The 112,624-nt window shown below is 47.8% G+C and carries 135 protein-coding genes and 1 riboswitch (2 of these 136 only partly in view); of the genes, 12 read left to right on the forward strand and 123 right to left on the reverse strand.

Annotation, left to right across the window (positions count from 1 at the left end; genetic code table 11):
• The 45 genes from trpA to AB4Z29_RS05565 form a co-directional block, all read right to left on the reverse strand.
• On the reverse strand, positions 1–60 hold the start of the coding sequence (gene trpA / locus AB4Z29_RS05345) for a tryptophan synthase subunit alpha (RefSeq protein ID WP_441942064.1). It extends 750 nt beyond the left edge of the window; only the first 60 of its 810 coding nucleotides appear in the window; the start codon lies at positions 58–60; its stop codon lies beyond the left edge, outside the window.
• Positions 47–1,252 carry a tryptophan synthase subunit beta gene (trpB, locus tag AB4Z29_RS05350; protein ID WP_441942065.1) on the reverse strand — a complete coding sequence of 402 codons (1,206 nt, stop codon included), beginning with the start codon at positions 1,250–1,252 and terminating at the stop codon, positions 47–49. Before trpB ends, trpA begins: the two co-directional genes overlap by 14 nt.
• Positions 1,249–1,926 carry a phosphoribosylanthranilate isomerase gene (locus AB4Z29_RS05355; protein ID WP_441942066.1) on the reverse strand — a complete coding sequence of 226 codons (678 nt, stop codon included), beginning with the start codon at positions 1,924–1,926 and terminating at the stop codon, positions 1,249–1,251. Before AB4Z29_RS05355 ends, trpB begins: the two co-directional genes overlap by 4 nt.
• Positions 1,923–2,723: an indole-3-glycerol phosphate synthase TrpC gene (gene trpC / locus AB4Z29_RS05360; RefSeq protein ID WP_441942067.1), complete on the reverse strand. Its 801-nt coding sequence runs from the start codon at positions 2,721–2,723 to the stop codon at positions 1,923–1,925. The genes AB4Z29_RS05355 and trpC overlap by 4 nt, the downstream gene beginning before the upstream one ends.
• Positions 2,710–3,762: an anthranilate phosphoribosyltransferase gene (trpD, locus tag AB4Z29_RS05365; RefSeq protein WP_441942068.1), complete on the reverse strand. Its 1,053-nt coding sequence runs from the start codon at positions 3,760–3,762 to the stop codon at positions 2,710–2,712. Before trpD ends, trpC begins: the two co-directional genes overlap by 14 nt.
• Complete coding sequence (gene trpE, locus AB4Z29_RS05370; RefSeq protein ID WP_441942069.1) at positions 3,762–5,333, reverse strand: anthranilate synthase component I; 1,572 nt, start codon at positions 5,331–5,333, stop codon at positions 3,762–3,764. The genes trpD and trpE overlap by 1 nt, the downstream gene beginning before the upstream one ends.
• Before the next feature lie 360 nt (positions 5,334–5,693).
• Entirely contained in the window at positions 5,694–6,062 is a 369-nt protein-coding gene (aroH, locus tag AB4Z29_RS05375) for a chorismate mutase (protein ID WP_183567740.1), read from the reverse strand.
• The gene (gene aroB, locus AB4Z29_RS05380; RefSeq protein WP_441942070.1) at positions 6,062–7,162 is read right to left on the reverse strand and encodes a 3-dehydroquinate synthase; all 1,101 of its coding nucleotides are present in this window, start codon (positions 7,160–7,162) and stop codon (positions 6,062–6,064) included. The genes aroH and aroB overlap by 1 nt, the downstream gene beginning before the upstream one ends.
• Position 7,163: 1 nt before the next feature.
• Complete coding sequence (gene aroC, locus AB4Z29_RS05385) at positions 7,164–8,333, reverse strand: chorismate synthase (protein WP_441942071.1); 1,170 nt, start codon at positions 8,331–8,333, stop codon at positions 7,164–7,166.
• 200 nt (positions 8,334–8,533) lie between these two features.
• Entirely contained in the window at positions 8,534–8,701 is a 168-nt protein-coding gene (locus AB4Z29_RS05390; RefSeq protein WP_183567750.1) for a hypothetical protein, read from the reverse strand.
• 73 nt (positions 8,702–8,774) lie between these two features.
• Positions 8,775–9,554 carry a CheR family methyltransferase gene (locus AB4Z29_RS05395; RefSeq protein ID WP_441942072.1) on the reverse strand — a complete coding sequence of 260 codons (780 nt, stop codon included), beginning with the start codon at positions 9,552–9,554 and terminating at the stop codon, positions 8,775–8,777.
• A 29-nt stretch (positions 9,555–9,583) separates the two neighbouring features.
• Positions 9,584–10,027, reverse strand: coding sequence for a nucleoside-diphosphate kinase (ndk, locus tag AB4Z29_RS05400; protein WP_441942073.1), 444 nt, complete (start codon positions 10,025–10,027; stop codon positions 9,584–9,586).
• Positions 10,028–10,056: 29 nt separating this feature from the next.
• The gene (locus AB4Z29_RS05405; RefSeq protein ID WP_183567759.1) at positions 10,057–11,031 is read right to left on the reverse strand and encodes a polyprenyl synthetase family protein; all 975 of its coding nucleotides are present in this window, start codon (positions 11,029–11,031) and stop codon (positions 10,057–10,059) included.
• Positions 11,028–11,888, reverse strand: coding sequence for a menaquinone biosynthesis protein (locus tag AB4Z29_RS05410; RefSeq protein WP_441942074.1), 861 nt, complete (start codon positions 11,886–11,888; stop codon positions 11,028–11,030). Before AB4Z29_RS05410 ends, AB4Z29_RS05405 begins: the two co-directional genes overlap by 4 nt.
• Entirely contained in the window at positions 11,851–12,525 is a 675-nt protein-coding gene (locus tag AB4Z29_RS05415) for a UbiX family flavin prenyltransferase (protein ID WP_441942075.1), read from the reverse strand. The genes AB4Z29_RS05410 and AB4Z29_RS05415 overlap by 38 nt, the downstream gene beginning before the upstream one ends.
• The gene (locus AB4Z29_RS05420) at positions 12,519–13,394 is read right to left on the reverse strand and encodes a UbiA-like polyprenyltransferase (RefSeq protein ID WP_441942076.1); all 876 of its coding nucleotides are present in this window, start codon (positions 13,392–13,394) and stop codon (positions 12,519–12,521) included. The genes AB4Z29_RS05415 and AB4Z29_RS05420 overlap by 7 nt, the downstream gene beginning before the upstream one ends.
• 2 nt (positions 13,395–13,396) lie before the next feature.
• Positions 13,397–14,107: a demethylmenaquinone methyltransferase gene (locus AB4Z29_RS05425; protein WP_441942077.1), complete on the reverse strand. Its 711-nt coding sequence runs from the start codon at positions 14,105–14,107 to the stop codon at positions 13,397–13,399.
• 9 nt (positions 14,108–14,116) lie between these two features.
• The gene (locus AB4Z29_RS05430) at positions 14,117–14,986 is read right to left on the reverse strand and encodes a heptaprenyl diphosphate synthase component 1 (protein ID WP_441942078.1); all 870 of its coding nucleotides are present in this window, start codon (positions 14,984–14,986) and stop codon (positions 14,117–14,119) included.
• Positions 14,987–15,107: 121 nt separating this feature from the next.
• Positions 15,108–15,686, reverse strand: a complete 579-nt coding sequence (locus tag AB4Z29_RS05435) for a hypothetical protein (protein WP_441942079.1) — start codon at positions 15,684–15,686, stop codon at positions 15,108–15,110.
• 155 nt (positions 15,687–15,841) lie between these two features.
• Positions 15,842–16,063 carry a trp RNA-binding attenuation protein MtrB gene (mtrB, locus tag AB4Z29_RS05440; protein ID WP_441942080.1) on the reverse strand — a complete coding sequence of 74 codons (222 nt, stop codon included), beginning with the start codon at positions 16,061–16,063 and terminating at the stop codon, positions 15,842–15,844.
• Between the two features lie 209 nt (positions 16,064–16,272).
• The gene (locus AB4Z29_RS05445; protein ID WP_076336385.1) at positions 16,273–16,548 is read right to left on the reverse strand and encodes an HU family DNA-binding protein; all 276 of its coding nucleotides are present in this window, start codon (positions 16,546–16,548) and stop codon (positions 16,273–16,275) included.
• Between the two features lie 227 nt (positions 16,549–16,775).
• Positions 16,776–18,254, reverse strand: coding sequence for a stage IV sporulation protein A (gene spoIVA, locus AB4Z29_RS05450; RefSeq protein WP_441942081.1), 1,479 nt, complete (start codon positions 18,252–18,254; stop codon positions 16,776–16,778).
• Between the two features lie 297 nt (positions 18,255–18,551).
• Positions 18,552–19,274: a hypothetical protein gene (locus AB4Z29_RS05455; protein ID WP_441942082.1), complete on the reverse strand. Its 723-nt coding sequence runs from the start codon at positions 19,272–19,274 to the stop codon at positions 18,552–18,554.
• A 74-nt stretch (positions 19,275–19,348) separates the two neighbouring features.
• Positions 19,349–19,696, reverse strand: coding sequence for a 2Fe-2S iron-sulfur cluster-binding protein (locus AB4Z29_RS05460; RefSeq protein ID WP_441942083.1), 348 nt, complete (start codon positions 19,694–19,696; stop codon positions 19,349–19,351).
• A 3-nt stretch (positions 19,697–19,699) separates the two neighbouring features.
• Positions 19,700–20,299 (reverse strand): hypothetical protein, encoded by a 600-nt coding sequence (locus tag AB4Z29_RS05465; RefSeq protein WP_441942084.1) that lies wholly within the window; start codon positions 20,297–20,299, stop codon positions 19,700–19,702.
• Between the two features lie 29 nt (positions 20,300–20,328).
• Entirely contained in the window at positions 20,329–20,625 is a 297-nt protein-coding gene (locus AB4Z29_RS05470; RefSeq protein ID WP_441942085.1) for a 2Fe-2S iron-sulfur cluster-binding protein, read from the reverse strand.
• 55 nt (positions 20,626–20,680) lie between these two features.
• Positions 20,681–20,860 carry a DUF2768 family protein gene (locus tag AB4Z29_RS05475; protein ID WP_441942086.1) on the reverse strand — a complete coding sequence of 60 codons (180 nt, stop codon included), beginning with the start codon at positions 20,858–20,860 and terminating at the stop codon, positions 20,681–20,683.
• Positions 20,861–21,194: 334 nt separating this feature from the next.
• The gene (locus tag AB4Z29_RS05480; protein WP_441942087.1) at positions 21,195–21,470 is read right to left on the reverse strand and encodes a stage VI sporulation protein F; all 276 of its coding nucleotides are present in this window, start codon (positions 21,468–21,470) and stop codon (positions 21,195–21,197) included.
• A gap of 81 nt (positions 21,471–21,551) precedes the next feature.
• Positions 21,552–22,583: an NAD(P)H-dependent glycerol-3-phosphate dehydrogenase gene (locus AB4Z29_RS05485; protein ID WP_441942089.1), complete on the reverse strand. Its 1,032-nt coding sequence runs from the start codon at positions 22,581–22,583 to the stop codon at positions 21,552–21,554.
• Between the two features lie 10 nt (positions 22,584–22,593).
• Entirely contained in the window at positions 22,594–23,190 is a 597-nt protein-coding gene (plsY, locus tag AB4Z29_RS05490) for a glycerol-3-phosphate 1-O-acyltransferase PlsY (RefSeq protein WP_441942090.1), read from the reverse strand.
• A gap of 12 nt (positions 23,191–23,202) precedes the next feature.
• Positions 23,203–24,525 carry a ribosome biogenesis GTPase Der gene (gene der, locus AB4Z29_RS05495; protein ID WP_441942091.1) on the reverse strand — a complete coding sequence of 441 codons (1,323 nt, stop codon included), beginning with the start codon at positions 24,523–24,525 and terminating at the stop codon, positions 23,203–23,205.
• 78 nt (positions 24,526–24,603) lie between these two features.
• Entirely contained in the window at positions 24,604–24,783 is a 180-nt protein-coding gene (locus AB4Z29_RS05500) for a capping complex subunit for YIEGIA (RefSeq protein ID WP_441942092.1), read from the reverse strand.
• A complete protein-coding gene (locus AB4Z29_RS05505) occupies positions 24,776–25,693 on the reverse strand; it encodes a YIEGIA family protein (RefSeq protein WP_441942093.1) in 918 nt (305 codons plus the stop codon). The genes AB4Z29_RS05500 and AB4Z29_RS05505 overlap by 8 nt, the downstream gene beginning before the upstream one ends.
• Complete coding sequence (locus tag AB4Z29_RS05510; RefSeq protein ID WP_441942094.1) at positions 25,693–26,322, reverse strand: YphA family membrane protein; 630 nt, start codon at positions 26,320–26,322, stop codon at positions 25,693–25,695. Before AB4Z29_RS05510 ends, AB4Z29_RS05505 begins: the two co-directional genes overlap by 1 nt.
• A 111-nt stretch (positions 26,323–26,433) precedes the next feature.
• Complete coding sequence (rpsA, locus tag AB4Z29_RS05515) at positions 26,434–27,669, reverse strand: 30S ribosomal protein S1 (protein ID WP_183567814.1); 1,236 nt, start codon at positions 27,667–27,669, stop codon at positions 26,434–26,436.
• Between the two features lie 81 nt (positions 27,670–27,750).
• Positions 27,751–28,329, reverse strand: a complete 579-nt coding sequence (locus AB4Z29_RS05520; protein WP_441942095.1) for a lysophospholipid acyltransferase family protein — start codon at positions 28,327–28,329, stop codon at positions 27,751–27,753.
• Between the two features lie 3 nt (positions 28,330–28,332).
• A complete protein-coding gene (gene cmk, locus AB4Z29_RS05525) occupies positions 28,333–29,001 on the reverse strand; it encodes a (d)CMP kinase (RefSeq protein WP_441942400.1) in 669 nt (222 codons plus the stop codon).
• A gap of 171 nt (positions 29,002–29,172) precedes the next feature.
• Complete coding sequence (locus tag AB4Z29_RS05530; protein WP_441942096.1) at positions 29,173–29,370, reverse strand: hypothetical protein; 198 nt, start codon at positions 29,368–29,370, stop codon at positions 29,173–29,175.
• A 53-nt stretch (positions 29,371–29,423) separates the two neighbouring features.
• Positions 29,424–30,077: a flagellar brake protein gene (locus tag AB4Z29_RS05535; protein ID WP_441942097.1), complete on the reverse strand. Its 654-nt coding sequence runs from the start codon at positions 30,075–30,077 to the stop codon at positions 29,424–29,426.
• A gap of 60 nt (positions 30,078–30,137) precedes the next feature.
• A complete protein-coding gene (gene ypeB / locus AB4Z29_RS05540) occupies positions 30,138–31,493 on the reverse strand; it encodes a germination protein YpeB (RefSeq protein ID WP_441942098.1) in 1,356 nt (451 codons plus the stop codon).
• A gap of 206 nt (positions 31,494–31,699) precedes the next feature.
• Entirely contained in the window at positions 31,700–31,861 is a 162-nt protein-coding gene (locus tag AB4Z29_RS05545; protein WP_441942099.1) for a hypothetical protein, read from the reverse strand.
• A gap of 74 nt (positions 31,862–31,935) precedes the next feature.
• The gene (gene prsW / locus AB4Z29_RS05550) at positions 31,936–32,631 is read right to left on the reverse strand and encodes a glutamic-type intramembrane protease PrsW (protein ID WP_441942100.1); all 696 of its coding nucleotides are present in this window, start codon (positions 32,629–32,631) and stop codon (positions 31,936–31,938) included.
• Between the two features lie 15 nt (positions 32,632–32,646).
• Positions 32,647–33,897 (reverse strand): Glu/Leu/Phe/Val family dehydrogenase, encoded by a 1,251-nt coding sequence (locus AB4Z29_RS05555; protein ID WP_441942101.1) that lies wholly within the window; start codon positions 33,895–33,897, stop codon positions 32,647–32,649.
• A 136-nt stretch (positions 33,898–34,033) separates the two neighbouring features.
• A complete protein-coding gene (locus AB4Z29_RS05560) occupies positions 34,034–34,648 on the reverse strand; it encodes a genetic competence negative regulator (protein WP_183567835.1) in 615 nt (204 codons plus the stop codon).
• A gap of 203 nt (positions 34,649–34,851) precedes the next feature.
• Complete coding sequence (locus tag AB4Z29_RS05565; RefSeq protein ID WP_441942102.1) at positions 34,852–35,175, reverse strand: hypothetical protein; 324 nt, start codon at positions 35,173–35,175, stop codon at positions 34,852–34,854.
• A 174-nt stretch (positions 35,176–35,349) separates the two neighbouring features.
• Here AB4Z29_RS05565 and AB4Z29_RS05570 point away from each other — a divergent pair, with 174 nt between their 5' ends.
• Complete coding sequence (locus AB4Z29_RS05570; protein WP_441942103.1) at positions 35,350–36,204, forward strand: polysaccharide deacetylase family protein; 855 nt, start codon at positions 35,350–35,352, stop codon at positions 36,202–36,204.
• On the opposite strand, the gene AB4Z29_RS05575 is transcribed toward AB4Z29_RS05570, so the two are convergent.
• Together AB4Z29_RS05575 and AB4Z29_RS05580 are read right to left on the reverse strand one after the other, a co-directional pair.
• On the reverse strand, positions 36,194–36,427 hold the full coding sequence (locus tag AB4Z29_RS05575) for a hypothetical protein (protein ID WP_441942104.1): 234 nt from the start codon (positions 36,425–36,427) through the stop codon (positions 36,194–36,196). The two genes, AB4Z29_RS05570 and AB4Z29_RS05575, sit on opposite strands and share 11 nt — an antisense overlap.
• Positions 36,424–37,017 (reverse strand): CPBP family intramembrane glutamic endopeptidase, encoded by a 594-nt coding sequence (locus AB4Z29_RS05580; protein WP_441942105.1) that lies wholly within the window; start codon positions 37,015–37,017, stop codon positions 36,424–36,426. The genes AB4Z29_RS05575 and AB4Z29_RS05580 overlap by 4 nt, the downstream gene beginning before the upstream one ends.
• 109 nt (positions 37,018–37,126) lie before the next feature.
• Between AB4Z29_RS05580 and AB4Z29_RS05585 the strand changes: the two genes are divergently transcribed.
• On the forward strand, positions 37,127–38,047 hold the full coding sequence (locus AB4Z29_RS05585) for a hypothetical protein (protein WP_441942106.1): 921 nt from the start codon (positions 37,127–37,129) through the stop codon (positions 38,045–38,047).
• A 21-nt stretch (positions 38,048–38,068) separates the two neighbouring features.
• Here AB4Z29_RS05585 and AB4Z29_RS05590 read toward each other — a convergent pair whose 3' ends face one another.
• A complete protein-coding gene (locus AB4Z29_RS05590; protein WP_441942107.1) occupies positions 38,069–38,395 on the reverse strand; it encodes a rhodanese-like domain-containing protein in 327 nt (108 codons plus the stop codon).
• Positions 38,396–38,635: 240 nt separating this feature from the next.
• Here AB4Z29_RS05590 and serA point away from each other — a divergent pair, with 240 nt between their 5' ends.
• Positions 38,636–40,228, forward strand: a complete 1,593-nt coding sequence (gene serA, locus AB4Z29_RS05595; RefSeq protein ID WP_183567856.1) for a phosphoglycerate dehydrogenase — start codon at positions 38,636–38,638, stop codon at positions 40,226–40,228.
• 108 nt (positions 40,229–40,336) lie between these two features.
• On the opposite strand, the gene AB4Z29_RS05600 is transcribed toward serA, so the two are convergent.
• The 33 genes from AB4Z29_RS05600 to ald all read right to left on the reverse strand — a co-directional run bounded on the left by AB4Z29_RS05600 (position 40,337) and on the right by ald (position 70,616).
• A complete protein-coding gene (locus tag AB4Z29_RS05600) occupies positions 40,337–41,818 on the reverse strand; it encodes an ATP-binding protein (protein WP_441942108.1) in 1,482 nt (493 codons plus the stop codon).
• A complete protein-coding gene (locus AB4Z29_RS05605) occupies positions 41,819–42,535 on the reverse strand; it encodes a response regulator transcription factor (RefSeq protein WP_138753462.1) in 717 nt (238 codons plus the stop codon).
• A gap of 27 nt (positions 42,536–42,562) precedes the next feature.
• On the reverse strand, positions 42,563–43,822 hold the full coding sequence (gene ccsA / locus AB4Z29_RS05610) for a cytochrome c biogenesis protein CcsA (protein WP_441942109.1): 1,260 nt from the start codon (positions 43,820–43,822) through the stop codon (positions 42,563–42,565).
• The gene (gene resB, locus AB4Z29_RS05615) at positions 43,819–45,477 is read right to left on the reverse strand and encodes a cytochrome c biogenesis protein ResB (protein WP_441942401.1); all 1,659 of its coding nucleotides are present in this window, start codon (positions 45,475–45,477) and stop codon (positions 43,819–43,821) included. Before resB ends, ccsA begins: the two co-directional genes overlap by 4 nt.
• A gap of 17 nt (positions 45,478–45,494) precedes the next feature.
• Complete coding sequence (locus tag AB4Z29_RS05620) at positions 45,495–46,025, reverse strand: redoxin domain-containing protein (RefSeq protein WP_441942110.1); 531 nt, start codon at positions 46,023–46,025, stop codon at positions 45,495–45,497.
• An 87-nt stretch (positions 46,026–46,112) separates the two neighbouring features.
• Positions 46,113–46,859, reverse strand: a complete 747-nt coding sequence (locus AB4Z29_RS05625; protein ID WP_441942111.1) for a pseudouridine synthase — start codon at positions 46,857–46,859, stop codon at positions 46,113–46,115.
• A 54-nt stretch (positions 46,860–46,913) separates the two neighbouring features.
• Complete coding sequence (locus AB4Z29_RS05630) at positions 46,914–47,417, reverse strand: spore maturation protein (protein WP_183568153.1); 504 nt, start codon at positions 47,415–47,417, stop codon at positions 46,914–46,916.
• 25 nt (positions 47,418–47,442) lie between these two features.
• Positions 47,443–48,099, reverse strand: a complete 657-nt coding sequence (locus AB4Z29_RS05635) for a nucleoside recognition domain-containing protein (RefSeq protein WP_441942112.1) — start codon at positions 48,097–48,099, stop codon at positions 47,443–47,445.
• A 69-nt stretch (positions 48,100–48,168) separates the two neighbouring features.
• Positions 48,169–49,359, reverse strand: a complete 1,191-nt coding sequence (locus AB4Z29_RS05640) for a D-alanyl-D-alanine carboxypeptidase family protein (RefSeq protein ID WP_441942113.1) — start codon at positions 49,357–49,359, stop codon at positions 48,169–48,171.
• A 128-nt stretch (positions 49,360–49,487) separates the two neighbouring features.
• The gene (gene ytfJ / locus AB4Z29_RS05645; RefSeq protein ID WP_441942114.1) at positions 49,488–49,967 is read right to left on the reverse strand and encodes a GerW family sporulation protein; all 480 of its coding nucleotides are present in this window, start codon (positions 49,965–49,967) and stop codon (positions 49,488–49,490) included.
• A complete protein-coding gene (locus tag AB4Z29_RS05650; protein ID WP_441942115.1) occupies positions 49,940–50,632 on the reverse strand; it encodes a DUF2953 domain-containing protein in 693 nt (230 codons plus the stop codon). The genes ytfJ and AB4Z29_RS05650 overlap by 28 nt, the downstream gene beginning before the upstream one ends.
• Before the next feature lie 58 nt (positions 50,633–50,690).
• Positions 50,691–51,293 (reverse strand): SMC-Scp complex subunit ScpB, encoded by a 603-nt coding sequence (scpB, locus tag AB4Z29_RS05655; RefSeq protein WP_183567877.1) that lies wholly within the window; start codon positions 51,291–51,293, stop codon positions 50,691–50,693.
• Positions 51,262–52,041 carry a segregation and condensation protein A gene (locus AB4Z29_RS05660; protein WP_441942116.1) on the reverse strand — a complete coding sequence of 260 codons (780 nt, stop codon included), beginning with the start codon at positions 52,039–52,041 and terminating at the stop codon, positions 51,262–51,264. Before AB4Z29_RS05660 ends, scpB begins: the two co-directional genes overlap by 32 nt.
• Before the next feature lie 35 nt (positions 52,042–52,076).
• A complete protein-coding gene (gene ribH / locus AB4Z29_RS05665; RefSeq protein ID WP_138753451.1) occupies positions 52,077–52,547 on the reverse strand; it encodes a 6,7-dimethyl-8-ribityllumazine synthase in 471 nt (156 codons plus the stop codon).
• A 43-nt stretch (positions 52,548–52,590) separates the two neighbouring features.
• Complete coding sequence (locus AB4Z29_RS05670; protein WP_441942117.1) at positions 52,591–53,826, reverse strand: bifunctional 3,4-dihydroxy-2-butanone-4-phosphate synthase/GTP cyclohydrolase II; 1,236 nt, start codon at positions 53,824–53,826, stop codon at positions 52,591–52,593.
• Between the two features lie 73 nt (positions 53,827–53,899).
• Positions 53,900–54,559, reverse strand: a complete 660-nt coding sequence (gene ribE / locus AB4Z29_RS05675) for a riboflavin synthase (protein ID WP_441942118.1) — start codon at positions 54,557–54,559, stop codon at positions 53,900–53,902.
• 109 nt (positions 54,560–54,668) lie between these two features.
• A complete protein-coding gene (gene ribD / locus AB4Z29_RS05680) occupies positions 54,669–55,766 on the reverse strand; it encodes a bifunctional diaminohydroxyphosphoribosylaminopyrimidine deaminase/5-amino-6-(5-phosphoribosylamino)uracil reductase RibD (protein WP_441942402.1) in 1,098 nt (365 codons plus the stop codon).
• A gap of 221 nt (positions 55,767–55,987) precedes the next feature.
• Positions 55,988–56,197: riboswitch (FMN riboswitch) on the reverse strand.
• Positions 56,198–56,230: 33 nt separating this feature from the next.
• A complete protein-coding gene (locus tag AB4Z29_RS05685) occupies positions 56,231–56,662 on the reverse strand; it encodes a peptidylprolyl isomerase (protein WP_183567888.1) in 432 nt (143 codons plus the stop codon).
• 53 nt (positions 56,663–56,715) lie between these two features.
• A complete protein-coding gene (gene lysA / locus AB4Z29_RS05690; RefSeq protein WP_441942119.1) occupies positions 56,716–58,047 on the reverse strand; it encodes a diaminopimelate decarboxylase in 1,332 nt (443 codons plus the stop codon).
• Between the two features lie 131 nt (positions 58,048–58,178).
• On the reverse strand, positions 58,179–59,843 hold the full coding sequence (locus AB4Z29_RS05695) for a spore germination protein (RefSeq protein WP_441942120.1): 1,665 nt from the start codon (positions 59,841–59,843) through the stop codon (positions 58,179–58,181).
• A 25-nt stretch (positions 59,844–59,868) separates the two neighbouring features.
• Entirely contained in the window at positions 59,869–60,297 is a 429-nt protein-coding gene (locus AB4Z29_RS05700) for a stage V sporulation protein AB (protein ID WP_441942121.1), read from the reverse strand.
• Positions 60,290–60,940: a stage V sporulation protein AA gene (locus AB4Z29_RS05705; RefSeq protein ID WP_441942122.1), complete on the reverse strand. Its 651-nt coding sequence runs from the start codon at positions 60,938–60,940 to the stop codon at positions 60,290–60,292. The genes AB4Z29_RS05700 and AB4Z29_RS05705 overlap by 8 nt, the downstream gene beginning before the upstream one ends.
• A 112-nt stretch (positions 60,941–61,052) precedes the next feature.
• The gene (gene sigF / locus AB4Z29_RS05710) at positions 61,053–61,808 is read right to left on the reverse strand and encodes an RNA polymerase sporulation sigma factor SigF (RefSeq protein ID WP_183567903.1); all 756 of its coding nucleotides are present in this window, start codon (positions 61,806–61,808) and stop codon (positions 61,053–61,055) included.
• 19 nt (positions 61,809–61,827) lie between these two features.
• Positions 61,828–62,274 (reverse strand): anti-sigma F factor, encoded by a 447-nt coding sequence (spoIIAB, locus tag AB4Z29_RS05715; RefSeq protein WP_441942123.1) that lies wholly within the window; start codon positions 62,272–62,274, stop codon positions 61,828–61,830.
• Positions 62,271–62,624, reverse strand: coding sequence for an anti-sigma F factor antagonist (spoIIAA, locus tag AB4Z29_RS05720; RefSeq protein WP_139994590.1), 354 nt, complete (start codon positions 62,622–62,624; stop codon positions 62,271–62,273). Before spoIIAA ends, spoIIAB begins: the two co-directional genes overlap by 4 nt.
• 229 nt (positions 62,625–62,853) lie before the next feature.
• The gene (locus tag AB4Z29_RS05725) at positions 62,854–64,041 is read right to left on the reverse strand and encodes a D-alanyl-D-alanine carboxypeptidase family protein (protein ID WP_441942403.1); all 1,188 of its coding nucleotides are present in this window, start codon (positions 64,039–64,041) and stop codon (positions 62,854–62,856) included.
• Between the two features lie 343 nt (positions 64,042–64,384).
• Positions 64,385–65,713 (reverse strand): pyrimidine-nucleoside phosphorylase, encoded by a 1,329-nt coding sequence (locus AB4Z29_RS05730; protein ID WP_441942124.1) that lies wholly within the window; start codon positions 65,711–65,713, stop codon positions 64,385–64,387.
• A gap of 36 nt (positions 65,714–65,749) precedes the next feature.
• Entirely contained in the window at positions 65,750–65,908 is a 159-nt protein-coding gene (locus tag AB4Z29_RS05735) for an aspartyl-phosphate phosphatase Spo0E family protein (protein ID WP_183567912.1), read from the reverse strand.
• Positions 65,909–66,019: 111 nt separating this feature from the next.
• Positions 66,020–66,859, reverse strand: a complete 840-nt coding sequence (locus tag AB4Z29_RS05740; RefSeq protein ID WP_441942404.1) for a purine-nucleoside phosphorylase — start codon at positions 66,857–66,859, stop codon at positions 66,020–66,022.
• 65 nt (positions 66,860–66,924) lie between these two features.
• Positions 66,925–68,109, reverse strand: coding sequence for a phosphopentomutase (gene deoB, locus AB4Z29_RS05745; protein WP_441942125.1), 1,185 nt, complete (start codon positions 68,107–68,109; stop codon positions 66,925–66,927).
• A 44-nt stretch (positions 68,110–68,153) separates the two neighbouring features.
• On the reverse strand, positions 68,154–69,044 hold the full coding sequence (gene xerD, locus AB4Z29_RS05750; RefSeq protein ID WP_441942126.1) for a site-specific tyrosine recombinase XerD: 891 nt from the start codon (positions 69,042–69,044) through the stop codon (positions 68,154–68,156).
• A 119-nt stretch (positions 69,045–69,163) separates the two neighbouring features.
• Entirely contained in the window at positions 69,164–69,397 is a 234-nt protein-coding gene (locus AB4Z29_RS05755; RefSeq protein ID WP_441942127.1) for a YqzK family protein, read from the reverse strand.
• A 76-nt stretch (positions 69,398–69,473) separates the two neighbouring features.
• Positions 69,474–70,616, reverse strand: coding sequence for an alanine dehydrogenase (gene ald / locus AB4Z29_RS05760; RefSeq protein WP_441942128.1), 1,143 nt, complete (start codon positions 70,614–70,616; stop codon positions 69,474–69,476).
• 255 nt (positions 70,617–70,871) lie between these two features.
• Here ald and AB4Z29_RS05765 point away from each other — a divergent pair, with 255 nt between their 5' ends.
• Positions 70,872–72,029 carry a S8 family peptidase gene (locus tag AB4Z29_RS05765; protein WP_441942129.1) on the forward strand — a complete coding sequence of 386 codons (1,158 nt, stop codon included), beginning with the start codon at positions 70,872–70,874 and terminating at the stop codon, positions 72,027–72,029.
• 47 nt (positions 72,030–72,076) lie between these two features.
• On the opposite strand, the gene fur is transcribed toward AB4Z29_RS05765, so the two are convergent.
• The 3 genes from fur to AB4Z29_RS05780 form a co-directional block, all read right to left on the reverse strand.
• Positions 72,077–72,553, reverse strand: a complete 477-nt coding sequence (fur, locus tag AB4Z29_RS05770) for a ferric iron uptake transcriptional regulator (protein WP_441942130.1) — start codon at positions 72,551–72,553, stop codon at positions 72,077–72,079.
• Positions 72,554–72,645: 92 nt separating this feature from the next.
• On the reverse strand, positions 72,646–73,272 hold the full coding sequence (gene spoIIM, locus AB4Z29_RS05775) for a stage II sporulation protein M (protein WP_441942131.1): 627 nt from the start codon (positions 73,270–73,272) through the stop codon (positions 72,646–72,648).
• Between the two features lie 269 nt (positions 73,273–73,541).
• Positions 73,542–74,084 carry an NUDIX hydrolase gene (locus tag AB4Z29_RS05780; RefSeq protein WP_441942405.1) on the reverse strand — a complete coding sequence of 181 codons (543 nt, stop codon included), beginning with the start codon at positions 74,082–74,084 and terminating at the stop codon, positions 73,542–73,544.
• 115 nt (positions 74,085–74,199) lie between these two features.
• Here AB4Z29_RS05780 and mciZ point away from each other — a divergent pair, with 115 nt between their 5' ends.
• On the forward strand, positions 74,200–74,364 hold the full coding sequence (gene mciZ / locus AB4Z29_RS05785) for a Z-ring formation inhibitor MciZ (RefSeq protein ID WP_183567934.1): 165 nt from the start codon (positions 74,200–74,202) through the stop codon (positions 74,362–74,364).
• A 147-nt stretch (positions 74,365–74,511) separates the two neighbouring features.
• Here the strand turns inward: mciZ and AB4Z29_RS05790 are convergent, their stop codons facing one another.
• A complete protein-coding gene (locus AB4Z29_RS05790; RefSeq protein ID WP_441942132.1) occupies positions 74,512–75,645 on the reverse strand; it encodes a M20/M25/M40 family metallo-hydrolase in 1,134 nt (377 codons plus the stop codon).
• Positions 75,646–75,739: 94 nt separating this feature from the next.
• On the opposite strand from AB4Z29_RS05790, the gene prli42 reads away from it, so the two are divergent.
• The gene (gene prli42, locus AB4Z29_RS05795; protein ID WP_441942133.1) at positions 75,740–75,841 is read left to right on the forward strand and encodes a stressosome-associated protein Prli42; all 102 of its coding nucleotides are present in this window, start codon (positions 75,740–75,742) and stop codon (positions 75,839–75,841) included.
• Here the strand turns inward: prli42 and lipB are convergent.
• The 5 genes from lipB to lpdA all read right to left on the reverse strand — a co-directional run bounded on the left by lipB (position 75,827) and on the right by lpdA (position 81,546).
• Positions 75,827–76,537, reverse strand: a complete 711-nt coding sequence (gene lipB, locus AB4Z29_RS05800) for a lipoyl(octanoyl) transferase LipB (protein ID WP_441942134.1) — start codon at positions 76,535–76,537, stop codon at positions 75,827–75,829. The genes prli42 and lipB overlap by 15 nt on opposite strands.
• A 14-nt stretch (positions 76,538–76,551) precedes the next feature.
• Complete coding sequence (locus AB4Z29_RS05805; protein ID WP_441942406.1) at positions 76,552–77,883, reverse strand: dihydrolipoamide acetyltransferase family protein; 1,332 nt, start codon at positions 77,881–77,883, stop codon at positions 76,552–76,554.
• A gap of 119 nt (positions 77,884–78,002) precedes the next feature.
• A complete protein-coding gene (locus AB4Z29_RS05810) occupies positions 78,003–78,986 on the reverse strand; it encodes an alpha-ketoacid dehydrogenase subunit beta (protein WP_183567946.1) in 984 nt (327 codons plus the stop codon).
• Positions 78,986–80,020, reverse strand: coding sequence for a thiamine pyrophosphate-dependent dehydrogenase E1 component subunit alpha (locus AB4Z29_RS05815; RefSeq protein WP_441942135.1), 1,035 nt, complete (start codon positions 80,018–80,020; stop codon positions 78,986–78,988). Before AB4Z29_RS05815 ends, AB4Z29_RS05810 begins: the two co-directional genes overlap by 1 nt.
• A 98-nt stretch (positions 80,021–80,118) precedes the next feature.
• Complete coding sequence (gene lpdA / locus AB4Z29_RS05820; protein WP_441942136.1) at positions 80,119–81,546, reverse strand: dihydrolipoyl dehydrogenase; 1,428 nt, start codon at positions 81,544–81,546, stop codon at positions 80,119–80,121.
• Positions 81,547–81,755: 209 nt separating this feature from the next.
• Here lpdA and AB4Z29_RS05825 point away from each other — a divergent pair, with 209 nt between their 5' ends.
• Positions 81,756–82,049, forward strand: coding sequence for a DUF2627 domain-containing protein (locus tag AB4Z29_RS05825; protein WP_441942137.1), 294 nt, complete (start codon positions 81,756–81,758; stop codon positions 82,047–82,049).
• Positions 82,050–82,149: 100 nt separating this feature from the next.
• Here the strand turns inward: AB4Z29_RS05825 and coaD are convergent, their stop codons facing one another.
• Complete coding sequence (gene coaD / locus AB4Z29_RS05830; RefSeq protein WP_441942138.1) at positions 82,150–82,626, reverse strand: pantetheine-phosphate adenylyltransferase; 477 nt, start codon at positions 82,624–82,626, stop codon at positions 82,150–82,152.
• Between the two features lie 135 nt (positions 82,627–82,761).
• Here coaD and AB4Z29_RS05835 point away from each other — a divergent pair, with 135 nt between their 5' ends.
• Positions 82,762–82,929, forward strand: coding sequence for a mechanosensitive ion channel protein MscL (locus AB4Z29_RS05835; protein WP_441942139.1), 168 nt, complete (start codon positions 82,762–82,764; stop codon positions 82,927–82,929).
• A 156-nt stretch (positions 82,930–83,085) separates the two neighbouring features.
• Here the strand turns inward: AB4Z29_RS05835 and spo0A are convergent, their stop codons facing one another.
• The 26 genes from spo0A to AB4Z29_RS05965 form a co-directional block, all read right to left on the reverse strand.
• A complete protein-coding gene (spo0A, locus tag AB4Z29_RS05840) occupies positions 83,086–83,898 on the reverse strand; it encodes a sporulation transcription factor Spo0A (protein WP_183568032.1) in 813 nt (270 codons plus the stop codon).
• Between the two features lie 292 nt (positions 83,899–84,190).
• Positions 84,191–85,519 carry a SpoIVB peptidase gene (gene spoIVB / locus AB4Z29_RS05845; RefSeq protein ID WP_441942140.1) on the reverse strand — a complete coding sequence of 443 codons (1,329 nt, stop codon included), beginning with the start codon at positions 85,517–85,519 and terminating at the stop codon, positions 84,191–84,193.
• 123 nt (positions 85,520–85,642) lie between these two features.
• Positions 85,643–87,355, reverse strand: coding sequence for a DNA repair protein RecN (recN, locus tag AB4Z29_RS05850; RefSeq protein ID WP_441942141.1), 1,713 nt, complete (start codon positions 87,353–87,355; stop codon positions 85,643–85,645).
• Between the two features lie 12 nt (positions 87,356–87,367).
• The gene (gene ahrC / locus AB4Z29_RS05855) at positions 87,368–87,820 is read right to left on the reverse strand and encodes a transcriptional regulator AhrC/ArgR (protein ID WP_441942142.1); all 453 of its coding nucleotides are present in this window, start codon (positions 87,818–87,820) and stop codon (positions 87,368–87,370) included.
• A 17-nt stretch (positions 87,821–87,837) separates the two neighbouring features.
• The gene (locus AB4Z29_RS05860; protein ID WP_441942143.1) at positions 87,838–88,305 is read right to left on the reverse strand and encodes a hypothetical protein; all 468 of its coding nucleotides are present in this window, start codon (positions 88,303–88,305) and stop codon (positions 87,838–87,840) included.
• Positions 88,306–88,500: 195 nt separating this feature from the next.
• Positions 88,501–89,331, reverse strand: a complete 831-nt coding sequence (locus AB4Z29_RS05865) for a TlyA family RNA methyltransferase (protein WP_441942144.1) — start codon at positions 89,329–89,331, stop codon at positions 88,501–88,503.
• Between the two features lie 15 nt (positions 89,332–89,346).
• Positions 89,347–91,245 (reverse strand): 1-deoxy-D-xylulose-5-phosphate synthase, encoded by a 1,899-nt coding sequence (gene dxs, locus AB4Z29_RS05870; protein ID WP_441942145.1) that lies wholly within the window; start codon positions 91,243–91,245, stop codon positions 89,347–89,349.
• Positions 91,246–91,362: 117 nt separating this feature from the next.
• Positions 91,363–92,277 carry a polyprenyl synthetase family protein gene (locus tag AB4Z29_RS05875; RefSeq protein WP_441942146.1) on the reverse strand — a complete coding sequence of 305 codons (915 nt, stop codon included), beginning with the start codon at positions 92,275–92,277 and terminating at the stop codon, positions 91,363–91,365.
• 2 nt (positions 92,278–92,279) lie between these two features.
• Positions 92,280–92,534, reverse strand: coding sequence for an exodeoxyribonuclease VII small subunit (xseB, locus tag AB4Z29_RS05880; RefSeq protein ID WP_441942147.1), 255 nt, complete (start codon positions 92,532–92,534; stop codon positions 92,280–92,282).
• Positions 92,512–93,888, reverse strand: coding sequence for an exodeoxyribonuclease VII large subunit (xseA, locus tag AB4Z29_RS05885; protein ID WP_441942148.1), 1,377 nt, complete (start codon positions 93,886–93,888; stop codon positions 92,512–92,514). The genes xseB and xseA overlap by 23 nt, the downstream gene beginning before the upstream one ends.
• An 8-nt stretch (positions 93,889–93,896) precedes the next feature.
• On the reverse strand, positions 93,897–94,757 hold the full coding sequence (gene folD, locus AB4Z29_RS05890; protein WP_441942149.1) for a bifunctional methylenetetrahydrofolate dehydrogenase/methenyltetrahydrofolate cyclohydrolase FolD: 861 nt from the start codon (positions 94,755–94,757) through the stop codon (positions 93,897–93,899).
• A 47-nt stretch (positions 94,758–94,804) separates the two neighbouring features.
• Positions 94,805–95,248, reverse strand: a complete 444-nt coding sequence (nusB, locus tag AB4Z29_RS05895; protein WP_441942150.1) for a transcription antitermination factor NusB — start codon at positions 95,246–95,248, stop codon at positions 94,805–94,807.
• A 160-nt stretch (positions 95,249–95,408) separates the two neighbouring features.
• Entirely contained in the window at positions 95,409–95,639 is a 231-nt protein-coding gene (locus tag AB4Z29_RS05900) for a DUF2273 domain-containing protein (RefSeq protein ID WP_441942151.1), read from the reverse strand.
• Between the two features lie 14 nt (positions 95,640–95,653).
• Positions 95,654–96,211, reverse strand: coding sequence for an alkaline shock response membrane anchor protein AmaP (amaP, locus tag AB4Z29_RS05905; RefSeq protein ID WP_441942152.1), 558 nt, complete (start codon positions 96,209–96,211; stop codon positions 95,654–95,656).
• Positions 96,212–96,313: 102 nt separating this feature from the next.
• Positions 96,314–96,721: an Asp23/Gls24 family envelope stress response protein gene (locus AB4Z29_RS05910; protein ID WP_441942153.1), complete on the reverse strand. Its 408-nt coding sequence runs from the start codon at positions 96,719–96,721 to the stop codon at positions 96,314–96,316.
• A gap of 135 nt (positions 96,722–96,856) precedes the next feature.
• Positions 96,857–98,212, reverse strand: coding sequence for an acetyl-CoA carboxylase biotin carboxylase subunit (gene accC, locus AB4Z29_RS05915; protein WP_441942154.1), 1,356 nt, complete (start codon positions 98,210–98,212; stop codon positions 96,857–96,859).
• 52 nt (positions 98,213–98,264) lie between these two features.
• Entirely contained in the window at positions 98,265–98,756 is a 492-nt protein-coding gene (gene accB / locus AB4Z29_RS05920; RefSeq protein ID WP_441942155.1) for an acetyl-CoA carboxylase biotin carboxyl carrier protein, read from the reverse strand.
• 241 nt (positions 98,757–98,997) lie between these two features.
• Positions 98,998–99,615 carry a SpoIIIAH-like family protein gene (locus tag AB4Z29_RS05925; RefSeq protein ID WP_441942156.1) on the reverse strand — a complete coding sequence of 206 codons (618 nt, stop codon included), beginning with the start codon at positions 99,613–99,615 and terminating at the stop codon, positions 98,998–99,000.
• 29 nt (positions 99,616–99,644) lie between these two features.
• Positions 99,645–100,277, reverse strand: coding sequence for a stage III sporulation protein AG (gene spoIIIAG, locus AB4Z29_RS05930; protein WP_441942157.1), 633 nt, complete (start codon positions 100,275–100,277; stop codon positions 99,645–99,647).
• A gap of 29 nt (positions 100,278–100,306) precedes the next feature.
• Positions 100,307–101,053 (reverse strand): stage III sporulation protein AF, encoded by a 747-nt coding sequence (gene spoIIIAF, locus AB4Z29_RS05935; RefSeq protein WP_441942158.1) that lies wholly within the window; start codon positions 101,051–101,053, stop codon positions 100,307–100,309.
• Positions 101,054–101,070: 17 nt separating this feature from the next.
• Positions 101,071–102,318: a stage III sporulation protein AE gene (gene spoIIIAE, locus AB4Z29_RS05940; RefSeq protein WP_441942159.1), complete on the reverse strand. Its 1,248-nt coding sequence runs from the start codon at positions 102,316–102,318 to the stop codon at positions 101,071–101,073.
• Between the two features lie 5 nt (positions 102,319–102,323).
• Complete coding sequence (gene spoIIIAD, locus AB4Z29_RS05945; protein WP_183568094.1) at positions 102,324–102,719, reverse strand: stage III sporulation protein AD; 396 nt, start codon at positions 102,717–102,719, stop codon at positions 102,324–102,326.
• Positions 102,720–102,759: 40 nt separating this feature from the next.
• Complete coding sequence (gene spoIIIAC / locus AB4Z29_RS05950) at positions 102,760–102,963, reverse strand: stage III sporulation protein AC (protein WP_183568097.1); 204 nt, start codon at positions 102,961–102,963, stop codon at positions 102,760–102,762.
• A 15-nt stretch (positions 102,964–102,978) separates the two neighbouring features.
• Complete coding sequence (spoIIIAB, locus tag AB4Z29_RS05955) at positions 102,979–103,497, reverse strand: stage III sporulation protein SpoIIIAB (protein ID WP_441942160.1); 519 nt, start codon at positions 103,495–103,497, stop codon at positions 102,979–102,981.
• Positions 103,494–104,543 carry a stage III sporulation protein AA gene (gene spoIIIAA / locus AB4Z29_RS05960; protein WP_441942161.1) on the reverse strand — a complete coding sequence of 350 codons (1,050 nt, stop codon included), beginning with the start codon at positions 104,541–104,543 and terminating at the stop codon, positions 103,494–103,496. The genes spoIIIAB and spoIIIAA overlap by 4 nt, the downstream gene beginning before the upstream one ends.
• A gap of 101 nt (positions 104,544–104,644) precedes the next feature.
• Complete coding sequence (locus tag AB4Z29_RS05965; protein WP_169081913.1) at positions 104,645–104,911, reverse strand: YqhV family protein; 267 nt, start codon at positions 104,909–104,911, stop codon at positions 104,645–104,647.
• A 135-nt stretch (positions 104,912–105,046) separates the two neighbouring features.
• Between AB4Z29_RS05965 and AB4Z29_RS05970 the strand changes: the two genes are divergently transcribed.
• Entirely contained in the window at positions 105,047–105,760 is a 714-nt protein-coding gene (locus AB4Z29_RS05970) for a 2-phosphosulfolactate phosphatase (protein ID WP_441942162.1), read from the forward strand.
• A gap of 62 nt (positions 105,761–105,822) precedes the next feature.
• Here the strand turns inward: AB4Z29_RS05970 and AB4Z29_RS05975 are convergent, their stop codons facing one another.
• The 5 genes from AB4Z29_RS05975 to AB4Z29_RS05995 form a co-directional block, all read right to left on the reverse strand.
• Positions 105,823–107,076 (reverse strand): aspartate kinase, encoded by a 1,254-nt coding sequence (locus AB4Z29_RS05975; RefSeq protein WP_441942163.1) that lies wholly within the window; start codon positions 107,074–107,076, stop codon positions 105,823–105,825.
• A 128-nt stretch (positions 107,077–107,204) separates the two neighbouring features.
• Positions 107,205–107,762 carry an elongation factor P gene (gene efp, locus AB4Z29_RS05980; protein ID WP_441942164.1) on the reverse strand — a complete coding sequence of 186 codons (558 nt, stop codon included), beginning with the start codon at positions 107,760–107,762 and terminating at the stop codon, positions 107,205–107,207.
• 28 nt (positions 107,763–107,790) lie between these two features.
• Positions 107,791–108,864: a M24 family metallopeptidase gene (locus AB4Z29_RS05985; RefSeq protein ID WP_441942165.1), complete on the reverse strand. Its 1,074-nt coding sequence runs from the start codon at positions 108,862–108,864 to the stop codon at positions 107,791–107,793.
• Between the two features lie 7 nt (positions 108,865–108,871).
• Positions 108,872–109,330 carry a type II 3-dehydroquinate dehydratase gene (gene aroQ / locus AB4Z29_RS05990; RefSeq protein WP_441942166.1) on the reverse strand — a complete coding sequence of 153 codons (459 nt, stop codon included), beginning with the start codon at positions 109,328–109,330 and terminating at the stop codon, positions 108,872–108,874.
• Positions 109,331–109,422: 92 nt separating this feature from the next.
• A complete protein-coding gene (locus tag AB4Z29_RS05995; protein ID WP_441942167.1) occupies positions 109,423–109,932 on the reverse strand; it encodes a YqhR family membrane protein in 510 nt (169 codons plus the stop codon).
• Positions 109,933–110,144: 212 nt separating this feature from the next.
• On the opposite strand from AB4Z29_RS05995, the gene AB4Z29_RS06000 reads away from it, so the two are divergent.
• Together AB4Z29_RS06000 and AB4Z29_RS06005 are read left to right on the forward strand one after the other, a co-directional pair.
• A complete protein-coding gene (locus AB4Z29_RS06000; protein ID WP_441942168.1) occupies positions 110,145–111,107 on the forward strand; it encodes a DUF1385 domain-containing protein in 963 nt (320 codons plus the stop codon).
• A gap of 32 nt (positions 111,108–111,139) precedes the next feature.
• A complete protein-coding gene (locus AB4Z29_RS06005) occupies positions 111,140–111,457 on the forward strand; it encodes a hypothetical protein (protein WP_441942169.1) in 318 nt (105 codons plus the stop codon).
• A 63-nt stretch (positions 111,458–111,520) separates the two neighbouring features.
• Here AB4Z29_RS06005 and mntR read toward each other — a convergent pair whose 3' ends face one another.
• Entirely contained in the window at positions 111,521–111,943 is a 423-nt protein-coding gene (mntR, locus tag AB4Z29_RS06010; protein WP_441942170.1) for a transcriptional regulator MntR, read from the reverse strand.
• Positions 111,944–112,151: 208 nt separating this feature from the next.
• Here mntR and splB point away from each other — a divergent pair, with 208 nt between their 5' ends.
• On the forward strand, positions 112,152–112,624 hold the 5' portion of the coding sequence (splB, locus tag AB4Z29_RS06015) for a spore photoproduct lyase (RefSeq protein ID WP_441942171.1). The gene runs 595 nt beyond the window's last position; 473 of the gene's 1,068 nt are visible here — the first part of the coding sequence; it begins with the start codon at positions 112,152–112,154; the stop codon falls past the right edge of the window.

The raw sequence follows: 112,624 nt of genomic DNA on the forward strand, positions 1-112,624 counted from the left end.
GATTAACGCCGTTTTGCCTTCTGACTTCAATCGTGCGAACGCCGTGTCAATGAGATTCATGTTTATCTACCCCCAAATAGCCCATAATCGCTTCCACGTCCTTGTCTCCGCGCCCTGACAGGCTAACGACGATGACCTTATCCTTATCTAGTGTAGGGGCAAGCTTAATCGTCTGGGCAATCGCATGTGCAGATTCCAAAGCCGGAATGATTCCTTCTGTCCGGGAAAGCAGCTGCAGCGCTTCAAGCGCCTCTGCATCCGTAACCGGTACATATTCCGCACGTCCCGAGTCCTTCAAGTAAGCATGCTCAGGACCGATGCCAGGATAATCAAGACCTGCGGAAATCGAATGAGCAGGTTGCACTTGGCCATGCTCATCCTGAAGCACATAACTCATAGAGCCCTGGAAGACACCATGACGTCCTTTTGTCATCGTAGCCGCATGCTCGATTGTGTCAACGCCTCTGCCGGCAGCTTCTACGCCAAGCAGCTTGACGCTGTCATCATTGACAAACGGGTAGAAAATGCCCATGGCATTGCTGCCTCCGCCTACCGCTGCCACGACATAATCGGGCAATCTGCCTTCTTCTGTTAGGATTTGCTTACGCGCTTCATCGCCGATAATGCGTTGGAAATCCCTTACCATCATCGGATAAGGATGCGGTCCTGTAACCGATCCTAAAATGTAATACGTATCGTCAACATGGCTGACCCAATAGCGCAGTGTTTCATTGCAGGCATCCTTCAGCGTTCTCGTACCGGATAAGACAGGAACGACTTCAGAACCAAGCAGCTGCATACGGAATACATTCAACTGCTGGCGCTTCATATCCTCTTCGCCCATGAACACTTTGCACTCTAGGCCAAGCAGCGCAGCAATCGTTGCAGATGCGACGCCATGCTGACCAGCGCCTGTTTCGGCAATAATCTTCGTTTTGCCCATACGTTTAGCGAGCACGCCTTGACCAATCGTATTGTTGATCTTATGTGCGCCTGTATGGTTTAGGTCCTCGCGCTTCAAGTAAATTCTCGCACCGCCAAGATGCTCGGACAGGCGCTCGGCATAGTATAGCGAGGTCGGACGTCCTGAGTATTTGTGCAATAAATAATGAACCTCGTCTTTAAATGCCTGATCTTTTGAATAGTGAAGATACGCCTCCTCAAGCTCAAGCAATGCGTTCATTAACGTTTCGGGTACGTATCTCCCGCCAAACTTTCCGAACCGTCCATTCTCATCTGGTACCTGTGTCATGCTTCCATCACCCTTCTTACAAATAATCGGATTTTTTCGATATCCTTGTGCCCGCTCGTCTCTACCCCGCTTGATACATCAATCCCGCCGGGAGCATATACGCTAAGCAGTTCCTGTACGTTGCCTTCATGAAGACCGCCTGCTACATATAGTCTTATACCAAGCTCACCAGCTGCCTGCTTATAATCATTTATCGAGTCCCAATCAAAGGTTTGTCCAGTACCGCCGCCAGGCGCGTCGATCAACACAGCGTCAACTGACCCATGATATGGCGCAAGTCTCTCACTGGCGGATTGAGGCAATCGCCCTTCCGAATCCTTCTTCATGGAAAATACTTTCCATGCCTGTGCATTCAGCTTCTCACGCACATCTCTGCAGTATTCTGCCGATTCACTGCCGTGCAGCTGAACGACATCAAGCTTTACTTCCGCTTGAATAGCGGCGAGGTCTGCAAAAGCTTCATTTACAAACACGCCAACCGTCAATGGACGTTCACCATCAGCAGCTTTCAGCCGTTTGGCAGCAGCGATCAGCTCAGCTGCCGCAGCTCCCGAAACCTGTCTTTTGCTAGGTGCAAATATGAAGCCAATCTCATGGATAGGCAAGCCGTCCATTTCCATTATCGTCTTTGTGTCCATTAATCCGCATATTTTAATACGAGGTACCGGCTTCATCCCGCTTCCACCGCGCCCATTAAGTCTTGTACGGATTGTTTGACATCCTCATGCCGCATGAAATATTCGCCGATCAGGACGCCATGAGCGCCGATCCCATGCAAATAATCCATATCTGATTTACCCGCAATTCCGCTTTCGCTAATAACTGTCACGTTCTTCGGCATGAATCCGATCAGCGACTCCGTCGTTTTGAGATCGGTCACGAACGATTTCAAATCACGGTTGTTGATTCCAATTAACGTAGCTTTATCCAGCTCCAGCACGCCCTCGAGCTCCTCTTGATTATGAACCTCGACCAGTACGTCAAGCCCAATCGATTTCGCCAGATCATGGAATTCGCCAAGCTGAGCCGGTGTCATGATTGCTGCAATAAGAAGAATCGCATCTGCCCCGATTTGACGCGCTTCGTATATTTGACGGTAATCGATGGTGAAATCTTTCCGTAAAAGCGGCAGCTTTACCGTTTGTTTAACCGCTTGTAGAAAAGCATTCGACCCTTGGAAGTAATCACGGTCCGTCAATACAGAAATACAGTCCGCGCCTGCTGATTCGTAGGCTGCGGCAAGCGTAGCCGGCTCGAAATCTGCCCGGATTAGTCCTTTGGAAGGCGAAGCCTTCTTTACCTCCGCAATCAGACCCATGCTACGCTTGCGTCCCGCAGCTGATACCGCGTGTTCAAAGCCACGGCATGGCTCAAGAGCGGCAATCTGCCGTTCGATCTCAGACAGATTAAACCGTGAAGCCAGTTCTTCTACTTCAGCCCGTTTCGTTGCTACAATTTTATCCAGAAACATGCGCCAACTCTCCTGTCGTTTGAATAAGGCTTTCAAGCTTGCGCTTTGCCTCTCCTGAATCAATCACTTGTGCTGCTATCGTAACGCCGCTTTGTAGCGAGTCTGCCAACCCACCTACATAGATGCATGCACCAGCGTTCGCTAGGACGATATCCCTGTACGCGCCCTGCTGCTCACCTGCGAATATCGCACGAATAAGGGCTGCGTTCACTTCCGGCTCACCGCCCAGCACCTCAGCAATCGGCCACCGTGTCAGTCCCAGCTCTTCCGGCGTAATATCGAACGTTCTCACCTTGCCATCCAGGAGCTCTGATATTTGCGTTGGTGCGGAGATGCTAATCTCGTCCAAGCCATCGTGGCTGCTCACAACCATTGCCCGTTTCAAGCCTAGCTCACCAAGCACCTCGGCAACCGTAGACGTACGAGCTCGGTCGTACAGGCCCAGTAGCTGCCTGTCTGCGCCTGCCGGGTTCGTAAGTGGACCCAGCATATTGAAAATCGTCCGAATGCCCAGCTCTTTGCGCGGAACTGATGCATGGCGCAGCGATGGATGATACAGCTGAGCGAACATAAAACAAATACCGATATCATTCAAGCATTGTGCTGCTTGCTCTGGCGTAATCGTAATCTGGACGCCAAGCGCTTCCAATACGTCCGCGCTACCCGTCTTGCCGGACATCGCCCGGTTGCCATGCTTGGCAACGCGGATTCCAGCCGCAGCAGCTATGATAGACGATGCCGTCGAAATGTTAAACTTATGGATGCCTGAGCCGCCTGTGCCGCAAGTATCGAGCAAGCCCTCTTGCTCGGTTAGGAGGTGGCTCGAATGCGCGCGCATCGCTTCTGCGAACCCGGTTATTTCGTCCTTCGTTTCACCCTTCATCCGCATCGCCGTTACAACGCCAGCGATTTGCGCATCGGTAGCCTCGCCGTTCATGATAATATTCATAACCGCATTTGCCTGCTCACGCGTTAGGCTGTTTCCACTAATCAATTGACTAAGAGCTGACTGCATCGTAATGGCCACGGTTGCCTGCATTATTGACCAAGCCCCTCTCCAGCCTTAACGTAGTAGTCCGAATTAATGGAGTTGTAGCTCTCCTGCTGGCTCTTCGGCTGGGCAAAAATCGCTTCTGCCGTTCGTATTGCCTTCAGCATACCTTTTGCTTTATTCACGGTTTCCATATACTCGCTCTCGGGAACCGAATCCCATACGATGCCGGCGCCGGCCTGCACGTACGCTTTGCCGTGTTTGAATATAATGGTGCGGATTGTGATACAAGTGTCCATCGAGCCGCCAAAGCCTAGATAGCCAATAGCGCCTGCATACGCGCCGCGTGCTTCGTTCTCCAGCTCTGCAATAATTTCCATCGCTCTCAGCTTAGGTGCGCCCGAAACGGTACCGGCAGGCAAACAGGATACGAAAGCATCGAAGAAGTCCTTGTCCTTATGCAGCTTGCCGGAAACATTGGAAACGATGTGCATCACGTGAGAATACCGTTCGATTTCCATGAAAGAGTCGCATTTCACTGTCCCGAATTCCGATACACGCCCGATATCGTTGCGGCCTAGGTCCACAAGCATCAGATGCTCTGCACGTTCCTTCTCGTCTGCCAGTAGCTCTAGCTCGAGTGCCTTATCCTCCTCCGGTGTTTTTCCGCGAGGTCTCGTGCCCGCGATCGGTCTCGTTTCCACACGGTCTCCATTAACCTTTACAAGTGCCTCTGGCGACGTCCCGACAATGACCTCTTCGCCCATCTTCAAATAATACATATAAGGAGAAGGATTCATCGTGCGAAGAACTCGGTACACATGCAAAGGGTCGATGTCCGTATCAATATTAAAACGCTGCGATAGCACGACTTGGAAAATATCGCCTGCGCGAATATATTGCTTCGCCTGTTCAATATTCGAAATAAATTGCTCTTTCGTTACATTTGACTGAATGTCTCCCAGCTCATAATCAGCCGCGATGGAGCTGCCGGTTGTCACTGGAGTCGTGATCGGCTGCTGCAGCCGTTCGATCGTTGCATCAATCTTCGCAATCGCCGCCTCGTAGCTTTTCGCGATCTCAGCATCCGTTGCGCCGTCTGCAATATGTACGTTGCCGACGATTTGCAGCTGCTGCTTGAAATGATCAAATACGATAACCTGGTCACAGAACATAAACTGCATGTCATTCATGTTGAGATCATCGATTCGGTGTGCCGGAAGCTTCTCGTAATATTGCAGCAGATCATATCCGAAAAAGCCAATTGCCCCGCCTGTGAACGGCGGAAGCTCCGGTAGCGAGGGACTGCGGAAGGAACGCAAATGAGCTTTTAGCAGCTCGATTGGCTTATCGCTCAGCACATGCTTCTCGCCGCTGCGCTCGAGTACCATCTCACCGTTCTTGCCATACAGCATCATGAACGGATCCGTTCCGATGAACGAATGTCTCGCCCATTTCGCACCGCCTTCTACGCTCTCTAGGAGAAAGGCATGATCCTCCTTCGCAAAATGCTGAAACAACCGAATTGGCGTTTCCGTATCCGCCATCATATAGCGAACGATTGGAATTAAGTTGTATTGACTGGCAAGACGGATAACGTGCTGCAGCTCATTTGTCATTTTCGAAACATCTCCCTTTGCGATCAAAAAATCTATCAATGCGTACAAAAAAAGCTCCTGCCAGAGCAGGAGCGTTGGTTTAGATGATGACGGAAGTGTGTAAGCGGAAAAGACACTGCTGTGGATAGGATGAAACAGCACTTTTACAACCGGATATGCGCATGCGCAATTGGTCGTTCAGCTCTTTCGTTCGTTCCCATTTCACTGCGTGCTTCACTCTGCTACTCTCAACTAGTCTTGACTCATCTCAACTCAGCTCATAAAACGGCTCTGCTACTCTCACTTACGTTACTAAATATACAACAACGAACAGCTGTGCGTCAACAAAGGGATTTCTTGCATTTATGAGCTATAGTAATATTAGGCCTTGGAAAGATCAGGACGCAATGCCTGCGCTCCATTCAAATAAACATGGCGAATCTCAGCCTGCGTTTTATCTGTATTGATCAAAACCATTAGACGAATGCAGCGCTCTAAGCTTCCTTTAACTGGAACCTCCAGCGCACACATAAGCGGGACAAGCTCCCAGCCTTTCATCTGACGGATCGCTCTTGCTGGAAAAGTCTCATCCAAATCATTCGTAACCGTCACGAACACGCTGCAGATATCATCAGGAACGATTTCATTATCAGCAACAATCCCGTTCAACATCTCGATTGTCGCATTTAGAATGGGCTGCTCCTCGTTCGCATCAACGGTAATTGCACCACGAATTCCTCTTACGCTCATTACGGCTGCACCTCCAGCTTTAATTGCTCTACTATTTCGCGTACCCACTGCACAGGCACATCTGATTTGATTTCCACCCTGCCTATTTCAGTAGGTACGACAAACACCATCGTTCCCTCGGAAAACTTCTTGTCATGCATCATAGCATCCATGATCTTATCGACGTCGAAATGATCGGGCAGACGTACGGGTAGACCTGATTTAGCAAGCACTCGCTTAGTTACGGTATACACGTCCTCAGAAGCCCCGTAACGCAGCCCTAGCCGTGCGGAGCCAACCATGCCGATGGAAATCGCTTCGCCGTGAAGCAGCTCGCCATAACCGGCAACCGCTTCTAACGCATGTCCAATCGTATGGCCTAAATTCAATATTGCGCGCAAATCATTCTCGCGTTCATCCTTGGAAACCACTGCCGCCTTTACGCTGCAGCCTTTGTACAAGGCATATCCAAGCGCTTCTGCATCAAGAGCAAGCAGCTTCTCTGCATTCTCCTCGCACCAAGCCGCGAATTCTGCATCCCAGATCAGGCCATGCTTGACAACCTCGGACAATCCCGCGCTCACCTCTCTCGGAGGAAGCGTTTGAAGCGTATTGAGGTCGTACAAAACCAGCTCCGGCTGGTGAAATGCACCAATAATATTTTTGGCAAGCGGATGATTAACCGCCACTTTGCCGCCTACGCTGCTGTCATGCGCAAGAATGGTCGTAGGAACCTGAACGAATTTAATGCCGCGCATATAGGATGCGGCTACAAAACCCGCTAAATCACCGACAACACCGCCGCCTAATGCAATGATTGCAGATTTGCGATCAAGTCCGCATTCCAGCGCCTTCGTAACGAGAGACTCCAGCATAGACAGCGATTTGGAGCTTTCACCTGATGGCACGATAACGCTTGCTGTCTGAAACCCCGCTTCCGCTAGCTCTGATTCAAATGATTCAAGATGATATTCGGCTACGCGGCTATCCGTAATAATGAGCAGCGGGGATTTCTTGCTAATACCATGCTTTATGAAGTAGGAGGAAGCCTCCTTCAGGAGGCCTTCACCAATATAGATCGGATAAGAACGTTCACCTAGGTCGACCGTAAGCTCGCGCATATTAGTACCGACCCAGCTGATCCAAATAATTGTTCAGGTTCGTGCGGATTTCCTCGATGGAATCGCCTCCGAACTTTTCAAGGAACGCTTTTGCCACTTCCCAAGCGACAACATGCTCCATCACTACGCTTGCCGCTGGCACCGCGCAGCTGTCTGAGCGCTCAACCTGTGCTGTAAATGGCTCTTTTGTATCGATATCCACGCTGCGAAGAGGCTTGTACAGCGTGGGAATAGGCTTCATCACGCCACGCACAACGATTTGCTCGCCGTTAGTCATGCCGCCTTCGAACCCGCCTAGGCGGTTCGTTGCACGGTGGTAGCCCCGCTCGGCTTCATACATGATTTCGTCATGAACCTGTGAACCGCGAAGCTTCGCTGCTTCAAAGCCAATGCCGATTTCGCAGCCTTTGAACGCATTAATGGATACGACTGCCTGCGCAATTMGCCCATCCAGCTTGCGGTCCCACTGCACATGGCTTCCTAGACCGATAGGTACGCCTTCGATAATGCATTCCACGATACCGCCGATGGAATCGCCTTCTGCCTTGATCTGGTCAATGTAGTCGGTCATCCTCTGTTCCGTTTCCTTGTCTACCACACGGACAGATGATTCCTCTGTCAATCGTATGAGCTCGTCAACAGTAAGCTGATTCGCAGGAGCTTCAATTTCACCGATACGGATAACTTGTCCGGCTACTTTAATGCCGAATTCCGCTAGAAATTGGCGCGCGACCGCGCCGACTGCCACTCTTGCAGCCGTTTCTCTTGCACTGGAGCGCTCCAATACGTTGCGAAGATCCTTCAAGTCGTATTTCAATCCGCCATTCAAATCCGCATGTCCAGGTCGCGGGCGGTTAACGCGGCGCTTCTCTTCGTCGCTACCTTCAATAGGCTCAATATTCATAACGGAAGTCCAATGCTTCCAGTCGTTGTTCGCAACAATTAGGGCTACAGGCGCTCCTGTCGTTCTGCCGTGACGCACGCCGCCGACAATGTTGGCTGTATCCTTCTCGATCTGCATCCTGCGTCCGCGGCCATGGCCCTTCTGACGACGGTGCAATTGAAAATTAAGCTCCTCGAAATCAATCGTTAAATTGCTGGGCAATCCTTCGATAATCGCTGTTAGTTGGGGACCATGTGTCTCCCCCGCTGTCAAATACCTTAAACTCAACCAAAGCTCCTCCTTCAAAGCAAGCCTGTAAGCGCCTGCTATGCTTTACTGCACTAAACATCTTTGCTCATTATAGTACAGCGCTTCCGGTTTGACAAGAATCCGAGCGCCGGAAACACTGGTGTCTCTAGCCAAAAAGAGGCTGGCGAACATGTCTGTGAAAGAAGACATGTTCGCCAGCCTCGAGTGAAACTTGCTTATTAACTGTTGACCGTTTTTTTATCAAGCAGCGGCATTCCATCCTTCATAAGCAGCGGGTCATTTACGAGCCTTGTCATCTGACCGCTGTCTACTCCGATAATTTGTGCGCATTCTTGAATGGAGATAAAACCACGCCTATATGCGGCTATAACCTTGCGTTTGTCCATCGGTTGCTTCATCCTCCAAGTCATCTACCTAATGCTTAGTATAGGAGAAGTTGGAAAACGGTATACATGAAGGTTACATCTTGCGGTAAAAGAACGTGTCCGCAGTCTCAAAGCCGTATTGCGCAGGCGAGAAAATCTGTTCTGTGCTGCCCACGAATAGCAGTCCGCCCGGCTTGAGCGCATTCGCAAATTTCTGGTACAGCACATGCTTCGCTTCCTCTGTGAAATAGATCATGACGTTGCGGCACACAATTAAATCAAATGAGCTATCAAACGCATCATGCAGCAGATTTTGCTGTTTGAATTGAATAAATTGCTTCAGAGCATCCGAAATCTGAAAAGCACCGTCAACTTGCTTGAAATATTTCTGGCGGCATACGGCAGGCACGTCACGAAGTGACCGTTCCAAGTAGCTGCCTTCAATCGCTTTCTGCAGCACGCCTGAATCAAGATCAGTTGCGAGCAGCGAGGATCGCTGCATAGCTCCCAGCTCCGATAAAATCATCGCAATTGTATAAGGCTCTTCGCCTGTTGAACAAGCTGCGCTCCAAATTTTCAACCGATTGGCAGATCCAAGCATTTCAGGGAAGAAACGTTTTTGAAGCACTTCCCACCTGGAAGGATTTCTCCAAAACTCAGACACGTTAATCGTCATCCGATCCAAGAACTCGTTCAGCATGCTTTTATTCTGCTCGATCGCTTTATAATAGTCTTCAAAAGTTTGAAAACCGTGCTTCTGCCTTAACGTCGTTAGCCTGCGCTTCATTTGGGCTTCCTTGTATTGGGACAGGTCAATGGCGGTCTTTTGCTTTATTCGAACGATAAATTGTGCAAAATCTTGGTCTTCAAGCATAGGTTCCTCCATCGCAGTAGTCGGGGACGTTAAATCCACCGTTGGATTGTATGTTCGTAATCAATGAGCTCAGATGGAGAGAAATAAATGCTGATCTCTTTTTCCGCATTCGCTGCCGAATCGGAACCATGGATCAGGTTGAAGTTCGTATGTACGGCAAAGTCGGAACGAATCGTTCCTGGAGACGCGTCAATCGCATCTGTTTTGCCAATAAGAGCCCGTGAAAGGGCAATGGCATTATCCCCTTGCCAGACCATCGCAAATACTGGACCAGAGGTAATAAATGTAAGAAGCGGCTCATAAAAGACCTTGCCCTTATGCTCCTCATAATGCTTCTCTGCAAGCTCCTGGCTTAAAACCATAAATTTGGCCGCTGACAGCTGCAGTCCCTTTCTCTCAAACCTTGAAACGATCTCGCCGATCAAGCCGCGTTGTACGCCATCTGGTTTAACCATCAGAAAAGTTCTTTCCATCCACAACCATTCCTTTCGACTGAACAGAATTAATAATTTCGTTTGCCGACAAAATGTGCAATATCGATCAAGTTCTTTTTCGCTGTCAGGTTAGGCAATCCCTCTAATGCTTGCAGAGCTTTTTTTACATATCGGTTGGCGAGCTGGTCAGCCTGCTCTCCCCCATCGCTTTTACGGATCATTTCGATAGCTCGGCCTGTATCTCTTTTGCCGCCAAGCTCACGGATTGATGCAATTTCGCTCAGCAGCGAATCTCGGATTGCAGGGTCCTTAAGAGCAAGCAGCACGGGCAGCGTAATATTTCCTTGGCGCATATCCGAACCGGGCGGCTTGCCGATTTGTTTCTCCGTACCGTAAAGATCAAGCAGATCATCACGAATTTGGAATGCCATTCCAACGTTGTAGCCATACCGGTAAAGGCTGTTCGAGATGGAACGGTCCGTATTCGATGCAACTGCTCCAAGCTGGCAGCTAATGGCAATAAGCAATGCGGTTTTCCTTCTAATGCGAAGCAGATAATTTCGAATGGTCTGCTCCGTATTGAAAAAATCTCGAATTTGCTCCATTTCCCCGACACACATCTGTACTAAGGCGCTGGAGAGGATGAGATGGATTTGCGGATTGGGCAGCTGTGCTGCAATCGTTAAGGCTTTGCCGTGAATGAAATCACCCGTATACATCGCAATCCGGTTATCCCATTTGGATTTGACCGTTAATTGGCCGCGGCGCGTCTGCGCATCATCAATGACATCATCATGAACTAGCGAAGCCATGTGTATGAGCTCGAGCGGGACAGCGACACGTTTCATTACATCTAAGCGGTAATCGCCAAACTTGCCGGAAAGCAGGACAAATATCGGCCTGATCCGTTTCCCGCCCGCTTTGAGCAAATGCAACGAAGCCTCGCTGAGCAGCACATGGTCATCCGTCACGCTGCGCTCCAGCTCTTGCTCGATTTGATTGAGATCGCCTTTCATCTTTGCATACAAATCTAGTAGTTTCATTCTTTCACCTTTTGGGCAGATTGGTCTTCAAAAAAAGTCAGTTCCACTTGTTTCGTGAGTAGACCGAGCTGCTTGGAATAATCGAAATATAACTTAAGTCCCTCTTGCAGCTTGCTGTCGAAATCATATTGAAGCGAATGAAAATACATATTCCAATAGGCTGAATCTCCCCCAAGCTGGCTGCAAGCTTGCTCTATCAGTGGACGGAGATGCATCTTATTATACTGTTTACTCGCTTTTATCGCATTATATACAGCTTGTACCGCTTCCGGAGCTGCAGCAACTGCCTCTCTGCGTGCTGCGACTACCGCATACGTCATGCCAAGACCCGTCCACTCGTTCCATAATTGTCCCAGATCGATGACATGTAAGCCGTGGTTTTTCCAAGAGGCTTGAATAGCTTGGTCGCCGATTATTAGCGCAGCGTCTGAGGTTTCAAGCATTTTCTCAAGAACGGGCTCTGCCGTCACATACTCGGGCTCACATTCGAAGCGCAGCGTCATCAATATTTTCAAAAGATTGACGGAGGTCGCCGATGTTGCCGTCAACGCGATCCGTTCGGGTCGTTTGCGCTCAAGGGGTTCCTTCAGAAAAAGCAGGATTGAATTCACCTTTCCGATCGAACCGACGGAAAGGTGAGGCAGCAGCATATAGTCGTCGGCGTTTTGACCATATGAGAAGGACGAAATAGCGGATACATCCAATTCGCCTGCTTGTAGCAGCCGATTTAACTCAGAAGGCACGCGTTTTATGACCTCATAACGATTCCATTCCACCCTATCCTCCAACTGGTGGAATAGCGGCCAGGCATTTGCGTAATCAATTCTTCCGATGGTGATCGGGCGATTCATGCCCATTCTGTTCATCTCCCCATCTTCTGTACAAATCATGATCGATTGTCATATTATCAAGTACTTTTCCAACTAAAAAGTCAATCATTTCTTCCATGCTTTGTGGCTTATAGTAAAAGGCGGGCATCGCTGGAATGATTCTTACGCCTAAACGCGAGAGCGTCAGCATATTTTCCAGATGGATGGCATGCAGAGGAGTCTCTCTCGGTACAATCAGCAGGCTGCGACTCTCCTTCAGCATGACATCCGCAGCTCTCGTCATCAAATCATCGGAAATGCCGTGCGATATGGACGAAAGAGTCCCCATCGAGCACGGCACGATAACCATTCCTTGTACGCGGAAAGAACCGCTGGCAATACTTGCGCCTATGTCCGCATTGGGATGAAACACGAGCCTGCGTTCAGTGATTGCATCTCCAAAGCGCTGCTCGAGCGCTGCCATTCTGCGAGTTGTTTCGAAGCCAAGCTCCTCTTTGAGCACTCTCCATCCAGCCTCGGTCACAACAAGATGAATTTCAAATCCCTTTTGAAGCAATACTTCAATTAGTCTAATGCCATAGATCGATCCGCTTGCGCCGGTAATGCCGACAACCCATCGTTTCTTCCAGTCCGCTTTGGCCGTATTCGCTGTTTCTGCTACCATTGGTGTATAACCAGAAGATCAGCGATAACAAACAAGAATAATACGACGCTTAGTGTGCCGTTCATGCCAAAGAATGCCGTTTGAACCCGCGATAGATCGTTAGGACGAACGAGATAGTGCTGATAGAACAGCAACGAAATCGAAATAAGCGTACCGAGCAAGTACATCCAGCTGAGATCGGTTAACCAGAACAAGGTTATGAATCCAATTGCTGTTGCGACATGCAATCCCCGTGCGATCCATAAAGCGCCGGCTATACCGAATCGAGCGGGAATGGAATGCAAGCCTTCGCCGCGGTCATATTCGAAATCTTGAGTAGCATAGATAATATCGAACCCAGCTATCCAAAGTGCAACCGTAATATATAGAATCCAAGCGGCAGGATCGAACTGACCTGTCACGGCTACCCAGCCGCCGAGCGGCGAAAGCCCAATCGTAAACCCGAGGACAAGATGGCAAAGCCAGGTGAAGCGTTTGGTGTACGAATACAAGACGAGCAGCGCAACCGCAATCGGCATCAATTTAAGTGCAATCGGAGCCAAGTTCGCCGTTGCGACAAATAATAAAACAAATGAAACGATGATAAACAATAAAACTTCCGCCGACTTAAGCAAGCCTGCCGGAAGCGCTCTTTTCTCTGTTCGCGGATTTCTCAAATCGATTGCTTTGTCGATCAATCGGTTCAAGCTCATGGCTGCGCTCCGGGCACCGAACATGGCGAGCGTAATCCAACCGATCTCGGACCATGACGGCAAACGCTGCTCCATCATCACCGTTCCGAGTATTGCGCCCATGAACGCAAAAGGCAATGCAAATACGGTATGCTCAAACTTAATCATCTCTAGAATAATGCGTAATTTGCGAATCATTGCTATTTCTTCTCCTTTGTCCCCATATGAAGCGCAGCTACTCCGCCAGTCAGAGGATATGCCTTAACCTGTGACAATCCCGCATCTTCAAACATCTCAGCAAGCTGCTGACGACCGGGGAACAATTTTAGTGATTCCGGCAGCCACTTGTACTCTTGAAAGCTCTTGGCAACTACTTTCCCTATAATTGGAAGGAGCTTCTCGAAATACAGATTGTACATGGCTTTGAATGGCTGCCAGGTCGGCTTGGACACTTCCAAGCAAACGACTTTCCCGCCAGGCTTAACGACTCGCTGCATTTCCTTGAGTACCTGCAAATAATCAGGCACGTTCCGAAGACCGAAACCAATGGTGACGAAGTCGAAGGAATGATCCTCGAAAGGAAGGTTCATTGCATTTCCCTGAACGAGCGTAATCTGTTTATTAAGCCCGAGCTTATCTATTTTCTGGGCTCCAACATCAAGCATGTTCTGACTGAAATCCAATCCGACAATCTTCCCTGTGCGGCTCGCATCAGCTAGTGCAATCGTCCAATCACAGGTGCCGCAGCACAAATCCAACGCGGTTTGTCCTGCTTGAACATCCATCTTCTTCATCGTCAGCTTGCGCCAAGCCTTATGCCTGCGAAAGCTGATCAGATCATTCATTAAATCATATTTGGGTGCAATGCGTTCGAACACGCCATGCACATGGCTCTTGGAGTTTGTATCCATTCGAGCTGTTCACCTCGTCTCGTTGAGTGCGGGCGTAAAATCGGTTTCCTCGAGCAGCAGACGATTGACGATGGCTGTAAGATCACCTTTCAGCTCGTCTGATTCCAACATTCCAGCAGCTGCTAGAACCTTGGTTGCCGATGCCTTCAGCTTTGCGTTAAGCTGGCTGCGCACCTTATATTTTTCCGCCAAACTTTGAATACATGCGTAATCATTTGAATGCTTTGATAATTGATGCCTTTCATCGTCTGTAGCGACCTGCATGACATGCCAATAAGACCAGCTTTGGTCGAACCGATCTACGCACTTGCTTCTTGCCAATTCATCCACCAATGCCTCGCATAAGCTTAGCCCGTTCAGAATTTCTGGCCAGACACGCAAAAGAGTCCCATCCAACAAATCCGTGAAAATGTGGAAGAGGGTGCTTTTTATAGGTACGGATAAGCTCAAATATTCATCAGCTGTCAGCTTATGCTGCCTCATTCGCACGTAAAGGTTAACCTTTAATCGGTTTACTTCACTCACAGCACTGCTAATCTTGGCAATCATGTCAATTTGGCCAGATTGGGCAAGCAGCTGGTAGAAGGTGGCGCTAAAATAGTCACCAGCCAGCACTTTAAGCTGCCTTGCTCGCATTTCCTTCTCAGAACGCTGATCTTGCCGTGTGTCGATCAAATCATGCGTATCCATTCCTAGCTGCACGAGAGATACGACGAGCGTGTAGAGCTCACTGTGTGTCTGTAACGACTTCTGCTGGTTTAGGAACGCATACAGCAAACGCAGCCTCGCATTCGCTAAATCAGGAAGAACAGCATGCTCTTGGATCATGTCATATTCTACATACTTTTTAGCTAATTCAGGTACACGGTATGTTTTCATTGGGGAAGCCTCCGAACAGAGAAGCGCAAATCGCCGCTCAATAATCTAAACTATTATAGCACAACTTATTTAAAGAGCATACGATATAGCTTTCTTGTTCAACAAATTGCAACAGACAGCCTTATTCCGATTGCAAAATGAAGGAAGGCTTAGCAGAATACAAAGCTACTGGTCCGAATCGTTTCTCCCAAGCCGAAGTGAAGCTCACCCGAAGCCGCTTCCGCCACAGCTCATCATGCACGGGATCTGCTGATGAGAGTTGCTGCATTTCACTGATGAGCCATTCGTCTGTTTTCCTAACATCGACTGCTGCCAGTAAAACCGCATCGTCTTGCTGCTTTTCTACCATTCGAATAAGTACGCGTTTTACGTTTTCAAGCTGCATGAAAGAGACGCGCACCAGCTTTTCCACGTCCTCAAACCAAAGCGAGGGTCTGCCGCTGTTCGGATCTACGCGCATATCCAAAGACAAAATCCCATTGCTCCATTCCGCTTTCTCGAGCCGTTCATTAAGCTTTACGGCAACGAGCACATCGACTAAATTGCTATTGGTTAGCCTCACCGCAGTCGATACGCGAAACACAGCCACATCCCCGCGCTTATCTCCTTGCTGCCACGATGCGTGCGGCAGCCACGTAAATATTAAAGTAACAGCCAGCGCAGCCGCAATTGCTGCCAGTAATGGTTTTCCGATCTTCAATCTGCACCTCCCATTGCTTGCACACCATTTTAAACGGTCTGCAAGGCTCTTGCTGTGACAAGTCCCTTATCACATTGTACGAGCGGTGCGGGTTGAATATTCGGAGCGTACGCAGACAAAAAAAAAGCAGGCATCGCCTGCTCTGCTTGATTATCTTACTGGTCCGTTTCCATCGTACCGTATTTCGTCATGACGACTGCTTTGCCGCGAATTTTAATGGCTGACGTATGATCAGTGAACTGGCAGATTAAAATTTCGTTCTTGTCCAGCTTTTCCGTATGATGAAATTTTGTGTCCATTCCGCGTGTCAAACCGATGACTTGCACGCCTTGATCCTTTGCTTTTACGACTATGTACTCACCATGTGTAGGCTCCATCGTTATCCCTCCGCATCCGAATTTCCAAGCTATCCATGTGAATTATAGTGTATGGAAGACGTTTGCGCAATCCATACGGCTTTGGCAGCTAACAAAAAATGCCCGAACGGTTACCCGCTCAGGCATCTTCTGCTCGAAATCTACGCGCGTTTTCATCTCAACCACTAGGATTGCTTCGGTTAGCTGCGCTTAATATCATCTAAGTATGCTTAATTGGATACAAGGTCCTTAAGTGATTTCCCCGGCTTGAACGCAGGCGTTTTGCTTGCTGCGATATCGATTGGGTCTCCAGTTTGCGGGTTGCGGCCTTTGCGTGCTTGGCGCTCGCGAACCTCAAAGTTTCCAAATCCAACCAATTGCACCTTATCTCCGCTTTGAAGCGCATCAGAAATTGCATCAAAAACAGCATCAACCGCTTTAGTTGCATCCTTCTTTGAAAGATCAGTCAACTCAGCTACCTTTGTAATCAAATCTGTTTTGTTCATTGTTTCACCTCCTCCAAAGTACTCATGGTCACTCCTGGAAAGCATGCGTGTAAACGCTCATCTTATCCCTCTTATTAACGGAAAACTTCAAAAATATACCTTTTGACCGAACAAACCTATAGTAATACAGCCGTTTGCCAATTTCAAGTGCCGAACTCGAATTCCTGCAAAACAAATGAGCCGCTCCCTAATCGGCAGCGGCTCATTTGAATTCACGTTATTTCTTCCTACAGGATGATCGCGATCAACCCGCCCGAGCCCTCGTTGATAATTCGTCCGAGTGTCTCCTGCAGCTTGTATCGAGCATTATCCGGCATCATGGCGATTTTGCCTTGAATGCCTTCACGCACAATGGAGTGCAGGGAGCGGCCGAAAATATCAGACTCCCAAATTTTGATCGGATCGTTCTCGAAATCCTGCATTAAGTATCTGACCAGCTCTTCGCTTTGTTTCTCCGTACCGATGATTGGAGCGAATTCCGACTCCACGTCGACACGAATCATATGGATGGACGGTGCTGTGGCCTTCAGTCTAACCCCAAAGCGCGAGCCTTGACGGATTAGCTCCGGCTCATCGAGTGCCATTTCCGCAAGTGTCGGCGCTGCTATGCCGTATCCGGTTGTCTTGACCATCTCAAGCGCTTCCGCAAAGCGGTCATATTCTCTTTTGGCATGAGAGAACTCCTGCATCAGCTGAAGCAAGTGGTCTTTACCGCGAATTTCAACGCCGACGACCTCCATCAGGATCCGGTCATAGAGCTCATCCGGTGCATACAGGTCGATTTCTGCAACGCCCTGCCCCATGTTCATGCCGCTAAGCCCAGCTCTAGCAATGAAATCATACTCCATGAACTGCGAAACGACTCGATCAACATCACGCAGTCTGCGGATATCCTTCACCGTATCGCGTACAGAGCTTTCATAGTTGCTGCGGAGCCAGTGATTGTCATTCAGCACCATGACCCAACTAGGCAGGTTCACGTTCACCTCATGGACAGGGAATTCGTAGAGCACTTCTCTAAGAACCGAGATGACCTCTTCTTCGCCCATTGTCGCTACGCTAAGCGTCATGACCGGAATATCGTATTTGGCTTGAAGCTCGTTGCGGAGCTGCAGCGCTTCGTCACCCTTAGGCCGAGTCGAGTTAATGACAAGCACGAACGGCTTGCCGACCTCCTTCAACTCGTTGATGACGCGTTCTTCTGCAACAACATAGGAGCTGCGCGGTATTTCTGCGATTGAGCCGTCTGTTGTGACAACAACACCGAGTGTGGAATGCTCTTGAATAACTTTGCGTGTGCCAATCTCCGCAGCTTCTTGGAAAGGAATCGGCTCATCGAACCAAGGAGTCGTAATCATTCTTGGACCGTTCTCATCCTCATAGCCCTTCGCGCCTTCAACCGCATATCCAACACAATCGACCAGTCTCACGTTTACCTCAAGTCCATCGGTAACCCTGAGCTGTACCGCTTGATTCGGAACAAATTTAGGCTCTGTTGTCATGATTGTTTTGCCTGCGGCGCTCTGAGGAAGTTCGTCCACGGCTCTGACACGGTCTGATTCATTTGCAATGTTCGGAAGCACGACCGTTTCCATAAACCGTTTAATAAACGTTGATTTGCCCGTCCGGACCGCCCCTACAACCCCGAGGTAAATATCCCCGCCAGTTCTTTCGGCTATGTCCTTGAAAATGTCCACTTTCTCCACTGAATATCCCCTCCCAATTGATTTTTCCGGTTCGCCGCCATCCACCGGTCAATAGGGCAGGCCAGCGACGCAACTCGTACATGCTTTTGGACTAGTATCATCATATGTGCGGGCTTTCCGATTATGACGATTCCTTCTACGAAAACTTTTTTTGTTCGTCTGCGGGCTTCCCTTCCAAGACTGAGTTATATGAGCAAAACTAAAAATCTATGACCCCGCATGGCAAAAAAATCCCCTTCTTGACTTGCGCCAAGGAGAGGATTCAGTGCGTAATGTCCATATTCAGGACATCTTTTATTATTTGACAGCCTGCGGCTCATTATTGACCAAATGGTAGATGGGAGCTTTGACTGGGACGAAATCTGATCCATCTACCAGCAGCGTGCGCAGGTCAAAATCCGCTGCAAACTCTTTTTGATCACTTTTCTGGATGAATTGCATGATGTCAATGCCGTAATCAGTGTAGACGACGCCATTCTCATCGACCAAGGCTTGAAGCGTCTGGCCTGAGAATACGCTTCGAATCGTCGGTGCTGACTTATTCATTTCTTTATAATTGATTTGATAAAAGCCAGGATAGGTTTGTTCCCCTTTTGGGAGCACGCTGTTCGTTTGAATGTATGACGTTACCCAGCCTTGAATATCATTGATATTCTGAAAAGCGACAATATCGAGCAGCTTCACTCTTGGCTTCGTTTCCTCGTCAATAAGAAGAAAGCTGAAGCTGCCTCCATTCTCGAATGCAGCCGAAGGAATATCGGTCAGATAGCCTGTCCGGCCAAGCTTGCCGAAATCAACATAAAACTTCTCATACTTTGGCGTTTCTGCCGTACTGTTCTTGATCGGCAGCATACCTGTTTCATCCTTGTACTGGTCAATTGCTGCTTGTACGTTGCGAACCGCTTCTTTCGGAGCGACCTGGTTTTGCTTGAGCTGATCCTTCGGATACATGCACCCTGATAATGCAATCAACATGACAATCGAGCCGGCCAGCATCGCCAAGCTTTTTTTATAATTCATTTTTTTACCTCCCCCTAGGTTTGTGTAACAAACCTACTTCGCAAGCGTAAGCCTAGGTTTGTGCAACAAACCTTTTACCATAAATCGTCGCTTTCCTCCGCTTGTCGCGCAAGCTGGCGTGCCACTGCCGCGCGCAGCGGGTCAAGTGGTACGTCTACCTCAACTTTGCCAGCGACCCTTGCTTGACAGGAAAGTCTGTAATCATCTCCGTCTAATCCTGATAGCTTTCGTCTTTCATTGTCTGCAATGGGAGCGAGCTCGCTCCCAGGACGCACGGAAACCTTGCACATGAAGCAAGCAGCCTTCCCCCCGCATCGCGTGCGAATCGGCACGTTAGCGCGTCTGGCGGCGTCTAGGAGCGTTGTGCCCCGCCTCACCTTCACAGTCTTTCCCGCCGGCCAAAAGGTAACCTCTCCATCCATCAGCTACTCACCGGCCTCTCGATTGGCTAGCAAACGTCGGAGGCTGTGCTTAGCCTCCTCCGTAAACGTATTGCTTTGCTCAATTGCTGCAAAAGCATGTAGATGCTTCTCAGGAGCTGCTGAGAAAGCTTTGACGATGAGCTCAACTCGGTCCATACGATCGCGCAGAAAATTAAACCATAGCTCATGCGCTAACGGCACAACCGGCAGTACCAACTCCATAACGTTTATATCAATCCAATCGGATAGCGGAAGCAGCGTCTCCCGCACTTTCGTTTCATAGACGCTGCCACCTGCTTCTACGCGGAATCCCCCAACCAGCTCAACCTGTACTCCCTTGATACGGTAACGGCTTAATACCGAACGGTACATGCCCGTCACGCTCAAGGTTGGCTTATCTACTGCATAAGGCTCGAGCGCTTTATGAATATTCGCTACATCTTGATCATCGCAATACAGATCCAAATCACGTGGCATTGCCGCAAGAGGCAGACCTCGCAGCATGAGACTTGCACTCCCACCGATTACCCAGCTTTCGGCGGTCGAATTGGTTGCTTGCCAAACGGCAGCCAGCGCGTGGTGAATGTTAACGTCCTGTGTCATCGCTGGCACTTCCTTCCACGTCGTACTTATCAAAAATATGGTTTGTTCGCAGCCGAAATATTCGCATCTGCGGTTTTAATGATGGCCTGGCAGCCTAAGCGGTAGCCTTCATCGAATTCCTCCGGCTCGAGACGGTCCCACTCTTCATCCGTGATGCCTTCCAACTGGTCAGCACCCTCTGTAACCAGGCAGCGGCAGCGAGCGCAGGTTCCGCGCGCGCAGGAGAAACTCCAGTCAACATTATGCTTCATCGCAAGATCAAGCAGTGAGAGTCCTGCTTCCGCTTCAACGACGGCTGTTTTGGTTCTACCCTTTAATTCAATCATTGTATGTGAAAATCTCCCTTTTCGTTAGTAATCTCCGAATTCTTATGTATAAGTGCTAAATGATTGATATTAATCCGCATATAAATCCAATGATTAAAATGAAAAAAGCAATAAGCGATAGGACAAATTTAAGAGCGCCCTTCGTTTTCAAACGAGCAAACGTAATTAAAAGGGCCGCAATCGCCATCATTCCAATGCCGAATAGCGAAACCCACATTTTTGTCATAGCATCCATAGTATTTCCAGTCTCCTAATCTATATCATAATGAATTCTCCCCATTATAACATTGCATAAGTAGAAACGCCTAACGGCGTCCTTTCTATAGACGCGCCATCGTTTCGGCGAAACGTATAGAGAAAGGATGACCAAACTCATATCCTTTCCTATACGTCAACGTGAAACGGCTATCGCCTTCCTTTGGCGGCGCGGCGCGTTTCATTCCAAGTACTATAGAAAATGTATAGCCTAACGGTTTATTTTCCTATATTTTTAAAAAAAAGGACAAAAGCTGACAGGACGCTGAACCGAATGCATGGTTCGGGACGCCTATCGCTTTTGTCGCAGCCATTTATTTCTTCATCATCATTTTCATGAGCGTTTCCATATTGCTAGAGCTCATTCYGCTTGCCTTTACGGCTTTAACGATATCATTGACTGTCGATTCGGCAACCTTAACCTTTGCCATTTCCGACACCTGCTTAATCAGCTTGCGAAGCTCAGCTTCGTCCTGCATCGTTTCTGATGTTACACCGCTGGCCAGCTTTTTAACTGAGCTCTCGGAAATTGTCTTGCCGGTTTTTTTGTTAATTGAACTGAGAATATCTTTGGAGAAATCCTTCGCCATACCTTACACCTCCAGGATGCGCAAGTGTCTTGCTCCATGCATCATATGAGAAGGCGTTAGGTTTGGTGTAGGCGCTGGTCCCTAGCCCAGATCCTCAATTTCATGCGTGCGAAGTCTGCCCATTAGATGTTCAACCGCAGTCCGAGGTGATTTATTCGCGAATAGAACCTCATACAGCTGAAAGGTAATCGGCATTTCCACATCGTATTCCTTAGCCAAATCATAGGCTGCTCGCGTCGTTTTCACACCTTCCACGACCATGCCCATCTTGCTAAGCACGTCTTCAAGCGGTGTACCGTCAGCAAGCATATAGCCCGCACGCCAGTTTCGGCTGTGTTTGCTTGTGCAGGTAACCACTAGATCTCCAACGCCAGCAAGACCGGCAAAAGTAAGCGGACTAGCACCCATTGCGGTACCAAGCCTGCTAATCTCGGCAAGTCCCCGCGTTAGCAGCGCTGCTTTCGCATTATCTCCGAATTGCAAGCCGTCTGTCAGTCCTGCCCCTAAAGCAATAATGTTCTTGATCGCACCGGCAACCTCGACGCCAACAACGTCCGGATTCGTGTAAACCCGGAAGTCCGTATTCATTAGTGCATCCTGTGCTTTCTCTGCAGACACCATGCTGGCAGATGCAACAACGACGGTCGTTGGCTGCTTCAGAATCACTTCTTCAGCGTGACTTGGGCCTGAGAGAACGACTAACTGCTCCTGCGAGCGTCCTAGCTCTTCTGAGAGTACGGTTGTCATCCTCTTCAACGAAGTCGTCTCAAACCCCTTCGTTGCATGCACGACGAGCGTATCATCCGACAAATGTACAGCCGCCTGCTTCGCTACCTCACGCATTGCACCGGAAGGCGCAACGAATAAAGCCAGCTCTGCATGCTGAAGTGCAAATTCCATGTCTGTGGTCGCATGAATACGCGCAGGAAGCTTTACTCCCGGCAAAAACTTACTGTTCATGCGGTTTTGGTTGATATCTTCTGCTTGTTCCGCGCTTCTTGTCCACAACTTCACTTGATAGCCGTTACAAGCAAGCACTGATGCTAGTGCGGTTCCCCAGCTGCCCGCTACAAGCACCGCTGCGAACTTTGATGTCTCCCCTAGCTGATTCATGCAACGCTCACTATCCTTTCTTCGCACCTAGCTTGTTTTCCGTTCCTTGAAGCAGCTTTACAATATTCGACCGATGACGGACGAAAGCAAAGATACAGATCAGAAGACTTGCACATAACAACGGTACTGAAAAATAAAATATGGATATGAATAATGGCGTTAATGCCGCAAACAAAAGTGAGCCTAACGAAACATAACGAGTTAATGCAATTGAGGCGATCGCAACAGCTCCTGCACACAGTGCAGGTACGAATGCAAGTGTCGCAATAACGCCAACCGTTGTCGCGATGCCCTTTCCGCCTTTGAATCGGAACCAAATCGGCCAGTTATGACCAATAATGGCCGCTAATCCGCACAGAACGGGTATCCAGTCATTTTCTCCGAGCGCATGACCAATCCAAACAGCCGCTACGCCTTTCGCAATATCAAGCACAAATACGAGTATGCCCGGCCCTTTGCCGAGCACCCGCAATGTGTTGGTAGCGCCGGCGTTGCCGCTGCCGTGCTGACGGATATCAATGCCTTTAACCCATTTTGCTATAACGATGCTAAATGAAACCGAACCTAATAAATAGCTTAAAGCAACCGCAATTACTCCATATAACAAGCTACTTCTCCCCTAATCTTCTTCGGACTTACGACGCGAGAATATTCGTATTGGCGTCCCCTCAAAATTAAACGCAGCGCGAATTTTGTTTTCCAAATAACGTTCGTACGAGAAATGCATAATCTCCGGATCATTGACGAAAACAACAATCGTAGGAGGCTTAATCGCAACTTGAGTCACGTAATTAATGCGCAGACGCTTTCCTTTGTCGGACGGAGGCGGATTGATCGCCACTGCATCAGAGATGACATCATTAAGCAGATGCGTTTGAATGCGCATCGCGTGCTGTTCAGAAACATGCTTAACAACCGGCAGCAGCTTTTGTAAGCGCTGTTTAGTCAACGCAGAAAGATAAGCGATTGGAGCATAAGACATGAACAAGAAATGATCACGGATGCTTTGCGAGAACAACTGCATAGTCTTCTCGTCCTTATCAACGACATCCCACTTGTTAACGACAAATATCGATGCTTTACCCGCTTCATGGGCATAGCCGGCGATATGCTTGTCCTGTTCGATAATGCCTTCTTCTCCGTTGATCAGAACAAGAACAACATCAGCGCGTTCAATGGCTTTCATCGCACGCATGACGCTATATTTCTCGGTAGATTCATACACCTTGCCGCGTTTGCGCATACCAGCCGTGTCTATTAGCACGTAACGCTGGCCATCGCGTTCGAAAGGCGTATCGATTGCATCTCGCGTTGTGCCTGCTACGTCGCTGACAATAACCCGGTCTTCGCCAAGCAGCGCATTCACGAGTGATGATTTACCAACGTTAGGCCGGCCGATTAATGCTACACGAATAACATCCTCGTCATAGCCATCATCCGTTTGCTCCGGCAGCAATGCAACTGCGGCGTCCAGCAGATCTCCGATGCCTAGTCCATGCGAGCCCGAGATTGCGATCGGTTCACCGAAACCCAAACCATAAAACTCATAAACCTCGTCCATTCGGCCTTGGTTGTCCACTTTATTCACAGCAAGCACTACAGGCTTTCCTGAACGGAAAAGCATTTGTGCGACTTCATCATCTGCATGTGTTAATCCGGATTTGGCATCGGCCATAAAAATAATCACATCTGCTTCTTCAATGGCAAGCTCAGCCTGCATACGTACAGATTTCATGATTTCATCTTCGCCGTCAATTTCAATACCGCCGGTATCAATAATGCTAAACGGTTTGCCATTCCACTCTCCGGTGCCGTACAACCTGTCACGAGTGACTCCCGGTTTATCCTCAACAATTGCTAGACGGTCGCCGATGACCCGATTGAAAATGGTGGATTTACCCACGTTCGGACGACCGACGATAGCGATAACGGGTCTTGCCATAGTTTGTTTTCCACTCCTTCAAAAATACTCACGTTAACCATCATAGCAAAAAAGTGCGTTCTTGGCTAACTTTTCATATTACTTGTGATTGACCAATATAATTGTGCCGTTCTTCAAATCATGCGCGCTGGCATCCAATATCTTCTCAAGCAGAAATGCTGTTTTCTCCAGCTTGTCTTTCGACTCTTCAATAAAAATGGGAGCTCCGCCCCCGACTGCCCCGAAATGCATAGCCACTATTGCGACGATTTTAGCCATTTTCACCAGCCTCCTTTTTGTTGACAGAAGCTTCTGTAGGCATACGCACAGCAGACTCCAATATAGGCACTCTCATTATGACTTTCTTGCCTTTCTCCGCATCCATCTCCTGCGGCAAAATAAACACAGCCAAGCGCCCATCCTTCATATCCAGCTTGGCCATGGGAATTAGCGCCGGCTCGCCATCGTCACGGTATACGCCTAATATCGTTGCCATATCATAAAGGATAGCCTGACGCTGTCCGAGATTGCTTATCGTAACTTTTCCGTTTGAATTGTACGGCGTAAGTATGAAGCCCATGCCTCGTTCCGCGATAATGTCTTGATTGGCCTTCAAACCAACATTCATTATGTAGATGTCGTCTACGAACAAATCAGGACCATCGACCTTCACCGCAGCAGTTTGTACGGCAGCAATATGCGACATTGCTTTTCCCGATTTCAGCTTCTCTACCAGTACCAAGGAAAGCAAGCCGGCAACAATGCCTACCCAAACATTTAATATGACGGCGAACAAACTCGTTAATAAAGCAGTCATAATAACTAAGTAATTACGTCCTTCAAACACCATCGCAATCCCTTCGATATAAGTCGAGCCTCTGCTGACCAGCTCCATGCTGTCGATTTTGGTCAACGTTTCTCTTTCCATTTTACGAACATCTCTGAATTGCTGCGCGGCAAGCGAGAGAAAAGTAATAGCCGTATAGTCTTTGTTGAATAAAGCAGGTGCAGCCACAGCTCCGAGCGCTGCAGCAATTACACCTAATGAAATGTGAATGATTCGCCCATGCGGGTATGTCGGATATTGTCGATAATCCGTTCTAAGCATGAGCAAGCGGGAAATAATCCCAAAGGCGATCCCTAGCAGAACACCGACTAAAAACTTATTCTGGATGAGATAGTGCTGCATTATGATGAGCGCCCTCCTCTAATTTGCCATAACATTTCCTGCAATTTCGTGCCTGCAACACGAAGCGCCTTTAGCAATATGCTGAAAATCCTTGCCGTTGCAAAAGCAATCCAGAAGCTATCCCACCACCTGAGCTCTCCAATATAGCCCATATACCCGCCGGTCTGTAAAAAAGCGTTAAAGATTTCACCAATAACGGCTCCACCAGAGATCATAGCAAATTGTTGATTAGCTTTAGACGCAAAGGCGCCGCAAAACAATCCTGCGAGTAAGGGAGCATCCCAATTCGGGTTTATCCAATAAAAAACGGGATCGTAGCTGTACATTTTACGAACGAATCCCCAGATTACTGCAATCATCAGCATACATACGAGTAAATAAGTCACGTGTCCCCAGCTTTCTGTACCGTTGTAAAGTGACGATAAGGCCAAAAACAGCAGTACGCAGACACCCACATGAATTTCAATGCCGAATACGTGAAAAGGCAAAAGCCATAAAGACGATGCAAGCGCAATGACCATAGAAATAACAGCTGCAACCATCATTCGACGGCTAATATCAGGAGCTACATAGTCCTTCCAGCCTGTTGCCATGAGTATGATCATGATTAATACGATCCATATAGCCATAAAACCAGGATTCACCTTATCTCACCTCTCGTAAACCCTATTATGCACCAATAAAAAGGAGCTATTCCTGCGATATTTCGCAGGAATAGCTCCTTTGGCATAAATTAAAAATTATTTAAGGTTTTTTAGCTTGTCGCCGAAACGTTCAGCAAGTGAGTAGCTCATGCTCTCGTTGCTCAAGCTAACGTTTGGATTGTCGATTTTCTCGATTTTTGGCGAACGAGGAGCACGATCAGGTCTAGCGCTAGGAGCCGCTTGCTCTGGTGCTTCTTCTGTTTCTTTAATGCTAAGGCTAACGCGTTTCTCGGAAGGATTGAAGTCAAGAACTTTCGCTTGAACTTCTTGGCCTTCTTGAAGAACCTCGTTAGGCGTAGCGATATGACGATGTGCGATTTGGGAGATGTGAACAAGACCTTCCACGCCTGGAGCGATTTCAACGAAAGCGCCGAATGGTACTAGGCGACGAACTGTACCTGTAACGATATCGCCAATCGCGAATTGAGCGCCTGCAGTATCCCAAGGACCTGGTTGCGCAGCTTTCAAGCTGAGGCTAATTTTGCCTGCAGCCGGATCTACTTTAAGTACTTTAACGCGAACCGCTTGGCCTTCTGCTACAACATCCTTCGGGTGTGCAACATGCTGCCATGATAGCTCGGAAACGTGTACAAGGCCGTCGATGCCGCCGATGTCTACGAATGCGCCGAACGGAGTAAGGCGTTGAACCGTACCATCAAGCTCTTGACCTACTTCAAGTGCAGCAATCACTTGCTTTTTGCTTTGCTCGAATTCCCCATCAAGCACTTCTTTTTGGGAAAGAATAACTTTGTTGTTCTCGCGGTCGATTTCTTTAACCTTCACGCGAAGCGTGCGGCCTTTGTAATCGGAGAAATCTTCAACAAAATGACGCTCAACCATAGAAGCAGGAATAAAACCGCGAACGCCAACATCAGCTACAAGTCCGCCTTTAACTACGTCTGCAACGGCAACTTCGAATACTTCGCCGCTTTCAAAGCGCTGCTCAAGAACATCCCAAGCTTTCTCGCCGTCGACTTGACGTTTCGAAAGAACAAGCTTTTCTTTCTCATCATCAATGCTGACTACTTTAAGCTCTACCTCTTGACCGATTTGAACAGCGTCCGTAGCGTTCTCAATCTGCACAGCAGAAAGCTCACGAATCGGAATAACACCGTCATATTTATATCCAAGGCTTACATAAGCTTGGTTATCTTCGATTTTGACGATTGTACCTTTAACGGAATCGCCTTTTTTCAAAGACACGAAATTATCCAAAGCGTCTTGGCTTACTTCTTCCGCCACGGATTCTTGCACATTAGTTTCTTCTGACATTGAAATAACCTCCTCAGTTCATACCCCAACTTTATTTAAATCCGCAGGCGCCTAGAGCGAATGCAGCATTTAAAACATACATTAACGATTGTTTGCAGCTAACTCGCGAATGCGAGCCATAATGGCATCTGTTACTTGTTCTAGCATATCAGGTGATGATTCTTCAATAAGTGCAGTAAGATCAACAGGCTTGCCGTAACATACGATAATTTTGCTAAAAGGTTTATACTTTCCGACAATAGCAACTGGTACTACAGCAGCTCCGCTGCGAACGGCAATCATAGCTGCGCCTTTCTTAGCCGCTCCAGATTGGTTGTTGCGCGATCCTTCTGGGAAAATCCCCATTACATTGCCTTCTTTTAGCAGAGAAATCGCAGATTTGATAGCATCCTTGCTCACGCCCCCGCGTTTCACAGGGAATGCGCCAAACGCACGAATGAGAGATCCGAACACCGGAACTTTGAACAATTCCTCTTTCGCCATGAAATATACTTTGCGCTTTACCTTGACACCAACTGTAGGAGGATCAAAGTTGCTCAAGTGATTCGAGGCAAGTACGACCGGGCCTGAAGTCGGAATATTCTCCGTTCCTCTAGCTTCCAATCGGAAAAGGAGCGTGTAAATGACACGCAATAGAAACCGGAAAATAAGGTATAACATAGTTTACTTCGCCTCCGCCAATTTGGTTCGGCTTAATTTCACAATTGCATGAATGACTTCATCAATTGTCATGGCGGTGCTGTCGAGTACAATCGCGTCCGGCGCACAAATAAGCGGCGAAATTTCGCGTTGCTCGTCCAAGCGGTCTCGCTCGGCGATCTCGGATTCGAGCTGTGCAAGTGTAATGCTTTGAGAGTCCACTATTTCACGGTAACGGCGAAGTGCCCGTTCCTTAACGGATGCAGTTAAGAAAATCTTCAGCTCCGCTTGCGGCAGTACGTGTGAACCGATATCTCTGCCGTCCATTACGACGCCCTTGCGTTCAGCGAGCTTGCGCTGCATGATGCCAAGAACTTCACGAACGGTTTCATTCGCGGCGATGTGAGAAACCTGAAGCGTTACCTCGCGCGTGCGAATCAATGCGGTTACGTCTTCGCCATTCACAAAAACGGACTGACCTTGCTCGCCTGGCTCTAGCTCAATCTCCAACGATTTTACTAAATCCGCTAGCTTGGCTGTTTGCTCAACCGTTACTCTTGCCCGCTGCGCCATGAGTGTTACAGCCCGGTACATAGAGCCCGTGTCAATATACACATATCCAAGCTGTTCGGCGACTTTCCGTGCAACCGAGCTCTTGCCCGCGCCTGCCGGCCCGTCAATCGCAATGATCATACGGTCATTGTCACCTTCGTGATGCACCACCTAAGGTCAACCCCCTTTTAGTAGAGACGGCTGGCCGAATGCATGTAAGAATGCGACGCAAACCTCTCAAGAAAAAAGCAGGCTTTGCCTGCGAACGTGAAAATTATACCACACTATATCCGTAGATGCAAAAGCGGAGCGTTAGTTCAAGCGGACTCCTTCCCGCTGATCTACGCCCGTTAGCCATTGCCGAACAGCATGATTTTGCAGTGCTGCTTGCGAACATACCAATAAAATAACAAGCATAATAATGATTTTTCGTAATACAGCACTAACCTCATCCGTTAGCTTAATCATCGCGTCGGTATTCTTTTTGCGAAAAAACCATTTTTTCAGCATACGGAAACTAACCCCCTGTTCCTGGCTAGTTTTCCATAACTTTCAAAAATTATTCATCGGTTTCGGAATTCAAGTTGTTTCTCAAAACAAAAGCGGATTACCTTCTGCCGTTCTGAATCATTAATGCTCACGTATTTGATCATCGCTTGTTTTCTGCCGGATTCCAGATCGACTACACGAACGACCTCCCCTTTGAAAAAAGCATGATCAATGCTTCCGTTCTTATATGGAACCAAAAGCCAGCAATCCAGCAGCTGTTCAGAGGCGAGCTGCCATTTCCCATCGCATATCAATGAGATTCCTCCGCCGCCAACATCGTCCGTTTCGCATACGAACCTCAAATTGCCTTGTGTTTTAATCGCTATTTCAAGTTCTGCAGGCACGCGTAAAAAACTGCGGCGCTGCACCTTCGTAATCCGATCAAGCTCCGGCTTGCGGATCTTGATGAGTTTGACGCCATCCTCTACAAATCCGAGCACATGGGAATCGAAAAAGTTTTTGATTCCATCCTCCGTTACGAAATAAACGGATAGCTCGTCACCAAGAAACAGCCTCTTGTAGCGGCCCGTTTTCTCACTTATCGGAACTTCAATTAAGAAACCATCCTCTTGCTCATCCGCAATACGCGATTTGTATTCAATAGAAGCTTCCTCTTCGTCCGAAGAAGCAATCTGAAAATGCAGCATCTGGTTCATTTTAGGCAACAAATTGGCTCCCCCCCATTATACATGCCATTATAGCACGTCGAATTGAGGGGAGCCATATCGTTATTTGTCGGAAGCTGCCTTGGAATCATAAGGAGACATTTCCTCAATCGATTCTTCTAAGCCTGTCTCGGAATTGATGTAAATACGGTACAACGAACCATTGATTCTTCCGCTATATTCGTAACACAAAACCTCTTCGCCCAAATCATTGTCAATCAAGGCCAATAGCTCTGATTGTACCTTCATCTCCGGGTTAAGCGCCTTCCTTGCCTCTGCCTTCGAAATAATCGGACTTGGCAGCTTTCGTTTGTGATGCTCAAAAACGTAGTCATTCGCTTGCAGTCCGACCGTTTGGCCATTATCCAATGCGACCTTTACCGTCAGCTTATCCGGATATATGAGAACTCCGCTTTGAACGCTAACGTAGGTGAATGCTCCCATATTGCTATGCACATCGTAGCTTACAGCCTTCATATTGGAAAAGCCATGCTTATCCAAAAATGAATCGGCAGACGCTTTAGCTTTCTCTAGATCAATCTTTTTTTCGCCAATATCGCGTGAATTCATAAACCAAATGAGCTGTCCGCCTTTTTGTGTAAAGTCCATCTGCAGCTTTTGGTCCTTGCTTTCATTCACTGTTGCGGAATAAGATGCGTATTCGGTGCCCTTCGCATTTTCGACAATACGAATATCGGCATTTGGTTTGTTAGTAAATGTAGCTGCTAGCTTCTTCACCTGTTCTGCCGTAACCAAATTGCCGCCCAGCATTTTTATCGTCCGTTTTTGATACATGCTGCTTACGGATGGGCCCCAGTTGATCTCTGGATATTCGCTTACTTTTTTATCCACCGTCTTAAAGCCGTCCACGATCGTATTGTCGTTGTTCTCCTTCTCCGAAGCAAGGGCAATCTCCACATCCATCCATCGTAGATTGTTTGCCAGCACTTCCTTCTGCATGCCGCTTAGATCCTTGGATATTTGCTCCGAGTTCGCGTACAGCGTCTTCATTGTTTTAAACTCGTCTTGCGTGAGCGGCTGCTTTGTTAAATCTCGAACTGCCGTTTTGTACGCGAAGTTGGCTATGCGCGATAAGAAATCCTCCGCCTCATTAAAGGGAAGCAGCGTTAATGGAAGCTGATTGATTTCATTCTGAGCCTGACTCGTTAAGCGCCATACGTTAACCAGTCCTTTTCGGTGATAGCTTTGCGAGGTCGAGTTCACTGCCAGTGTCGTGCCAAGCTGCTGGTGAAGCTGCTCCACATGGAAAGTTAAATCATGAAAGGCGCGTTGATATTGATTTTCCGCTTTGATCAATATCGAGTTTTTCTCTTGATGCTCTTGGTAGCCCCAATAGATTGCGCCGATGAACAGTAAGGACATAAAGGGAAAGAGGATTGAGCTAAGTCGATGGTACATAATACAAAAGCTCCTTTCTTGTGCAAAACCTGGTTTTAGTTTGGTTTGCCCAAGGGAGCTTTATGCATCCATCTATATAATTGTAACAGCATCCTTTTGTTTCCTAAGGCGAGGCGTCTATCGCCGTCCTTTGAAAGCGCGGCGCGTTTCATTCCGAGAAATATAATATAGAGAATTTATAGCCAAAGGCGATGCATTCCTATATTTTAAAAAACGCTATGCTCTTCAATATCAAGATCATTGGCGTTGTTGCAAATGCATTGCTTAAAGCCGGTATCAATCATGCCCTTGTCTCGCCGTCCGCGCAGGACAAACTTTTCTCCGCACATATTGCACCGGATTGTCACTTTAATTCTGGCAGCCTCCATAAGCTCCTCCTCAGCCATTATTCGAATGCCATTCGCAAAGGCATTTCTATATAATGTCAGTATAGACGGATCAGCTATAGTTTAATCTCATCTTCCCGGACCAAAAATCGAAATGGAGAGCGTGAGTTGGCATGATTCATTTTACGAAGCCCCCATACCCATAACCCAATCATAAAGGGAATAATGAACCACATCCAATTCGTACGAACGGTGATCATGATCCAATCGTACGTGCCGTGCAGAAGAATGGGCAGCAGCAACGAAATCGCCAAGAAATAATTTCTTTTGTTCGCCGGAGCGAATTTCGCTTTGCCCAAGTAGTAGCCCATCATGACTCCAAACAAGGCATGGCCTGATACAGGCAACAGCGCCCTAACGAGAAGCGTGCCAAAGGTCGCAGGCGAATATATCGCATACAGCACATTCTCCAGCGTTGCGAAGCCAAGTGATATCGAGGAAGCATATACGATTCCATCGTACGGTTCATCAAATTCCGTATGATTGTATATGACATGGTACAGCACGAACCATTTTACCAATTCCTCTACTCCAGCCGATTCTCCAAATGCAAACACGAGTGGATGATCTCCTAGCCATAACTGAAGGCCGCGTTGGATAACCATAATGGGGACAACGACAAGAATACCAAGCACGAACATCCTAGCAACCATGTGTATAGGCTCGGCTTCGTAACGGTCCCTCAAATATAAATAAGTGAGCAGCGATACGCCTGGCGCTACCGCTGCGGTCAATACGGAGAGAAACAGCATTTAGTCCCTACTTTCTTACACCCAGCCTCGAAAGCGTACCGCTTCGGCTAATTTGCGAACTCCCGCCATATAAGCCGCGAGCCGCATATCAACCTTCCGGGTGCGGTGTATTTCATACACTTGATTAAAACCTCGTATCATCATGAGCATCAGCTTGTCATCCACCTCTTGCTCATCCCAATAATAGCCTTGATTGTTCTGAACCCATTCGAAGTAGGATACGATAACTCCTCCGCTGCTTGCAAGAACATCCGGGATGAGAAGCACGCCTCTGTCGGACAATATTTTTGTTGCCTCAAGTGTTGTTGGACCATTCGCTGCCTCCACGACAATAGAAGCTCGTATTAGAGATGCGTTTTGATCCGTAATTTGATTCTCAATTGCTGCTGGCACGAGTACATCACAATCGAGCTCTAGCAATTGTTCATTCGTAATCGTTTGGCTGAATAAATTCGTTACATTGCCGAAGGAATCCCTTCGATCGAGCAGATATTCAATATCCAGCCCCTCTTCATTATACAACGCCCCGTTCACATCGGAAATACCTATCACGCGCGCACCTGCCTCATGCATGAATTTGGCAAGGTAGCTTCCGGCATTCCCGAACCCTTGAATGACAATTCGCGCATTCTTCATTACGATCTGCTTAATGCGCAGCGCCTCTTGAATCATGATTACAACTCCGCGCGCTGTCGCGGTCTCGCGTCCCTTGGAACCGCCAAGCACCAAAGGTTTTCCTGTAATGAAGCCAGGAGAATCAAATTCCCGAATCCGACTATACTCGTCCATCATCCAAGCCATAATCTGCGAATTGGTCATAACATCCGGCGCTGGAATATCTTTGTTCGGGCCTACGATTTGACTCACCGCACGGACATACCCTCGACTCAAGCGTTCAATTTCCCTGAATGACATGTTGCGAGGATCGCAAATGACGCCTCCTTTGCCTCCGCCATAAGGCAAATCTGCGATTCCGCATTTTAAGCTCATCCAAATCGATAAAGCCTTTACTTCGTTCTCAGTAACGTCTGGATGAAACCGAACGCCCCCTTTGGTCGGTCCGACTGCATCATTATGCTGGGAGCGATAACCTGTAAAAACCTTTGTTGTTCCATCGTCCATCCTCACTGGAATCCGCACGGTTAGCAGCCTTAGCGGCTCCTTCAATAGGTCAATCATATCCTGATCATAGCCAAGCCTGCGAAGCGCTTGTTCAATTACGATTTGAGTAGAATGCAACACATCGTTTGCTTTATTATTACTCATTCCATTCACCGCCTTTGTCTACATCTAATATGAACGCCTTTCCCTTGCGGTATTCCATTAATAGGACATTTACAAAGAAGAAGAGCACCTTGCAGACAAAAATCAGCCTGCAGATGCTCTTTCAGTGGTCAACTTGCTAAAATTTAAAATGATTACATATTTCCCCTACTGCTTTCTCGGGCATAATCACTTTTCCGTATTCCTCCAGCATTGCATAAGTGACCGAGGTTGCCTCTCCGTACTCAGCAAGCAAAGCTATGACTGCATTATGCCTGGAAACATCGATTAAAGCAGGTTCYAATGCCAATATATACTTGCCATTATAAGAATAAAGCCGTCCGTCATCTGTAAGGGCAGAGCTTTGCAATTGTTTGCAAACGGAGATGACATCCTCGAATTCGCGGAAAGCATACATCACAATATCGCTTTGTTCAAGCGTCACTTCCATTTCGTATATTTCGTCGTCCGTGTCGTCATCTTCGGTTGCCCGATCGCCTGCATGACTATTCATTTTGCCACGGGTGACAATCACTACCATACCTTGAGCGGGGAGGGCAAACACTTCGACCGCTAATGGGCCGCTGGCGTCGAATCCAAGTTCACTATATGCTTGATCCATCATTTCACTGAATAGTTCGTGTACTTTTGGAATTTCGCGCCACATGTCGTCCTTCTGGATCCCCCGTTCCAGCAGGTCGTCGAACGTCAGGAAAATCCGTATCTTATCCTGGCTCAGTCGTTCGATTTTCATGACAGGATCCTCCTCTGCAGCATCTGTTGTAATAACGTATGATTTTTTTAGTTAGATGTGATCAAATTTGATCAAATCGTGCTATGTATCTACTTTATCATTTCTTTTCGTCGAATGCACTAATAATGAACGAAAAAAAGAATCGCCTGAACGCATAGCATTTCTGCTTCACGTTCAAACGATCCCTTGTGATCCCTGCACGATTAATGGGCTATTGCTGACGATTCCGCTTTGATCTTATCAGCTTCACGTTTCAATGACGGATCACTGTTAACGATCGTCTCAATCTGTTCCCAAGCGGCTTCTGATTTTACGGCGGTATCGTCTGAATGCTTTGGGGAGAATGCTGAGGCCTCTTCCCTTATCGATTTGCTCATGATTTTGGAAACGGATTTGCGTGCAACGGAGGAGCAAACATCAGATACCGCATGAGCCGCCCAAGCAACTGCGCCTGGCTGCTTGCGAGAGACATATACGGTTGCTGCCGCGCCAATTAATCCACCAACCAAAAATCCACTTAATTTCATAATCGTGTACACCTCTTCCTTGTTCAGCATTCGTCTTCATGGATTAGTTTGACCGCATCACTTGGACGTCATTCTGATTAAAATAAGGAAATCATGCTAATCTTCGATTTGGGTAAATATGATACAATGAGGTCGATTCAGCATGAAAACATCGCGCTTTGGAGGTTTACTTACATGAAGCATAACCATTTGATCATATGCTTAATTTTCGTCAGCTTACTACTTACATCTTGTACTGCAAGTCAGACTAACGAGAATGCCACTGTATCCAGCGAAGCCTCCGAGACGGAACTCCCTACCTCAACTGCTTCCCCCGCACCTGCTTCTAGCGCGCCTACAGCAAGTCTGAAGCCAGCTCCTGAATTGACGGAAGCAGTGAAAGGCGAGGGGCCAGACATTCTTTATACGATGAGTGAAGCCTACCGCTTTGTTCCGATTGAAGCAAATACACCGGACAAAGTCGTATTGCTGACTTTCGATGACGGACCGAAGGACCAAGTTGTCCTTACAAGCCTTCTAGACACGCTAGACCAGCACAATGCCAAGGCCATATTTTTTGTAAACGGCTACCGCGTAAAGCAAAACCCTGATTTGTTGACCATCATACATGAACGCGGTCAAACGATTGGCAATCATTCATGGGATCACATTAACCTGAAAGAAGAGAAAGAGGATGTCGTCGAAAAACAACTTAATGATGTTCAGTCAGCCGTTCAAGCACTAACTGGCACAAAGCCGTTATTCTTCCGTCCTCCATACGGCTCCGGAAGCGACCTTGTTAAGAAAATAGCAAAAGACCACGGCATGCTGTACATGACGTGGTCCAATGGTTCCCTTGATTGGGATAAGTCAGCTAAAGATAAGCCCGAGGTTGTCATTAAAAATGTGATGGACCAGCTTCATCCTGGAGCAAACATTCTTATGCACGAGCTAAAGTGGACAGCTGAAGGGCTCGATGAACTGCTCACAAAACTCGAGAACAAAGGCTATGGATTTATTGATCCTTCCAGCATCAAGCTTAATCCGTAAACTTTGTACCGTACCAGAATAAGCCCGCAACCAAGCTGACGAATAGTACAAAAAGAAGATTATAATACCATTTCGTTACTTTATAATTACTCGAAGGATGTTTTTTTCGCCTAGGCGGCAGAGCTTCTCCTTCATTGGAATCCGTTCCGATGCTGAGCGAATTTGCCGCCTTATCCTGCTGCCTGTTTCCCCTCGAATTTCCAAACTTTTCTTTCCTGCTCATGACTCCCTCCTGAAACGTATGATCAACCCCATTATGAAATCAATTAAGAAATGAGCGATAATCGGAGCAAGAATCGAACCGGATTGCATATAAATCCATCCTAATCCATAGCTGATTGAGAAAACGAGCCCGGTAGGAATCCAATGCTTCAAATACCTTACATGAATAGTAGCAAAAATTATGCTCGTCCAATAGGGACCTATGGCATGTTGTATCGCTCCGCGAAAAAGCAGTTCCTCGCAAATCGCAACAACAAGGGATATAACCGCAATATGCCAGACGGGTCTCGTACGAAAAATCCGATCGTTTACCCCGCCGTCATCGGCTGCTTCCTCCGGCACAAACCTGGAAATAAGCAAATCGACAAGGATTACCGCCACCGCGAGACCTGCTCCCCAGTAGACAAAGCTAAGCTCCTTCGGCGGCGTGAACATGTGAAACAAATTTTGGTGCTGAAATAAAACCCACACTAAACCGATAATAAAAGTAAAAGCCTGTGTAGCATATAAATTAATGAGGAGCATACGGTCATCCAGATCGTCAACGGACACCTTTCGAACGCGAATGTTGCGAATATCAAATTTTTTCATAGCTAACCGCCTGTCTGGAACGTTCTTATTTTCTTTTAAGACCTTTTCACCTATACTGATAGGACTAATCGGCAGCCTAATTTTTTCACATAGAAGGAGATAGAGAGAGATGGAAAAAAGATTAACCGCATCGGCAATGTTATTTAGTATTGGATTTGTATTCATGCTCGTTTGCGCAGTAGGCGCCTTTTTCTATGGCATACAAATCGGTAGCGAGAAAACAGAAGCCAAGTATGAAAAAGATGAGCTTGTCGCAAAAAACGCCGCATCAACTGTAAGCCCTTACCAGCAGCAAGATTTGGTCTCTTTCTATCATACTGTATTTTTGCCTTACCGTGAATTTCAAAACGAATGGTTCGCTGCAATGAATAAGCTGTCGCAAGGAAAAACCAATGAAGCAACTTCCATGTTCAAAGACTTGGCTAGCCTTGCCGATGAGAAAGCGAAGGACGCAAGCTCTGTGGATATGCAAAGGTCACCGCTGCTAGGGCAAGCTCAAGTCAGCTATATTAGAAGCCTTAAGCTATTCAAGGATGCCTCAACCAAAGCGGCTACGAGCTCCAAAACCTTGACATTCAACGAACTTAAAAAGGATATCGAGCAAGAAAAAAATTACTTATCAGCTTCACAATTCGCGCTTAGCGCGCAGCAATCTTATTATGCGGCCATGTTGAAATGGGCAGCTACCGTCGATCTTGATATTCCAGCTGACTACAAATCTCCATCCTTGCTTCAGTTGACGCAGTGGAAGGATCTCACGATCACGATAAAAAACAAGCTGATGGCTGATCAGCTCATGACTCGTAAGAAGCTGACAAACTACTACCCTCAGGACTTGACGAGCCGAGTTGATGAATTTATTGATTCCGGACAACCAGCCAAAATGAAAGTGCATACCGTGTCCGCAGTCGTTGATCTTCTCATTAATACCGAAGCCGTTCGTACAGGTGACTTTACCGAAAGCAAGCTACGGTTCTATCAGCAGGAACTGCTGCCGCAGCTTCCATTCTTCACTTCCGATACCAATTAAACTGATTTTGAATGGTATCCATTAATCGTATTGAAATCCTTTTATCGAGGCTATCGCTGCCATCCCGCCGGTAACGTTGTGGAGACTGCTGTAGCCTTTTTTTTCTAAGTATTCACATACCGCTGCGCTGCGTACTCCGTGAGCGCAAATGATATAGATGGGCATCGTATCTATCAATTCATTTAAGCGATTTGGGATTGTATTCATCGGTATTAGAACAGAGGTCTCCAAATGGTAATAATCCCATTCAAACTCTTCCCTGACATCTATAAGTTGATTTGCTGCTATTTTTCCGTTTTCCAATAAATTAAGCATGAATTGCGCTGTCACATCCTTCCAATTCGCCATGAATAAAGACCTCCCCTGTATTATTTTGTAGCTTATGCTGCAAGAATCATAACGAAATTTTCACATTTCAGCAAGTTTGAGGATTGCTTTTGTCCACCCCGTTGCATTAAAATAGAAAAGTCTGAGATCGATGATCAAACTCTCGTCCCGCTGCTGCACAACGGTGCCGGGTTGAGGGTTTTTCTGTTCATATTAAGCGAAGCCTTGGAGCTTAGCACCAATTTAGGAGGCATACTTCACATGTTTAAAGTGTTAGTTTCCGATCCAATTAGCGATTTGGGCATTCAGCAGCTTGTTGATGCGTCAGATGTCGCAGTCGACAAAAAACCTGGATTAAGCGAAGACGAATTGGTTGCCATTATTGGCGAATACGATGCGTTGCTCGTTCGCAGTCAAACACGCGTTACTGCCAAAATCATGGAAGCTGGCAAACAGCTTAAAGTGGTTGGTCGTGCTGGCGTTGGTGTCGATAATATCGACCTTGATGCAGCTACACAACGCGGCATTATCGTTATCAACGCTCCTGACGGCAACACGATTACAACTTGCGAGCATACTTTTGCCATGATGATGGCGGTTGCCCGTCATATTCCTCAGGCTTACATGAAGACCGTTAACGGTACATGGGATCGCAAATCCTTCCTTGGCGTAGAGCTTCGCGGCAAAACGCTGGGTGTTCTTGGAATGGGCCGTATCGGCAGTGAAGTAGCAAAGCGCGCGAAAGCTTTCGGCATGGAAATCATGGGTTACGATCCGTTTATGACGGAAGAAAGAGCTGAGAAAATCGGCGTTAAGCTTGCAAGCGTAGATGATATCGTACGTAATGCTGATTTCATGACCGTACATACACCACTTACGCCGGAAACTCGACACATGATTGGGAAAGCACAATTCGAGGTTATGAAACCTGGCATGCGCATTATCAACTGCGCACGCGGCGGAATCATTGATGAAATCGCATTGGTCGACGCTGTCGATGCAGGCATTGTTGCTGGTGCTGCATTCGATGTGTTCGAGGTTGAACCGCCAGCTGATGACCATCCGTTCCTCACTCATCCCAAAATCATCGTAACTCCGCATCTTGGCGCATCTACGGTTGAAGCGCAAGAAAACGTAGCGATCGATGTTTCTGAGCAGGTTCTTCACATTTTACGCAGCGAGCCGTTTATCAATGCGGTTAACATGCCACCAATTCCGGCTAATTTGCAAAGCATCCTTCAGCCATACTTTACCCTTGGCGAGAAGCTTGGCAACTTTATTGCTCAGGCAACGGAAGGTGCTGTTATTGAGATCGTAGTTGGTTATGCCGGTGAGCTTGCAGAGGTTGATACTCAACCGCTTACTCGTCACATCGTACGCGGCGTGCTTGCGCATCACCTTGGCTCGGAGCAGGTCAATGTTGTTAACTCCCTGCATCTAGCGAAGGTTCGCGATGTCAATATCGTGATCCAGAAATCGCATGCGTCCAAGGATTTCACGAACCTTGTAACGGTGGCGCTTCGCACGAAGAAGGAAGAGCGCGTCGTATCCGGTACGCTGCTCACTGGTTATGGTCCGCGTATCGTGCAAATCGATAAATTCCCGGTTGATGTTACGCCTGAAGGCAATCTTATCCTTATCTCGCACAACGATAAGCCTGGTATTATCGGCCGCGTTGGAACATTGCTCGGCAATAATGACGTTAACATTGCAACGATGCAGGTTGGTCGTCAGTTGGTTGGCGGTTCTGCGATCATGGTGCTTCGAGTGGATAAAGCAACCCCTAAAGAAGTTCTTGAGCAGCTTACGAGCATGCCTGAGCTTAACACCGCGAAAGAAATTACTCTTTTCTAATAAAATGACAAGAAACAGCCAATCAGATCGTCTGATTGGCTGTTTTTGTTTCACGAGCAACAAGAATTATCTGCTGTATTCTACAAAAAAAGCGCCCCCTAAAGGACGCTATGACAACGACTGATGCGCTTCGACAGGAAGCAATAACGTAAAGGAGGTACCCTTTCCTGCATTGCTGTCAACGACGATACGGCCATGATGCAGATCAATGAAGGTTTTGACGATCGCAAGACCCAGACCTGTTCCACTAGCCGTTCCCCGTTTGCGAGCTTTATCTGCCTTATAGAAGCGTTCAAAGATGTAAGGCAAATCCTCAGAGGGGATACCTTGTCCTTCATCTCTAACGGTAAGCTGAACGTACTCACTGGCGTTGACTCTCTCAAGCTGTCCGGCAATCGTAATGGATTTGCCTGATGGTGTATGCCTGAGGGCATTATCGAGCAGGTTGGTCAGAACCTGTTCCAAGCGATCCTCATCCGCTTCCTTGACCATCAGTGGCTCAAGAGGCATCTCCGCATGAAGCTTCACGTCGCGTTCCTTCGCATAAACCTGAAATTTCCGATGAACGCGTTTAAGGACATGCCTAAGATCGAGCTCTTGGAAGTTCATATCCACATGACCAGCTTCCATACGTGCTATGTCCAGAAAATCATTGACTAATCTACCCATTCGCAGCGATTCATCATAAATGACCTGGACAAGCTCCTTGCGATCCTCGTCTGAGACAACGATATCGTCCAGAAGAGCTTCGCTATAGCCTTGCAGCATAGAAAGCGGCGTCCTGATCTCATGGGAGATATTCGCCACGAAATCTTTTCTCAGCTTCTCAAGCTTATGCTCCTCCGTTACGTTCCGAATGACCGCGACCGCTCCCCTGATAACGCCTTTGGATTGAAGAGGCGCCATCACGGCAGACCAGACGCTGCTCATTACATGAACATTGTCCGTCGCATCACGGCCCTCTTCCATCACTTTCTGGAATAGATCGCGCAGCGGCATCGGAACTTCCGAGAAGGAGGATGAACTTTCGAACAAGTCCTCTTGCCATGCTTTCTCTACTCCAGACCATTGGTTGATAAGCAAATGCCCGCTTGGATTCGTTAAAATCACTTTACCATCTGCATCAAAGGTGATAACGGAATCACCCATGCTTCGCAAAATGCTGGCAAGATGATTTTTTTCATGATTTAAATCATGGATTAGCTTATCAAGCTGCTCCGTCATATGGTTAAAGGTTTGTGCCAGCTCTCCGATCTCATCGCTGGATCGAATATTCACCCGAGTCGAATAGTTTCCTTGAGAGATGGACACTGCTGCTTCTTTGAGCTGCAGCAGAGGCTGTTGTATTTTTTTGGACAAAAAGAAAGCGAAAAAAGTGGATAACAGAAAGCCGATGATCGCAGTTAGAACAAATAGCACCTTTACTTGATGCTGCGTTTTGCCCTCACTCTCAACCCAAATGTCGATATACTGCAGAAGAAATACGCCAACGATTAACAACACTACAGCAACAAGCAGCATAATCGTTGCCCAAAGCTTGCCAACCACGCTGCGCCAAAGTTTGCCCGCCGAACGCTGCCACAAGCTCATTTATTTCGGTACCTCAAGCTTATAGCCGACGCCCCAAACGGTTGTGATCATCGCTGCTGCATCAGGAGAAACCTTATTCAGCTTCTCTCTTAAACGCTTTACATGCGTGTCCACAGTGCGCAGGTCGCCGAAAAATTCGTAGTTCCAAACATCCTTCAGGAGTTCTTCTCGGGAGAACACTTTGTCGGGCGATACAGCCAAATAATGCAGCAGCTCGTATTCTTTAGGCGTCAAGCTGACTTCCTGACCGCCTGCTGTCACTCGGTGCGCATCATGCTCAATGATGAGATGAGGAAACACAATATTGTTGCTTGAATTGATTTCCTTCGTAAGAAAAGCAGTAGCTGATGAGCGTCTTAATATTGCTTTTACTCGGTAGATGACTTCACGCGGACTAAAGGGCTTTACCACATAATCGTCAGCGCCTACCTCAAAGCCTTGCACGCGGTTCATCTCCTCGCCTTTAGCTGTAAGCATAATGACTGGAGTTGCTTTCACTTGGCGAAGACGTGAACAAACCTCAACGCCGTCTATTCCCGGAAGCATGACATCCAACAGGATGAGTGCATAATCCGTATTCGACGCAAGCCTAAGTGCTGTCTCACCATCTTCCGCCTCGTCGATTGTATAGCCTTCTTTCTCTAGATACATCTTGAGTAGACGACGAATGCGTTCTTCATCGTCTACGACCAATATACGGCTTGAATAATCGGACATCGGGCAAAACTCCTCTCAAACTAAATACTAAGTACCAGAATAGGAATGCAAGCCTGCAATAACGAGGTTTACCCCAACCAGCGTGAACAATACGACTACGAAGCCGATAACTGCTAGCCAAGCCGAAGGCTTGCCCTGCCAGCCGCGCGATAGACGGAAGTGCAAGTAAGCACTGTAGTAAAGCCACGTAATGAGCGCCCAAACTTCCTTCGGATCCCATCCCCAGAAACGTCCCCAAGCGATATTCGCCCAGATCATCGCGAATATTAATGCACCGAGCGTAAAGATTGGAAAGCCGATCGCGATGGAGCGATAGCTGATTTCATCCAGATCTTCGGGATCAACACCCTCCATCATGGGATGAATGAYCGCTCCTAGCGGTTTGCGGAATACTAAGCGCAGCAATCCGTATAGCAAGCTTCCTGCAATAACGGACCATACAACCGTATTCAGCTTACGGCCGGAATTGACGCCGTTCATCCAATACGGTGCTTCAAAGACCGGCTTGTCCATTCCTAAGAAGGAATCCGCCTTCACGATATCACTGTTATACGGTTTAACAATTGGCGGCAGCGTATAGTCGACCGTTTCCGTAATCGTTGATTCCGTCCCTTTGCCATCTATGCTTGACTTCTCCTGAATGAATTGCGCCTCATAGCCAGCGCCACGGAACGCAAAGACAGCAACAATGAAGCCAACAATCAATATAATGGAGTAAAGCGAGAATTCAACCCAAAACTGCGAACGCTTCGCTTCCTTCGTTTTACTTTTGAAATCGACGACTCGCAGCAAGTACATCATTCCCGCTGCAAAGCCTACTGCAAAAAAGGCTTCGCCGAGGGCGGCAGTCGTAACATGCACCTTGAGCCAATAGTTGTTAAGCGCCGGAATTAAAGGCTGTACCTCCTGTGGAAATACAGACGCATATGCAACGATAATAACGGTAAGCGGCAAGGAGAACATCCCGAGCAGCGGCTTTCTATATATGGCAAAAACGATTGTGAACGCGATCATAATTGCCATGCCAAGGAAAGTCATGAATTCATACATATTGCTCGTAGGAATCTGTCCGCTTCCTGCCCATCTCGTGAAGAAGAAAGTCAAATGCGACGCCAAACCAAGGCTTGAAGTAATAAACGCGATGCGTCCCCAACGTTTCTCATGCTGGAGTGGATCACGGTTGCTCCATTTCTTCCCTGCAATCGCAATGACATAAAACATAAATGCAAAACAATAAAGAAAAAATGCGACAATAAATGCGTCGCTGCTAAAATCAACTAAACTCACGCGTTGTTCCCTCCGTTATCAAGCGACTTCGGATCTACGGTTATCCCTATTTTTTGAAGCGCTCCCGCAACATCTGAGCGCATACCGTACCAGTTTTTGTTCGTATGAGCCCCTAATGAAAGCTCTCCGTCATCAATTCGAAGCCAAATCCGCCGATGCTGCCAATATGAGCCCATTAGCAATCCAATCATCGAGAACGCTGCTCCAACCCATACATATGGCAATGCCCGATCCATCCGAACGTTCAGATAGGTCGAAGCTTCGGAAAAGTCAACGTTTTCCATCCCATCTACGCGAATCTCAATCTTGTCGGAAATCGCATGGTTGATGACATCCTGTGAGAATTTCACCTTATCCTTCTGCATCGGGAAATACATATAAGGTTCCCCGGCAGGATCTAGTCCAGGACCCTTCACCGTAAAGACGAAAGCCGGAGCAATCGGATCACGGGATAAGGTAATTGGTTCTCCATCATCACCGATAGCGAATTCCATATAATTAGCATATAAATCAAGTGTATATGGCCCAAGCTTATGCTGCAGCTCGGAATCCTTCATCGGAAGATCAAACGGCCCGTATTTCTCGCCCGTTTGTTTGTCTACCAGTATAGGATGAACGGCATTCAATCGCGGGGTCGTGTCAAAGTCGAATTGATACAGCTTCAAACCCTTGTACTTAAGCGGTTCATTCACGATGATGTTATGCCGCTTCACTTCTTTAAGTTCAGGCTGCTTTGCTTGATCCGTGCAATTGCTTATACATTCATACAGAACGGCCTTCGTCTCAAACAGCTTTGCTCGCGCTGTCCCTTTAAGCTTGTCCGGGAGCTCCTCATCCGTGTAGTACTCTACTGTAAACTTTTCGTTTTTCACAAAATAGTTCGTATCCGCGATTTGAATGGTATCACCATCGGGAATCGTTATGTAGCTGTCCATTTGCCAGCTTGGAATGCTTCTTGCCAATATGGCCAATAGAAACAAGATAAGCCCAATGTGGTTAATGTAAGGTCCCCAACGGCTAAAGCGATTTTTTTCTGCAAGCAGCGCTGATCCATCACGGTGAATCCGATATCCTTTTCGTTTAAGCTGCGCGCCGAAATCCTGCACCCACTTCTCTTCATCGCCTTCAATGGTCTGCTTATACACCGTTTTCTGCCGATGTATAAACTGTAGATGCTTTCGAATTTGCTGCTTGCTCAGTGCCCGGTAAAGCGGCAATACACGGTCAAGGCTGCAAATAACCAGCGATGTACCGATCATGACCAACAAACCGATAAACCACCAAGTTTCATACGTATGCGACAAACCTGTCAAGTAATAAAGCTTGCCCGGAAATCCGTAGGTTTCCTCGTAATACACCGAAGGATCGAAGTTGTTGATAAAGGTATTTTCCTGCGGATAGATCGTTCCCAGCATGGCGGTCAAAAACGTAATGATGATCAAATAAATCGCGATTTTGACTGATGAGAAGAAATTCCATATCTTATCAATGTAATTCGGATTGCTCTTCTGCGAACGTCGGGCAACACCGTCATAACGCATTTCCAAAGGCAAGTCTGATTCTACATTGTTCTCGAGCGGCTTGCCGCAGCTCTCGCAAAGCACGGTTCCGATTGCATTCTGATGCCCGCACTCGCACTTTGTGTTCTCTACCACTAACACGATACAACCTCCTAAAGCTTAAGCAATCTCTCAATTCGGTCGTCAATCTCCGCCTCAGTCATCCCGCCTACTTTTATTTCCATTAACGTCCCATCGGGATTTATGAAGAAGGTAGTCGGATAAGACTTTAAGCCGTAGCTGCGCTCCGTCTTCCGATTAACGTCCCGCAAGATTGGATAATTCAGATCGAATCGGCGCACGAAGTTATTGACAGTCAACGTATCCTCACTTAAATTAATGGCAAGAATAACCAATCCTTGATCCTTCCACTTTGCATACTGTCTCTCAAACTCAGGCATTTCCTTAACGCAAGGCGGGCAGAACGTTCCCCAAAAGTTGACCACGACAGCTTTGCCCTCATAATCAGACAATTTTCTCGCAGTGCCTTCTAAATCGACAAGCTCAAACGCAGGAGGCTTGTCTCCTTCCTTCAAAGGGCCTTTATCATCAGCAGCAAATAAAGTAGATCCAATTGCATACCCACCTATGATCAAGACGGCAATCAGGATAACAATTTGCACCGTTTTGCGCGATTTTCCCATAATTGAATTCACCACCAGCTTCTCTCTATGCAGTCACGAATATTACCATTATAACGAAAAGTCGACGGCAATTACTGCCGCCGTCGATTACTTTTTATGAACTTTATGTGTCTTGCTATTTGCAATATCAAGCAATTCCTTGATTTCCACGGGCGTTAAATGACGATACTTTCCTCGGCCGAGATTTTCAAGTCCCAGCTCGCCAAAGCGTATCCGCTTCAGCCTTGTTACCTTGTGTCCGATTGCTTCGAACATACGGCGAACTTGGCGATTGCGTCCTTCGAATATTGTAATCGTTATTGTTGCCTCGTTACCGTCCGTATCCACGTCGTGATATTCCACTTCTGCCGGAGCAGTCATGCCGTCCTCCAGCTTGATGCCCTTCTGAAGCTGCTCTAGCGCAGTTCCGTGAGGTACGCCTTTGACAGTTGCACGATAGGTTTTGGGTACGTGATGACTTGGATGCGTAAGCAAATTAGCAAACTCTCCATCATTGGTTAGAAGAAGGAGACCCTCCGTATCGTAATCCAATCGTCCGACCGGATACACTCTCTCTTTGATTCCTGGCAAGAAATCGGAAACCACTTTGCGGCCCTGCGGATCCTTGGCGCTCGTGATAACCCCTTTCGATTTGTTGAGCATGAGATAGAGCTTCTTCTCGCTCCGTATCGTCTTCCCGTTAACGGTAATGACGTCGACTGCCGGGTCAGCTTTGACGCCAAGTGTCGTTACTTTCTCACCATTAAGCTCAACCATCCCTGCCAAAATCATTTCTTCACATTTGCGACGGGAAGCGATTCCCGCAGCGGCTAATATTTTTTGTAAACGTTCCAATGCTTTCACCTCAATCTCCATCATAACGATATGACGAAGAAAGCACAAGCTTCACTAGCCGAATATGTATAAGCAAATTAAAATAGCAGCAAAAAAACCGACCAGATCAGAAAATAAACCAACTTTCAGGGCATACCGTGATTTTCGAATGCCCACTGCCCCAAAATAAACGGTGAGTACATATAATGTTGTGTCCGTACTTCCCTGTATCGTTGAAGCAATTCTGCCAATCATGGAATCAGGACCAAAGGTTTGGATTAAATCGGTCGTAAAGGCCAATGAACCGGCCCCTGTTAACGGTCGCAAAATGCCAAGAGGCAGCACCTCGCTCGGTATTCCCGCCCAATCAAACAACGGTCTGACCGCCGACAGCATGAGCTCTAACGCTCCCGATGAGCGGAACATGCTGATGGCAACCATCATACCGACAAGATGTGGAATGATGTTGATGGCTGTCCCGAAGCCATCCTTTGCTCCCTCAACAAACGTTTCATAAACGGGCACTTTGCGCCTTAGCGCTGCATAAAGCGGAATAAATACGATAATGGCCGGAATCATCCATGCAGACAAGCTTGTAAATACGCTATACAACAGTCTCACCTCCAACTCCCTGCGGGCTTGCTTTCATACTTGTTGGCTTAGATGCTGGCGGCGCCATCGGAGGCGGCGATTTCCTTCTATACCAGCGATCCGCAAGTATGGCAGCTGAGGTCGCTACAAATGTAGCGGCTAACGTCGTTCCGATGATTTCGGCTGGATTAGCTGAACCGTAATTCATTCGAATAGCAATCAGCGTTGTTGGAATAATGGTAATACTTGATGTATTTAAAGCCAGAAGCGTACACATCGCAGGCGTTGCCGTATCCGGATTTGGGTTCAGCTTTTGCAGCTCCTGCATCGCTTTTATTCCCATTGGTGTTGCGGCGTTCCCCAGACCGAATAAATTTGCGCTCAAATTGCTCATGATGTAACCAATGGCCGGATGGTTGCGAGGTACATCAGGAAACAGCTTTCTTACAAGCGGTCCGAGCATTTTTGCTAGTGTTTGCAGCAAACCAGCATCTTCGGCTATTCGCATCATTCCGAGCCAAAATACCATAATGCTAATTAATCCGAAGCTTACGGTGACGCCTGATTTGGCTCCTTCGAAGGCAGCCTGCGTCACCGCATCCATTTTTCCTGTTACCGCTGCTACAATGACGCTTGCTACGATAAAAAACAGCCATATCCAGTTTACCATTTTGGTCGCCTCCCCAAGCTACGCAAATACATGTCAGATTCAACCGGCGTCTCCCACGCCTTGCTGAATTCAGTGCGCAAATAATGCATCCAGCACTTTTAATAATGAACCCATCATTATGTCAGTTCCGCCTTGATGATCTGCTTTTCGAAACTCGGCCAAGGATTGAAGCGATTTAGGTGATTTTGAAGGCTGCTCGAGCTTTGGACTTGCCAGATCATACACAGGTACTGAACCAATAAGGTGATCGGCCATATACCATTCGAGCAGACCTCGCTCGCCAAAGGTTGACCGAATGGAATCAACGTTGTGAAGCACTAATCGAGATTGAATGCCGTCTTTTTCATTATCAGCGATCGGATACTTGAAGGATTGTCCGATCGTGTAAGGATAGCCGGCTATTTGCTGACCTTTAACAGCAATTTCTTGAAGCGGATAATGCTTAAAGCCCCAGTCGAGCATCTTCCGATGGTCTGACCAGTCATCGCCGTCATTAATCGTTACTGCAGCTAGCTGTTGGCCCTCTCTCGTTGCCGAGCTTACAAGACAGCGAAGCGATTTTTTGGTGTATCCGGTTTTAACGCCGTCTGCGCCCTCATACATGGAAAGCATTTTGTTCTTATTCGTATAGCTGTATTCCCATTTTTCATGCGGGTTTGGCACCTTTTTGACACGTGTGCTTACAATTTCAGCAAACACATCATTTTTCAGAGCATATGCGGTGAGCTTGGCCAAATCATTCGCGGACGAATAATGACCTTCCTCGTCCAAGCCATGCGGATTTCTAAATTGGGTATGCGTAAGTCCAAGGAACGTCGCTTTCTCATTCATCAGATGCACAAAGCCTTCCTCTGAGCCCCCTACATGCTCCGCAATAGCCGTTGCTGCATCATTGCCGGATCTTAGCATAAGCCCATACAGCATATGAAGCAGGCTCATTTCTTCGCCTAGTTGAAGATAGATTGAAGATCCTTCTTTGCCAACCGCACGCTTGCTGGTTTTCACCATGTCGGTCAGCTTACCATTATCAATAGCTACAATAGCTGTCATAATTTTAGTTAAGCTTGCAATGCGCATTGAGGTATCGCCGTTGCTGCTGTAGATTAAACGGCCGCTCTCTACATCAATCAATGCCGAGCCCTTGGCATTCGTGTAGAGCGCGCTCGGATTTGCAATCGCCTTCTCGAGACTGCTTGTCCCAATCAGCAAAGCAAGCATAAGCCAAAGCGCAACGATTTTCCGCATATTGCCGACATGCATGTTCGTTCTTGCCCCTCTCCTTGCGATAGTTGATAAAGCCTGTGTCTCTTTCAGTATATGCTTGTACATCTTGCTCTAGACGAAAACAGCCAACAAAAAATGAAAAACTGCCCTCTCGGGCAGTTATGTCATAAGAGGTGATCGTTAGCGTCCACGTGTGCGCTAATTACGTTGGGTGACGGATCAACATATGCAGCAGTGCTGGACGGCTGTTTCATCATGGATTGCAGCTTATCAAACACATGCGGAGCTGAATCGATAACACGCTCCATCAAATGCGTTTGATTGTCGAGCGGTACAATTTTCACGCCATGCGTGCCAACCACGAGAAAGGCGATTGGCGTTATGGATACGCCGCCCCCGCTTCCCCCGCCGAATGGCATTGCAACTGAAGCATGCTGCGCATCGGATTGGTTTTTATGATCGACGTCATCCAGCCTTATATCGCTGCCTCCTGCTACAAATCCGAAGCCAACCTTTGAGATCGGCATAATGATGCTTCCGTCCGGCGTTTGAACAGGGTCGCCAACAATCGTATTGACGTCAACCATTTCTTTAATATTTTCCATTGCGGTTTGCATTAAGCCTTGAATAGGATGTTCTGCCATGCTTTGACGCCTCCTTTCATCTTCCTCATCCGAACCAAAAGCTGAAGTCCGGCAAGAATAGCATAACCGAAGCGGATTTGTGCTATGCATGACCACTCGGTGGTGAAAGCGGTTCGTTGATAAATGGGCTGCACATTCATTTGAGGCTCTGCTTGCAGCTTTACCATCTGGGATATCAACCCGACGATCGAAGTTTTTACGGACCACACCAATCCCGTTGACATCGCTGTCCACATCGCATCGCCTGTGCCTACCGAGGTATGCCACTTCCACTCCAATAGGCGAACCTTCGTCAGTGTTTTTCTAGCCCAGCCCGTCAGATTGCGCGTCATTTGCAGTAGCCGTTTAAACTTATCGATCCCAGAAACTACCTTATCCGCATCAATATCCTCGTTAAACTCTTTCCACGTATTGATGCCTGCGCTCGATTTCGAGACCTCTTCCTTTAGTTGGACCGATGTACCGGTAAACTGAATAATCGGCACTTTCAAGGTATAACGAATGATTCCAAAAAGTGCTTTTATGTTCACTTCAGCGTCATCATTATGCCCAAATCTCCGCAAATGTCCTTTAATGACAACTTGAGAGCTTAGTACCATTATTAAAATAAGCAAAAAAAAGAGACTGGCCGCCGTCATCCAACCGTAAGGGTAACTGAGCATCATGATGCTTCCTCCGTTTCCCTAATATGGGTTGAATATAGTATGACCCGGCGGCCAAATCTCATTCTTTAATTTCTTCAATTGTCATTTGCTTGCCGTCCAAACGCTCGAATAACAGCTGAGTCTGCTCCTCTAACGCATCGTCGATATCGACATTACCAGGTTCCGGCAGTTCTTTAATGGAGGGTAATCCGAAATAATCTAGAAATGATTTCGTTGTTCCATATAATATCGGTCGTCCGATTTGTTCTGCTCGGCCTACTTCTTCAATTAAATCCTTGGAGACGAGCGATTGTATCGCACGGTCGCTCTTTACTCCGCGAATCTCTTCAATTGAAATTCTCGTAATAGGCTGGCGATAAGCAACGATGGAAAGCGTCTCGAGCGCAGCCTGCGACAGCTGTGAACGAGTTGGCGTATAGGCCATCCGCTCAAAGTAAGGCGCATGCTCCAAATGTGTAGTTAACCGATAGGACGCCGCAACCTCCGCAATCTGGATGCCGCGGCCCTCGCGCTCCAGATCCCGCTGCAAATCATACACGAGATCCGACGCAAGATCGGCATCCAGCTCCAAAATATCCGCCAACTGCCGTTTAGTCAAGCCTTCATCGCCTGCCATGAAAAGCAGACCCTCAATAATCGTCTTCAACTTCTGATAATCCAATTTGCGACGACTCTCCTCTCCAATGAATAACGATGTCGTCAAAGAGCTGGTGTTGAAAGCAACGAATATGCTTCATCTTCATCAGCTCCAGAATCGCGAGAAAAGTGACTACGATTTCATGCCTGTCCATATTTTCACGAATGAGCCGAGAAAAACGAACCGTTTCAAACTGCTTCAGCACATCAACGATATCCCGAATCCGATCCTTGACCGAAATCTCATCCCGTTGAATCGTTGATACGACATTCCGCCTTGCTGCCCGGCGCAGCGCCTTCTGAAAAGCCGAAATTAAGTCAGAGAGATGTACGCCTTCTACCGGATTCACCTTTTCTTCCTTCATAAAAGGCGACATATCCTCCGGCTCACGCGAATAGACGAGGCTGCGCTCGACTTCCTTCTCGCGCAGCTGCTCGGCAATTTGCTTGAACTTTCGATATTCCACGAGCTTCTGAATGAGCTCGTCTCTCGGATCGAGTCCGTCATCGGGCCAATCCTCGTAATCATCCTCAAATACGGGCGGCTTCGGAAGAAGCTGCTTGCTTTTTATCGCCAAGAGAGTAGCCGCCATCACTAGAAATTCACTCGTTACCTCCAGCTCCAGCTCCTTCATCGCATGCAAGTAATCCATATATTGAATCGTTATCTCGCTGATAGATACTTCATGGATATCGATCTCGGCTTTGTCGATCAAGTGAAGCAATAGATCAAGCGGCCCCTCAAAAGAATCCAGCTTATAAAGCACCGACACTTACATTTCCTCCCGCCTAGCCTTATCTTCGCTGCTTAGCCTTGCAATTGCTTAGTCAAATTCGCCATTTCAATTGCACTGGCAGCTGCTTCGTACCCTTTGTTGCCCGCCTTCGTTCCGGCACGCTCGATCGCTTGCTCAATCGAATCCACCGTGAGCACGCCGAATATGGTAGGCACGCCTGTTTTCAGCGCAATCGCAGCAACACCTTTTGCCGCCTCGTTGCAAACAAAATCAAAATGCGGAGTTGAACCGCGAATAACCGCACCAAGCGTTATAACCGCATCATATTTGCCGCTTTCGGCCATTTTTTGAGCGATTAGCGGAATTTCGAACGCGCCTGGAACCCAAGCAACCTCAACGTCGGAATCCTGTGCGCCATGTCGTTTGAATGCGTCAAGTGCGCCTCCAAGCAGCTTGCTCGAAATAAACTCATTGAAACGTCCTACTACTACTCCGTATTTTAAACCTTCTGATACTAAATGTCCCTCATAAATTCGTGTCATTTGTCATCTTCCTCTCGTTATTTTAAATGATGTAGTCGTTAATTTAAATGATGTAGTCAATATCTTCAAAGCTGAGCAAATGTCCCAGCTTGGATTTCTTCGTTCTCAAGTAGCTTTTGTTGTCTTCCTTCGTTTCCATCTGAATCGGCACGCGTTCCACTACCTCGAGGCCATAGCCCTCAAGACCTTTGATCTTGCGCGGATTGTTGGTCATCAACCGCATCTGACGGACGCCAAGATCCTTCAGAATTTGCGCGCCTATTCCATAATCGCGCAAATCGGCCGGAAAGCCAAGCTTTAAATTTGCATCTACCGTATCAAGACCCTGCTCTTGAAGCTCGTAAGCCTTCAGCTTGTTGATAAGACCGATCCCTCTTCCCTCTTGGCGCATATAGAGAAGTACGCCGCTGCCTGCTTCCTCGATCTGCCTAAGCGCAGCCTCCAGCTGTGGTCCGCAGTCACAACGATGGGAATGGAATACATCCCCAGTCAAGCATTCGGAATGCACCCTCACTAGCAGCGGAACCTCCGAATCGATCTCGCCTTTAACAAGCGCAATATGCTCTTTATTATCAACGAAATTCGTATAGGCGATCGCGCGGAATGTTCCGAAATCAGTAGGAAGCTTGACGTCGACTGCACGTTCAACCAGTTTTTCCTTCGCATTGCGATATTGGATCAGCTCTTGAATCGTAATGAGCTTTAGATTGTGTTTTTCTTTGAAAACCAGCAAATCAGGCAGCCGAGCCATCGTTCCGTCTTCATTGATAATTTCGCAAATCGCACCTGCCGGCTCAGAGCCGCACATAATGGCAAGATCGATTGCTGCCTCTGTATGCCCAGCACGGCGCAGCACGCCTCCTGATTTCGCAATCAAAGGAAAAATATGGCCAGGCCTGCGGAAATCAGAAGCTTTGGTCGACGGATCGATAAGCGCCTTCACCGTTTGTGATCGTTCATAGGCTGAGATTCCTGTCGTCGTTCCTACGAAATCGACGGATACCGTGAAAGCCGTACCATGGTAATCCGTGTTATGCGTAACCATAGGCGGCAAATCCAGCTGCTCTGCACGCTCCTGAGTAATAGGAACACACACAAGGCCTCTAGCCTCTGTAATCATGAAATTAATAACCTCGGGCGTCGTACGGTCCGCCAAAGCGATCAAATCGCCTTCATTCTCGCGATCCTCGTCATCAACGACAATGATCGGCTTGCCTTGCTTAAGATCCTCTAACGCGTCTTCGATTTTATCAAATGGATTGTTCTCTATATGCTCCATATGGAATTCCCTCCTTTGTGACTATTATGCTTGTATACATGTTCAAAGCTTTGCTCACCTGCTGGCATAAGGCCTATAAAAAACCATTTTCCATCAGGAATGAGGTGCTCAGCTTGGATTCTGCTCTTATGTTCTCAGGCTTTTTGAAATTCAGCAGATGGTCAACGTATTTCCCAATGACGTCGCATTCAATGTTAACCGTATCCCCAGCATGCTTTTGCTGCAACGCTGTTTCTCCAAGCGTGTGCGGTATAATCGAAACGGAAAAGGAATGCGCACTTGTATCCACCACGGTAAGGCTTATGCCGTCGATGGTTATGGACCCTTTTGGAATAACATAGCGCAGCATATCCGCGTCATCCAGATGAATGTGATACACGACAGCGTTAGCATCCGAGTGGCGTTTCATGATTTTCCCAGTGCTGTCCACATGCCCTTGAACAATATGCCCGCCAAATCTCCCGCCTGCCAGCATGGCACGCTCTAAATTCACTCGTTCTCCTGCCCGCAGCTCATGAAGATTCGACTTTCGATAAGTCTCAGGCATCACATCCGCCGAAAATGAAAACCGGTCAAAGGCCGTGACTGTCAAGCATACGCCATTGACTGAGATGCTGTCACCGAGCATAACGCCATCGGTGACGCGGTCTGCGCCAACGACGATACGCATCGCTTCGCCCTGCTTAGCGATTCCTTTCATTTTCCCCACTTCTTCCACTAATCCGGTAAACATGGGCTTCCTCCTTAAAGGTTTGCGGTAGCAAACCTACTCCGTAAGCATCAACTTAGGTTTGCGGGTAACAAACCTACTTCGTAAGCATCGTTATACTCCGTGCATCAGGTTAATAAACTGGATAACCGGACACACATATGTCCTCTCCTGCCATATCAACGCTGACACGCTCGAGTTGTACGGCATCCGCCATTTTCTCATACCCTGGAAACGTGAACGTGCCAGGTGCATGCAGGCCGCCGATGATTTTGGTTGCATAATATAGAATGATTTTATCGATAAGGCCTGCTTCGAGCATTGCTCCGTTCAACTGACCTCCGCCTTCCAGCAGGATCGAACCAATTTCAAGCGCGCCAAGCTTCGCCATGCCATCAACCAAATCGACCTTCTCACCAGAACCACAGACAATAACCTCGATGCCCGCTGCTTCCAGCTCACGCCGCCGTTCCTCACTAGCTTGACTGGAAGTCATTACGATCGTCCGAACCGTTCGGTCAACGACGACCCTCGCAGTCAACGGCAATCGTAGCTTTGAGTCTACGATGATTCTAACCGGATTAAGAGCGGGAACAGCAGCTCTCGTGTTCAGCAGCGGATCGTCTGCAAGAACCGTTCCAATGCCAACCATGATCGCCTCATGCTGATGACGGAGCGTGTGCACCTGCTCACGGGCAATCGCGCCGGTTACCCAGCGGCTGTCGCCCGTGCTGGAAGCGATCTTGCCATCAAGGGTGCTGGCCGTTTTTAACGTTACGAATGGCATTCTAGATGTAATGTATTTATTGAATTTTTCATTTAATTGCTGAGAGCGTTGTTCGAGTACGCCTACTGTAACTGCAATACCTTCTTCCCGCAGCCTTGCGATGCCTTTACCGGACACCTCGGGATTGGGATCGCCGCTGGCAACGACAACTCTCGCTGCTTTCGCATCGATAATACGCTCACAGCAAGGAGGCGTTTTGCCAAAATGGCTGCATGGCTCAAGCGTAACGTAAACGGTCGCGCCTTCAGCCTCGGCACCAGCCATTTGCAAAGCATGAACCTCTGCATGACCGGTACCCCGCTTAAGATGCGTTCCGATTCCGATGATTCGCCCATCTTTGACGACGACGCAGCCTACGACTGGATTAATGCCAGTCTGACCGGAAGCTTTGGCTGCCATATCGAGCGCTAACCCCATATAATACTCATCATTTAAAATGTCCAACAACAAAAAACACCCCTATCGGCAATCAATCCGAAGGGGTGATGAAAGATAAAAATAGGTAACTACGACAAAACCGATCGGCGTTGTCGGTTTTAGGTCCCGACTAATCCAATTTGCATCTCATGCAATTTCGGTTTGTAAAATACGCTAAAGAAACAAGCCTAGTTCACATGTGAAATAAAGCACACACGCAAATAAACGGATTGTTATAGCTGTCGAAGCATCCCCTTCTCCCATCCAGACTGTACTGTCGGTCCCGGATTTACACCAGGTCCACCGTTCTAATTCGCTGCCACCGTCCATAAGGACGACAGACAAACCGTTAGCCCGGGTCACGGACTGACGGACAGCATAGAGGTTCGGTTATCCGATCCCTCTATGCTTGCCCGATCACCGCCGGTTAGGAATTTCACCTGACCCCGAAGGAAAGCTGCACTTACATAATTATAGTTAGTATATTAACACTAAATTGATTCAACTTCAACCTTTTCCATTTTGTCTCCGCCTTTGAACGCATCAACAAACTCCATACCTTTAGAAACCTTACCGAAAACAGTATGTCCACCATCCAAATGCGGCTGTGGCGCATAGCCGATATAGAACTGGCTGCCGCCTGTGTTACGGCCGGCATGGGCCATAGCAAGCGTACCGCGCTCATGTTTATTCGGGTTGATTTCACAATCGATTTGGTAGCCAGGTCCGCCTGTCCCTGTCCCGTTCGGGCAACCGCCTTGAGCGACGAAGCCAGGAATAACACGGTGGAATGTAAGACCGTTGTAGAAACCGTCGTTAGCAAGCTTCTCGAAGTTTGCTACAGTGTTCGGCGCGTCTTGATCGAATAGATCGATAAGAACCTCTCCGCCGTTTGCTAGTGTGATTTTTGCTTGTTTTGCCATTGCTGCATCTACCTTTCTTTTATCCAGATAAGACTACGTTACCAATTTCGCCCTTATTTCGCAAGCGGTGATTTTTGAAGTCTTGCCGGAATGACATCATTACATACGATATTTTCTAGCGATTCCCGTTTAACAGCAAGGTCTGCCTGGCCGTCTTTAACGAAAACAACAGCCGGACGACGAATGCGGTTATAGTTGCTCGCCATTGCATAATTATAAGCACCCGTACAGAAAACAGCAAGCAGATCGCCGTTTTCAGCTTTCGGCAATTCCAAATCCCAGATCAGCATGTCGCCGCTCTCACAGCATTTGCCCGCAATGGAAACCGTTTCTTCAACCGCATCGTTCGCGCGATTAGCAAGCACAGCTTCATATTTGGATTGGTAAAGAGCTGGGCGGGGGTTGTCCGTCATACCGCCGTCTACTGCAATGTATTTACGAACGCCCGGAATGTTTTTGCTTGTTCCGACTGTGTACAAGGTTGTTCCAGCATCGCCAACCATGCTGCGGCCCGGCTCTACCCAAATCTCAGGCAGCGGGAATTCCGCATTCGTGAAATTCGTAATTATAGCGCCTGTGATAGCAGCTACATATTCGCAGATCGGAAGCGGAGTGTCGCCTTCTACATAACGGATGCCGAAACCTCCGCCAAGATTGATTACTTTAAAGGTAAGGTCAAGCTCATTGCGAATTGCAACCGCGAAATCAGCTACTTTATCCACAGCCATACGGAAACCTTCTACCTCGAAGATTTGTGAACCGATATGTGAATGGACGCCTAGAATGATAAGGTTTGGCAAAGCAAGCGCTTCTTGAATTGCTTGTTTCGCAGCTCCATTTCCGAGATCGAAGCCGAATTTGGAATCTTGTTGGCCAGTAGAAATGTAATCATGCGTATGTGCTTCAACGCCTGGCGTAATACGAAGCAGGATGTTGACTTTTTTGCCTTTATCGCCCGCAAGCGCGTTCAACAGCTGCAGCTCCATGAAGTTGTCAACCACGAAGCAGCCGATTCCTGCATCAAGCGCCATATTGATTTCCTCAGGCGTCTTATTGTTGCCGTGGAAATGAATGCGCTCAGCCGGGAAACCCGCTTGCATAGCCGTATAAAGCTCTCCATCAGATACAACGTCAAGCGACAGTCCTTCTTGCTCTGCGATTGCGCACATTGCCATTACGCTAAACGCTTTGCTCGCGTAAGCCACTTGGAATCTCAGCCCTGAAGCTTTGAAAGCCTCGACATATTCAATTGCACGCTGACGAACAAGAGCCTCGTCCACAATATAAAGTGGCGTACCAAACTGTGCAGCCAAATCAGCTACATCGCAGCCGCCAATTTCCAAATGTCCTTGAGTGTTAATTTTACTAGTCCCATGCAGGTACATAATTTCCCCTCAGCTTTCTTCTATCTGCTTGCAGATAGAACGGATAGAATTTGCATCAATAGCACAAGTATAACGCAATCTACCCGCCATGCGAAATGGATAAATCCACATTTCATTTGCATTTTATGAATTCACTCCGTCTTCGGCATCTTGTCTCGCTGCTGCGGTCTCAGATTGTTGGGACGCGTGCGATTGTACAAGACAGGCTGCCGTACGATAATACTCCACATCGCTCTTAGATCAAACGGAATAAATGGCCACATGTACGGACGATTGAAGGAACGCTCCATCGTGAGCAGAATGATAATGGCTGTCGTTGCAATAACGAAGCCAGGCACACTGAAGGCGGCCACCGCAACGATGAGCACCAGCCGAACGATACGATTCGCTAGACCAAGCTCATAGCTTGGCGTTGCAAACATACCTATGGCGGCAACAGCCATATAAAGGATTACTTCATTCACAAAGATACCCGTCTGCACGGCAATATCGCCGATTAGAATGGCGGCTACGAGCGACATGGCCGTCGCCAGCGACGTTGGGGTATGTACCGATGCCATCCTCAGGAGGTCAACTCCGATTTCTGCCAACAGAAACTGTACGACAAGCGGCAGCTTCGCCGTTTTATTAGGGCCTAAAAACTCAAGTGCCGGTGGCTTCAATTCCGGATGCATAACGAACAGCAGCCAAAGCGGAAGCATAAATAAAGAGGCGAATATCCCGATAAATCTGACCCAGCGCAAATACGTACCGATAAACGGTGTTTGCCTATTCTCTTCGGCATGCTGCATTAAATCCGAATAGGTTGTCGGCAGAGTCATCACGCTTGGCGAGGTATCCACGAATACAGCCACGTAGCCTTCCAATAGATGCGCAGCAACTGTATCAGGCCTCTCCGAATATCGTACGAGCGGAAAGGGGTTCCACCCCCGCTTCACGGTTGACTCCTCCAGCTGTTTGTCTGCAAGCGGCAAACCGTCAATCTTCACCATCGCAATCTTGTCCTTAATCGATTTCAGCAGCTCTTTATCCACAATGTCGTCAATGTAAGCGATGCATACATCCGTTTGCGTCCTCTCTCCTACTCTAACGATTTCATAACGCAGCTGAGGATCGCGGAGCCGCCTTCTCACAAGCGATACATTGACCATCAACGTTTCCACGAATCCGTCCCTGCTGCCGCGGACAACCTTCTCTAGCGATGGCTCCTCCGGTCCGCGTGCAGGAAAAGCCTTCGCGTCAATCATGACGACACTCGATTCGCCGTCGATAAACAAAGCAGTACCGCCGGAGAGGACTCCTGTCAGCATGCTGTTCCAATTATCCTCTTTTGTAGCCTGTGCTGCTGGTACATATAGATCTAGAAAGGAATGAAAGGCATGCACAGACAAATCCTCTGGCTGCAAAAAGGTTAATCGTTTGAGCACTTCCGTAAGCAGCGTATCCTTGACTAGACCGTTCATACATAGCATAGCTGTGCGACGATCCCCGAAGGTCATCTCCCTTACGACCACGTCAAAGCTCGTTTTATAACCGATTTCGTTTTCCAGACGCGACAAAACCTCATCTAAATCAGTAGGAATCGGAACAATATCTTCCTTGCCTTTCGAATCCGCGACTGAGCCCTCTGTCTTCTTATGATTCCGTGTTTGAACAGTACCGGCTGCGCCCTGCCGACTGCGTGATTCTTCACGCTGCTGTTCCTCTGGAATGTCCATCATGATCGGAACCCAGTTCCTATCTTTGCCTTGATGTCCATGAGAGTCATTATGCTCGTTATGTTCGTTATCCTTCATGTACCTTCACCTCGTTTATTATGAATTACCACTGAAACACAAGCCAATCGAACAATGAGCCCAACGTTTTCCCTAGCACCATGGCCATTACTAGCGCGACCATGTAAGAAGATAAATTCATTCTTTTGGCGAGAATCGGAAGCACATTCATGACCTCAGTCAAAGCAGCGGCCAGCATGCCGACGAACATGCCGTCAATTAGTCCTGCCCCGCTCAGTAAAATGCCGGAAGGCATGGAAAGCTTCCAGTTCATGAAGTCAGCGAACGTCCAGTAAAGGGAGCCGCAAATAACTGCCGTCTCGAACCATATGGACATGCGGTATGCATTCGCAACCTGTGCAAGCCTTGGAATAAGATCCAATACAATCAATAAGGCGACCAATCCGCTTCCGACTGCAAGACCACCCGCTAAGCCCAGCAGAACAACGAAAATCGTGGAGCCGATGCTAATCATCCTGATTCCCATTTGTCTGGTCGTAATCGGATTTTTTTCGCATCTCATCGGCAATGACATAGGCATTCACATTTTCTTGATACATATAAAGCTCTACTTCAAGCGGATTTGGCTCCTCATTGAATCTTTTGCGGAAGAGGTGGTTGAAGAACAAAACCATTCCTAGCCCTATTCCAAGCGAGTAAGGGATTTGGAACCAAAGCGGGTGTTCCGTGCGCTTCCCTGTTATTAGCTCAACGATGCGAATATGAACCTCCTTCATGCTGACGTCCGTATGGAAATTCATAATGGCAAGGCCCGCTCCAAAGAACAATAGAAGCCAAGCAAAAATAAGCACAGGAATTCGCGGTTTGACAGGCTTCTCTGCTACCATCACTAAGACTTGAGGATCTCCGTAGGCCTCTACAGTCAGACCGGGCTCGCTTTCACGAATGGCTTTGACGATTTGAAGCAGATCGATGACGACTCGGTTGCCGTCTGCCTTTTTATGCTCGTACAGCACGAGTGCCTTTAATTTCTCTTCGAGTGCTTCATCTTTAGCCAACAGCCTTGCCGCTTGGCCTAACGTGACCCGTTGGTTCGGTTTCGTGTAAATTCGTTTTTTAAGACGCAGATAGAGGACCGAATGGTTAGGTATTGCCATCTGTCATCTTCCCTTCTGCATAAACTTTGGTGGATGTTTCCCTTTTAGTATGAGATAAGGTCGATTCGGATACTCATGCAAAACGAGGTAAAAAATAGAAAGACCAAATCGCCTATAAGGCGATCTGGTCTCTGATTGACTGCAATATCTTTTTCTCGAGCCGGGATACCTGTACTTGTGAAATCCCCAGCCTGCTGGCAACCTCGGATTGCGTTTTGTCACGGTAATAGCGCAGGTATACAATTAATCGCTCGCGTTCGCTGAGGCCCTCTATGGCTTCTACGAGCGCCAGCTTATCGAACCACCGATCCTGAGACTCATCCGCGATCTGATCCATTAAAGTGATGGGATCGCCATCATTCTCAAAAACCGTTTCGTGGATCGATGTCGGCGGCTTGTTCGCTTCTTGAGCGAATACGACTTCCTCTGGCGTAATGCCGAGGCGCTCTGCCACCTCGCTGATCGTCGGCAAGCGGCCCAATGTTTTGGAGAGCTCATCCTTCATTTTACGCACCTTATTGGCCGTTTCCTTCAGCGATCTGCTCACCTTTAGCGTACCGTCGTCCCGTAAAAAGCGCTGGATCTCCCCAATAATCATGGGCACCGCATAGGTGGAAAACTTCACATCATAAGACAAGTCGAATTTATCGACCGACTTCAGCAATCCGATGCAGCCGATCTGGAACAAATCCTCGGGCTCATAACCACGATTGATGAACCGCTGCACGACTGACCAAACGAGCCGGATATTGCAATGTACGAGTGTATCCCTTGCAAGCGTATCCCCGCTTTGACTTAACGCAATAAGCCGCTTTACTTCCGCGTCGTCCAGGTATGGCTGGGCCGTCTGTTTTAGATTGACATCCATGAGGTTCAACCCCTATACGCTAATTGTAAAGCGCTTTTTTCGATTCAATTCGTTTCAACATGGCTACTCGCGTTCCGCCGTCAATGCGGCTCGATACTACAAATCGGTCCATGAAATTTTCCATGATCGTGAAGCCCATTCCAGAGCGCTCAAGCTCGGGCTTCGATGTATATAGCGGCTGGCGAGCAAGCTCCAAATCCTCAATGCCGCGACCGCTGTCAGAGATGGTAAGCGAAACAGAATCGCCTTCGATTCTAGCCTCGATTGTGACCTCACAGGTTGGATCATTTTCGTAGCCGTGAATAATCGCATTCGTAACCGCCTCGGAAACCGCAGTCTTCAAGTCGTTCAACTCCTCGAGCGTCGGATCGAGCTGTGAGACGAATGCAGCAACCGCGATACGCGCGAAAGCTTCATTCTCCGATCGGGCGCTGAAGGAAAGCGTCATCTCATTGGATCCGTTCATGACACCACCTCCAAACTGGAAATTGCATTTCGCTCATTATCATGAATCGTCAAAATTTTGAATAAGCCTGACATTTCGAACAAGCGGTGAACATTCGGATTTACGTCGCAAACGACCATTTTCCCGCCTTTGCTCTTCACTTGCTTGTATCTTCCCAGAATAACGCCAAGGCCGGAGCTGTCCATAAATTGCAGCTCCTTCAAGCTGAGAATGACATGCTCGCTGCTGCCGCGCAGAATAGCCTCTTCCATCTTATAGCGCACGACATCGGCTGTATGGTGATCCAGCTCGCCTCGAAGCCTTACGATCAGCACATTGCGGTATTGCTCCAATTCAGCTTGCAGACTCATTATGCTGTTCATCTCCTCTAGGTTTTTTCAAACATAAGAAAGAATAAACCAAACCTTGTATCCCTTCCTTACATTTCACCGTGCATTGCCGACCGACCTGCGGTGAGTCAGAATCAGAGGTGCTGCACATGCCGAGATAGAACTAGCAATTCTCCAAATGGAGATGTTATTCCTGCATGACGACAAAACTAGAAGCATACCGCTAACAGCTGACAAAATACGAGCGGGTTTATGCAAACAACCCGGAGAAAGAGCGCTTCAGCAATTTCCACCAGCCCGCGCGTTCCACGGACAACGGAGCATCTACATCGAATTCTTTGAGAACCTGGTTTCCTTGGTAGACCACTAGCTTACCAATCGGTTGTCCAATCTGTACTGGTGCTTTTACTGGTCCATCGATTTTCAATTCATAACGGATATCCTTCGTTTGGCTGCCTTTTTTCAGAAGCACGCTGTATGTATGCTTCGCAACGAGCGGCAGCTCCGGAGCGGTGCCCTTTTCAATCTGCAGCGTTCCCATCGACTCGCCTTCTTTTATTATCGAGTGGTTCATATATTGGGCAAACGAATAATCGAACATTTGTGATACTTCGGCATTTCGGGTTTTAGTGTCCGGCTCACCCATGACCACGGCGATAACGCGCATGCCATCCCGTTTAGCTGTCGCGGACAAACAATATTTCGCTTCACTGGTAAAACCAGTTTTCAAGCCGTCTGCCCCATTATAGAAACGGACAAGCTTATTCGTGTTAACAAGCCAGAAGGGCTTCTCGGATGTTTTCCGCAAATAATCCTGGTAAAGCCCCGTATATTTGGTCACCTCGGAATGCTTCAGAAGCTCCCGTGACATAACCGCAATATCATGCGCCGATGAGAAATGGTTAGCAACGGGCAATCCGTTCGGATTCGAAAATTGAGTGTCATTCATGCCGAGCTGCTGTGCCCGTTCATTCATCATCGCGACAAATTGCTGCTCCGTACCTGCCAGCTTCTCTGCCATTGCCACAGACGCATCATTGCCTGAGGCTAGTGCAATTCCTTTAATCATGTCGTCAACGGTCATTTCTTCTCCCGGTTCAAGGAAGATTTGCGAGCCTCCCATCGAAGCGGCGTATTCGCTAGTTTGAACCTTGTCCGATAGTTTTATCTTCCCGTCATCCAGCGCCTCCATGATCAGAAGCAGTGTCATGACCTTTGTAATGCTTGCTGGCGGCAGCTTGTCATGGCTGTTCTTCTCGTATATGACTGTGCCGCTATCCGCATCCATCAAAATGGCAGATCTTGCGGACTGCGCTAAGTTAGCGCTCGGCGCTTGATTGGACGGCGCTGGGCCTGGCGGAGGCGTAGGCTCGACTGCAGCAAAGGCTGCAGCGGGCATCGCAAGGGCGAATGCAAGAATAAGTATACATAGCTTCATAGAACGGTTTTTCAACTGGATCTCCTCCTGAAAAGTGTTATGCTGTGAGCTTGTATCGTGAGCACTCGCATAATAATCGTGCTGCATGCGACAATTGCGACACAAATCGCTTAGCTTTCTCTTCTCAGTGTTGACTTGTAAGCTGGAAATTATTCCAAATCGATAGAATGATTTGTATAGTAAGGTGAAACGGCTAGCGAAGTCCTTTGTCGGCTCGGCGCGTTTCATTACGAGAACTACAGAGAATGTATAGCCTAAAAATATATTTTCCTATATTTCAAAAAAATCCGCTCTCCACTAGGGAGAACGGATTTTCATTCATGCATTTTATTTTATTTTATTGCTAGTATCTCTGTACACCTTGTGCAGTAATAACGGATAACAACAACGCACGAGGCTCAGGCTTTGTCTCTGTGATCGTATAGGCTGCTCTCACCTTGACCGCGACTTCCTTAGCTGTATCATTTGCTTCACGCACATGCAGCAAAGCTAGCGTATCTCCGGCATTTACAGAATCGCCAACTTTTTTGCGAAGAGTTACTCCGACTGCGTAATCAATCTCAGCATCCTTCGTTGCCCTTCCAGCGCCTAGAATCATCGCTGCCAGCCCGAGCTGCTCCGCTTCGATTGCACTTACGAAACCAGAATGCTCAGATGTAACCTCAACGATAACAGGAGCTTGCGGCAACCGTGCTGGATCATCTGCTATAGAAGCATCGCCGCCTTGAGCCGCGATGAACGATTTGAATTTCTCCAAGGCTGCTCCGTTCCTGATCTGCTCACGGAGAAGCTCCTTTGCAGATTGAACAGAATCCGACTTCCCTCCGAGCATGACCATATGAGCACCAAGTGTCAGGCACAATTCCGTAAGATCCTCCGGACCATTTCCTTTGAGAGTCTCAATCGATTCCTGAACCTCCAAAGCATTACCGATCGCAAAGCCGAGCGGCTGATCCATATCACTTATGACGGCAGCCGTGTTCCGGCCTACCTCCGTACCGATTTCTACCATTGCACTCGCGAGCTTCTCGGAATCCTCTAAGGTTTTCATAAATGCTCCGCTGCCTGTCTTGACGTCAAGCACAATCGCGTCAGCACCAGCAGCGATTTTCTTGCTCATGACAGAGCTTGCGATAAGCGGAATGGACTCCACAGTTGCTGTAACATCCCTTAGCGCATACAGTTTTTTGTCGGCAGGAGCGAGATTGCCGCTTTGTCCTATAACCGATAATCCAATATCGTTGACCTGCGACATGAACTTCTCGCGCGAGAGCTCCGTGCGGAATCCCTCAATCGATTCCAGCTTATCTATCGTGCCGCCAGTATGGCCCAAACCGCGACCCGACATTTTGGCAACAGGCACGCCTACCGAGGCAACCAATGGCCCCAGGATTAACGTAGTTTTGTCTCCAACCCCGCCTGTGCTATGCTTATCGACTTTGATTCCGCTAATCGGACCAAGATCGACTTGATCCCCAGAATTAGCCATCGCAAGCGTCAAAGCTGCCGTTTCCTTCGCGGTCATGCCACGAAAGAAAACAGCCATTGCCCATGCTGACATCTGGTAATCGGGAATATCGCCGCGGGAATATCCATCAATCAAAAACGTAAGCTCTGAAGCGGTCAGCTCGCCACCGTCTCGTTTCTTCTGTATGATATCTACCGACCGCATATCCTTCTCTCCAATCGTCATTCCAATATGAATAAGCTATAAAGCGCGTCGTTCCCTTTGCACCTGGACGATGATCTCATCAAGTGATTGGCTTAGCACAAGCACGTCCAAATGCTGAAGGCTTTCATTCAATAGAGCCGCTTCGATCATCTTTTTGCGCAACTGCTCCATCTGTGTGAGTAATTGCTTGTCCATATCCATAGTCCACTCCATCTTTCTTTGATCATGGACATTATACGACGATTCGCAAAAAAAACACTGTCAGAATGAGTCGACGAAATTGTTACAATTGTGTTACAAAAAACATTACATGACAGCAATTAACGCGTTAACCAAACCCAAAAATTGGGACTTGACTCGCTCTGTCGTTTCCATAACTTCCGCATGCGACAAGGGTTGATTCAAAATACCTGCTGCCATATTGCTAATACAGGATATTCCGACGACTTCGATTCCCGAATGACGCGCAGCAATAACTTCTGCAACAGTCGACATTCCGACAGCATCGGCGCCAAGAACTCTCAGCATTCTTATTTCTGCAGGCGTTTCATACGTAGGACCTAGCAAACCGGCATATACGCCCTCTCGAAGCGTGAACCCCTGGGTAGCTGCAATCTCACGAGCCGCGGCTCTCAAGCGCTTGCTGTACGCTTCCGACATATCCGGGAATCGAACGCCCAGCTCATTGTCATTGGGACCGATGAGCGGGTTTTTGCCTGTAAAGTTAATATGGTCCGAGATGAGCATTAAGTTGCCCGCCTCATAGTCCGTATTTACTCCACCGGCAGCATTCGTAACCAGCAATGATTGTACCCCAAGCGCCTTCATCACACGCACCGGGAATGCGGTAAGCTCTGGACCGTAGCCTTCGTACATATGGAAACGTCCGCGCATTAGAATGACGGATCTGCCAGAAAGCGTTCCAATTAACAGTTCCCCTGCATGGCCTTCAACCGTTGAGATCGGAAAGTGCGGGATGTCATGGTATTGAATCGTTACAGCATTCTCCAAATGGTCACCGAGAACGCCTAGACCAGAGCCCATGATAAGTCCGATTTCCGGATGCTGCTCTGTTTTCCCTTGAATATAGGCAGCGGCTTCTTTAATATGTGCCGCTGCTAGTCCTGCAGCAGTAATAGTTGTCATCATTGTTCCTCCTAAAATGACGGTTACCCCGTCTTTATTACCCTATTTATCAAAACGTTAAGCATTTATTTGCTTTCAAGCAAGGAAAGGAAGCTCGTGCCATTAGGCGGTGCTTGAACATCGAAATTAGCCGCTATCGTGGCGCCTAGATCCGAGAATGTTGAGCGTACAGGCAGCTTACCTGGTTTTTGAAAAGCTGGGCTGTACAATAGAATCGGTACATATTCACGTGTATGGTCGGTACCTGGGTGGGTAGGATCATTGCCGTGGTCGGCAGTTATGATTAGCAGATCCCGCTCACCCAGCTGTGCTGTCAGCTCAGGCATCGCCTTATCGAATTCCTCCAACGCTCCAGCATACCCTTCGGTATCGCGGCGATGCCCATAAAGCGAATCAAAATCGACAAGATTAGTAAACAACAAGCCTTTGAACGGCTGCTTTAGCTGTTCAATGGTTTTTGCTATCCCATCTGCATTGCTTTTGGTTGGGGTAGAGGAGGTAATTCCTTCGCCATCAAAAATGTCGTTGATTTTGCCAATAGCAATAGAGTCGTATCCCGCATTTTTCAATGCGTCCAGTACGGTTGGCTGAGGAGGCTTTACCGCATAATCATGGCGGTTCGGCGTACGTTTGAATGCGCCAGGCTCGCCGATATAAGGCCTTGCGATTACGCGACCAACTGTAAACCGGGCATCCATAGTAAGCTCCCTGGCGATTTCGCATGCACGATAAAGCTCATCTAACGGAATAATCTCCTCATGCGCAGCAATTTGGAAAACACTATCCGCTGATGTATACACAATCCATGCCCCAGTTGCGATTTGCTCAGCGCCAAGCTCGTCCAATATGTCCGTTCCGCTGGCAGGCTTGTTGCCGATGACCTTACGGCCTGTCCGTTCCTCGAACGGACCGAGCAATTCAGGAGGGAAGCCTTCAGGGAACGTTTGAAAAGGTACGGTCATTTCCAGTCCCATAAGCTCCCAATGTCCCGTCATCGTATCCTTGCCCACCGAAACCTCAGCCATTTTGCCATAATACGCCGCAGCGGCTTCGCCTTCTGGTTTCCAGTCATGAATGGGTGCGATCCGGTCAAGTCCCCAATCTCTGAGATGAGGCAGCTGTAGAGCTGGCACGGACTTTGCAATATGACCGAGCGTATGTGAGCCAACATCTCCGAAATCTACCGCATCCGGCAGCTCTCCAATCCCTACGCTATCTAAGACAATAACGGCTATACGATCAAATTTCATATGTATGACATCCTCCTCTATGTTGATTCATGAAGCAGCTTTCGTTATGCACGGGGATGAGACTGGTTATACGTGTCCTTTATTCGCTGCTTTGAAGCATGCGTATACTTTAGCGTCGTCGAAATGTCAGCGTGACCGAGCAGCTCCTGAACAGCACGTACGTCTGCCCCATTATCCAGTAAATGTGCCGCAACAGAGTGCCGCAGCGTATGTGGAGTGATGTCCTGCGCAATGCCCGCTTCCTTGGCGTGCTTCTTTATCGTCTTCCAAAATCCTTGTCTTGTCAATCTCGTGCCTAAATGGTTTAGGAACAACGCCGAATCTGACTCCCGTTCCGTCGTTAGCTCTCCTCTGCCCAGTTGAAGGTACGCTGACATGGCTTCACCTGCTAAACGCCCGAAGGGAACAATACGCTCCTTCTGCCCCGTTCCCACGCATTGAATATAAGCCAGCTGCAAATGGACATGCTCCACATTGAGCGCCACCAGCTCAGAAACTCTGATTCCCGTTGCATAAATAAGCTCGAGCATCGCTTTATCTCTCTTGCCTGCGGCACTTTCGCTATTCGGCGTTTCGAGCAGCGTACTCGTCAAATCAACGCTCAGTATGCTTGGCGACTTCTTTTCTTGCTTGGGCGATTCCAAATAAATTGAAGGATTATTCACAATAAGGCTTTGTGTTGCCAAAAAATGAAAAAAGGCACGCACCGACACGATATGTCTCGACAGCGTAGCAGCTTTTCTTCCTTGTTCCTTCAGATGGTGCATATACCTTGAAATATGATGCCGCTGCACTTCAGAAATTTCGACTAGACTATTCTCAAGCATAAAATGAATGAATTGATTCAAGTCGCGCTCATAAGAAGACAGCGTATTGTCGGACAATCTCCGCTCCGAACGCAGATAGTGAATATATCGATTTAAATGATCTTTCATCGGACTTCCTTTCACATCAGACACATGGCATAACATGCTTTTCTACAAAAATATTCAACATTCGACTCTATTAATCCTGCTTCAAAGGACAATCTAATCTTTGCAGCCAGCTTCATGCGTCATTCCCCATACCAATAAAACCAGCGCAGCCGATCGGCCGCAGCCTTGCTGTCAGGCGAGTCGGGATCGGTAACAAAAACTTTTAAAGCTGCTCCTTTTGGTTCCCGATAAGGATGAACGGGAGATATGGCGTCGGCAAGCCAGCGGTAGCCACCGGTTACGACTAAAGACAGCAGCGTAAATATGACAATGAAAAAGACGCGGCTCGTCCAATTGCGAATCGAAAAAACCATGCAAACCAGCCTCCTTTATATACCGATACGTTACTCGTCCGTATCACCATATGAGAAAGCTGGTCTGAATATGCCATTAATCGCTCAAACGCTCGTATGGAAAGCTATCCATCCATTTCTCAAGCGGAACATAAGGTAAATTCGCTGCAGCTGCAACAGGCTCATACGTCACATTGCCCGCATGCGTGTTTACTCCTTTTTGCAAAGGAATGCTATGTCGTACAGCTTCCATCCCTTTGTTCGCCAACTCAAGCGCATACGTAATCGTCACATTGGTAAGCGCGAACGTAGAAGTACGAGGCACAGCGCCAGGAATATTGGCAACGGCGTAATGCACCACGCCATGCTTCACATAAATCGGGTCCTTGTGGGTAGTTGGTCGGTCAACCGTTGCAATGGAGCCCCCTTGATCGACAGCTACGTCAACAATGACCGCTCCCCTTTTCATCCCCTGCACCATTTGCTCCGTGACAAGATGCGGAGCACGCGCTCCTGGAATGAGAACCGCTCCAATCAGCAGATCCGCTTTAGCTACAGCTTCGGCAATATGGTATGGATCGGACATTAAGGTTCGCACTCGACCTCCGAATATATCGTCCAAATAACGCATGCGATCGGCGCTTCGCTCCAATATGACTACGTGCGCACCCATGCCAAGCGCGATTTTGGCCGCATTTGTTCCGACTATGCCACCGCCTATAATAACAACTTCAGCTGGGGGCACGCCTGGCACGCCTCCCAATAACACGCCTCTCCCGCCGTTAAACGCTTCAAGAAACTGAGCGCCAACCTGCACCGACATTCTTCCTGCAACCTCGCTCATCGGCGTTAAGAGCGGCAGGCTGCCATTCCCAAGCTGGATCGTCTCGTAAGCGATGCCTGTAACTCCTTTTTCGACAAGAGCCTTTGTCAATTCAGGCGCTGCCGCTAAATGCAAATAAGTAAACAGCAGCAGCCCTTCGCGAAAATAAACAAACTCCTCGGCAAGCGGCTCCTTGACCTTCATGATCATTTCCGCTCTAGACCATACCTCAGCCGCTGTAGGGACTATTTCGGCACCCTCGCGCAAATAATCGGTGTCCTCAAATCCGCTCCCGCTTCCCGCGCCTGACTCGATGATCACTTTATGACCCGCCGATGCAAGCACCGTCACGCCTGCCGGAGTCAAAGCAACACGGTACTCGCTTTGCTTGATTTCCTTCGGTACGCCTACAATCATCCTATATTCCTCCTTTTGCTTTCGATCTTCAAGCCGAAAAAACATTGCTTTCTATGTTGTATGAGAGATCGTGTGCGAATGATCGTCCATTTCGAGAAAGAGCTCGTACCATTCTTTACAGGGCTCTTCGTATCGCTTCTATGTTTTGTTTTATTTCGAAAAATATGTGTACAAATGTCAAGTACCCATACGGATAGTCCCTTCCTTCCATAAACTACAAAAATGCGAATGCTCATATAAGGAGGGTATAGTCCTTTGTCCAAAATAAAAAGCCTATTTAAAAGCTGCTCACCATGCAATGCCTCAAAGGATACCTTCCGCAAGTTAATCACGCTTCGATCAGCGAAGTCCTATAGACGTTGTCTGAAGCATCTCAGGGAGATCGGCATTAATCCTTTCAAAACCGTACCTCATAGCCGAATTATCGGCTGCCACTTCCGAAAGGGCGTTTCTGTTCAAGCATTAACCAGAAGCCCCTTGATTGCATTAGTCGAAAAAGATATGAAAATCCGAGCACATGGCCTACCCCAGAAGAAAGCAAGCGCTCGTTTTTCCTCCGTTCCTCTGCTTACGCCTGCCACCTCGCCAGCACTCGTTGAGTGGAATATTCGCCGAATCCAAGCTCCTCACGCATGGGAAACTACACGTGGAAAATCGATAAAAGTAGCCGTACTCGATACGGGAATTGCCAGTCATCCGGATTTGAGAATTGCCGGCGGCGTGAACACGATTGATGGAGGCTCCTATGCGGATGACAATGGCCATGGCACGCATGTTGCCGGAATCGTCGCAGCCGTTAGTAAAGGAGGAAAGGTAATTGGCACGGCGCCTGAAGTGAATTTGTATGCGGTGAAAGCATTGAATAAAGACGGAGAAGGCTTTGTATCCGATATTATTGAGGGAATCTATTGGTGTATCGATAACAAAATGGATGTAATCAATATGAGTTTCGGCGTCTTGGGATCGGACAGCAGCGCCACTCTGCATACAGCAATTAAAAAAGCAGCCAAGCGTGGAATTGTAGTTGTGGCATCGGCAGGCAACAGCGGTAAGTCATCAGGCAAAATCGACGAGCCTGCTTCATTCTCCGAGACCATTGCAGTCGCCGCCTCGACCAAGAGCAACAAGATCGCAACCTTCAGCAGCAGAGGCGCTGGGATCGGTATAACCGCCCCTGGCGAAAATATCTTATCTACTTGGTTAGATGGTTCATATAAGAAGCTTTCCGGCACAAGCATGGCCTCTCCGCATGTTGCTGGCGGAGCTGCGCTGCTTCTAGCCGGAAAACCAGGAGTGACTCCGTTATCGGTGAAAAAGAAACTTAAGAACCGCGCTGCAAAGCTGAACGGATTCGGCGCGCTAGCCCAAGGCTCAGGCTTATTGCAGCTTGATCGGATTTTTGAGTCGAAATAAATGCCAAAACGGCTTTGCCGTCCAGTTATGCTGGGCAGCCAAGCCGTTTACGTTTGTTTTTCATTTGGGTTTGTTGCATTATCGTTTTTCTCTTTGCACCGACGGCATACGCCTTGAAAATCCAGCCTATGGTCGATAACAAAAAAACCGTATTCCAGCTCTAGCCGTTCTTCCAGAGGCAAAAGCCAATCTTCCTTAATCTCATCCATTGATCCACATTGTACACATATAAGGTGATGGTGATGATGCTTGTTGCTGTCCGTACGCAAGTCGTAACGCGCTACTCCATCGCCGAAATTCAACTTTTCGACAACATGCATTTCGCTAAGTAATTCCAACGTCCGATAAACCGTTGCAAGCCCAATTTCTGGCGCTTTGTCCTTTACCAGCATAAATACATCCTCAGCGCTCAGATGGTCGTCCTCGTTCTCTAGCAAAACTCGTACCGTTGCTTCCCGCTGCGGGGTTAACTTGTAGCCCTGCGACTGCAACTGTTGTTTAATCTTATCAATCCGGGCTTCCATGATTTCCCCCCTACCACATGACTGCGCCTATTTCAGGAAACGTTACCTCTCATTATAGGTGCTAACACGCAATAAAGTCAAACATTTTGGTGTCATATTGTGGCGTTATCGGGCGAGAGAAGCGGGGAAACCCAGCTGATTAAAGCAGGTGAAACATATGCCTCGAATAGGGCTGCCCCTGCAAACAGAAACAGCATGAGCACAGCCGTAGACGTAAAATTAGCAAGCTGAGGTGCTAGTTCTCCCTTTTGCCCAAGCAATCTATTTTTAATGACGTACAAGGAGAATGATAGAGCGGCCGCACTTATGATGACCATCGCCGGCACGGCTATAATATTCTGAGGCGCGACCGATACAAGTGAAAATAACACGCCTTTCCATGCATACTGGTTTATTAGCGTTCCGACTGAAAATCCGACCAAAGCTCCCTTCAGAAAATTAAGGGCTAGAACACCTGGTATGCCTACGACTGTAATGCCTAGGAGCCATAATAATAGCAGCCATTTGCCGTGGAAAAAAAATCGTTCCCAAAATGAATCGGCGACCCCTGAACTGATTCCGCCGTTCATCAGCTTTACGTATTGATTGACATCCTGAGCAAGATCCTGCTGCTGCTCAAGGGTTAAAGCATTGACCATCAGCGCGCCAAAAATAACGCCAACAACAAACAAGACCGAGACGAATACATACAATGAAAGTTGATTTTTGATTATGGTCACCCTTCCCTTCACGATTGAAGCCCTGCCTTTATGGAAGGAACATTTTCTTTGCTGACGCAAAAGGCTTAGAGGGCAACACCTAATAAGACGCGCCATGTTTGGACGCCCCATAAATACAAGCCATTCGTTAAGCGTTTGACTTGGAATATTTGTACTCATCGGCTAAGCAAGGAAATAATCAGACACAATGATAGGGGTTGTCTTACTAATGTAGTGTATGAAGCTTAATTGCGAGGTATGACGGGTATATAGATAGAAAAGAAGGTCGGCTACAGCCGACCTGTCAGTATGTACAGCTTCCAGGCATAAACCGCTAATATGGTTTTGGCATCGCTAATCCGACCTTCATGAATATAAGCTTCCGCTTGTTCAATCGTGATTGCCTCAACTCTGAGATCCTCGTCATCGTCTGGATTTTGCACGCCTTGCTCTACCTTATCCGTGAAATAAATATATAGTTTCTCGTCGGCAAAGCCTGGCGAAGTATAAAAAGCATTTAAAAGCTTAAGATCGTCGGAACGGTATCCGGTCTCCTCTTCTAGCTCCCTGGCTGCTGCTGTTAATGGGTCTTCTCCTGGATCCAGCTTGCCTGCTGGAATTTCAATCTGGAACTTCTCAAGTGGCTTCCGGAACTGTTCAACGACTAAAAGCTTTCCATCCAGCAACGCCATAACTGCTGCGGCTCCAGGATGCTTAACGATTTCTCTGGTCGCTGTTCTGCCGTCACCCAGCGTAACTGTATCCACCTGCAATGTGATCATCTTGCCTTCAAAAATAGGTTCAGTACTAATCGTTTCCTCACGCCATAGCATTGTCGGTTGTTGCTCTTCCAATTGAATCTCTCCCTTAATTGTGTTTGTTGACTACGCATAACTTGTCCTGCCGCTGCATAACTATCATTATATCAAAACGACAGGGGCGAATATCATGAAACAATATATTGCGTTGAATCATTTACGTTTAGTGGGTAAAGGTTGGGAAATCAGACATCAGCTGCGCAAGCTTTCAGCATCCACATTATCCCGTACGCCTATGTCTGAATATACAGGCGTAATTAGCGTACGACGTGCTCCCTTAGAGAAAACAAACTAATCAAGGTTATTAATAGGCAGACAAAAACCCTCCATCCGCATTGTTCAGCGTAGACTGAGCTTGTAGGATTGAAGGGCTTTCTGTCATGTTCGTCAACAGGATGTCGACATGTAAGGATTACATATCCACAAGGCTAGGCTGAATGGTTTATTCTGCTTCGGCAGCTTGTTTGATAATCTCAATGACGAGTTCCGTCGTTTTCACCAGATCCTCAACCTTGATTTGCTCCTTGGTTGTGTGTATATGTTCATATCCGACAGCCAAATTGACCGTCGGGATACCTAACCCGTTAAATATATTCGCATCGCTGCCCCCGCCAGAATGGAATGTACGCGGAGTACGGCCAATGGCAACGATCGCTTTTTTGGCAAGCTGCACAACGGGATCCTCATCATCGTATTGATACGCCGGATATATAATTTCACTCTCCAGTTCTCCCCGTGCACCGAACTCTTCTGCCGCGCTCTCTACTGCCTTGCGCATAGCTTCAATCTGGTTATCCAATTTATGTTGAACGATGCTTCTTGCTTCGGCATCCAGCTTCACATAATCGCAAACGATATTGGTTGCGCCTCCGCCCTCGAAACGGCCAATGTTGGCTGTTGTTTCGTTATCGATACGGCCAAGCGGCATTCTAGCAATCGCTTTAGACGCAACTTGTATCGCACTGATTCCATCCTCAGGATTCACACCAGCGTGTGCCGAGCGTCCATACATTTTAATCGTTACTTTCGCTTGCGTAGGCGCACCTACGGCAATATCTCCAATTGCACCGTTTGAATCCAGCGCATATCCGAATTTCGCCTCAAGCTTCGATGCATCGAGTGCACGCGCGCCCAAAAGTCCGGATTCCTCGCCAACCGTAATGACAAACTGTATTCTGCCGTGCGGCAGCGACTGCTCCTGAACGACGCGAATCGCTTCGAATATCGCCGCGATGCCTGCTTTGTCATCCGCCCCAAGAATCGTCGTGCCGTCGCTCCGTATGTAGCCATCTTCATCAAGCTGAGGTTTAATGCCAACACCCGGTGTAACGGTATCCATATGGCATGTGAAGAAGATAGTCGGTGCAGCAGCGGCAATTCCTTCTGCTTCCCAGATTACGAACATGTTGCCAGCTCCATGACCCGTCTTCGCTGCCGCGTCATCCTCGCTGACCTGCATGCCCAGCGCTTCAAACTTTTGTTTAAGCACGCGGCTTATTTCCTGCTCATGCTTGGTCTCGCTGTCGACTTGCACTAACTCCATAAATTCTTTCACTAAACGATCTTTTGCGATCATAAACGTTTCCTCCGTTCATCAGTTTCGTATACAATAGAAGATATGACAAGCTTGCACAAACCAATGAAACCATGAATAGGAAAGGGGTTTTTACATGCGCAAACAACGTTTAATTCGAATCGTTGCCATTTTAGTCGTAACCGCACTTCTTTTATCCACTTTGGTGGCCGGCCTTGGCTCGCTATTCCTCTATTAGATTTAAGTCGTATTTGAACTCTTTGGCGAAATGAGGGAGCAGTTGCATGGCCGCTTCCTCGACCGTCAGCTCTAAACCCGTCAAATCATTAAATGAGGTCACGCCGAATTGCTGAATGCCACAGGGAACGATGCCGCTGAAACCTTCCTCGGCAATTCCTGATTTAATGTTCAGCGCAAAGCCATGACTCGTAACAAAACCCCGCCGCTTCCGAGCCTTGTTGAATTTGACACCGATTGCCGCGATTTTTGAATGCCCGACCCATACTCCTGTATATTCCGGTTTTCTGCCCGCTTCTATACCATACTCGCTAAGCCAATTAATAATGACCTGCTCTAAGCTCCGCAAATAACCATGTAAATTCAGACCCTCAGCATCCAAGTACAATAGCGGGTAACCTACTATTTGACCGGGACCATGATAGGTTATATCGCCGCCGCGGTCGATCTGAAACAGCGTAATCCCTCGTTCCGCCAGCTGGTCCTCGTCAAGGAGCAAATGCTCCGGATGTTTGTCTGAGCCCATCGTATACGTTGGCGGATGCTGAAGAAGGAGCAGCGATTCCTCCCGCTCCCCCTGATCAATTTGCTTCACGTATGCTTTCTGCAGCTCCCACGCGTTTGCGTACTCGAGCGTGCCGATATAGTGGGCGTCCAGCCGTCTCAAGCTTATTGCGTTATCCGCTTCAGCCATCATGGTGTTCCCCTTTTCTAATACAATTTGCTTTCCAGATTGAAGCTCTCCAAATTGTCCTTCACACGCTGCAGGAAGCGTCCGCAAATAACACCATCTAGAATGCGGTGATCCAGTGATAGGCAAAGATTTGCCATTGAGCGCACCGCGATCATATCGTTGATAACGACAGGACGCTTCACGATGGATTCGAACGTTAGAATGGCAGCCTGCGGATAATTGATGATCGGATAAGACAATATCGAACCGAATGAGCCCGTATTGTTCACCGTAAACGTACCGCCCTGCATATCAGACAACGTCAGCTTGCCTTCTCTGGTCTTGCGAGCCAGCTCTTCGATTTCTTTGGCCAAGCCTGCAACGTTTTTATGATCGGCGTTTTTGATGACTGGCGTGAGAACAGAATCCTCTGTTCCAACAGCAAGCGCGATATTTATATCGCGTTTTACGATAATTTTATCGACTGCCCACATCGAGTTCATGATCGGAACATCTTTAATGGCATTCACAACAGCTTTCAACAGGAAAGCCAAATAAGTGAGATTAATGCCTTCGCGTTTCATGAAGTCATCTTTAAGCTTATTTCTTAGCAGCACAAGGTTTGTAACGTCAACCTCAATCATCGTCCATGCATGCGGGATTTCGCTTACGCTTTGCCTCATATTACGTGCAATCGTATTTCTGATCGGCGTAACGTCGATGAAATTATCACCGCGGCCCGCATTGGATGAGCCTTCGACTTCGATTTTCGGAAACTTCGGCGTCTCTGTCAAATGGAGGCCCGAGGAACGCACTTGTGCAGCTGCGTCTACTGTTCTAGGAGCAGGTGCCACAGCAGGGCCATTGACCGGCTGATTCGACTTGCCAGCGCCGGAAGCTACGAATGCTAGTACATCCTTTCGAGTAATACGACCGCCAAGTCCCGTACCTTGTACGTCAGACAAACGGATGGCATGCTCAGCAGCAAGCTGCTGAACAGCTGGCGAGAACCGATTGCGCATAGGCGCGTCGTCCGATTCGATCGCAAGAGGGTCCATATCCGAAGCGCGCTCCGCAGGTGCAGAGTGTCCTCCTGGCGCTGCTTGCACAGCAACATCCGCCGTTCCTTCCGTTTCAATGATACAGATAGGTGTTCCTACCGGAACGGTCTCGCCTTTTCCAACCAAAATTTGAACAAGCTTCCCGGCTACGGTAGATGGCAATTCCGCATTTACTTTGTCCGTAATGATTTCACAGACAGGCTCATACACATCGACCCAATCCCCAGGCTGCTTCAGCCATTTGTCAATTGTGGCCGAAACGAGCGATTCCGCTAACTGCGGCACGACGATTTCCGTCATAGTTTTCATCATTCACATCTCCCTACTGACCCATGCGTCAACAGCTTCCGCCGTCCTTCGGCGGCGCAGCATACGTTTCGCGGTGACAATCAAGCGCTGTATCAAAACAGCATATATTCTATTCTCTATTAATAAAGAGCTAGCTGCCGCATGGCTTCTTTGACCTTTTCCTTATTGAGCAGAAAAAACTTCTCGCCCGGAGGATTAATGGGCATTGCCGGAACGTCGGGCCCACAGAGCCGCATGATTGGAGCATCCAGCTCATAAAGCAGCTCCTCTGCAATGATGGCAGATACTTCGGCACCGACTCCACCTGTTTTGTTGTCCTCATGGATGATTAGCACCTTGCCCGTTTTGCGAACCGCTTCAAGGATACCCTCTTTGTCCAGCGGCTGAAGTGTCCTCAAATCAAGAATGTGGGCACTAATTCCTTCACCGGCAAGCTCTGCCGCTGCCTGCTCTACGAAGTGAAGAGGCATGCTGTAGCTAATAACGGTGATATCTTCGCCTTCGCGCAGCACGTTCGCTTTCCCGATAGGGACAATATAATCCTCATCCGGAACTTCACCCAAGATCAGCTTGTAGCATTTTTTATTCTCAAAGAAAAGAACCGGATCCGGATCACGAACAGCAGCTTTCAGCAAGCCCTTTGCATCGTAAGCCCGGTAAGGAGCGACGATCTTAAGGCCCGGCGTTCCGATAAATACCGATTCCGGGCATTGCGAATGGTACAAGCCGCCAAAGATGCCGCCGCCAATCGGTGCGCGAATAACGATCGGACAGGTCCAGTCATTATTGGAACGATACCTTATTTTCGCTGCTTCGCTAATAATTTGGTTTGTTGCCGGGAACATGAAATCCGAATACTGCATCTCAGCTATCGGTTTCATTCCGTACATCGCAGCACCAATGGCAACTCCAGCAATCGCCGACTCGGCTAGCGGCGTATCCATCACACGCTGCTCGCCGAATTGCTCCTGCAGCCCTTTTGTCGTTGTAAAAACTCCGCCTTTAAGACCAACATCCTCGCCGAGCACGAACACGTCCTCGTCTCGCTCCATCTCTTCTTTCATCGCTTGGCGAATCGCATCAATATATTCGATAACTGGCATTATGAACGGCCTCCTTGCTCAGCATCGCCAGCAAATACATGCAGCAATGTAGATTCCGGCGTAGGGAACGGCGCTTTGTCGCCATATTCCGTTGCCTCGTCAAGCAGCTTGCGAATTTTAGCCTGAAGCTCCGCTTCCAGCTCTTCATTCCAAATACCGCAATCAATCAAATATTGTTTATATTTAGGTATGCCGTCTTTCTCGCGATGCAGATCAACCTCTTCTTTGGATCGGTAAGCCAGATCGTTATCAGAGGTGGAATGCGGCGAGATTCGGTACATCATAGCCTCGATCAGCGTAGGGCCATCTCCTGCTATAGCCCTCTCACGCGCTTCTTTTACGACGCGGAAAACTTCAAGCGCGTCATTCCCATCCACTTGGAAGCCAGGGAAGCCATAGCCAATCGCCCGATCAGCTACTTTTCCGGCCAATTGCTTATGTAGCGGCACCGAAATGGCATATTGGTTATTCTCGCACATGAGAATGACCGGCAGCTTGTGCACGCCCGCAAAGTTGCACCCTTCATGGAAATCGCCTTGGTTGCTGGAGCCTTCTCCGAACGTAACAAACGTGACGAGCTCTTTCTTTTTCATCTTGGCAGCCATCGCTATGCCTACTGCATGCGGAACCTGCGTCGTAACTGGACTTGAGCCCGTTACAATACGGAGCTTCTTCGAGCCGAAGTGTCCTGGCATTTGGCGTCCGCCGCTATTGGGATCCTCTGCTTTCGCAAACACCGATAACAGCAAATCTCGCAGCGTCATGCCAACAGCCAGCACAAACCCGTAATCACGATAGTAAGGCAAATAATAATCATTTTCTCGATCAAGCGCGAAGGCAGCGGCAACCTGTGCCACCTCTTGGCCAACGCCAGAAACGTGAAAGTTAATTTTACCGGCGCGCTGCAGCAGCAGCATGCGCTCATCAAACTTACGAGCGGTCACCATTGTAGCGTACATATCAATTGCTTGCTCATCGCTAAGCCCTAATTCCAAATGACGAACATTTTGCCCAGTAGAAGCAGATTGGGTCACAAGGTGTTCCTCCTTTTTTTAGCACGATTATAACCTGGTACTAAGACTAGATCATATATATTATAACTCCAATTGATTCAAAAAGAAAACCACTATGATTAGAACGAAATTGCATTGCCGTCTACAGCAAGCATCGCCTCTCCAAGTGCCTCTGAGAGCGTAGGATGCGGATGGATCATTTGACCAACTTCCCACGGCGTAGCATTAAGGACACTGGCAAGAGCGGCCTCGGAAATAAGATCCGTCGCGTGAGCGCCAATCATATGGACGCCGACGATGTCATTTGTTTTCCGATCGGCAATGACTTTGACGAAACCATCCTTCTCGCCAAGAACGAGTGCTTTGCCAATCGCCTGGAACGGAATTTTACCGGTTACAATATCATGGCCCTTCGAGCGGGCACCGTCTTCGGTTAAGCCATACGATGCGATCTCGGGACGGGAATAGATGCATCTAGGAATAAGATGGGCTTCCAATGCTGTTGGCTTCGCTCCGTTTATATGCTCAGCGGCAAGCAGACCCTCATGAGCCGCTGCATGCGCAAGCTGCACGCCGCCGATGACATCGCCAATCGCATAAATATGCGGCTCGCTCGTCTGTCCAAAGCCATTCACTTCAATTACACCGTTGATCGTACGAATATCCGTATTTTCAAGCCCGATGCCTTCAACGTTTGCTTGACGGCCGATGGAAACGAGCAGCTTCTCTGCCGTCAGCACGACATCACCATCAGGTGTTGCGGCAACGATGGACACTTCTCCGTTTTCCCCTTTATATTGATCCGTTTGAAGCTGGACTCCCGTCAAGATACGAATGCCACGCTTGGAAAACAATTTTGTCAGCTCGGCTGACACCTCCGTATCCTCGCCTGGCAGCAAGCGTGAACCCGCCTCTACCAACGTCACCTGTACTCCGAAATCCTGGAGCATGGATGCCCATTCAACGCCGATCACACCTCCGCCAACGATGATTATGGAGCTTGGAAGCTTGTCCATTACAAGCGCTTCGTCACTGCTCATAATATATTCGCCGTCTGGCTCCAAACCAGGCAATATGCGAGGCCGAGATCCAGTAGCGATAATCAGATTCGTGGAAACAACCGACTCCATTTCACCATCCGGCAGCTCAACGGCCAGCGATCCGCTGCGCGGTGAGAAGATCGAAGGTCCAATGACTCTTCCTTTGCCCTGTATGATTTGAATTCCATTTTTTTTCATTAAGCTTTGCAAACCGCGGAATAACTGTTCGACTGTTTGCGTCTTGCGAGTCTGCACCTTATCGAACGCTAAGGATACAGCTCCCTCAGCTACTTCTATTCCATATGTATTGGCCTCTAGCAAGGTTGAATATACCTCTGCGCTTCTCAGTAACGATTTACTAGGTATGCAGCCTTTATGCAAGCAGGTTCCTCCGAGCTTGTCCATTTCAATGATTGCTACCGACTTGCCTAATTGTGCAGCCCGAATCGCTGCCGTATATCCACCAGGTCCGCCTCCGAGCACAGCCACGTCTACCTGAATAGCCATCTAATCAATCCCTCCATCATTGCATGCCAACTTAGCGGGAGTGCTTATGCTTTGCGGCACACCCTTTCGCATTGTAACATGTCATTCTTCCCTATTGTACCTGTTTTTGCCGCCAGAGGCATCGTTGGTTTACGAAATAGACACACTGCGCTTAAAAAGGTATGATAATGCTAACTGTATATTTTGACCGATAAGGAGAAACTCTATTTATGAAATTAATAACGGCCCGTTTTATTGCCATCCTCATGTTAGTTATTCCTGGACTGCTTGCTTGCTTCGGATTTCTGAAAATGAAAGATTCATTGTTCCTTTACTTCTCTCAATTCGGAGACTCAACCATCACGCCTGATTTCGAATGGCTGAAATTTTTGCTAGGCTTTGTCATGTTTGCTGCTGGTGCAGGCTTTATTGCTGGCTGGACTTTTTTCCGAGACCGCAAGCGCAATTATGTTGCACCCCGCTTCAAGCAAAAACGTCCACGCCCGCCAAAGCCGCAAAACTAACTTAACCACGACTTATATTGTGTTTCTCAACCGCCAAATCGGGTTTTCATGGCTCCTGATCTGGCGGTTTTTTTATAGAGACTATGACAGCATTCAGCTTCTACTCCACATAATCAAGCATCTGCATGTACGCTTTGGGCACCATATAGGATGCGGCGAGATCTGTCTTATCGGACATCAGAAACATCCGGACGAGTGAACTGCTCGTTTGCATGTAATGCGTATAGGGTGACAAATAAATCGTATCAGCCATCGTCGTATTACGAATATATTGCTCAAGCTGAAGCTCGTATTCTAAATCTGTCGCATTGCGAATGCCCCTGATTACAACATGAATATCATGCTTATTAATATAATCTGCCACAATACCCTCATAAGGAATGATTTTAAGTTTCACATCTTGGGGTATAGATAGTGAAACGAGCTCCGTTCTCTGATCAATCGTAAAATGATGCTTCTTGGAGCGGTTGTTCGCTACAATAACATGAACCTCGCTAAACAAATGAAAAGCCCGTTCGATTACAGAAACATGCCCTAACGTAATCGGATCAAAACTCCCTGCATACACAGCTCGCATAGGGTCGCCTCCATTCTTATCCTTAACATTCCGATGATGATTTTCAAATAAAATTACAATTCTAATCATTTCTTTTTATGATAGCCAAATACAAGTGCATTAAGATTAGTTTAACTTAAGAAGAGAGGTGAACATATGAAAATCGTGTTCGATGTTACCGTAGACGGGAAAGTAAAAGAAACAATCCAGCCACAAACACAACGCTTGAAAGAAATTCATAGCTTTATCAAAGCAGAATCAAACGGATTAATCAAGAAATACGGAACCAACGTCTATATTAACCGAAGAGTCGTTTACAATTGAGGCATCTCGCGAGGGCCTTTTTTTGTTTTAGGGCTGTTGATATTATTATCGATGCAATAGAAAAAACCGAGACAATGACTGCCTCGGTCGTGGAAGTTCAAATTGCAATCGTAAGCTTCGTTTCAAAAAAACCCTAACAATAGCCTCCTCTTACACTCAGCTAACCTTATGCTCAATTCGCAGCTTATCTGCTACCATCGCAATGAATTCTGAATTCGTTGGCTTCGACTTACTGATATTAATCGTGTAACCAAACAGGTGACTGATGCTGTCAATGTTGCCGCGCGTCCATGCAACTTCGATCGCGTGGCGGATCGCACGTTCCACACGGGAAGGTGTTGTTTTGAACTTCTCGGCAATGGCGGGATACAGCGTTTTCGTAATCGCTCCAAGAATTTCAATGTTGTTGTACACCATCGTAATCGCTTCGCGCAAATATTGATAGCCTTTGATATGTGCAGGAACTCCGATTTCATGAATAATGCTTGTTATGTTCGCATCCAGGTTTTTACCCTTCGCAATTGGAACAACATTAGATTTCAACGAGGATGAGCTGGTCGTGAAGCTTCCCGTTGAGGAATAGGTAGGATTACCAACCAGCTGACGTATCCGGTTCGCCAAGATATCCATATCGAATGGTTTTAAAATATAATAAGAAGCACCTAGCTGTACCGCTTTTTGTGTAATATTTTCTTGGCCGAATGCCGTTAGCATAATGATTTTTGGCATCGGGGATAGATTAATCTCTTTCAAGCGCTCAAGCACGCCCAGTCCGTCTAAATGAGGCATAATAATATCAAGGATAAGGACATCAGGAATTTTTCTTGTTTCCTCCAAATGTCTTAGAACCTCTTCTCCATTGTACGCGACTCCACTTACACTCATATCACTTTGTTCTGATATGTATTCCGATAACAGGTTAGTAAATTCCCGATTGTCATCTGCCAATAATACTTCGATCTTATGCAAGTTGTGGTCCTCCTCTAAATGATATTGATGATTACGCTCACTAGTTGTCTGCTTAAAGTTTTCGACATGTGAAGTTGAATTCCTTCTGTCGAAAATTATTTTTCTTTATTTTTTTACGTCAATTCGTTATAATAAAAAATTTGTTACATGTACTGATACCTTTCGTTATTCTTCGACAAAATTCATCGCTCTTTTCCTTTGCTGCGCGTTTTTTAGTTTCGCTCCATAAAAAAGAAAAACGTCTGACTTAGCTTCAGATGAGCTAAAGCAAACGTTTTTCATAAAGCAAATTTCAAGCCGCTTCGGCAATATGACCATTTGCAGATTTAAGGAGTACTCCGGCATCTTGAAGCATCCATTCAATAAAACACCCATAACCGGAAGAAGGATCATTCACAAACACATGTGTTACCGCACCAACAAGCTTGCCGTCTTGTATGATCGGACTTCCGGACATACCTTGAACGATGCCTCCTGTTTTGCTTAACAAACGTTTATCTGTAATTTTTATGACCATGCCTTTTGTAGCCGGCCCAGATTGCTTCGATACATGTGCGATCTCAATATCGAAACGTTCAACCTTCTGTCCATTTACAACAGTCAAAATTTGCGCCGGCCCTTCCTTCACATCTTCAGCAAAAGCAACAGGGATAGACTTCTCGCTATAGCTGTGCGTAGGAACCTCATTCATTTTGCCGAATATTCCGAAAGGAGTATTGCGCTCAACATTGCCCAATATTTTGCTTTCTTTTACGAAATGCGCTCTTTTTTCTCCCGGCTCGCCATTTTGGCTTTTGTTAATAGACGTAACGCTGGACTGTAAAATCTGGCCTTCCCCTACATCGATAGGAGTTTGTGTATCCATATCCGTAATGACATGYCCGAGAGCACCGTATACGCCCTGGTCTGGTGCATAAAAAGTTAACGTACCTACTCCTGCTGCGGAATCACGAATGTAAAGTCCAAGACGCCAAGCTTTATCATCCGCATCAAATACAGGGCTTAATAATGTGTGATTGATTCGTCCATCACGTTTGAAGGTTACTTCCAGTGGTTTCTTTTCGTTGCCTGCTCGCTCGCTTAAGACCGCGACTCGCTGTACCTGATTGATATTGGCGCCATTGATCTTAACAATTAAATCACCTAGGCGCAGCCCCGCTGCCTCTCCAGGCGAATGCTTCATGCCGTCTGCCCCAGCAACCTGATGATGTCCTACAACCAGAATGCCAGATGATTTTACTTTAACGCCAATAGTCTGTCCACCTGGTATTACTCTTAAATCTGGCACCACATTAACTTTTACTGTCTTGAATGGAATTTTACCAAATAATTTCACTTTCATTTTGGTTTGACCACTTTGAATCGATTGAAGAGACATTGGCTCGTTCAAATTTACAGATAAAGAATGACTGGTGGATCCGTTAATCTGAAGCATCTGTGGGTCGACCGTTACTTCTGCATGAACGGGCACTCCGTACTGTAATCGTTTCAGTTGCCCGGAGAATAAACGAAGTTCATTCGGGATAGCGGCAAAATGTTGAAACGGAGTGGAGCTTCCGATCACGCAAATGAAGAAAACGAGAACTAGGCCAAACCATCGCTTCCTTTGATTGGAGTTCAATGATTTCACGCTCCCTGTAATTCCATCGCATGACGAAAAAGGTTAAGTCGCCAATGGCGTACCTTTAAGTTACCCTCACCCGCATGTTTTATGTCCGCAAAAACATTCCCTAATTGGCTTCCATTACGCCCCCTTCTGTCTAACCGCCAAATCAAGCATTTCCTGTGCATGATGCCTTGTTTTTTCCGTCACTTCCACACCGCCAAGCATGCGCGCCAATTCATCGATTCGCACCTGTTCAAGCAGTTCCATGACCGAAGTCGAAGTCCGCGCTCCAATAACCTGCTTCCGTATTTCATAATGGTGATCGGCCATACATGCTACCTGAGGGAGATGGGTGATGGAGAACACCTGGCACTTAAGAGCAAGCTGGGACATTTTCTCTGCGATCGCTTGGGCAGCTCGTCCGCTTACGCCGGTATCCACCTCATCAAAGATAAGTACCGGAACTTGGTCGATTTCGGCAAAAATACTTTTCAGTGCAAGCATAATACGCGACATTTCTCCACCGGATGCAATCTTGCTAAGCTGCTTCAATGGCTCGCCCGGGTTAGTGGAGAGCATAAAGATCGCCTCATCCATTCCGTTCGTATGCAACCGTATTTGCTTCGTTTCGCCGCTGCCAGACACAGTTGCATCGATTTGGACCCGAAATCTTGCCGATGGCATCTGAAGCTGTCCTAGCTCGTTCTCGATAGCCTCAGACAGCTTTGCGGCTGCATGCTCCCTCAGCTGCGACAGCTCCTGCGCCAGCACCAATGCTTGGTCGTACAGCTTCGCTTCCTCTGCACGCAGCTCTTCAAGCAGCTGATCGCGGTTTTCGATTTTGTCGCGGTCCATAATGGTCCGGTCCAAATATGCAAGTATGTCAGGGATGGTTTCACCATATTTGCGCTTCAATCCATTGATCAGATCTAAGCGATCTTCAACCTGCGATAGCTGATCTGGATCGGATTCAATGCCGTCCCGATAATCACGTAGTTGAAATGCGGCATCCTCAGCTTGATAAAAAGCAGACTGCAGTTGTTCAAGCAATGGATTCAATTTGGCGGGATCATAGCTTTGAATATCAATTAGCTTTGCGACAGCCTTGCTAACCATATCAAGCCCTTTGCCTCCATACAACAAATCGTAAGCGTCAGAAACCGCATCCATTCTTTTCCCCGCATACATTAGCTTGCGCCTTAGCTCGGTTAGTGATTCATCCTCATCAACCTTAAGCTGCGCTGCCGTAATTTCCTCAATCTGAAATCGGTATAAATCAAGCATTTGCACATTGTGTCTTGTTGAATTTTCCAAATCGCGGAGCGAGGCTCTAACCTGCTGCAATCCGCTAAATACGGTCCGGTAATTTTGTTTGCGCTCGATCAGCAGATCGCCTGCAAACAAATCCAACCATTCCAAATGCTGCTCCGAGCGCAGTAAAGATTGGTGCTCATGCTGCCCATGAATATTTACGAGACATTCTCCGATTTCTCTCAGCATCGTCATTGTGACGAGCTGTCCGTTCACCCGACTGCTGCTCTTGCCTTGCGCGGACAGCTCGCGCCTAATGACAAGCATCTCTTCATGTACGGCATGTACACCCAGTCTATTCAGCACCTGCCATACGGGATGTATGCTTGAAAGATCAAATAAGGCTTCCATTTCTGCTTTGTCACAACCGTAACGCACCATGTCTGCGGAGCCTCTACCGCCGACCAACAAGCTTAGGGCATCGATCAATATCGATTTGCCTGCTCCTGTTTCTCCTGTCAACACATGAAAGCCATGATGAAAAGTAACGTTCACTTCTTCGATTACCGCTAAATTCCGAATAGACAATTCACGCAGCATGGTTCATCCTCCTTAGTTCAATAACTCCAGTATTCGTTCAACGACTACTCCGCTCTGCGTCTTCGTTCTACAGATCATCAGAATGGTATCATCACCACAAATCGTGCCCATAACTTCTGACCACTCCATGTTGTCGACCAATGCACCAATCGCATTCGCCGAGCCTGGCAAGCATTTCATAACTACCAGATTATCCGTAAAGTCAATGTGTTCGAAATGATCAAGCAATGCCCGCTTTAGCTTATGAATCGGGTTCTGCTTCTGATGCTCCTGCGGGATGGAATACTTGTACTTTCCTTCGCCAGCAGGAACCTTAATTAGCATCAGTTCTTTCATATCGCGAGACACAGTGGCCTGCGTAACCTGCATGCCAGAGTCACGCAGCGCCTCCACTAGTTCTTCCTGCGTCTCGATTGCGCGTTTCGTAATAATTTCCTTGATTCGGAATTGTCGAATTCCTTTCATGAGAAAACCTCCGTGAATTAATAATCTGAGATGTGAAACGTAATTTTCCGAATAAGCTTTTCCTTTGCGTCAACGAACAATATGCCATCACATTCAGGAAGAAGAAGAGCATATACGAGTAATTTGTCCCTTACACCACTCGGCGACCAATCTATGGGCATCCGATCACGTGCCGTCTTCACGACATAGCTGCAATTATCCTTCACAGCGATGTAGTCTATGTAAATCCGGCTGCCCTTTCCAAGTGGAACGTCGTTCACTTTAATGGGAACTGGAATTAAGTGCTTTCCCGAGCTTACCTCGTACCCTGATTGCTCCAGCAATATGATATTCTCATCATCCGCTGCAAGTACGCCGCCCTTCCCCAGCTTAAGTCGATTCACGCTCGCAGGCTCATGCAGCCATCGGTGAAACATTCGAAACAACCAGAATGTAAACAAGCAGCCTGCTATCGCCATGATCATCCAATCGCCATATGCTCCCACTCGCATCCTCCGTTCATTAAAGGACAGTCTCCTTTAATCCTTCGCTATGCGGTGCGATTATTCCTGTATTCGCTATACACCGAACATTTGTTTGCTTTTATTTAGTTTATCAAAAACAGCACCCGCCTGTAAAGTAAAAAAGATGCCGGCAGCAATCACGCTGCTCGACACCTCTCAAATATGACAATGCTGCACTTATTTGCCCGCTGTAAACGTTTCATTTGCTTGCTTGACTAAAGCAGCTAGGGATTCATCATTCGGGAACTCAGTGTTTGGTTCTGCTGACCAATGCCAATAAGCTAAAAATTCAATGTTCCCTTCTCCCCCCGTAATAGGAGAAAAGGTAATATCCTGCAAAGAATAACCGAGCTCTGAAGCCATCGTCAGTACTGCACGCAGTACATCACGATGTACAACGGCATCGCGAACGACTCCCGATTTCCCAACTTTCTCACGGCCTGCCTCGAATTGTGGTTTGATGAGTGCGACAATTCCGGACCCAACCGATAACAACGTCGATAATGCCGGCAAAATATGCTTCAAAGATATAAAGGAAACATCGATCGTAGCGAATGTAGGCAGCGGTCCTGTTAAATCAGCAGGCTGTGTGTATCTGAAATTTGTCCTTTCCATGACATGGACACGTTCGTCCTGCCGCAGCGAATAATCCAATTGATTATATCCGACGTCAATCGCATACACATAGGATGCGCCGTTTTGCAAGGCACAATCCGTAAAGCCCCCAGTCGACGCTCCAATATCAAGCATAACGCGACCTTGAAGGTCTATGTTGAAAGCCCGAATGGCTTTCTCAAGTTTAAGGCCGCCACGGCTTACATACGGATGCAGAGCGCCCTTTACTTTGATATCGGCGGCTCTCGGTACTTTCATACCGCTTTTGTCAACAGGCTCATCATTAACTAGCACAAGTCCAGCCATCAAAGCTGCTTTCGCTTTTTCTCTGCTTTCATAGAATCCGCGTTCAACCAGCAGTATGTCAATCCGTTCTTTAGGTGTTGTAGTCATCTGTCTCCCTCGAAGCTACTGTTGGCCAGTAACTCGCTTCATTCGCCGTGGCTGCATGTTTTTCAAATCGGAAGCGACGCGTTCAGCCGTTAGTCCGATTTCTATTCTTTGCTCTTTGATTGTGCCGTGCTCGACAAACAGATCAGGCACGCCAATGATACGAATAGCAAGGCCGTAAATGCCTCTTAATGAATAGAATTCAAGTACCGAGCTTCCGAATCCGCCAAGCTCAGCATTTTCTTCCAGCACGATCATTTGCTTGCCTTCTGCTGCGAATTGGAGAAGCATTTGCTCATCCAGCGGCTTAATAAACCTTGCGTTTACGATTTGAACGTTTATGCCGTCACGCTTTAGAAGCTCAGCAGCTTCCTCAGCAACCTGAAGCATAGGTCCAATCGCCATTATGACGCTTGAATCGCCTTCACGTACCGTCTCCCACTTTCCGATAGGCAGTGCCTGCGGATTGGGATCCATCTCTACGCCAAGACCCGCAATCCGAGGGTATCGCACTGCGATCGGTCCATCATCATAATCAACGGCTGTCTTAAGCATTTGTCGCATTTCATTCTCATCTTTTGGCATCATAATAACCAAGTTAGGAATATGCCGCAAAAATGAAATATCATAAACGCCATGATGGGTTTCTCCATCAGGACCAACAAAGCCCGCGCGATCGATTGCAAATATGACATTCAGATTCTGCCGGCAAATATCATGTACTACTTGGTCATAAGCACGCTGCAAAAAGGTAGAATATACGGCAAATACCGGTTTCATTCCTTCAATAGCCAGCGCTGCCGACATCGTAGCCGCATGCTGCTCCGCAATCCCGACATCAATCATCCGGTTCGGGAACCTTGCAGCAAAGGGAAGCAATCCCGATCCACCAGGCATGGCTGGCGTTACCGCAACGATTCGTTCATCCTTCTCCGCAAGTTCAATGAGCATTTGCCCAAATACGTCCGTATATACGGGGGGCCCAACTGCCTTCACTACCTGACCTGATTCAATCTTGTATGGCGTTATGCCATGCCATTTGAATGAGTCAGCCTCGGCAGGAGAGTAGCCCTTCCCTTTGATTGTCAATACATGCACAAGTACTGGGCCAGGCATAGAATCCGCCTGCTTCATAATGTCGATCAATTGATCCATATCATGCCCGTCTACCGGACCAAGATACGTAAATCCGAATTGCTCAAACAAAATACCGCTTACGAGCAAATACTTCAAGCTGTCTTTGAATCTTTCAGCAGTCTTAGCCAGTTTCCCGCCGATTGCCGGCACTTTGTTCAACAGCTGCTGCAGCTCGTCCTTGGCTTTATGATAATGGCGATCCGTCCGGATCTTTCCTAAATAATGATGCAATGCTCCTACATTAGGAGCAATGGACATTTCGTTGTCGTTCAAAATAACGATTAAATCTTTTTTCTCGTGACCGATATGATTAAGTGCTTCCAAAGCCATACCGCCAGTAAGCGCACCATCGCCAATAACGGCTACAACACGGTTTGTTTCGCCCTTCAGATCACGAGCAAGCGCCATCCCCATCGCAGCAGACAGCGATGTACTGCTGTGACCGGCTTCCCATACGTCATGCTCGCTTTCGGCACGTTTAACGAAGCCGCATAAGCCTTTATATTTCCGTAATGTATCAAACCGTTCCATTCGGCCGGTTAAAATTTTGTGAACGTATGATTGATGACCGACATCATAAATAAATTTATCTTCTGGACTATTGAATAAATAATGCATGGCTAGGGTCAGCTCTACAACTCCCAAATTCGGAGCGAGGTGACCACCCGTAACGGAAAGCTTCTCAATAAGGAACTGACGGATTTCAGCGGCCAGTTGCTCTAGTTGAGCGGTTGTCAAAGCTTTCAAATCTTGAGGTCCGTTAATCTGGTCAAGCAGCACGTTACTTTCCTCGCTTTCRCGGACGCGTATTCTAGCCGTCCCATGAACATCTACATTTTACCTATTATAGCATACTGCGATTTATTTCCCAACCAAAATGGAAAAAGCATGGCATTCTCAATGATCGCGTCCAACGAGATAATCCGCAATTTCAAGCAGCCGTTCCGGAGCGGCAAACCCCGCCTCGAGTACAGCTGACTTCGCTTCTTGGGTTAACCGTTCAACCTGAGCTTTGCTTTCTTCTATTCCGATGAGGAATGGATAAGTAACCTTGTTCTGCTCAACGTCGCTATTCGTTTTCTTGCCGAGCTTCGTTTCGTCGCCGATCAAATCAAGGATATCATCCTGAATCTGGAAAGCCAGACCGATATTGCGTCCGTAACGGGCTAGTAGTTCAAGCTGCTTTTCCGAAGCGCCACCGATCCTACCCCCTGCCATAACAGAAAATGCAATTAAATCGCTCGTTTTGTGAAGATGAATATATTCCAGCTCGCTTATGGAAGTAATCCCTTGCTCACCTTGCATATCCGCAACCTGACCGCCAACCATGCCTGGAGCACCAGCTAGCATAGCCAAATCCTCCACGATCGCAAGTGCTATTTCGGCACTGACGCCACCACGGCGGGCAGCTTGCGGGATTAGATGAAAGGCGTGTGTGAGCAGGGCATCTCCTGCGAGAATTGCCATTGCTTCACCGAATACCTTATGGTTTGTCAGTTTGCCTCTGCGGTAGTCGTCATTGTCCATAGCGGGCAAATCATCATGCACCAGCGAATACGTATGAATGAATTCAACCGCGCACGCAACAGGCAGTGCTGCATTTTTAGAATCTTCTTGACCTAATACCGCTTCTGCTGCAGAGAGAACGAGTGCAGGTCTAATACGCTTGCCGCCTGCTTCCAAAGAATAAAGCATCGCTTCCCGTAACCTTGCTGGAACATGCCATTCGGCAGGCAGCGATTGTTTAAGCGAAGCTTCAATAAGCTCCGCGCATTGCGATAAATACGCTTTTATTGCGAACCTCTCGTTCAAGCTTATTCCCCTTTGTCCTCGTTTACTTCTGTAAACGGTTTTTTCTGAAATCCTTGGTCTGTCTCGATCAACAGTTCGATCTTCTTCTCGACCTGCTCCAGCTTGCCGCCGCAAAGCTGAGAGAGCTTCATGCCTTCTTGAAACAGCTCTATTGCCGTTTCAAGCGGAACATCTCCGTTCTCAAGCCTAGAGACAATAGAATCCAAACGCTCCATCGCTTGCTCAAACGTAAGCTCACTTTGATCCGCTGCTGCCATCCATCCCATCTCCTCTCCATGCGTCTACGTGACAATCCAGCTGTCCATCCGCCAGCCTTACCTTGACGATATCGCCAATTTTAACGTCTCGGATCGATTTGATTAATTTCACTTCTTGCTGGTCGTACACAAGGCCGTAACCTCTCGACATCACCTTTAAAGGGCTTAACGCATCTAATTGTTTCATGCTGCTTGACAGTCTCTGTTTGTTCTGTTTGACGGCGATGCTCATCGATTGCTCAAGCTGTTTCTGAGCGGATTGCAGGCGACTAGCAGCGAACGCTGCACGTTCGCCGGGGTGATGGGCCGCTATCGTCGTTTGAATTCTAGCCAAGCGCTTATGCCCGCGTTCGACTATACGATTCGTTCGCTGCTCCAGTTGCTCCTTCAAACGATCCAAGCGTTCTGCCTGATCGAGCAAATATTTACGCGGATACAAGAAAAAAGGAGAGCGCCGTAAGCGCTGCAGCCTCTCCTTATCATCTTGGACACGGTAGCGTATGCTTTGTATCAGCCTCTGCTGCTGTCTCATAAGCTGCTGCTGCAGCTCTTCCTTGCTAGGCACAGCCAGCTCTGCTGCTGCCGTTGGTGTTGCTGCCCGTAAATCCGCGGCAAAATCCGCAATTGTAAAATCAGTCTCATGACCAACAGCGCTAATAACGGGAATAATTGATCCTGCAATACTCCGTGCAACGGCTTCTTCATTGAACGCCCACAACTCTTCTAGCGAACCGCCGCCGCGGCCTACAATTAATACGTCCGCTTCGCCAAAACGATTCATTGCATCAATCGCTTTTACAATGGCAGGCGCTGCTTGAGCGCCTTGAACGAGAACCGGGTATATATAAATCGGAATTAAAGGATACCGACGTGTCAGCGTAATAATAATATCTCTGACTGCAGCTCCAGTCGGGGATGTTATGACTCCGATTGCGCGCGGAAACCGTGGAATAGGCCGTTTTCGGGATTGCGCAAAAAGCCCCTCTTCGCTTAGCTTGCTTTTAAGCTGCTCAAACGCGAGGTACAAACTACCAATTCCGTCTGGCTGCATCGCATTCACGTAAAATTGATAATTGCCATCTCGCTCATAAACCGAAATATTCCCTCGAGCAATTACTTTCGTGCCTTCTTTGGGTATGAACGGGAGACGCTGGTTCTGTGAGGCGAACATAATCGATTTGATTCGGCTGTCTTTATCTTTTAGCGTGAAATACATATGCCCGCTTGAATGATGCGTGAAATTAGAAATTTCGCCACGCAGCCATACATCGCCGAGCAGCAGATCCGATTCCATTTTCATCTTAATGTAACGATTGAGCTCTTTAATGGAATAGATCCGAGGCTGGTCTGCCATATCTGCAATCACTCCTTGATTCCGTTTGCCCTTTTTGCTGCTGTAATCGTATTTTTCATAAGCAATGTTATCGTCATTGGACCAACGCCGCCAGGAACCGGGGTAATAAAGCCTGCTGTATCCAGGCAATCCTCGAAGTCTACATCTCCTGCAAGCTTACCGTCAGGCAGTCTGTTGATGCCTACATCAATAACAATTGCGCCAGGTTTTACAAAATTGCGGCCAATTGCTTTTGCTTTTCCAATGGCAACGACAAGAATATCCGCTTGCTTTGCGATTTCCTCCATGTTAGCTGTACGCGAATGGCAAATTGTTACCGTAGCGTTCTCGCGGAGCAGCAGCATGGCTACCGGTTTCCCTACAATGTTGCTTCGGCCGATAACAACAGCGTGCTTCCCTGAGATATCTACGCCGCTGCGTTTGATCAACTCAATGACGCCAGCCGGCGTACATGGCAGCAGGCTATCATCTCCGATAACGAGATTGCCCACGCTCTCGGGATGAAAGCCGTCAACGTCCTTCTCAACGCTAATAGCATCAATGACAGCCTTCTCGTTAATGTGCTTAGGAAGCGGCAATTGCACGAGTATGCCATTAATTGATGCTTGATTGTTTAATCGGTCAATAACAGCCAGCAATTCCTCTTCACTCGTATCACCGGATAAACGGTGTACCTCGGAATAAAAACCAAGCTGCTGGCAAGCTTTTTCCTTAGAACCAACATACACCTTAGAAGCTGGGTCCTCGCCAACAAGTACGACTGCAAGTCCTGGAATGATTCCCTTTTCTTTCAAGGCTGCAGATTCCGTAATCATTTCTTCACGGATTAAATCAGAAATTTTCTTTCCTTCAATAATTTGTGCGCTCATTGCTCCAGTCTCCTTTAACATCCATGAATAGTTGTGTTTCCTTTGAATTAAGCCTTCAGCTCTTCAATTTCCAGAAGAAGCTTACCGAGAACACCATTAACGAACTTCCCTGATTCTTCTGTTCCAAAATGTTTCGCAAGTTCAATGGCTTCATTAATTGTAGCCTTCGGCGGTACATCGTCGCGGAAAACCATTTCATAGCAAGCCAATCGCAGGACTTGGCGATCAACCCTTGACAAACGATCAATCTGCCAACCTGTCAAATACTGCTGGAGCATGCCGTCAATGGCTTGTCTATGTTCCATTACGCCTGAAACAAGCTCACGCGAAAATTCATCCGTGCTGCTTGCTTCGGCCGGATCTGCTTCGATTTCATTGTCATGGCGAAGTTCTTCCATCAGCATATCGACTGCATCAGAAGCCGAAACCTCATTCATTTCCATTTGATATAAGCTTGAAACTGCTATTTCTCGTGCTAATCTACGTTTCATGTTACCTCCACGGCAGCTTTATGCCGAATTGTTATTATTCTTGAACATTTCCTATCCTAATAGGATATACATTCCTATATTTCAAAAAAAACCTATGATCTCCTCCCTGCCCCGAAATAAGCGGCTTTCCGAAATCCGGAGTACGGAGGAGACCACAGGATCATCTAAACGGCCTAAATCTTTCTAACAACGAATACCATAGCCGCTGCCATGGAAAGATAGCTCCGTTGCTTGTTTCTTTCTGAACGCCAATCCAATAACCAATTGAGACAAGCAGCCCTACAAAAAGCATGTCCCAAAAACCGACAAACAAATATAGCAACCCGAAAAACAACCCTATGGCAGCACCAGCTGCGCGTTTCCCGTAAATGGCCCAAAATTCCCTCCACATCAGCAAACTCACCTCTATTCCACGCGACTCTTGAATGTGCCTGTCTGAATGATATTTGCGACATATACTGCAACGTTTGTTACAGGAATGCCAGCAATATCCTCCACATGCTCTTTCACTGAGCGTTGAATTTCCTCTGTCAGCACGGGTATGGAACTTTCGCCATCAACAACGGCACGAATGACAATATCAAGGCCTGCATCGGTTGCACGAATGCGTGCGCGCAGATCTTTGACGCCGCGTTGGCGGGATGCTGCCTTAAGTGCCAAATTTTCAATCGTTTCAAGAGATATGCGAATATCGCCAAAGTCAGTTCTTTGATCGATGGATGGAGCAGTTGCCGATCCACGGTGCAGCGATAAGATAAAAAACCTCAAGCTTAGGATAAACAAAATGACACCTGCAACAATTAACGTGATTTTCAGAGAATCGAGACGATAAAGCTCATCTATCCAATCATGCACTAATCCTCGTGACAGCCAATTAAATCCGATTGAGACCAAAACGACTGATAAACAGCCTATTACGATGCTGTACAAAAACAAAAGCAGCTTGTCCACGACCTTAATCAAGCGTAGCGCCTCCTCCTGCCAAGCCGAATGAAAACCCCCTTGCGCCGAGCGGCATGCCCATTCACGAGGGGGTTGTACGGGATTAAATTAATCCAGCTTTATTTATTTAACTCTGTGTAGGCTTTCTTCTTCATCCGGTTTATCAGGTGTCTTGAAATGTACATCGTGAATATGTACGTTCACTTCAACAACGTGCAGTCCTGTCATCATCTCGATTGAGCGTTTGACATTACGTTGAATTTCAGAAGCGATTTCTGGTATGCGGTTGCCGTACTCCACGATAATCGAAACATCTACCGCAGCTTCACGCTGACCCACTTCAACCTTAACACCTTTGGACAAGTTTTTGCGGCCTAGAAGCTCAACGATGCCTCCAGCAAAACCGCCGCTCATTCCTGCGACGCCTTCCACTTCAACCGTTGCTAAACCAGCGATAACCTCGATGACTTCAGGTGCAATTTGAATCGTGCCAATGTCCGTTTTCTCGTACTCCGCAGCGATCGTACTCATGATAGCTGTACACCTCCTTAAAGTTGCGCGTACCCGGCGCGAGGCCAAGTAATGAACCGCATCTTGTTAATATACTATAACATTCGGCAAGAAATATGACAAACTATACTACTTGTTCACATTTTTGTCGCAAGCTCATTCCGGAGCGTTGATATCATGTTCTTCCAAGAACTTAATGTCGAAGTCTCCGCTAACGAATTTCGAATGATTCAAGAGCTTCAGATGGAAAGGAATCGTCGTCCGAATACCCTCGATGGCAAACTCGGACAAAGCCCGTTTCATTCTTGCAATCGCTTCTTCGCGTGTAGCGCCCCATACGATCAGCTTCGCAATCATCGAATCGTAATGCGGCGAGATGGTATAGCCAGGATAAACAGCGCTATCCACACGAACGCCCGCACCGCCAGGAGGCAGATAAAACGGAATCAGTCCAGCGGATGGCATAAAGTTTTTCTCGGAATCCTCCGCGTTAACTCGGCACTCTATGGACCAGCCATTGATCTTCAAGTCACTTTGCGCGAAAGTAAGCTCATTTCCTTCTGCTACGGAAATCATTTCTTTAATGAGGTCAACGTTTGTGATCATTTCTGTTACGGGATGCTCAACCTGGATACGCGTATTCATTTCCATGAAATAGAAATTGTCATCCGGTCCAAGCAAGAACTCCAAAGTGCCTGCGCCAGAGTAATTGACGGCCAAAGCAGCACGAACAGCAGCCTGTCCCATTCGCTCTCGAAGCTCGGGTGTTAGTACAGAGCAAGGAGCTTCTTCAAGGAGCTTCTGGCGTCTGCGTTGAACGGAACAATCACGCTCGAACAAATGTACCGCATTGCCATGCTTGTCTGCCATGATTTGAATTTCGACATGCTTCATGCCAGTCAAGTACTTCTCAAGATATACGCCAGCATTTCCGAAAGCCTTCTGAGCCTCTTGCTGAGCAGTCGAGATCTGTGCGATCAGCATAGTCTCGTCGTCAGCAATACGAATTCCTTTGCCTCCGCCGCCTGCTGTCGCCTTGATAATAACGGGGTACCCGATCTCGCGGGCAACGCGTATGGCTTCTTCCATATCCTCGACCAAACCGTCAGAACCGGGAATAATCGGTACATCTGCTGATTTCATTGTCAGCTTCGCTACCGCTTTGTCGCCCATTCTATTAATCGCATCAGCGGAAGGTCCGATAAAGGTAATATTGCATGACTCGCAGATTTCCGCGAAATTCGCATTTTCTGCTAAGAAGCCATAACCGGGATGAATGGCATCGCATTCTGTAATAGTCGCCACGCTCATAATATTCGTCATATTCAGGTAGCTGTCCTTAGATGCGGTCGGGCCGATGCAATAAGCCTCATCTGCCAGCTTCACATGCAAGGAATCACGATCCGCTTCCGAATATACAGCTACCGTGGTAATACCTAGCTCGCGGCAAGCGCGAATAATACGAACCGCGATCTCGCCGCGGTTGGCAATTAATATTTTGTGAAATTTCACGTAGGAACCCCTTTCAATAACAGTTTTCCTGTTCGGTCGTTTACGTTGTTCGTTATTCAGGCTTTACGAGGAACAGCGGCTGACCATACTCGACTAGCTGGCCATTAGAGACGAGAACCTCCACGATTTCCCCGCGAACCTCCGCCTCGAGCTCATTCATCAGCTTCATAGCTTCAAGAATGCATACGACGCTTTTGTCGTTGACTCTATCGCCGACTTTCACGAAAGCCGATGCTTCCGGAGTCGGAGAACTATAGAATGTGCCGACCATTGGGGATACGATTTGGTGCAAATGGTCTGTTGAAGGGCGGACAGGCGCTGCTTCCTGTACAGCTTGAGGCTGTGCAGCAGGAGCCGCTTGTTGGGGTTGTAAAGGCGCAGGCGCGTATGTATGCGTAATTGGAGCCGCTTGCACATTCACCACTTCCGTTTTCCCTGGCTTGCGGATGAGCAGGCGAGTCCCTTCGTTTTCAATTTCCAGCTCATGAACGGAAGTTTGATCAACCAATTTGATCAACTCTTTGATCTCGCTCAATTTGAACATGAATATTTTCACTCCTTAAATTTGCGATAGCTAGATTGCTTTCATAGCTTGGAACCGTTAAAGATCCCATGCCAATATAACCAATTCTTTCACATAACGTTTAACATTATATCATAAACAAGCCTGAACACGAATCATTTTTTGTTCATATCCTCTTTCTCGCACAAAAAAAGGCTTTGACGTTACCAGCTCGCAAGCTGGAACGGCAAAGCCTTTTCTACGTATTTCAGCACACTGCTCCTTAAGGAATATATCTGACGGATACTTGATCCGCACCGACTTCCATCGTGCTCATCACCAATTTAATAATGTCTGCAGCTTGTTTTTTCTCAAGCTTCTCGCTGGAGACCACAACGTTGAATTTATCGCTTTGCTCGTCAATGACCACAGTCTCATATTGCTTAAGCAGCTCGGATTCAATGCCCGTTAACTTAGAGGTTTTTTCCTCCAGCATCTCAAGCTCGGCTAGTGCAGCAGACGCTTCCTCAGGCTTTTTCTGCGAGTCGCTAATAGCGGCCATAATACGGTTCTCCATCTCTGTGTTTTTAAGCTCGCGCTTTGCTAGCAGTTCGCTGAACAATCCGCCTGCTGCGAGACCTTGCGCATCGATTTGGCTTAACGTTTCTTTGTCAGCCTCGCTAAGAATGCTCTCATCCACTGGCTGTTCCACTTCATTGACTACCAAGCCGTCACTATTTGCCGCCGCTTCCGTAGCATTGTTCGCTGCTTGCTCTGTTTGCGAGCCATCTGTCAGCACATCCGGCTTGTCGACATCCTGCGTGAATAAGTAATAAGCAGATAATACCACCATTAAGCTGAGCATTGATACGAGCCATACCGTTTGTCTTTTTGTGTTCATGTGAACACCCTCCCATTGATTCGAATTTTTTATTGCTTGCTTGGCACGACTGATATTCGATTAACCGGTACGCTCACGCCTTTCTCAACCGCATTGACGATAAGTCGCCTTACCGTTGCGTTTTCGGCGCCCTTTGCCACTATGAGAATACCGCGTATGCGCGGGTTAATCGTTTTGGTAACGATAGGCTTCTGATCGCCGGAAACCTCGTACAAGACAACCTGACCGTCTTTCGTAATAGAGGTGATATGCCGTTTGCCGCCGCTTGGATCGTTCTCGTCCGTAACCTGCTGTGATTCCTGCGTATTCCGCACGATTTCGATTTCTTCCGTAGAATCAACCGTTACCAGCACGTCAACGGTACCTACCCCGACAATTTTCTCTAAAATTTCTTTTAGTCTAATCTCGAGCGGATGCTCGATAGCGTTGAACAAGGATCCCGAAGAAGAATCCGCATTATTCCAAACCGTCTCGGTTTGCGGCGGGGGATTCGGATCCTGTGCAGAGGGATCTACTTCCTTATAGGTCAGAAATGAATTCACAATCATCAGCGCCGCGCCAATCCCACCAACGATTAGCAAAATTCGCAGCGTCCGAATTCGCTTCGGGCCGCCTGGACCGCCGCCAACCGCCGATTCTATGCCTTCCAGCCATTTGGCCACCGCGCCTTACCTCCTCTCAGTACGCGACTTTATTTCTGCAGCGGCTTTACGGCCGGCTGTCTGACCACGATCTGCTCCTGGTTAAGACCCCAGCCTTTTGCAATCAGACTGCTGAGCTCAGCTGTGACCGCGGGATCTGCTCTAGACCAGTTGCCTTCCACCTGATCTGCCTGACTTTGACCATTCCTCACCTGCGGCTCGCTTGCGTATGGGCTCACGGACTCCATTGGCTCCACTTCCACATCAACAATGACTGGCTGTACCTTTTCCACGGATGCACCTTCCTTAAAATAGCCGCTGTTATTTTCTGGCGCTTTGAGCGTGATGGTTACTTGACTGAGATAAGGCGTTTGCTGACCAGACGCAGTCACCCACTTTAAAACCGCATCCACGTCGGCTACAGCCGCATCCGAACGTTCGAGCAATTCATTGCGCATGGAGGCCTCAAGCGTTCTTTCTGTCAATTTAGCGGCTTCCAGATTACGCTTTGCGCTCATAGCCTCCGCATCCAGTTTGATTTGGCTAAGCCCTGTCATCTGCGCACTGTCCGCAGCAGCCGTTCGACTCCACTTCTCCATGCCTTCATCCAGCTTTGCCCCTATATCGCTTTGAATAAGCTTCAGAATCGGAGAGAGGATGGTTAGAAGGATGAACAAACCGACAACCAGCCTGGCATAACGCTGCATCGCTCTGTTTGGAAGCAGCAGTTCTACGAATACCGCGAGCAGGATGACTGCGATAATATCCCTCAGCCAATCGCTTAACCAAGCAACCAAGTTACTCGTCCCCTTCCTTACCTAACCATCAACGATGCATTGCCTGCAGTCAAAATAATCGTAACGGCAAGAAAAAACATGAGACTGACAGCAGCGAGAGCTGCAAAAACATAAATCATCGTCTTGCCGATCGTTTCCAAACAGGTCACGATTGGCGAGTCTCCCAGCGGCTGCATGACCGCAGCAGCAATATTGTAAATAAGCGCCAGCGTCAATATTTTGATTGCAGGGAACGCGCTGATGAATAGCAATATGATTACGCCAGCCAGGCCTATCGCGTTTTTGGCAAGCATGGATGCCGATATGACCGTATCAGCCGCATCCGAGAACATGCGCCCGACTACGGGTACAAAGTTGCCGGTTACAAATTTGGCCGTTCTGAGCGTGACTCCATCGGTTACCGCACCCGTTACGCCTTGTACCGAGATGACACCAAGAAACGCGGTAAGCAGCACACCCAAAATACCGACTCCGATGTTTCTTAATAGATTGGCCAGCTGCGTTACCTTGAATTTCTCAGAAAGCGCGCTTGTGATATGGAGCACCGCCGAGAAAAAGAGCAGCGGAAACACCAGCGTATAAATAAGCGTCCCGACCGCATGGATCATAAAAATAATAAGTGGATGAAGGACCGATACCGTCACAACGTTGCCCATTGAAGCCAGCAGCGTCAACAGCAGCGGTACCATGGCCAGCATGAATTGAATCATGCTTTCGATTGCCCCTTTGGCGTAACCCATTGCTACATGGAAGCTGTTGACTGCGATGATGATCAATACCATGTACGTAATGGAATATGCGACTTTGCTGACAGCATTGCGTTCAAAGGCATTTTGCAGCGTCTCCAGCACCATGCTGAATACCGTCAGCATCACGATCGTCACAAGAAGCTTCCCATTGTAGAGCACTTCATGCCACAAATATTTCAGAAGTCCTTGGAGCATATCCGTCAACTTTAAGCCATCGCCGCCTGGCAGAATCATTTCCATAAAGCTTGGAACATGCTGGTCGGGAAAATAACCGCCATACTCGCTTGAGAGCTTGTTCCAATATGATTCAACGGCCTCTGTATCCAATCCGCCCAGTTGTTCGCTCGTCAGCTCTTTCGAGAGCTCGTCTGCCTCAGCCTGAGCACTCTGCACAGGCACATTCTGCTCGCCACCCATTGCATATCCGATAGAGGGCACAAAAGAATACAGAAACGCAGCAATCAAAACGAATAACAACAGCTTGGCTCTCTCCCGCGTAGGAGTGAGGTTAATCATCGGCATCAACTCCCATCCGGCAGCAGTCCGATTACGGTCTCAACGATAACGCTTATAATAGGAACGGCCATGACGAGAATGAACACCTTGCCTGCAAATTCGATTTTGGATGCAATGCTTTCTTGTCCTGCGTCCCTTACGATCTGTGCGCCAAATTCCGCGATATAGGCAATACCGATTATTTTCAGTATCGTCTTCAAGTAAATGGAAGGAATGCCTGAACGATTAGCCAGATCCTCGAGCACGGTAATGACGATTTCGATTTTGCCGATCAAATACAGGAAAATGAATAATCCCGTGAACGCTGCGAGCAAAAAAGCGAACATCGGCTTTTGCTCCCGCACGACAAGAATAAGCACCGTGGCCATTAGACCTAGACCGACGATTTGAATCATTTCCACTTTACTCACCTGCTTGCATGAACGTCTTCCAACATGACGTCTACTGGAACAGAAATATCGACTTGATTTCCTGAAACAATTCATTAAGAAGCCGAACGACCATAAAAAGCACGACGACAAAACCTATAACGGTAACCCAGTGCGCCATGTCTTCCTTCCCCATCTGCTTCAGAACGGAATGAATCATGGCAATAATGATTCCGATTCCAGCAATTTGGAAAATGGCGCTCACATCCATGTCCATCTATGCGGCACCCCACTACACCATCAAAATGACGACCAGCACAGCGATCAAAAGCCCGAGACTTTTCCACATTTTCTCGTAACGACCTTGGTCTTCTCTTGCCGTGTCTTCTTCGGACTTCAGTTGCAATAAAGCAAGATGTATATGCTTCAATTGATCTTCCTTATCGCTAATTCCGAGCGTGGAGCCTAGACGAATCAGAACGGACTGCTCGTTTTTTCTCATCGCGGTCATATCCCATTGCTGTTTGATCGCTTGCTCCCAGCTATCACGGAAGCTAAAGCTCTCCGTCTCCCACACGCCGGCAGCTGCTCTTCGGAATATCGCGGCAAGCGGCTCCGGAGTTGCTGAAGCCGTCCTCTCCAGTGCTTCTGGCAGCGGCGTATGCCCATAACCGATTTCCGTTTCCAGGCGCTGCAGAGCATGCGCAAGCTGTCTAAGCTGCCTCGGCCTGTCTGCATACCTAGCAGCCTGCTGAAAGCCAATTATCGTTCCTGCGAATAAGATGAGCGCTGCACCGATCAGTTTGATCACGGATCATCAGCTCGCCGTCTGCCCATCCACGCGTGCACAGCGCTTGGCAATGAACGCGGAGCGGCTGTTGCTTCCCGAGGAGCCGGGTTATCCGATATCGCCTCTGCCGGAACCACACGATGCATGACACCCTGCTCCGTACGCTTCAGCTCTACGACGTAAGTAAAAGCACCTTCTTCAAGCAGCTTCAGCAGCACGGGCCTGCCCCTTGCATCACGCAAGTCATAAGCATGTGCTGTTGCAACAACGCTAATTCCCGCGTGGCTCGCTTCCCTTATCGCCTCTCCATCTTCCGGCCTGCCGATTTCGTCAATGATTAACACCTCCGGCGACATCGACCTTACAAGCATCATCATGCCTTCCGCTTTGGGACAAGCATCCATCACATCGGTTCGGGGTCCGACGTCAAAGGTCGGAATGCCGCGAACGCAGGCTGCGATCTCGGAGCGTTCGTCTACGATGCCTACTTTCCTGCCCTGCCAGCCGCTAGCCTCAATGGTTGGCCATAGTCCGTAGCTGACTGATCTGGCAATGTCTCTCACCAAGGTTGTTTTTCCCTGCTGTGGAGGAGCGAGTATTAATGTTGAGTGAAGTGTTTTGCGCGTACGGTCGATCAATTTGGGCATCAGGTGTGCGCTTGCGCCTATGACTTCTCTGGCTACCCTTATATTGAATGCGCCGATATCTCGAATGCCGCGCACGCTGCCTCCGTCCAATATCGTTCTACCAGCCAGTCCAATACGATGCCCGCCAGAAACCGTTATAAAGCCACGCTTCAGCTCCTCTTCCATAGCGTATAAGGAATAATTCGTAATGCGCTCCAGCAGCTTACGGCAAGTATCTGCGGATGGCTTGTATGCTCCGTCGGCAGCCTGACGCAGCGAACCGTCATTCATCATAAATCGAGATTGGCCGCGAAAGCCGATCTCTAGCGGCCGTCCCTCACGAATCCGTATTTCCTCCAGCTGCTCCTGCATCGGTTCTGGAAGGCGCTCCAGCAGCGTCTTCAATTCCAGCGGCAATAAATGTGCTACGCGTGCCAGCATGTGATCATCACTCCCGGGTGTTTGTCCTTCGTAGTTCCTATTTGTATGCGCTCCTTGCGAAAATATGTCTGTTCCAATCAGATTTGCTAGAGTTGAATCTATTATTTTTTCAAAATACCAATCATCAAACAGATTACACCTGCGCCTACCCATAGAAACTTGGAAGGCGACAGCTTATCAGACATTCCGACGAGCCCGACTGTCGTCGTAGCAATCAGAATGAGCGGACCTACAAGCGCTAGCGAAGAGTTGACGACAAGCGCCTTGTCAATCTGATTCAATCTCAGCATCAGTAGCGCAGCACAGATTTCGATCGTTCCAGACGTGAGCCGCAGCGAAGCCATCGTCAACACGATTTTGTTTAACATTGGGATGTGACCTCCTTTTCTAGACAAATGAATACTTATCTATATGCGGGCTTGTCTGACTTTCATACCGGACACCTGCCCATGAGCATGCGCATATCATAGAGCATTGAGTTTAAGAAAGGCGGTATGCCAACCATGCAAGTGCAGGTCATCTCCAGTGTAAATGAAGCCAGCTCCGCAAGGTTCCACCATAAGACGGCTGTCATCATCGATGTTTTGCGTGCTACTAGCACTATCGTAACGGCTTTGGCTGCTGGAGCTTCTTGTATCATTCCGGCAGAAACAGTTATGGAAGCAAGGGCTCTTCAGCGCCCTGGAGACTTGCTCGGAGGCGAGCGCTTTTGCCGGAAGATCGTCGGATTTGATTTAGGAAATTCGCCTGAGGAGTATACGGAGAGAAGCGTTGCCGGCAAAAGAATCATATTAACGACTACGAATGGAACGAGAGCCATTCATAAATCAATGAGGGCTGATCATGTGCTAACCGCCTCGTTGTTGAATGCAGGCGCTTGCGCAAGAGCGGCTGTCGAGCTGCGAAGAGACGTGGTCATATTATGTGCCGGCAGTCATGATGAATTCGCGATAGAAGATGGCTTATGCGCAGGACTAGTTCTGGATCGGCTTCATGCTCAATGCCCGGTATCCGTAGAGATGGATGATTTCGGTGCTGCGATGCTAGCCTTATACCGAAACCAGTCAGATTCTATAAAAGATACGATATTAAACGGCATGACAGGGAAAAAGCTTCTGAAGCTTGGCATGAAAAAAGATATTGAGGCATGCTCGGCCATCGACATCTATCAGGATGTTCCGAGGCTGAATGGCGATCAATTAACGAGAAACGGTTGAACAGCGCAAAAAAGCATGCTCCCATTAACGGAGCATGCCTTTTTTATTGGATGGAACAGCTATTAACGTCGATCTTGTGGTCCGCCTACGAATGCTTGCTCAACCGTATCAAGGCCGTATGCCGTGTGAAGCGCGCGAACAACTTCGGTTAGCGGCTCTGCGGAAATGACACATGAGCATTTGATTTCGGATGTGCTTACCATTTTAATGCTAACGCCTATGGATGATATCGTTGCGAACATTTTGGCAGCTACGCCTGGATTGCTGACCATGCCCGCTCCTACGATCGAAACCTTAACCAAATCAGATTCCGAAGTCGTTTCACGGAAAGGAACCGTACTGCGAATTCCTTCTATGACCGAGATGGCTTTATCCTTGTCGTCTCCAGAGACGGTGAATGAGAAATCAGCTTTGCCGTCCTGAACGCCGCTTTGAACAATGATATCGACATCGATAGCATTGTTTGCCAATGCGCCAAACACATTAGCAAGCACGCCAGGTACGTCTTCAACACCCATAATGCTAATTCTTGCTACATTTTTGTCAAACGCAATGCCGCGAACGACCACGCCTTGCTCCATGACCGCTTCCTCCTTCACACTTGTTCCTTCGTTTTGGGTAAAGCTGGAACGTACGACAAGCTTCACATTATTATGCTTTGCATATTCGACTGCGCGGGGATGCAGCACTGCTGCTCCCAAATTGGCGAGCTCGAGCATCTCGTCATAAGAAATCTCATTCAGCTTGCGTGCATTTTTGACAACACGCGGATCGGTGGAATAAATCCCGTCAACATCGGTATATATCTCGCACACATCTGCTTTCATCGCAGCTGCCATGGCAACCGCGGTTGTGTCAGATCCTCCGCGGCCGAGTGTAGTAATTTCTCCATCTTCCGTCATCCCTTGAAAACCGGCGATAATCGCGACATTCCCCTGCTCCAGTGCCTTAAACACGCGATTCGGATGAATATTGGTCATCTTCGCCTTGCCGTGCATCGCTTCTGTACGAATGCCTGCTTGCCATCCTGTAAAGGATACCGCTTTAGCGCCTAGCTGATGGACAGTCATCGAAAGCAATGCGATTGATATTTGTTCTCCAACTGATAACAGCATATCCATCTCCCGCGCCGGCGGGTTTGAATGAAGCTGCTTCGACTGATCGATTAAATCGTCAGTCGTATCTCCCATGGCAGAAACGACGACAACGATATCGTTGCCCTCCTGCTGCCTCTCAATAATACGTTTCGCTACACGCTGCATCCGCTCCGGCGTTCCTACGGAGCTGCCGCCAAACTTCATCACGATCAACGACAAAGCTGATTCACTCCCAACCCTGACATATACATACAAGTCAATATTATATCACAATGATCCGTGCAATGGGTATATCCACCTACAAAAAAACCGTCCGAATACATTCGGACGGTTTTAACTGCAGCAATCTAAGCGCGTGAGATGTATTTACCCTCGCGAGTATCGATTAGCAAAACGTCACCTTCGTTAATGAAAAGCGGAACTTGAACATTAAGGCCAGTTTCAACCTTAGCAGTTTTCGTAGCGCCCTGTGCCGTATTTCCTTTAACACCCGGCTCTGTTTCAATTACTTTCAGATCAACGCTGTTTTGCATTTGAATGCCAAGAATTTCACCTTGGTAGCTGGAAATGTTTACGTTCATGTTCTCTTTCAGGAAGTTAAGCTCCCACTCAAGCTGCTTCTTGTCCAGGTTGAACTGGTCAAACGTTTCATTATCCATGAATGTGTACTCCGAACCCGAGTTGTACAAGTATTGAACTTCGCGGTTTTCGATGATCGCGCGGCCAATGCTCTCGCCTGCACGGAAGGTTTTCTCAACAACGTTTCCGTTGCGAAGGTTTTTCAGCTTGGAACGAACGAATGCCGCGCCTTTGCCTGGCTTAACGTGCTGGAAGTCTAGAACGGTAAAAATATCGGTGTCTACTTGCACGGTCAAGCCTGTTTTAAAATCGTTTACTGAAATCATTGCTGATTCCCTCCTGAATGAATGGTCCTTACCCCAGAGTGATCAAATCCTTCGGGGATGAGGTTAATATTTTAATACCGGTTTCCGTAATAACGATGTCATCCTCAATGCGTACGCCGCCGAAGCCTGGTACGTAAATGCCGGGTTCAACCGTAACCGTCATGCCGGGGGTTAAAATCGTTTCGCTAAGCTTGGACAGTCTCGGCGCTTCATGAATCTCCATGCCAAGTCCATGCCCTGTCCCATGTCCGAACAGATCGCCATAACCGTATTTGGTTATGATATCGCGAGTTAGAGCGTCTGCCTCACGACCTGTCATGCCCGGCTTGATATGCTCAAGAGCATGCAATTGCGCCTCAAGAACGATATTGTAAATCTCCAGATGCTTCTCAGTTGGCGTACCTACGACCACCGTACGAGTCAAATCGGAGCAATACCCGTTATAATAAGCGCCAAAATCAAGCTTCACAAACTCATTATTGCCGATAATGCGATCACTGGCTACCCCATGAGGCAATGCTGAACGCTCGCCGGAAGCGACGATGGTATCAAATGAGGAAGATGTGGCGCCATGACTGCGCATGTACACTTCCATTTCAAGTGCGATATCCGTCTCTCTAACGCCAGGTCTAATGAGCTTCAATATATGGCTGAAGGTGCTGTCCGCTAAATCGGCAGCCTCCTGCATAATCTGCAGCTCAGCCTCATCCTTAATGTAGCGAAGCTGCTCAACTAGACCGGACGCAGGCTCAAGCACGATGCCGCCAAGCGTTTTCGTCCAAGCAGTGAATTCGCTGTATACGACATGATCCTGTTCGAAAGCGAGCTTCGAAAGCTTCTCCTCCGATAGAATATCTCGTACCTCAGCAAGCGGATTAGCCCCATGCTCAACAATTTGAAAACCGACTGCCTGCTGCGGCGCTTGCGTGCGATAGCGGAAATCCGTTAGCAGGTAGCTCTTGTCCAGCGTAATGAGCACCATACCAGACGAACCTGTGAAGCCGCTAATATAGCGGCGGTTATATTCGCTGCCAATTAAAATCGCTTCAAAGCGATGCTCTTCCATCAGCTGACGAAGTCGTTTTACTCGCTCGTTTGGCATAACCATATCACCCTTTCTTAGCTTCTTGCCTTTTGTCCAAGTGGCCGACAAGCGCTGTCAATCCGAGTTCATAGCTCTGTGAGCCGAAGCCCGCTATTTGGCCGACTGCAATCGCAGCCACAACGGATACATGGCGGAATGATTCCCGTTTGTGAATGTTTGACATATGTACCTCGATGATGGGAATTCCAATAGAGCTAAGAGCGTCGCGCAAAGCATAGCTGTAATGCGTCCAAGCACCGGGATTAATAACAATGCCGTCTGCCTTGCCGAAAGCACTATGTATGCGATCAATCATCTCGCCCTCATGATTCGTTTGGAAGAACGTAACGGAGACGCCAAGCATCTCGGCTTTATTCTTCAAGAGCGATTCAATGTCTGCTAACGTTTCCGATCCGTATACTTCTGGCTCGCGTATACCGAGCATGTTCAAGTTCGGCCCGTTCAAAATAACGATTTCGTGCATGAATGCACCTCCCAAGCAACCGAATTCATCATAGGTTCAAAGATCATTAGCCATTTTACCACAAATGTCCGCTGCTTGAGAAGCAGAACTCGTTACTGAGCTTTAATTGGCTCGCGCGATGCCTCGTCCGTGAACTCGAAGGCAATGGAATACCCGATAAACAGGCCCCAGAGCAGAAACACGCAAAGCTCCGTATAAAGCGTATTCCAGCCCTCTTTCCGGATGCCGTCCGTGAATTGGAGCAGCGGCCCTAAAGCAACAAATAATACCGCCCACCATATTGCGCCATATACAACACCAGGCCATGGACCACGCAGCTTTCCTAATGCCACTTTGTACAGCAATGCTGCTGCGATCGAGAACAGCACGAAAAAAGCGATCCCTACAACCTCACCCCAAGCTGTCTTCAAAAACGACTCTTTGAAAAACGGATCTGCCGCAAAGCCGGGAAGCACCTTTGTGAATTTCATTTCATAAAACATCCAGCGTATAATTCCCCATATCAGCCCTGCGAAAAAACCAATTTGAATCGGATAGAGCCACGGATTCGTGTGATGCTGCTGCTTGTCATAACCGTTTCTCTGATTGTTACCCGCCATCATGAAAGCCCCCAATCCTATTTTCAACCTTACTCGGATTAGTATGTGAATTATTGCAGATCCGTAACCACGGTCCGCCAGCCCTTTTGCCTTACCTTACATTTTGCCGACGTTGGCATTTGGCTATTAGATCAAGTACAATAGACTTACAAAGTTTAAGGTACATTCGTCGCAGAAGCGCAGACGATATTCTACTCAAGGATGGTGACAAGCACTTGCCGCAAGACTCCCGAAGCATTTATGGCGGACAAGCGGTTATTGAAGGCGTGATGTTTGCAGGAAAACACGTTAACGTAACAGCTGTTCGGCGCAAGAATGATGAAATCGTATTTTATGAAGTGCCCCGTACCACTAAAAGCTGGATTCAAGCTCTGAAGAAAATTCCGCTCATTAGAGGCGTGGTAGGCATACTGGAATCAAGCGCCAAAGGCTCTCAGCATTTGAACTTCTCCATGGAGGCCTATGCAGAGGATGAAGCCGGCGAAGAAAAACAGCAGCCAGCTCAAGAGCTAGCACCAATCGTGAAAGAAGAGAAAAAACAAGGCTGGAGCCTCAGCATGATCGTAGGCGTAGCCGTTGCCGGTGTGCTCTCCTTTATCTTCGGCAAGCTCATATTCACCGCCGCTCCTGCTGCACTTGAAGAATTGCTTTTTTCAGGGGTATTTGAAAACAAAGTTGGTCATAACCTGTTAGAAGGTCTTATCAAAATCATCCTACTGCTCGCATATTTGTATTTCATTTCGATGACACCGTTAATTAAGCGTCTGTTTCAATATCACGGCGCTGAGCATAAAGTAATCAGCGCATACGAAGCCGGCGAAGAGCTTACCATTCGCAATGTGCAAAAGTACAGCAGACTGCACTATCGCTGCGGTTCAAGCTTTATCGTATTTACTGTAATCGTCGGGGTCGTCGTGTATTCCCTACCGATCTTTACTTGGGACACGATCTGGGAACGCGTCTATATTCGCATCCTGCTGCTGCCGTTAGTGCTCGGCCTATCCTACGAGGTGCTTCGCTGGACGAACGCATTGCGTGAAATCCCAGTACTTCGCTACTTAGGCTATCCTGGGCTTTGGCTTCAACTGCTTACAACGAAAGAACCTCGCGATGAGCAGGTTGCCGTTTCCATTGCATCTTTCAATCGGATGCTCGAGCTCGACAAACAAATGAAATAAGTAAGTTTAGAACTAGAAAGGCGGTATTGAGCATGAGCAGATCATCCGGGAAATGGAATGTATGGTCGATCACGTTACTCGCTCTGCTAGTCATTGGACTCGCTAACAGCATGGTTACAAATCTAATGAGTTTTGTTATCCCGATCGTGATTCTAGGCGGAATTTTCTTGCTTTACAAATATCCGCCTTCCTTCTTGCGAACTGGCGGAGCTCAGCAAGGTCGAACTCATGTCACGCCAAGCAGGGCAACCGCAGCTAAAACCAAACCAAAGAAGCCACGCTCCAAAACGATGCCGTTCCGCGTCATCGAAGGCGGCAAAGATGATGATAATTTACCCAAGTATCATTGAATGATCATGACACAAAAAGGTCTGGAGCATCATTGCTCCAGACCTTTTCTGTATCGTTATGTATCACTCGCTGTCCATCTCCGCACGAACGGCACGAAGCTCGTCCATTCTATGTGAATCCCTTCGGAAATATTCAACTAACGTTTCAATACATGTAATGGAATCCCAGCTCAGATGATGCTCTATTCCTTCAACATCCTGATAAATATTCTCATCCTGTACGCCAATCGTTGTAAGGAAGGATTCCAGCAGCTGATGCCGATCGACAAGCCTCTTGCCCATTTTCTTCCCTTTGTTGGTCAATACAAGACCGCGATACTTCTCGTAAATCAGATAGTTATCTTTGTCCAGCTTCTGAATCATTTTCGTTACAGAGGACGGATGAACCTCTAGTCCTTCTGCAATGTCCGAGACACGCGCGTACCCCTTTTCATCAATGAGCTTATAAATTCTTTCCAAGTAGTCTTCCATGCTCGGTGTCGGCACTGAAGAACCCCCTAACCATACTTCTTCACCTTACTACGTAGGCGTTACTCTTAGTATCATACACTGTTCGCTGCTTGCACTGCAACCCGTACTCTTGATCAAAACATCCGTAAATTATAATTCACGCTGAAACTTTCCAGATTCAGCAGCGAACTTCCGTCACACAATAAGATGACCCATTATTGAAACAACCTTTGGAGGAATGTCGATGAGCACAGCTGTGATTGAACGTCCCAGGACGAACCGCTCCACCCTTTCCTTTGTTCCCGAGCTTGTATATTTTGAACCATCCGCGTTAGACTATCCGAAGGGGCAGCGAATATTCGAATGGGTGAAGAAAGAAGGCATTCCCTATAGAATGACTACTTCCCATAATCGGATTACGAATTTGCCTGGAGATACCGAGCTGGAGCAATACAAAATAGCTAAAAGAACGCTTGTCGTCGGCATTCGCAAAACGTTAAAGTTCGACACATCGAAGCCGTCAGCTGAATATGCCATTCCGATTGCTACCGGTTGTATGGCTCATTGCCATTATTGCTACTTACAGACGACCTTAGGTGCCAAGCCTTATATAAGAGTGTATGTCAATATGGACGATATCTTGCACGCCGCACAAGGTTATATCGATGAACGAAAGCCCGAAATAACCCGCTTTGAAGCCGCATGTACATCCGATCC

It is taken from the genome of Paenibacillus sp. 2TAB23 (assembly GCF_052115165.1).
Taxonomy (GTDB): Bacteria; Bacillota; Bacilli; order Paenibacillales; family Paenibacillaceae; genus Pristimantibacillus.

What these genes read in the sequence shown, in the direction of transcription:
- ytfJ (WP_441942114.1), bottom strand. Translation starts at nt 49,967, where the DNA reads ATGGCAGAACATCCTATTCAAGGCTTAATGCAAACCGCAATGGAAAAT.
- lysA (WP_441942119.1), bottom strand. Translation starts at nt 58,047, where the DNA reads ATGTACCTGCATGGGACTAGTAAAATTAACACTCAAGGACATTTGGAA.
- AB4Z29_RS05565 (WP_441942102.1), bottom strand. Translation starts at nt 35,175, where the DNA reads ATGAAATTAAGTGGATTTTTGGTTGGTGGATTAATTGGCGCGGCAGCA.
- aroQ (WP_441942166.1), bottom strand. Translation starts at nt 109,330, where the DNA reads ATGCACGAAATCGTTATTTTGAACGGGCCGAACTTGAACATGCTCGGT.
- prsW (WP_441942100.1), bottom strand. Translation starts at nt 32,631, where the DNA reads ATGCTGTTTCTCTCCGTATTGACCGCAGCGGTAGCGCCAGGCGTATCG.
- AB4Z29_RS05780 (WP_441942405.1), bottom strand. Translation starts at nt 74,084, where the DNA reads ATGCTATGGCGTGAGGAAACGATTAGTACTGAACCTATTTTTGAAGGC.
- AB4Z29_RS05590 (WP_441942107.1), bottom strand. Translation starts at nt 38,395, where the DNA reads ATGGCGAATTGGAAGGATGTGACAGCGCAATTCATGCTTAATTTATTG.
- AB4Z29_RS05985 (WP_441942165.1), bottom strand. Translation starts at nt 108,864, where the DNA reads ATGCCAAACGAGCGAGTAAAACGACTTCGTCAGCTGATGGAAGAGCAT.
- fur (WP_441942130.1), bottom strand. Translation starts at nt 72,553, where the DNA reads ATGGAAGCCCGGATTGATAAGATTAAACAACAGTTGCAGTCGCAGGGC.
- AB4Z29_RS05405 (WP_183567759.1), bottom strand. Translation starts at nt 11,031, where the DNA reads ATGAAACTACTAGATTTGTATGCAAAGATGAAAGGCGATCTCAATCAA.
- AB4Z29_RS05410 (WP_441942074.1), bottom strand. Translation starts at nt 11,888, where the DNA reads ATGGGCATGAATCGCCCGATCACCATCGGAAGAATTGATTACGCAAAT.
- trpD (WP_441942068.1), bottom strand. Translation starts at nt 3,762, where the DNA reads ATGCAGGCAACCGTGGCCATTACGATGCAGTCAGCTCTTAGTCAATTG.
- AB4Z29_RS05700 (WP_441942121.1), bottom strand. Translation starts at nt 60,297, where the DNA reads ATGATTAGCATCGGCTCCACGATTTTCGTTGTTCTGCTGGGCTTAGCG.
- AB4Z29_RS05810 (WP_183567946.1), bottom strand. Translation starts at nt 78,986, where the DNA reads ATGCCAGTTATCGAATATATTGATGCGATTCGCCAAGCGATGAAAGAA.
- cmk (WP_441942400.1), bottom strand. Translation starts at nt 29,001, where the DNA reads ATGATCATTGCGATTGACGGGCCGGCAGGCGCGGGCAAGAGCTCGGTT.
- mciZ (WP_183567934.1), top strand. Translation starts at nt 74,200, where the DNA reads ATGAAACAATATATTGCGTTGAATCATTTACGTTTAGTGGGTAAAGGT.
- aroB (WP_441942070.1), bottom strand. Translation starts at nt 7,162, where the DNA reads ATGCGCGAGCTTACGGTCGACCTAGGTGAACGTTCTTATCCGATCTAT.
- AB4Z29_RS05755 (WP_441942127.1), bottom strand. Translation starts at nt 69,397, where the DNA reads ATGGTTTTTTCGATTCGCAATTGGACGAGCCGCGTCTTTTTCATTGTC.
- AB4Z29_RS05685 (WP_183567888.1), bottom strand. Translation starts at nt 56,662, where the DNA reads ATGGCAAAACAAGCAAAAATCACACTAGCAAACGGCGGAGAGGTTCTT.
- AB4Z29_RS05695 (WP_441942120.1), bottom strand. Translation starts at nt 59,843, where the DNA reads ATGAAGGATAACGAACATAACGAGCATAATGACTCTCATGGACATCAA.
- AB4Z29_RS05640 (WP_441942113.1), bottom strand. Translation starts at nt 49,359, where the DNA reads ATGCATGTCGGCAATATGCGGAAAATCGTTGCGCTTTGGCTTATGCTT.
- AB4Z29_RS05510 (WP_441942094.1), bottom strand. Translation starts at nt 26,322, where the DNA reads ATGGCTATATGGATCGTATTAATCATGATCATACTCATGGCAACAGGC.
- spoIIIAC (WP_183568097.1), bottom strand. Translation starts at nt 102,963, where the DNA reads ATGGACATGGATGTGAGCGCCATTTTCCAAATTGCTGGAATCGGAATC.
- recN (WP_441942141.1), bottom strand. Translation starts at nt 87,355, where the DNA reads ATGCTGCGTGAATTGTCTATTCGGAATTTAGCGGTAATCGAAGAAGTG.
- ypeB (WP_441942098.1), bottom strand. Translation starts at nt 31,493, where the DNA reads ATGTACCATCGACTTAGCTCAATCCTCTTTCCCTTTATGTCCTTACTG.
- AB4Z29_RS05650 (WP_441942115.1), bottom strand. Translation starts at nt 50,632, where the DNA reads ATGATGCTCAGTTACCCTTACGGTTGGATGACGGCGGCCAGTCTCTTT.
- AB4Z29_RS06005 (WP_441942169.1), top strand. Translation starts at nt 111,140, where the DNA reads ATGAGCAGATCATCCGGGAAATGGAATGTATGGTCGATCACGTTACTC.
- ribH (WP_138753451.1), bottom strand. Translation starts at nt 52,547, where the DNA reads ATGACACGAATTTATGAGGGACATTTAGTATCAGAAGGTTTAAAATAC.
- AB4Z29_RS05555 (WP_441942101.1), bottom strand. Translation starts at nt 33,897, where the DNA reads ATGAGTAATAATAAAGCAAACGATGTGTTGCATTCTACTCAAATCGTA.
- xerD (WP_441942126.1), bottom strand. Translation starts at nt 69,044, where the DNA reads ATGAAAGATCATTTAAATCGATATATTCACTATCTGCGTTCGGAGCGG.
- AB4Z29_RS05585 (WP_441942106.1), top strand. Translation starts at nt 37,127, where the DNA reads ATGGAAAAAAGATTAACCGCATCGGCAATGTTATTTAGTATTGGATTT.
- AB4Z29_RS05620 (WP_441942110.1), bottom strand. Translation starts at nt 46,025, where the DNA reads ATGGGAAAATCGCGCAAAACGGTGCAAATTGTTATCCTGATTGCCGTC.
- AB4Z29_RS05475 (WP_441942086.1), bottom strand. Translation starts at nt 20,860, where the DNA reads ATGGATGCTATGACAAAAATGTGGGTTTCGCTATTCGGCATTGGAATG.
- AB4Z29_RS05425 (WP_441942077.1), bottom strand. Translation starts at nt 14,107, where the DNA reads ATGGATACAAACTCCAAGAGCCATGTGCATGGCGTGTTCGAACGCATT.
- AB4Z29_RS05395 (WP_441942072.1), bottom strand. Translation starts at nt 9,554, where the DNA reads ATGCTTGAAGACCAAGATTTTGCACAATTTATCGTTCGAATAAAGCAA.
- trpB (WP_441942065.1), bottom strand. Translation starts at nt 1,252, where the DNA reads ATGACACAGGTACCAGATGAGAATGGACGGTTCGGAAAGTTTGGCGGG.
- AB4Z29_RS05570 (WP_441942103.1), top strand. Translation starts at nt 35,350, where the DNA reads ATGAAGCATAACCATTTGATCATATGCTTAATTTTCGTCAGCTTACTA.
- AB4Z29_RS05575 (WP_441942104.1), bottom strand. Translation starts at nt 36,427, where the DNA reads ATGAGCAGGAAAGAAAAGTTTGGAAATTCGAGGGGAAACAGGCAGCAG.
- AB4Z29_RS05995 (WP_441942167.1), bottom strand. Translation starts at nt 109,932, where the DNA reads ATGATGGCGGGTAACAATCAGAGAAACGGTTATGACAAGCAGCAGCAT.
- ahrC (WP_441942142.1), bottom strand. Translation starts at nt 87,820, where the DNA reads ATGAAAGGAATTCGACAATTCCGAATCAAGGAAATTATTACGAAACGC.
- AB4Z29_RS05530 (WP_441942096.1), bottom strand. Translation starts at nt 29,370, where the DNA reads ATGCTGAAAAAATGGTTTTTTCGCAAAAAGAATACCGACGCGATGATT.
- coaD (WP_441942138.1), bottom strand. Translation starts at nt 82,626, where the DNA reads ATGCGAGCTGTGTATGCAGGGAGTTTTGATCCGATTACGTTAGGGCAT.
- deoB (WP_441942125.1), bottom strand. Translation starts at nt 68,109, where the DNA reads ATGAAATTTGATCGTATAGCCGTTATTGTCTTAGATAGCGTAGGGATT.
- der (WP_441942091.1), bottom strand. Translation starts at nt 24,525, where the DNA reads ATGGCAAGACCCGTTATCGCTATCGTCGGTCGTCCGAACGTGGGTAAA.
- AB4Z29_RS05900 (WP_441942151.1), bottom strand. Translation starts at nt 95,639, where the DNA reads ATGTGGAGGGAATTTTGGGCCATTTACGGGAAACGCGCAGCTGGTGCT.
- AB4Z29_RS05725 (WP_441942403.1), bottom strand. Translation starts at nt 64,041, where the DNA reads ATGAAGCTATGTATACTTATTCTTGCATTCGCCCTTGCGATGCCCGCT.
- spoIIIAA (WP_441942161.1), bottom strand. Translation starts at nt 104,543, where the DNA reads ATGCTGGCACGCGTAGCACATTTATTGCCGCTGGAATTGAAGACGCTG.
- AB4Z29_RS05740 (WP_441942404.1), bottom strand. Translation starts at nt 66,859, where the DNA reads ATGACAACTATTACTGCTGCAGGACTAGCAGCGGCACATATTAAAGAA.
- AB4Z29_RS05500 (WP_441942092.1), bottom strand. Translation starts at nt 24,783, where the DNA reads ATGGCTAAAATCGTCGCAATAGTGGCTATGCATTTCGGGGCAGTCGGG.
- AB4Z29_RS05705 (WP_441942122.1), bottom strand. Translation starts at nt 60,940, where the DNA reads ATGGCAATACCTAACCATTCGGTCCTCTATCTGCGTCTTAAAAAACGA.
- AB4Z29_RS05430 (WP_441942078.1), bottom strand. Translation starts at nt 14,986, where the DNA reads ATGAAAACATACCGTGTACCTGAATTAGCTAAAAAGTATGTAGAATAT.
- aroH (WP_183567740.1), bottom strand. Translation starts at nt 6,062, where the DNA reads ATGAGCGTAAGAGGAATTCGTGGTGCAATTACCGTTGATGCGAACGAG.
- AB4Z29_RS05910 (WP_441942153.1), bottom strand. Translation starts at nt 96,721, where the DNA reads ATGAGTACGATCGCTGCGGAGTACGAGAAAACGGACATTGGCACGATT.
- ald (WP_441942128.1), bottom strand. Translation starts at nt 70,616, where the DNA reads ATGATTGTAGGCGTACCGAAGGAAATCAAGCAAAGCGAGTACCGTGTT.
- AB4Z29_RS05600 (WP_441942108.1), bottom strand. Translation starts at nt 41,818, where the DNA reads ATGAGCTTGTGGCAGCGTTCGGCGGGCAAACTTTGGCGCAGCGTGGTT.
- AB4Z29_RS05520 (WP_441942095.1), bottom strand. Translation starts at nt 28,329, where the DNA reads ATGTTATACCTTATTTTCCGGTTTCTATTGCGTGTCATTTACACGCTC.
- AB4Z29_RS05730 (WP_441942124.1), bottom strand. Translation starts at nt 65,713, where the DNA reads ATGCGGTCGGTAGATATCATACAGAAGAAACGAGACGGTGGCGAGCTG.
- mtrB (WP_441942080.1), bottom strand. Translation starts at nt 16,063, where the DNA reads ATGGAGCCTACACATGGTGAGTACATAGTCGTAAAAGCAAAGGATCAA.
- AB4Z29_RS05735 (WP_183567912.1), bottom strand. Translation starts at nt 65,908, where the DNA reads ATGGACAAGCAATTACTCACACAGATGGAGCAGTTGCGCAAAAAGATG.
- spoIIIAE (WP_441942159.1), bottom strand. Translation starts at nt 102,318, where the DNA reads ATGATTAACCTCACTCCTACGCGGGAGAGAGCCAAGCTGTTGTTATTC.
- rpsA (WP_183567814.1), bottom strand. Translation starts at nt 27,669, where the DNA reads ATGTCAGAAGAAACTAATGTGCAAGAATCCGTGGCGGAAGAAGTAAGC.
- folD (WP_441942149.1), bottom strand. Translation starts at nt 94,757, where the DNA reads ATGAGCGCACAAATTATTGAAGGAAAGAAAATTTCTGATTTAATCCGT.
- xseB (WP_441942147.1), bottom strand. Translation starts at nt 92,534, where the DNA reads ATGGCAGCAGCGGATCAAAGTGAGCTTACGTTTGAGCAAGCGATGGAG.
- AB4Z29_RS05470 (WP_441942085.1), bottom strand. Translation starts at nt 20,625, where the DNA reads ATGATTGAATTAAAGGGTAGAACCAAAACAGCCGTCGTTGAAGCGGAA.
- serA (WP_183567856.1), top strand. Translation starts at nt 38,636, where the DNA reads ATGTTTAAAGTGTTAGTTTCCGATCCAATTAGCGATTTGGGCATTCAG.
- trpC (WP_441942067.1), bottom strand. Translation starts at nt 2,723, where the DNA reads ATGTTTCTGGATAAAATTGTAGCAACGAAACGGGCTGAAGTAGAAGAA.
- AB4Z29_RS05965 (WP_169081913.1), bottom strand. Translation starts at nt 104,911, where the DNA reads ATGTTAAACAAAATCGTGTTGACGATGGCTTCGCTGCGGCTCACGTCT.
- AB4Z29_RS05460 (WP_441942083.1), bottom strand. Translation starts at nt 19,696, where the DNA reads ATGGATGGAGAGGTTACCTTTTGGCCGGCGGGAAAGACTGTGAAGGTG.
- lpdA (WP_441942136.1), bottom strand. Translation starts at nt 81,546, where the DNA reads ATGGCTATTCAGGTAGACGTGGCTGTGCTCGGAGGCGGACCTGGTGGA.
- AB4Z29_RS05485 (WP_441942089.1), bottom strand. Translation starts at nt 22,583, where the DNA reads ATGAATCAGCTAGGGGAGACATCAAAGTTCGCAGCGGTGCTTGTAGCG.
- ndk (WP_441942073.1), bottom strand. Translation starts at nt 10,027, where the DNA reads ATGGAAAGAACTTTTCTGATGGTTAAACCAGATGGCGTACAACGCGGC.
- AB4Z29_RS05805 (WP_441942406.1), bottom strand. Translation starts at nt 77,883, where the DNA reads ATGAAAACTATGACGGAAATCGTCGTGCCGCAGTTAGCGGAATCGCTC.
- AB4Z29_RS05445 (WP_076336385.1), bottom strand. Translation starts at nt 16,548, where the DNA reads ATGAACAAAACAGATTTGATTACAAAGGTAGCTGAGTTGACTGATCTT.
- prli42 (WP_441942133.1), top strand. Translation starts at nt 75,740, where the DNA reads ATGCGCAAACAACGTTTAATTCGAATCGTTGCCATTTTAGTCGTAACC.
- xseA (WP_441942148.1), bottom strand. Translation starts at nt 93,888, where the DNA reads ATGGCAGACCAGCCTCGGATCTATTCCATTAAAGAGCTCAATCGTTAC.
- spoIIAB (WP_441942123.1), bottom strand. Translation starts at nt 62,274, where the DNA reads ATGAACGGATCCAATGAGATGACGCTTTCCTTCAGCGCCCGATCGGAG.
- ribE (WP_441942118.1), bottom strand. Translation starts at nt 54,559, where the DNA reads ATGTTTACCGGATTAGTGGAAGAAGTGGGGAAAATGAAAGGAATCGCT.
- AB4Z29_RS05630 (WP_183568153.1), bottom strand. Translation starts at nt 47,417, where the DNA reads ATGATTCCGGCCATTATCGTATTTATTCCGCTTTATGCAGCGCTAAGG.
- trpE (WP_441942069.1), bottom strand. Translation starts at nt 5,333, where the DNA reads ATGACAAATGAGCTGCAGCACGTTATCCGTCTTGCCAGTCAATACAAC.
- AB4Z29_RS05970 (WP_441942162.1), top strand. Translation starts at nt 105,047, where the DNA reads ATGCAAGTGCAGGTCATCTCCAGTGTAAATGAAGCCAGCTCCGCAAGG.
- AB4Z29_RS05455 (WP_441942082.1), bottom strand. Translation starts at nt 19,274, where the DNA reads ATGAATTATAAAAAAAGCTTGGCGATGCTGGCCGGCTCGATTGTCATG.
- efp (WP_441942164.1), bottom strand. Translation starts at nt 107,762, where the DNA reads ATGATTTCAGTAAACGATTTTAAAACAGGCTTGACCGTGCAAGTAGAC.
- AB4Z29_RS05390 (WP_183567750.1), bottom strand. Translation starts at nt 8,701, where the DNA reads ATGGACAAACGCAAGGTTATAGCCGCATATAGGCGTGGTTTTATCTCC.
- AB4Z29_RS05580 (WP_441942105.1), bottom strand. Translation starts at nt 37,017, where the DNA reads ATGAAAAAATTTGATATTCGCAACATTCGCGTTCGAAAGGTGTCCGTT.
- AB4Z29_RS05925 (WP_441942156.1), bottom strand. Translation starts at nt 99,615, where the DNA reads ATGAACACAAAAAGACAAACGGTATGGCTCGTATCAATGCTCAGCTTA.
- AB4Z29_RS05825 (WP_441942137.1), top strand. Translation starts at nt 81,756, where the DNA reads ATGAAATTAATAACGGCCCGTTTTATTGCCATCCTCATGTTAGTTATT.
- accB (WP_441942155.1), bottom strand. Translation starts at nt 98,756, where the DNA reads ATGTTCAAATTGAGCGAGATCAAAGAGTTGATCAAATTGGTTGATCAA.
- AB4Z29_RS05670 (WP_441942117.1), bottom strand. Translation starts at nt 53,826, where the DNA reads ATGGAGCATATAGAGAACAATCCATTTGATAAAATCGAAGACGCGTTA.
- AB4Z29_RS05545 (WP_441942099.1), bottom strand. Translation starts at nt 31,861, where the DNA reads ATGGAGGCTGCCAGAATTAAAGTGACAATCCGGTGCAATATGTGCGGA.
- sigF (WP_183567903.1), bottom strand. Translation starts at nt 61,808, where the DNA reads ATGGATGTCAATCTAAAACAGACGGCCCAGCCATACCTGGACGACGCG.
- AB4Z29_RS05355 (WP_441942066.1), bottom strand. Translation starts at nt 1,926, where the DNA reads ATGAAGCCGGTACCTCGTATTAAAATATGCGGATTAATGGACACAAAG.
- AB4Z29_RS05635 (WP_441942112.1), bottom strand. Translation starts at nt 48,099, where the DNA reads ATGGTAAACTGGATATGGCTGTTTTTTATCGTAGCAAGCGTCATTGTA.
- spoIIAA (WP_139994590.1), bottom strand. Translation starts at nt 62,624, where the DNA reads ATGAGTCTGCAAGCTGAATTGGAGCAATACCGCAATGTGCTGATCGTA.
- AB4Z29_RS05420 (WP_441942076.1), bottom strand. Translation starts at nt 13,394, where the DNA reads ATGATTCGCAAATTACGCATTATTCTAGAGATGATTAAGTTTGAGCAT.
- lipB (WP_441942134.1), bottom strand. Translation starts at nt 76,537, where the DNA reads ATGATGGCTGAAGCGGATAACGCAATAAGCTTGAGACGGCTGGACGCC.
- AB4Z29_RS05505 (WP_441942093.1), bottom strand. Translation starts at nt 25,693, where the DNA reads ATGCAGCACTATCTCATCCAGAATAAGTTTTTAGTCGGTGTTCTGCTA.
- AB4Z29_RS05415 (WP_441942075.1), bottom strand. Translation starts at nt 12,525, where the DNA reads ATGGTAGCAGAAACAGCGAATACGGCCAAAGCGGACTGGAAGAAACGA.
- AB4Z29_RS05605 (WP_138753462.1), bottom strand. Translation starts at nt 42,535, where the DNA reads ATGTCCGATTATTCAAGCCGTATATTGGTCGTAGACGATGAAGAACGC.
- AB4Z29_RS05835 (WP_441942139.1), top strand. Translation starts at nt 82,762, where the DNA reads ATGAAAATCGTGTTCGATGTTACCGTAGACGGGAAAGTAAAAGAAACA.
- AB4Z29_RS05790 (WP_441942132.1), bottom strand. Translation starts at nt 75,645, where the DNA reads ATGATCGCAAAAGATCGTTTAGTGAAAGAATTTATGGAGTTAGTGCAA.
- nusB (WP_441942150.1), bottom strand. Translation starts at nt 95,248, where the DNA reads ATGAAACGTAGATTAGCACGAGAAATAGCAGTTTCAAGCTTATATCAA.
- AB4Z29_RS05465 (WP_441942084.1), bottom strand. Translation starts at nt 20,299, where the DNA reads ATGACACAGGACGTTAACATTCACCACGCGCTGGCTGCCGTTTGGCAA.
- AB4Z29_RS05865 (WP_441942144.1), bottom strand. Translation starts at nt 89,331, where the DNA reads ATGACTACAACACCTAAAGAACGGATTGACATACTGCTGGTTGAACGC.